At 65.6% G+C, this 114828-nt stretch carries 104 protein-coding genes and 3 pseudogenes (2 of these 107 only partly in view); 51 read left to right on the forward strand and 56 right to left on the reverse strand.

Annotated elements, in window-relative coordinates; all coding sequences use genetic code 11:
- The 7 genes and pseudogenes from kduD to uxaC all read right to left on the reverse strand — a co-directional run.
- Window positions 1-142 (reverse strand): annotated as a pseudogene (gene kduD / locus NTH_RS21295) (2-dehydro-3-deoxy-D-gluconate 5-dehydrogenase KduD) (it extends 601 nt beyond the left edge of the window).
- A complete protein-coding gene (gene kduI, locus NTH_RS21300; protein WP_338532218.1) occupies window positions 142-963 on the reverse strand; it encodes a 5-dehydro-4-deoxy-D-glucuronate isomerase in 822 nt (273 codons plus the stop codon). The pseudogene kduD and the gene kduI overlap by 1 nt, the downstream one beginning before the upstream one ends.
- A 20-nt stretch (window positions 964-983) precedes the next feature.
- Window positions 984-1307: a cupin domain-containing protein gene (locus NTH_RS21305; RefSeq protein ID WP_338531976.1), complete on the reverse strand. Its 324-nt coding sequence runs from the start codon at window positions 1305-1307 to the stop codon at window positions 984-986.
- A gap of 11 nt (window positions 1308-1318) precedes the next feature.
- Complete coding sequence (locus NTH_RS21310; protein WP_338531977.1) at window positions 1319-2599, reverse strand: TRAP transporter large permease; 1281 nt, start codon at window positions 2597-2599, stop codon at window positions 1319-1321.
- A 5-nt stretch (window positions 2600-2604) separates the two neighbouring features.
- Entirely contained in the window at window positions 2605-3129 is a 525-nt protein-coding gene (locus NTH_RS21315; protein ID WP_338531978.1) for a TRAP transporter small permease, read from the reverse strand.
- A gap of 80 nt (window positions 3130-3209) precedes the next feature.
- Complete coding sequence (locus NTH_RS21320) at window positions 3210-4199, reverse strand: TRAP transporter substrate-binding protein (protein WP_338531979.1); 990 nt, start codon at window positions 4197-4199, stop codon at window positions 3210-3212.
- Between the two features lie 22 nt (window positions 4200-4221).
- On the reverse strand, window positions 4222-5628 hold the full coding sequence (gene uxaC, locus NTH_RS21325; protein ID WP_338531980.1) for a glucuronate isomerase: 1407 nt from the start codon (window positions 5626-5628) through the stop codon (window positions 4222-4224).
- A 90-nt stretch (window positions 5629-5718) separates the two neighbouring features.
- Between uxaC and NTH_RS21330 the strand changes: the two genes are divergently transcribed.
- From NTH_RS21330 to NTH_RS21340, 3 genes are all read left to right on the forward strand, one after another.
- Complete coding sequence (locus NTH_RS21330) at window positions 5719-6417, forward strand: GntR family transcriptional regulator (protein ID WP_338531981.1); 699 nt, start codon at window positions 5719-5721, stop codon at window positions 6415-6417.
- A 431-nt stretch (window positions 6418-6848) separates the two neighbouring features.
- Window positions 6849-8009, forward strand: coding sequence for a CaiB/BaiF CoA transferase family protein (locus tag NTH_RS21335; protein ID WP_338531982.1), 1161 nt, complete (start codon window positions 6849-6851; stop codon window positions 8007-8009).
- A gap of 14 nt (window positions 8010-8023) precedes the next feature.
- Window positions 8024-9154, forward strand: a complete 1131-nt coding sequence (locus NTH_RS21340; protein WP_338532225.1) for an extracellular solute-binding protein — start codon at window positions 8024-8026, stop codon at window positions 9152-9154.
- A 115-nt stretch (window positions 9155-9269) separates the two neighbouring features.
- On the opposite strand, the gene NTH_RS21345 is transcribed toward NTH_RS21340, so the two are convergent.
- Together NTH_RS21345 and NTH_RS21350 are read right to left on the reverse strand one after the other, a co-directional pair.
- Window positions 9270-10109 carry an amidohydrolase family protein gene (locus tag NTH_RS21345; protein WP_338531983.1) on the reverse strand — a complete coding sequence of 280 codons (840 nt, stop codon included), beginning with the start codon at window positions 10107-10109 and terminating at the stop codon, window positions 9270-9272.
- 72 nt (window positions 10110-10181) lie between these two features.
- Window positions 10182-10964 (reverse strand): IclR family transcriptional regulator, encoded by a 783-nt coding sequence (locus NTH_RS21350; protein WP_338531984.1) that lies wholly within the window; start codon window positions 10962-10964, stop codon window positions 10182-10184.
- Window positions 10965-11146: 182 nt separating this feature from the next.
- On the opposite strand from NTH_RS21350, the gene NTH_RS21355 reads away from it, so the two are divergent.
- From NTH_RS21355 to NTH_RS21410, 12 genes are all read left to right on the forward strand, one after another.
- Window positions 11147-12466, forward strand: a complete 1320-nt coding sequence (locus tag NTH_RS21355; protein ID WP_422392452.1) for an ABC transporter substrate-binding protein — start codon at window positions 11147-11149, stop codon at window positions 12464-12466.
- Between the two features lie 186 nt (window positions 12467-12652).
- Window positions 12653-13549, forward strand: a complete 897-nt coding sequence (locus tag NTH_RS21360; RefSeq protein ID WP_338531985.1) for a carbohydrate ABC transporter permease — start codon at window positions 12653-12655, stop codon at window positions 13547-13549.
- A gap of 2 nt (window positions 13550-13551) precedes the next feature.
- Window positions 13552-14418, forward strand: coding sequence for a carbohydrate ABC transporter permease (locus tag NTH_RS21365; protein ID WP_338531986.1), 867 nt, complete (start codon window positions 13552-13554; stop codon window positions 14416-14418).
- A gap of 20 nt (window positions 14419-14438) precedes the next feature.
- Window positions 14439-14597, forward strand: coding sequence for a hypothetical protein (locus NTH_RS21370; RefSeq protein ID WP_338531987.1), 159 nt, complete (start codon window positions 14439-14441; stop codon window positions 14595-14597).
- A 1-nt stretch (window position 14598) separates the two neighbouring features.
- A complete protein-coding gene (locus tag NTH_RS21375; RefSeq protein ID WP_338531988.1) occupies window positions 14599-15696 on the forward strand; it encodes an ABC transporter ATP-binding protein in 1098 nt (365 codons plus the stop codon).
- 4 nt (window positions 15697-15700) lie between these two features.
- Window positions 15701-16822, forward strand: coding sequence for a mandelate racemase/muconate lactonizing enzyme family protein (locus NTH_RS21380; protein ID WP_338531989.1), 1122 nt, complete (start codon window positions 15701-15703; stop codon window positions 16820-16822).
- 1 nt (window position 16823) lies between these two features.
- Window positions 16824-17153 (forward strand): L-rhamnose mutarotase, encoded by a 330-nt coding sequence (locus tag NTH_RS21385; protein ID WP_338531990.1) that lies wholly within the window; start codon window positions 16824-16826, stop codon window positions 17151-17153.
- Entirely contained in the window at window positions 17146-18216 is a 1071-nt protein-coding gene (locus NTH_RS21390) for a Gfo/Idh/MocA family protein (RefSeq protein WP_422392453.1), read from the forward strand. Before NTH_RS21385 ends, NTH_RS21390 begins: the two co-directional genes overlap by 8 nt.
- The gene (locus tag NTH_RS21395) at window positions 18216-18668 is read left to right on the forward strand and encodes a MaoC family dehydratase (protein ID WP_338531991.1); all 453 of its coding nucleotides are present in this window, start codon (window positions 18216-18218) and stop codon (window positions 18666-18668) included. The genes NTH_RS21390 and NTH_RS21395 overlap by 1 nt, the downstream gene beginning before the upstream one ends.
- A gap of 14 nt (window positions 18669-18682) precedes the next feature.
- Complete coding sequence (locus NTH_RS21400) at window positions 18683-19411, forward strand: SDR family oxidoreductase (protein ID WP_338531992.1); 729 nt, start codon at window positions 18683-18685, stop codon at window positions 19409-19411.
- Between the two features lie 75 nt (window positions 19412-19486).
- Window positions 19487-20332, forward strand: coding sequence for a fumarylacetoacetate hydrolase family protein (locus NTH_RS21405; protein WP_338531993.1), 846 nt, complete (start codon window positions 19487-19489; stop codon window positions 20330-20332).
- Window positions 20333-20608: 276 nt separating this feature from the next.
- Window positions 20609-21886 (forward strand): L-fuconate dehydratase, encoded by a 1278-nt coding sequence (locus NTH_RS21410; RefSeq protein ID WP_338531994.1) that lies wholly within the window; start codon window positions 20609-20611, stop codon window positions 21884-21886.
- A 122-nt stretch (window positions 21887-22008) separates the two neighbouring features.
- Here NTH_RS21410 and NTH_RS21415 read toward each other — a convergent pair whose 3' ends face one another.
- From NTH_RS21415 to NTH_RS21425, 3 genes are all read right to left on the reverse strand, one after another.
- The gene (locus NTH_RS21415) at window positions 22009-23526 is read right to left on the reverse strand and encodes a tripartite tricarboxylate transporter permease (RefSeq protein ID WP_338531995.1); all 1518 of its coding nucleotides are present in this window, start codon (window positions 23524-23526) and stop codon (window positions 22009-22011) included.
- A gap of 116 nt (window positions 23527-23642) precedes the next feature.
- Window positions 23643-24074 carry a tripartite tricarboxylate transporter TctB family protein gene (locus tag NTH_RS21420; RefSeq protein WP_338531996.1) on the reverse strand — a complete coding sequence of 144 codons (432 nt, stop codon included), beginning with the start codon at window positions 24072-24074 and terminating at the stop codon, window positions 23643-23645.
- A 255-nt stretch (window positions 24075-24329) separates the two neighbouring features.
- Window positions 24330-25313, reverse strand: a complete 984-nt coding sequence (locus NTH_RS21425; RefSeq protein ID WP_338531997.1) for a Bug family tripartite tricarboxylate transporter substrate binding protein — start codon at window positions 25311-25313, stop codon at window positions 24330-24332.
- A 100-nt stretch (window positions 25314-25413) separates the two neighbouring features.
- Between NTH_RS21425 and NTH_RS21430 the strand changes: the two genes are divergently transcribed.
- From NTH_RS21430 to NTH_RS21440, 3 genes are read left to right on the forward strand one after another with little or no spacing between them, the layout of a single operon-like run.
- Window positions 25414-26085, forward strand: a complete 672-nt coding sequence (locus NTH_RS21430) for a response regulator transcription factor (protein WP_338531998.1) — start codon at window positions 25414-25416, stop codon at window positions 26083-26085.
- Window positions 26082-27506, forward strand: a complete 1425-nt coding sequence (locus NTH_RS21435) for a sensor histidine kinase (RefSeq protein ID WP_338531999.1) — start codon at window positions 26082-26084, stop codon at window positions 27504-27506. The genes NTH_RS21430 and NTH_RS21435 overlap by 4 nt, the downstream gene beginning before the upstream one ends.
- Window positions 27503-28588: an ABC transporter substrate-binding protein gene (locus tag NTH_RS21440; RefSeq protein WP_338532000.1), complete on the forward strand. Its 1086-nt coding sequence runs from the start codon at window positions 27503-27505 to the stop codon at window positions 28586-28588. Before NTH_RS21435 ends, NTH_RS21440 begins: the two co-directional genes overlap by 4 nt.
- Before the next feature lie 324 nt (window positions 28589-28912).
- Here the strand turns inward: NTH_RS21440 and NTH_RS21445 are convergent, their stop codons facing one another.
- The 5 genes from NTH_RS21445 to NTH_RS21465 form a co-directional block, all read right to left on the reverse strand.
- Window positions 28913-29644 carry an amino acid ABC transporter ATP-binding protein gene (locus tag NTH_RS21445; RefSeq protein ID WP_338532001.1) on the reverse strand — a complete coding sequence of 244 codons (732 nt, stop codon included), beginning with the start codon at window positions 29642-29644 and terminating at the stop codon, window positions 28913-28915.
- The gene (locus tag NTH_RS21450) at window positions 29641-30315 is read right to left on the reverse strand and encodes an amino acid ABC transporter permease (RefSeq protein ID WP_338532002.1); all 675 of its coding nucleotides are present in this window, start codon (window positions 30313-30315) and stop codon (window positions 29641-29643) included. Before NTH_RS21450 ends, NTH_RS21445 begins: the two co-directional genes overlap by 4 nt.
- A gap of 141 nt (window positions 30316-30456) precedes the next feature.
- A complete protein-coding gene (locus NTH_RS21455; RefSeq protein ID WP_338532003.1) occupies window positions 30457-31200 on the reverse strand; it encodes an amino acid ABC transporter substrate-binding protein in 744 nt (247 codons plus the stop codon).
- A gap of 230 nt (window positions 31201-31430) precedes the next feature.
- Window positions 31431-32063: a PQQ-binding-like beta-propeller repeat protein gene (locus NTH_RS21460; protein ID WP_338532004.1), complete on the reverse strand. Its 633-nt coding sequence runs from the start codon at window positions 32061-32063 to the stop codon at window positions 31431-31433.
- 38 nt (window positions 32064-32101) lie between these two features.
- Complete coding sequence (locus NTH_RS21465) at window positions 32102-33322, reverse strand: helix-turn-helix domain-containing protein (RefSeq protein ID WP_338532005.1); 1221 nt, start codon at window positions 33320-33322, stop codon at window positions 32102-32104.
- A 120-nt stretch (window positions 33323-33442) separates the two neighbouring features.
- Here NTH_RS21465 and NTH_RS21470 point away from each other — a divergent pair, with 120 nt between their 5' ends.
- Window positions 33443-33889 (forward strand): SRPBCC family protein, encoded by a 447-nt coding sequence (locus NTH_RS21470; RefSeq protein ID WP_338532006.1) that lies wholly within the window; start codon window positions 33443-33445, stop codon window positions 33887-33889.
- 36 nt (window positions 33890-33925) lie between these two features.
- Here the strand turns inward: NTH_RS21470 and NTH_RS21475 are convergent, their stop codons facing one another.
- The 3 genes from NTH_RS21475 to NTH_RS21485 form a co-directional block, all read right to left on the reverse strand.
- On the reverse strand, window positions 33926-37081 hold the full coding sequence (locus NTH_RS21475; RefSeq protein ID WP_338532007.1) for an efflux RND transporter permease subunit: 3156 nt from the start codon (window positions 37079-37081) through the stop codon (window positions 33926-33928).
- On the reverse strand, window positions 37078-38601 hold the full coding sequence (locus NTH_RS21480) for an efflux RND transporter periplasmic adaptor subunit (RefSeq protein WP_338532008.1): 1524 nt from the start codon (window positions 38599-38601) through the stop codon (window positions 37078-37080). Before NTH_RS21480 ends, NTH_RS21475 begins: the two co-directional genes overlap by 4 nt.
- Before the next feature lie 164 nt (window positions 38602-38765).
- Entirely contained in the window at window positions 38766-39791 is a 1026-nt protein-coding gene (locus NTH_RS21485) for a LacI family DNA-binding transcriptional regulator (protein WP_422392454.1), read from the reverse strand.
- On the opposite strand from NTH_RS21485, the gene NTH_RS21490 reads away from it, so the two are divergent.
- From NTH_RS21490 to NTH_RS21505, 4 genes are all read left to right on the forward strand, one after another.
- A complete protein-coding gene (locus NTH_RS21490) occupies window positions 39706-40485 on the forward strand; it encodes a gluconokinase, GntK/IdnK-type (protein WP_338532009.1) in 780 nt (259 codons plus the stop codon). The two genes, NTH_RS21485 and NTH_RS21490, sit on opposite strands and share 86 nt — an antisense overlap.
- Before the next feature lie 34 nt (window positions 40486-40519).
- Window positions 40520-41539: a TRAP transporter substrate-binding protein gene (locus NTH_RS21495; protein ID WP_338532010.1), complete on the forward strand. Its 1020-nt coding sequence runs from the start codon at window positions 40520-40522 to the stop codon at window positions 41537-41539.
- Window positions 41540-41615: 76 nt separating this feature from the next.
- Window positions 41616-42200: a TRAP transporter small permease gene (locus NTH_RS21500; protein ID WP_338532011.1), complete on the forward strand. Its 585-nt coding sequence runs from the start codon at window positions 41616-41618 to the stop codon at window positions 42198-42200.
- 16 nt (window positions 42201-42216) lie between these two features.
- The gene (locus NTH_RS21505; protein WP_338532012.1) at window positions 42217-43542 is read left to right on the forward strand and encodes a TRAP transporter large permease; all 1326 of its coding nucleotides are present in this window, start codon (window positions 42217-42219) and stop codon (window positions 43540-43542) included.
- A 3-nt stretch (window positions 43543-43545) separates the two neighbouring features.
- Here the strand turns inward: NTH_RS21505 and NTH_RS21510 are convergent, their stop codons facing one another.
- The 4 genes from NTH_RS21510 to NTH_RS21525 are packed head-to-tail and all read right to left on the reverse strand — an operon-like array spanning window position 43546 to window position 48707.
- The gene (locus tag NTH_RS21510) at window positions 43546-44097 is read right to left on the reverse strand and encodes a sarcosine oxidase subunit gamma (RefSeq protein ID WP_338532013.1); all 552 of its coding nucleotides are present in this window, start codon (window positions 44095-44097) and stop codon (window positions 43546-43548) included.
- Between the two features lie 16 nt (window positions 44098-44113).
- Window positions 44114-47107, reverse strand: a complete 2994-nt coding sequence (locus tag NTH_RS21515; RefSeq protein ID WP_338532014.1) for a sarcosine oxidase subunit alpha — start codon at window positions 47105-47107, stop codon at window positions 44114-44116.
- Complete coding sequence (locus NTH_RS21520; RefSeq protein ID WP_338532015.1) at window positions 47104-47442, reverse strand: sarcosine oxidase subunit delta; 339 nt, start codon at window positions 47440-47442, stop codon at window positions 47104-47106. The genes NTH_RS21515 and NTH_RS21520 overlap by 4 nt, the downstream gene beginning before the upstream one ends.
- 11 nt (window positions 47443-47453) lie before the next feature.
- Window positions 47454-48707 (reverse strand): sarcosine oxidase subunit beta family protein, encoded by a 1254-nt coding sequence (locus tag NTH_RS21525; RefSeq protein WP_338532016.1) that lies wholly within the window; start codon window positions 48705-48707, stop codon window positions 47454-47456.
- A 97-nt stretch (window positions 48708-48804) separates the two neighbouring features.
- Between NTH_RS21525 and NTH_RS21530 the strand changes: the two genes are divergently transcribed.
- Window positions 48805-49878: a GlxA family transcriptional regulator gene (locus NTH_RS21530; RefSeq protein WP_338532017.1), complete on the forward strand. Its 1074-nt coding sequence runs from the start codon at window positions 48805-48807 to the stop codon at window positions 49876-49878.
- A 57-nt stretch (window positions 49879-49935) separates the two neighbouring features.
- Here NTH_RS21530 and NTH_RS21535 read toward each other — a convergent pair whose 3' ends face one another.
- A complete protein-coding gene (locus NTH_RS21535; RefSeq protein ID WP_338532018.1) occupies window positions 49936-51414 on the reverse strand; it encodes an alanine/glycine:cation symporter family protein in 1479 nt (492 codons plus the stop codon).
- Between the two features lie 761 nt (window positions 51415-52175).
- Here NTH_RS21535 and NTH_RS21540 point away from each other — a divergent pair.
- Entirely contained in the window at window positions 52176-52646 is a 471-nt protein-coding gene (locus NTH_RS21540) for a hypothetical protein (protein WP_338532019.1), read from the forward strand.
- A 63-nt stretch (window positions 52647-52709) separates the two neighbouring features.
- Here NTH_RS21540 and NTH_RS21545 read toward each other — a convergent pair whose 3' ends face one another.
- The 3 genes from NTH_RS21545 to NTH_RS21555 all read right to left on the reverse strand — a co-directional run bounded on the left by NTH_RS21545 (window position 52710) and on the right by NTH_RS21555 (window position 55345).
- Window positions 52710-53357 (reverse strand): response regulator, encoded by a 648-nt coding sequence (locus tag NTH_RS21545; RefSeq protein ID WP_422392455.1) that lies wholly within the window; start codon window positions 53355-53357, stop codon window positions 52710-52712.
- A complete protein-coding gene (locus tag NTH_RS21550; protein WP_338532230.1) occupies window positions 53357-54754 on the reverse strand; it encodes a sensor histidine kinase in 1398 nt (465 codons plus the stop codon). The genes NTH_RS21545 and NTH_RS21550 overlap by 1 nt, the downstream gene beginning before the upstream one ends.
- Before the next feature lie 108 nt (window positions 54755-54862).
- Window positions 54863-55345, reverse strand: coding sequence for an Lrp/AsnC ligand binding domain-containing protein (locus NTH_RS21555; protein WP_338532231.1), 483 nt, complete (start codon window positions 55343-55345; stop codon window positions 54863-54865).
- 399 nt (window positions 55346-55744) lie between these two features.
- Here NTH_RS21555 and NTH_RS21560 point away from each other — a divergent pair, with 399 nt between their 5' ends.
- The 9 genes from NTH_RS21560 to NTH_RS21600 all read left to right on the forward strand — a co-directional run bounded on the left by NTH_RS21560 (window position 55745) and on the right by NTH_RS21600 (window position 64998).
- Window positions 55745-56749 (forward strand): Bug family tripartite tricarboxylate transporter substrate binding protein, encoded by a 1005-nt coding sequence (locus NTH_RS21560; RefSeq protein WP_338532020.1) that lies wholly within the window; start codon window positions 55745-55747, stop codon window positions 56747-56749.
- Between the two features lie 86 nt (window positions 56750-56835).
- On the forward strand, window positions 56836-57312 hold the full coding sequence (locus NTH_RS21565; protein WP_338532021.1) for a tripartite tricarboxylate transporter TctB family protein: 477 nt from the start codon (window positions 56836-56838) through the stop codon (window positions 57310-57312).
- 53 nt (window positions 57313-57365) lie between these two features.
- A complete protein-coding gene (locus NTH_RS21570; RefSeq protein WP_422392460.1) occupies window positions 57366-58838 on the forward strand; it encodes a tripartite tricarboxylate transporter permease in 1473 nt (490 codons plus the stop codon).
- Window positions 58835-59530, forward strand: a complete 696-nt coding sequence (locus tag NTH_RS21575) for a TetR family transcriptional regulator (RefSeq protein WP_338532023.1) — start codon at window positions 58835-58837, stop codon at window positions 59528-59530. The genes NTH_RS21570 and NTH_RS21575 overlap by 4 nt, the downstream gene beginning before the upstream one ends.
- Window positions 59527-60378 (forward strand): sugar phosphate isomerase/epimerase family protein, encoded by an 852-nt coding sequence (locus tag NTH_RS21580; RefSeq protein ID WP_338532024.1) that lies wholly within the window; start codon window positions 59527-59529, stop codon window positions 60376-60378. Before NTH_RS21575 ends, NTH_RS21580 begins: the two co-directional genes overlap by 4 nt.
- Window positions 60379-60427: 49 nt before the next feature.
- Window positions 60428-61861, forward strand: a complete 1434-nt coding sequence (locus NTH_RS21585; protein WP_338532025.1) for an enolase C-terminal domain-like protein — start codon at window positions 60428-60430, stop codon at window positions 61859-61861.
- Window positions 61858-63009 (forward strand): Gfo/Idh/MocA family protein, encoded by a 1152-nt coding sequence (locus NTH_RS21590; protein WP_338532026.1) that lies wholly within the window; start codon window positions 61858-61860, stop codon window positions 63007-63009. The genes NTH_RS21585 and NTH_RS21590 overlap by 4 nt, the downstream gene beginning before the upstream one ends.
- Before the next feature lie 2 nt (window positions 63010-63011).
- Window positions 63012-64178, forward strand: coding sequence for a dihydrodipicolinate synthase family protein (locus NTH_RS21595; RefSeq protein WP_338532027.1), 1167 nt, complete (start codon window positions 63012-63014; stop codon window positions 64176-64178).
- 1 nt (window position 64179) lies between these two features.
- The gene (locus NTH_RS21600; protein ID WP_338532028.1) at window positions 64180-64998 is read left to right on the forward strand and encodes a sugar phosphate isomerase/epimerase family protein; all 819 of its coding nucleotides are present in this window, start codon (window positions 64180-64182) and stop codon (window positions 64996-64998) included.
- Between the two features lie 260 nt (window positions 64999-65258).
- On the opposite strand, the gene NTH_RS21605 is transcribed toward NTH_RS21600, so the two are convergent.
- Window positions 65259-68111, reverse strand: coding sequence for a M16 family metallopeptidase (locus NTH_RS21605; protein ID WP_338532029.1), 2853 nt, complete (start codon window positions 68109-68111; stop codon window positions 65259-65261).
- Window positions 68112-68348: 237 nt separating this feature from the next.
- Between NTH_RS21605 and NTH_RS21610 the strand changes: the two genes are divergently transcribed.
- Together NTH_RS21610 and NTH_RS21615 are read left to right on the forward strand one after the other, a co-directional pair.
- Complete coding sequence (locus NTH_RS21610; RefSeq protein WP_338532030.1) at window positions 68349-69122, forward strand: maleate cis-trans isomerase family protein; 774 nt, start codon at window positions 68349-68351, stop codon at window positions 69120-69122.
- A 10-nt stretch (window positions 69123-69132) separates the two neighbouring features.
- The gene (locus NTH_RS21615) at window positions 69133-70227 is read left to right on the forward strand and encodes an alcohol dehydrogenase family protein (protein WP_338532031.1); all 1095 of its coding nucleotides are present in this window, start codon (window positions 69133-69135) and stop codon (window positions 70225-70227) included.
- A gap of 7 nt (window positions 70228-70234) precedes the next feature.
- Here the strand turns inward: NTH_RS21615 and NTH_RS21620 are convergent, their stop codons facing one another.
- The 8 genes from NTH_RS21620 to NTH_RS21655 all read right to left on the reverse strand — a co-directional run bounded on the left by NTH_RS21620 (window position 70235) and on the right by NTH_RS21655 (window position 80445).
- Window positions 70235-73324 (reverse strand): efflux RND transporter permease subunit, encoded by a 3090-nt coding sequence (locus NTH_RS21620; protein WP_338532032.1) that lies wholly within the window; start codon window positions 73322-73324, stop codon window positions 70235-70237.
- A 70-nt stretch (window positions 73325-73394) separates the two neighbouring features.
- Window positions 73395-74453: an efflux RND transporter periplasmic adaptor subunit gene (locus NTH_RS21625; protein WP_338532033.1), complete on the reverse strand. Its 1059-nt coding sequence runs from the start codon at window positions 74451-74453 to the stop codon at window positions 73395-73397.
- Window positions 74454-74464: 11 nt separating this feature from the next.
- Window positions 74465-75025 (reverse strand): TetR/AcrR family transcriptional regulator, encoded by a 561-nt coding sequence (locus NTH_RS21630; protein ID WP_338532034.1) that lies wholly within the window; start codon window positions 75023-75025, stop codon window positions 74465-74467.
- A gap of 313 nt (window positions 75026-75338) precedes the next feature.
- A complete protein-coding gene (locus tag NTH_RS21635) occupies window positions 75339-76487 on the reverse strand; it encodes a fumarylacetoacetate hydrolase family protein (protein WP_338532035.1) in 1149 nt (382 codons plus the stop codon).
- Window positions 76484-77518 (reverse strand): aldo/keto reductase, encoded by a 1035-nt coding sequence (locus tag NTH_RS21640; protein WP_338532036.1) that lies wholly within the window; start codon window positions 77516-77518, stop codon window positions 76484-76486. Before NTH_RS21640 ends, NTH_RS21635 begins: the two co-directional genes overlap by 4 nt.
- Window positions 77519-77548: 30 nt before the next feature.
- Window positions 77549-78217, reverse strand: a complete 669-nt coding sequence (locus NTH_RS21645; protein ID WP_338532037.1) for a GntR family transcriptional regulator — start codon at window positions 78215-78217, stop codon at window positions 77549-77551.
- Window positions 78218-78244: 27 nt separating this feature from the next.
- Window positions 78245-79147, reverse strand: coding sequence for a dihydrodipicolinate synthase family protein (locus NTH_RS21650; protein WP_338532038.1), 903 nt, complete (start codon window positions 79145-79147; stop codon window positions 78245-78247).
- An 89-nt stretch (window positions 79148-79236) separates the two neighbouring features.
- The gene (locus NTH_RS21655) at window positions 79237-80445 is read right to left on the reverse strand and encodes an MFS transporter (protein WP_338532039.1); all 1209 of its coding nucleotides are present in this window, start codon (window positions 80443-80445) and stop codon (window positions 79237-79239) included.
- Between the two features lie 110 nt (window positions 80446-80555).
- Here NTH_RS21655 and NTH_RS21660 point away from each other — a divergent pair, with 110 nt between their 5' ends.
- A complete protein-coding gene (locus tag NTH_RS21660) occupies window positions 80556-81371 on the forward strand; it encodes an AraC family transcriptional regulator (RefSeq protein ID WP_422392456.1) in 816 nt (271 codons plus the stop codon).
- Between the two features lie 289 nt (window positions 81372-81660).
- Here the strand turns inward: NTH_RS21660 and NTH_RS21665 are convergent, their stop codons facing one another.
- Complete coding sequence (locus NTH_RS21665; RefSeq protein WP_338532040.1) at window positions 81661-83391, reverse strand: sulfatase-like hydrolase/transferase; 1731 nt, start codon at window positions 83389-83391, stop codon at window positions 81661-81663.
- 262 nt (window positions 83392-83653) lie between these two features.
- Between NTH_RS21665 and NTH_RS21670 the strand changes: the two genes are divergently transcribed.
- Window positions 83654-83971, forward strand: coding sequence for a hypothetical protein (locus NTH_RS21670; RefSeq protein WP_338532041.1), 318 nt, complete (start codon window positions 83654-83656; stop codon window positions 83969-83971).
- A 235-nt stretch (window positions 83972-84206) separates the two neighbouring features.
- Here the strand turns inward: NTH_RS21670 and NTH_RS21675 are convergent, their stop codons facing one another.
- On the reverse strand, window positions 84207-85238 hold the full coding sequence (locus NTH_RS21675; protein WP_338532042.1) for a LacI family DNA-binding transcriptional regulator: 1032 nt from the start codon (window positions 85236-85238) through the stop codon (window positions 84207-84209).
- Between the two features lie 302 nt (window positions 85239-85540).
- On the opposite strand from NTH_RS21675, the gene NTH_RS21680 reads away from it, so the two are divergent.
- The 6 genes from NTH_RS21680 (at window position 85541) to NTH_RS21705 (ending at window position 91633) form a co-directional block, all read left to right on the forward strand.
- Window positions 85541-86575, forward strand: coding sequence for a Gfo/Idh/MocA family oxidoreductase (locus NTH_RS21680; RefSeq protein WP_338532043.1), 1035 nt, complete (start codon window positions 85541-85543; stop codon window positions 86573-86575).
- 11 nt (window positions 86576-86586) lie between these two features.
- A complete protein-coding gene (locus NTH_RS21685; protein ID WP_338532044.1) occupies window positions 86587-87486 on the forward strand; it encodes a sugar phosphate isomerase/epimerase family protein in 900 nt (299 codons plus the stop codon).
- 68 nt (window positions 87487-87554) lie between these two features.
- Window positions 87555-88763, forward strand: coding sequence for an ABC transporter substrate-binding protein (locus NTH_RS21690; RefSeq protein ID WP_338532045.1), 1209 nt, complete (start codon window positions 87555-87557; stop codon window positions 88761-88763).
- A 72-nt stretch (window positions 88764-88835) separates the two neighbouring features.
- Window positions 88836-89738 carry a carbohydrate ABC transporter permease gene (locus NTH_RS21695; RefSeq protein WP_338532046.1) on the forward strand — a complete coding sequence of 301 codons (903 nt, stop codon included), beginning with the start codon at window positions 88836-88838 and terminating at the stop codon, window positions 89736-89738.
- A gap of 9 nt (window positions 89739-89747) precedes the next feature.
- Window positions 89748-90560 carry a carbohydrate ABC transporter permease gene (locus NTH_RS21700; RefSeq protein WP_338532047.1) on the forward strand — a complete coding sequence of 271 codons (813 nt, stop codon included), beginning with the start codon at window positions 89748-89750 and terminating at the stop codon, window positions 90558-90560.
- The gene (locus NTH_RS21705) at window positions 90557-91633 is read left to right on the forward strand and encodes an ABC transporter ATP-binding protein (RefSeq protein ID WP_338532048.1); all 1077 of its coding nucleotides are present in this window, start codon (window positions 90557-90559) and stop codon (window positions 91631-91633) included. The genes NTH_RS21700 and NTH_RS21705 overlap by 4 nt, the downstream gene beginning before the upstream one ends.
- Window positions 91634-91662: 29 nt before the next feature.
- On the opposite strand, the gene NTH_RS21710 is transcribed toward NTH_RS21705, so the two are convergent.
- The 3 genes and pseudogenes from NTH_RS21710 to NTH_RS21720 form a co-directional block, all read right to left on the reverse strand.
- Entirely contained in the window at window positions 91663-91869 is a 207-nt protein-coding gene (locus tag NTH_RS21710; protein ID WP_338532049.1) for a hypothetical protein, read from the reverse strand.
- Window positions 91866-92099 carry a hypothetical protein gene (locus tag NTH_RS21715; protein ID WP_338532239.1) on the reverse strand — a complete coding sequence of 78 codons (234 nt, stop codon included), beginning with the start codon at window positions 92097-92099 and terminating at the stop codon, window positions 91866-91868. Before NTH_RS21715 ends, NTH_RS21710 begins: the two co-directional genes overlap by 4 nt.
- Before the next feature lie 12 nt (window positions 92100-92111).
- A pseudogene (locus tag NTH_RS21720) lies at window positions 92112-92348 on the reverse strand (hypothetical protein); the annotation flags it as partial.
- Window positions 92349-92377: 29 nt separating this feature from the next.
- Here NTH_RS21720 and NTH_RS21725 point away from each other — a divergent pair.
- A pseudogene (locus NTH_RS21725) lies at window positions 92378-92760 on the forward strand (RidA family protein).
- Window positions 92761-92901: 141 nt separating this feature from the next.
- On the opposite strand, the gene NTH_RS21730 reads toward NTH_RS21725, so the two are convergent.
- On the reverse strand, window positions 92902-94092 hold the full coding sequence (locus tag NTH_RS21730; protein ID WP_338532050.1) for an RHE_PE00001 family protein: 1191 nt from the start codon (window positions 94090-94092) through the stop codon (window positions 92902-92904).
- A gap of 159 nt (window positions 94093-94251) precedes the next feature.
- On the opposite strand from NTH_RS21730, the gene NTH_RS21735 reads away from it, so the two are divergent.
- Window positions 94252-94515: a WGR domain-containing protein gene (locus tag NTH_RS21735; RefSeq protein WP_338532051.1), complete on the forward strand. Its 264-nt coding sequence runs from the start codon at window positions 94252-94254 to the stop codon at window positions 94513-94515.
- Here NTH_RS21735 and repC read toward each other — a convergent pair.
- The 11 genes from repC to NTH_RS21790 form a co-directional block, all read right to left on the reverse strand.
- Window positions 94503-95867 carry a plasmid replication protein RepC gene (gene repC, locus NTH_RS21740; protein ID WP_338532052.1) on the reverse strand — a complete coding sequence of 455 codons (1365 nt, stop codon included), beginning with the start codon at window positions 95865-95867 and terminating at the stop codon, window positions 94503-94505. The genes NTH_RS21735 and repC overlap by 13 nt on opposite strands.
- A 277-nt stretch (window positions 95868-96144) precedes the next feature.
- Entirely contained in the window at window positions 96145-97230 is a 1086-nt protein-coding gene (gene repB, locus NTH_RS21745) for a plasmid partitioning protein RepB (RefSeq protein WP_338532053.1), read from the reverse strand.
- Window positions 97227-98507, reverse strand: coding sequence for a plasmid partitioning protein RepA (gene repA, locus NTH_RS21750; protein WP_338532054.1), 1281 nt, complete (start codon window positions 98505-98507; stop codon window positions 97227-97229). The genes repB and repA overlap by 4 nt, the downstream gene beginning before the upstream one ends.
- 613 nt (window positions 98508-99120) lie before the next feature.
- A complete protein-coding gene (locus NTH_RS21755) occupies window positions 99121-100014 on the reverse strand; it encodes a PfkB family carbohydrate kinase (protein ID WP_338532055.1) in 894 nt (297 codons plus the stop codon).
- 236 nt (window positions 100015-100250) lie between these two features.
- On the reverse strand, window positions 100251-101246 hold the full coding sequence (locus NTH_RS21760; RefSeq protein ID WP_338532056.1) for a Gfo/Idh/MocA family protein: 996 nt from the start codon (window positions 101244-101246) through the stop codon (window positions 100251-100253).
- Window positions 101243-102130 carry a sugar phosphate isomerase/epimerase family protein gene (locus NTH_RS21765; protein ID WP_338532057.1) on the reverse strand — a complete coding sequence of 296 codons (888 nt, stop codon included), beginning with the start codon at window positions 102128-102130 and terminating at the stop codon, window positions 101243-101245. Before NTH_RS21765 ends, NTH_RS21760 begins: the two co-directional genes overlap by 4 nt.
- Window positions 102131-102149: 19 nt before the next feature.
- Window positions 102150-102983 (reverse strand): carbohydrate ABC transporter permease, encoded by an 834-nt coding sequence (locus NTH_RS21770; RefSeq protein WP_338532233.1) that lies wholly within the window; start codon window positions 102981-102983, stop codon window positions 102150-102152.
- Complete coding sequence (locus NTH_RS21775) at window positions 102980-103912, reverse strand: carbohydrate ABC transporter permease (protein ID WP_338532058.1); 933 nt, start codon at window positions 103910-103912, stop codon at window positions 102980-102982. The genes NTH_RS21770 and NTH_RS21775 overlap by 4 nt, the downstream gene beginning before the upstream one ends.
- 194 nt (window positions 103913-104106) lie before the next feature.
- The gene (locus NTH_RS21780; RefSeq protein WP_338532059.1) at window positions 104107-105324 is read right to left on the reverse strand and encodes an ABC transporter substrate-binding protein; all 1218 of its coding nucleotides are present in this window, start codon (window positions 105322-105324) and stop codon (window positions 104107-104109) included.
- A 29-nt stretch (window positions 105325-105353) separates the two neighbouring features.
- The gene (locus tag NTH_RS21785; protein ID WP_338532060.1) at window positions 105354-106322 is read right to left on the reverse strand and encodes an alpha/beta hydrolase; all 969 of its coding nucleotides are present in this window, start codon (window positions 106320-106322) and stop codon (window positions 105354-105356) included.
- Window positions 106322-107047: a GntR family transcriptional regulator gene (locus NTH_RS21790; protein ID WP_338532061.1), complete on the reverse strand. Its 726-nt coding sequence runs from the start codon at window positions 107045-107047 to the stop codon at window positions 106322-106324. Before NTH_RS21790 ends, NTH_RS21785 begins: the two co-directional genes overlap by 1 nt.
- Window positions 107048-107215: 168 nt before the next feature.
- Here NTH_RS21790 and NTH_RS21795 point away from each other — a divergent pair, with 168 nt between their 5' ends.
- A complete protein-coding gene (locus tag NTH_RS21795; protein WP_338532062.1) occupies window positions 107216-108295 on the forward strand; it encodes an ABC transporter ATP-binding protein in 1080 nt (359 codons plus the stop codon).
- A 6-nt stretch (window positions 108296-108301) separates the two neighbouring features.
- Here the strand turns inward: NTH_RS21795 and NTH_RS21800 are convergent, their stop codons facing one another.
- The gene (locus NTH_RS21800; protein ID WP_338532063.1) at window positions 108302-109300 is read right to left on the reverse strand and encodes an LLM class flavin-dependent oxidoreductase; all 999 of its coding nucleotides are present in this window, start codon (window positions 109298-109300) and stop codon (window positions 108302-108304) included.
- 88 nt (window positions 109301-109388) lie between these two features.
- Window positions 109389-110141 (reverse strand): GntR family transcriptional regulator, encoded by a 753-nt coding sequence (locus NTH_RS21805; protein WP_338532064.1) that lies wholly within the window; start codon window positions 110139-110141, stop codon window positions 109389-109391.
- Window positions 110142-110393: 252 nt separating this feature from the next.
- On the opposite strand from NTH_RS21805, the gene NTH_RS21810 reads away from it, so the two are divergent.
- The 4 genes from NTH_RS21810 to NTH_RS21825 form a co-directional block, all read left to right on the forward strand.
- Window positions 110394-111191, forward strand: coding sequence for a class II aldolase/adducin family protein (locus tag NTH_RS21810; RefSeq protein WP_338532065.1), 798 nt, complete (start codon window positions 110394-110396; stop codon window positions 111189-111191).
- Between the two features lie 101 nt (window positions 111192-111292).
- A complete protein-coding gene (locus NTH_RS21815) occupies window positions 111293-112840 on the forward strand; it encodes an ABC transporter substrate-binding protein (RefSeq protein WP_338532066.1) in 1548 nt (515 codons plus the stop codon).
- A 244-nt stretch (window positions 112841-113084) separates the two neighbouring features.
- Window positions 113085-114053, forward strand: a complete 969-nt coding sequence (locus NTH_RS21820) for an ABC transporter permease (protein WP_338532067.1) — start codon at window positions 113085-113087, stop codon at window positions 114051-114053.
- A 1-nt stretch (window position 114054) separates the two neighbouring features.
- Window positions 114055-114828 carry the 5' portion of an ABC transporter permease gene (locus tag NTH_RS21825; protein WP_338532068.1) on the forward strand. The gene runs 66 nt beyond the window's last position, so 774 of the gene's 840 nt are visible here — the first part of the coding sequence; its start codon is at window positions 114055-114057; its stop codon lies off the right edge, out of view.

The raw sequence follows: 114828 nt of genomic DNA on the forward strand, positions 1-114828 counted from the left end.
CCACCGTGCCCTCGCACGAAGAACGCCCGGCGCAGATCACCTCGGCGCCGGCCTCGGCCATACAGCGCGCAATCGAGCGGCCGATGCCCGTATTGGCTCCGGTCACCAGCGCCGTCCTGCCGTCGAGCGAGAAAATCCGCATCAGCGCATGTCTCCCATGCCCACCATCTCGACGTCCTTGTAGTTCACATTGTCGCCGGCCATCGCCCAGATAAAGGCGTAGGAAGCCGTTCCGGCACCGGAATGGATCGACCAGGGCGGCGAGATCGCGCCCTCCTCGTTGCGCACGATCATATGCCGCGTCTCGGTCGGCTCGCCCATCAGATGAACGGCCATCTGGTCCTCCGGCAGGTCGACATAGAGATAGGCTTCCATGCGCCTGTCATGCACATGGGCCGGCATCGTGTTCCAGACGGAGCCGTTGTGGAGCTTCGTCATGCCGACCACGAGCTGGCAGGATTCCATCACTTCGGGATGCACGAACTGGTGGATCGTGCGCTCGTTGGAGGTGGCCTGCGAGCCGAGGTCGATGCGCGCCGCCTCGTCGATCCTGATGAGGCGCGAGGGAAGGGTCTTGTGAGCCGGCGCCGACAGGATGTAGAAGCGCCCGCCGCCCGAGAAGGTGACGGGTCCCGACCCCATGCCCAGGTAAAGCATGTCGCCCTTGGCCATGGCGTAGTCCGAGCCCGCCCGCACGATGCCTTCGCCGCCGATATTGACCACGACCATCTCCCGCCGGGCCAGGATGGTGTCGGTGCCGCATTGCGGCACCTCGTCAAGCACGAGGTCCTTGCCGGCCGGCACCGCGCCGCCGACGATCATGCGGTCGTAATGGGTATAGATCAGCTTGATTTCGCCGTCGGCGAAGATGCCGCCCACATGGAAATTCCGGCGCAGCGCTTCGGTATCGAAGCCGCGCGCGGTCGCGGGGTCGATGGCATGACGGGTCTCGACGGAAAGCATGTTCTTCTCCTCGTGATTCATTACAGAAAGTCGTCGCGGCGGGGGGTGAAGCTGTCGACCAGCACGCCCGGCTCCAGCGCCCGGCAACCATGTTCGGCGCCGGAGGGAACGACGAAGGAATCGCCCGGTCCCACCTCGAAGGTCTCGCCGGCGATGGTGAACTCGAAACGGCCGGCCTGCACATAGGTCGCCTGCACATGCGGATGGCTGTGCAGCGCGCCGACGCCGCCCTCCGCGAACGCGAATTCCACCACCATCAGTTCCGGACTGTCGGACAGCACCCGGCGCGTGACGTTGCCGCCGGCGTCGGTGGCGGGAAACGCCCGCAAATATGCATTCGTCATTTTCGTCTCCGTTAGCGGAAAAGCTGCGGCAGCCACAACGACAGCGCCGGCACATAGGTGACCAGCAGCAAGGTCGCGATCGCGGCCAGGTAGAATGGCCAGATCGTGCGCACCACCTGCCAGACCGGGATCTGGCCGACCGCACACCCTACGAACAGCACCGCGCCGACCGGCGGCGTGCACAGGCCGATGCCCAGATTGAGGATCATGATGATGCCGAAATGGACCGGATCGACGCCGAACGCCATGGCCACGGGCAGGAAGATCGGCGTGGTGATGACGATCAGCGGCGACATGTCCATGAACGTGCCCAGTATCAGCAGCACGATATTGATCATCAGGAGGATGATCAGCGGATTTTCCGACACGCCCTGCAGGAATGCCACCAGCGAGGCAGGCACGCGCAGGAAGGCGAGCAGCCAGCCGAACGCCGCCGCGCAGCCGATGACCAGCAGCACCATCGCGGTGGTGCGCACGGCGGCGAACGTCGCCTCGACGAAAGCCGCCCAGGAGAGCGAGCGGTAGGCGAGCACCGTCACCAGCAGCGCATAGACGACCGCGACGCAGGAGCTTTCCGAAGCGGTGAAGACGCCCGAGCGCACGCCGCCGAAAATGATGGCGATGAGGATGAGCCCCGGCACCGCCGAAACGAACAGCGAGCCCATGATGCGGAAGCCGGGGAACGGGTCGGTGGGATAGTCCCGGCGCTTGGCGACGAACCAGGCCGCGATCATCAGCGACAGCGCCAGGATCAGCCCCGGTATGATGCCCGCGGTGAAGAGATCGGCGATCGAGATGCGCCCGCCGCCGGAAATCGAGTAGATGATCAGATTGTGCGAAGGCGGCAGCATCAGCGCAATGATCGACGAGACGACGGTGACGTTGACCGCATAGTCGACGTCGTAGCCCTTGTCCTTCATCTGCGGGATCATCAGGCCGCCGATGGCCGAGGCATCCGCCGCGGCGGAGCCGGAAACGCCGCCGAACAGCACGGAAGCGACGATGTTGACCTGGCCGAGGCCGCCTCGGAAGCTGCCGACCCAGGAGCCGGCCAGCGCCACCAGCCGGCGGGCGATGTCGCCGCGCACCATCAGCACGCCGGCATAGATGAAGAAGGGAATGGCCATCAGCGCGAAGACCGAGACGCCCGAATTCAGGCGCTGGAACACGATCAGCGGCGGCATGCCCATATAGAGCGCGGTCGCAAGGGAGGAGACGCCCAGGCAGAAGGCGACCGGCGTTCCGATAAGCAGCAGGAACACGAATGTCCCGAAGAGAATATAGATTTCCACGGGCCCTAATCCTTTGGCAGTTCGGTTTCGCCAAAATGCGCGGTGGGAAGACCGGCCATGCGCCGGGCAATGCGTTCAGTCGAGAAGACGACGATCAGAACGCCGCCGCACGACAGCGCGATCAGCGACACGCCGTCCGGCAGGCCGAGGGAGGGCATGGTGGAGTCCCATGTCTTCATCGCAAGGTCCGCCCCATACCAGGCCATGCCGAAGCCGAAGCCGGCGACCACGAGGTCCGAAACCGTCCGCAGCACCGACTTCGCCTTCAGGGGGATGACGTAGAGCAGAACGTCGAAGCTCAGATGATATCCCTCGCGGATGCCAACGGCGGCGCCGAGAAAGATGAACCAGCCCATCAGCAGCAGCGATGCCGGTTCGGTCCAGGTGGGGCTGTTGTTGAGCACGAAACGCCCGAATACCTGCCAGGCGATGAAGGCGGTCATCAGCACCAGGCCCGTCGCCGATATCCAAAGCGAGATTCGCGAGACGACGCCCAGCACGCGCGCCACTTTCAACATTCTTGCCTGCAAGATGCCGCTCCTGAGAAACCGGTCGGAAGACCGTGGCGCGAAGTCCGCGCCACGGTCCGGGTCAGATCACGATCTGAAGATTATTCGACGGCGCGGATGCGCTCGACGAGATCCTTCAGCTTTTCGCTGGTGACATGCTTTTCATAGACCGGTTCCATGGCTTCGATGAAGGGCGTCTTGTCGATGTCGGAGATGATCTCGACGCCCGCCTCGCGGACCTTGGCTTCCGATGCGGCCTCGCGCTCGGCCCAGAGCTTGCGCATGTAGGGCACCGATTCCTTCGCCGCCTGGCGCAGGATTTCCTGATCTTCCGGCGACAGCTTGTCCCAGCTCGTCTTCGAGATGACGAGCACCTCCGGCACGATCAGGTGCTCATCGAGCGTGTAGTAGCCGGCGACCTCGTAATGGCCCGAGGATTCGAAGGACGGCCAGTTGTTTTCCGCGCCGTCGATGACGCCGGTCTGGATCGAGGAATAGACCTCGCCATAGGGCATCGGCGTGGCGTTGGCCCCCAGCGCGTCGACCATGTCGACGAACAGATCCGACTGCATGACGCGGAACTTCATTCCGGCCAGGTCTTCCTTCGAGGTGATCGGCTTCTTGGAGTTGTAGAAGGAGCGTGCGCCGCCATCATAGAAGGCAAGGCCGATAAGGCCGTGCTCCTCGAAGGCGTCGAGGATGTCCTGGCCGATCTCGCCGTCCATCACCTTGTGCATGTGCTCCACCGAGCGGAAGATATAGGGCAGCGAGGGGACGCGGGTTTCCTCGATCAGATTGTTGAAGGGGCCCAAGCTTACGCGGTTCATGTCGATCACGCCGAAGCGCGTCTGCTCGATCGTGTCCTTTTCCTCGCCGAGCTGGGCCGAGTGGAACACCTCGATGCCGATGCGGCCATCGGTGCGTTCCTCGACGAGCTTGCCCATATATTTGACCGCCTCGACGGTCGGATAGCCATCCGGATGCGTGTCCGAGGACCGCAGCACGAGATCGGCGGCATGGGCCGAGATCGATAGAACGGCGAGTGCCGCGCCGGAGATCAGGGCTTTTTTAAGCGTTTTCAAACCAACCATTATTTCCTCCCTGGTTGTGGCTTCATAGCCGGTAAGCCTGCTTGGCAAGCCTGTAAGCGAGGTCGTGGGCGACCTCCCCTGCCTCTTCCAGGCCGAGCCGCCCTTCGGCGACCAGCGTGGCGAGGTAAGCACAGTCGACCCGCCGGGCCACGTCGTGGCGGGCGGGTATCGAACAAAAGGCGCGTGTGTCGTCGTTGAAACCGACAGTATTGTAGAAGCCCGCGGTTTCGGTGGTCATCTCGCGGTAGCGGCGCATGCCCTCCGGACTGTCGAAGAACCACCAGGCAGGGCCGAGCTTCAGGGCCGGATAGACGCCGGCCAGCGGCGCCAGCTCGCGCGCATAGGAAGTCTCGTCCAGCGTGAAGACGATGATCGTCAGACCCGGCTCCGTGCCCACCGCGTCCAGCAACGGCTTGAGCGCGCGCACGTAGTCCGTGCGGGTGGGAATGTCGAAGCCCTTGTCGCGGCCATGGCGCACCATCATGCCGGTCGAGTGGTTGCGGAAGGCGCCGGGATGTATCTGCATGACCAGCCCGTCCTCCAGGCTCATCCGCGCCATCTCCGTCAGCATATGCCCGCGAAAGGCATCCGCCTCCTCCGGGGTGCATTCGCCGACAAGCGCCTTGGCGAACAACCGCGCCGCCTCCTGCGCGGAAAGGTTTTCGGTGCGCGCCGTCGCATGGCCGTGATCGGTGCTGGTCGCGCCATACTCCTTGAAGAAGGCGCGGCGTCTGCGATGGGCTTCCAGATAGCCCTCCCAGCTTTCCGTGTCGCACCCGGTCAATTCGCCGAAACGGACGACATTGGCGGCAAATCCCTCGAATTCGGGATCGACGACGGCGTCCGGCCTGTAGGCCGTCACCACCTTCCCGCTCCAGCCGGACTGCCGGATCATGTGGTGCCAGCGCAGGTCGTCGAGCGGGCTTTCCGTGGTGGCGATCGCCTCGATATTGAAGCGCTCGAAAAGGGCGCGCGGGCGGAACTCCGGCTTCTTGAGGCAGGCATCGATATGCTCGTAATACTCATCGGCCGTCTTTGCCGAAAGGGGGACGTCCAGGCCGAAAACTTCCTGAAAGGAGTGGTCCAGCCACAGGCGGCTGGGCGTGCCGCGAAACAGATGATAGTTCTGCGCGAAAAGCCGCCAGATCTCGCGCCCGTCGGTCTCGCCGACGCTGCCGTCGGCCCTCGGCACGCCGAGCGCGTCGAGGCTGATCCCTTGCGAGAACAGCATCCGAAAGACGTAGTGATCGGGCGTCACGAAAAGCCGGGCGGGATCGGGAAAGGCTTCGTCCTCGGCATACCAGCGGGGATCGGTATGGCCGTGCGGGCTGACGATGGGAAGCGCCTTGACCTCCTCGTACAGGCCCCGCGCCAGGCTGCGTGTGCGCGCCTCCGCCGGAAACAGCCTGTCTTCGTCCAAAAGCGCCAAAGCCTTGCTCCTCCCCAGGATTTCCGTGCGGCTTGCGTTAATCTGGTAATCTAATATGTTAGTATGCATTACGAGTCAACGGAGGCTGATGTGCTCGAACAACTTCCACGCCGCCAGATCGAGGAGTTGCGTGCCCCGTCGGTGACGGATCTCGTTTTCGACACGCTGTACCGGCAGGTGGTGGAGTTGAAGATCGAGCCAGGCACCAAGCTCTCGGAAGCGGAAGTCTCCAAGCTCATGGGCGTCTCGCGCCAGCCCGTGCGCGATGCCTTCTACCGCCTGTCGCAGCTCGGCTTCCTGCTGGTGCGCCCGCAGCGGGCGACGACGGTGACGCAGATCTCGGTGCGCGCGGTGCACGAGGCGCGGTTCGTGCGCACGGCGCTGGAGCTGGAAACGGTGCGGGCCGCCGCCGCCCGCCTGGAAAAGCCGCAGATTCAGGAGCTCGACGCCCTCATCGACGAGCAGCGCAAGGCGGTGAAGGCCGGCGACAAGGTCCTGTTTCACGAGTTGGACGACGATTTCCACAGGCGGATCTGCCATATGTCCGGCCATGGCTACACCTGGAAGCTCATCCGCGACTACAAGGCGCATATGGATCGGGTGCGCTATCTCAGCCTTTCCTTCGGGGCGGAGCTGGCGCTCAACGACCACATTGCGCTGATGGACGCGTTGCGTGTGCATGATGTCGAGGGTGCTGCCACGGTCATCCGTGAGCACCTGTCGCGCATCTCCGGCATCATCGGCCGCATCCGGGAAAGCCACGGGCAGTATTTCCTCGACGAGGAATAGGTCCCCCGCCTCACCCACCCTATCTCGTCACCGCAAACGGGCCGAAGGGCGCCGGTGTTCGCCCTTATCCTCCTTCTCCCCGTTCACGGGGTCTGAAGGACGGGCCGAGACCCGTGGCTCGATCCCGCCGGTACCTGCAGGCGGATAAGGGCGGCACCGACCTCCGCGGTGTACGCCGGCAAGACGGCAAAAGCATCGCTCTGCGCCAAATTTCATATATGAACTTGCAAGTCACAGATGAATGTCTCATGCTTGGACGGTCGGGAGGAGCATCGACCGGCGGCTGTCGTCTCGAACGACGCGCCCCCAGCTGCCTCCGAAGCCCGACGTAAGGGAGGTATGACCAATGAACGATCCTGGGAAGACGGCAAGCGCCGCTTCGCCGGCAGCGCTGTCCGAAGCCTCGCCGGCTGCCACCGAGAAATAATCCCATGCAAGAACCCTATACCCTGCCCCTCGACGGGCTGGTCGTGATCGACATGAGCCAGTTCCTGTCCGGCCCCTATTGTTCGCTGCGGCTCATGGATCTGGGCGCGCGCGTTATCAAGATCGAGCGGCCGGACCAGGGCGACCTGTCGCGCCGTCTCTATCTGAGCGATACGGAGATCGGCGGCGATTCGACCATTTTCCACGCCATCAACCGGGGCAAGGAAAGCCTCGCCATCGACCTGAAGAACGAGGCCGATCTGGCGGCGCTGAAGAAGCTGATCGCCGGCGCCGACGTGCTGATCCAGAACTTCCGGCCGGGCGTCATAGAGCGCCTGGGGCTTGGGTACGAGACCGTCATGGCGCTCAATCCTGGCCTCGTCTATGCCTCGATCAGCGGCTATGGCGAGGACGGCCCATGGGTCATGCGGCCGGGGCAGGATCTGCTCGCGCAGGCGCGCTCCGGGCTGATGTGGTTGAATGGCGACGAGGGCCAGGGGCCGGTGCCCTTCGGCCTTGCGGTGGCCGACATGCTGGCCGGCGCGGCCGCGGCGCAGGGCATTCTGGCGGCGCTCGTCAGGCGCGGCATCAAGGGCCGCGGCGCCCATGTGCAGACGAGCCTGCTGGAAGCGCTAACCGACCTCCAGTTCGAGGTGCTGACCACCTTTCTCAATGACGGCAAGCGCATGCCCCGGCGGGCGGCCACCCGCAGCGCACACGCCTATCTGGCCGCGCCCTATGGCGTTTACCCCACCAGCGACGGGTTTCTGGCCATCGCCATGACGCCCATTCCGAAGCTGGCGGATCTGATGGAGATCGAGGCGCTGGAGCCCTACCGCGACAACCCGGCGAGCTGGTTTACCGAGCGCGACGCGATCAAGGCCGCCATCGCCGAGAAGGCCGCCACGCGCACGACCGACGAATGGCTCGCCATATTGGAGCCGGCCGATATCTGGTGCTCGCGGGTCTTCGACTGGAACGACCTGCTCGCCCATGACGGCTTCCGCATGCTCGACATGCTGCAGACCGTCACGCGCGAGGACGGCGTTTCCGTTGAGACCACCACTTCGCCGATCCGCATCGACGGCGTGCGCGCCAGGATCGACCGCGCCGCGCCGCGCATCGGCGAGCAATCGGACAGGATACGCGAGGAGTTCGGCCTGTGATCAAGCTGAAGGGCATGACCTGGAGCCACCCTCGCGGCTATGACCCAATGGTCGCCTGCTCGGCGATCTGGAAGCGGACCAAAGGCGTCGAGATAGTCTGGGACAAGCGCTCGCTGCAGGATTTCGAATCCTTTCCCGTCGAAGAGCTTGCCCGGCAATACGACCTGATCGTCATCGACCATCCCCATGTCGGCCAGATCACCGAGGAAGGATGTCTTGCCCCGCTTGACGTGGCGGGCCGCGAGGCCGAACGGGCGGCGCTGGCCTCAGGCAGCGTCGGCCGATCCTATGCCAGCTATCAATGGCCCGGCGATCGGCGGCAGGCCCGGCAATGGGCCTTCCCCATCGACGCCGCGGCTCAGGTGCAGGCCTATCGGCCCGACCTCATCGATGCGGCGCCAAAGCGGTGGGAAGATGTGGTGCAGCTGGCGCACGAGGGCCGCGTCTTGCTGCCGCTGAGGCCTCCGCATTCGCTCATGAGCTTTTATACGCTCGCGGCCAATCTGGGCCGTGCCTGCGCCAATGAAGGCCCGGGCGCGCTCATCGAGGAAGCGGCAGGACGGAAGGTCTACGACCTGTTGGCCGAACTCGCCGGCCTCGTGGGCCCTGCCTGCTTCGAGATGGACCCCATCGCCGTATCGGAGGCGATGGCCGCACCGGATTCAGCGATCGCGTCGGCGCCGCTGATCTACGGCTACGTCAACTACGCCATGTCCGGCTTCCGGCCCCGCCGCCTTGCCTTCGCCGACATCCCGGCGGCCGGTCCCGACGGCCCGAAAGGGTCGGCCATCGGCGGCACCGGGATCGCGGTTTCGGCGTTCGGCGCGAATGTGGAAGCGGCCATCGACTTCGCCTATTGGATTGCCGGCGCCGAGGTCCAGCGCGGGCCGTTCCCGGCGGCCGGAGGCCAGCCCGGTCACGCCGCCGGCTGGGAGGACGACGCGGTGAACGCGGCCACCAGCGATTTCTACCGCAACACCAGGCAAACGCTGGAGCACGGCTGGCTGCGCCCGCGCCATAACGGCTACATGGCCTTCCAGCAAGAAGCCTCGGACCGGCTGAACGAAGGATTGCGAGACGGCGAGGAAGCGGCGGGTGTCATCGGTGATCTGAACGCAATGTTCGCCGCGAGTTTTGGCCGGTAAAAAACGGGCCAGGACCGCTTTTTTCAGCTGAAACCGCCCGATCCGCCGCGATTTTCAGCCGGAAACCGGCCGAAATCCCCTGAAAATTGCCCCTTTTCGGGCCGTTTCTCCGCCCTCAGTCCAGACCCCAGATCCGCCTGGCGTTTTCGCGATAGACCTTGGCGCGCTCGCGGGCGGTGCAGCCGCCGAACAGCGCCTGGGTGGCCGCCGCCCAGGGCGACAGGCCGCCGCCGAGCGTGCAGACCGGCCAGTCGCTACCCCAGACGAGGCGGTCGAAGCCGAAGCATTCGGCGGTGTGTTCGACATAGGGCCGCAGCGTGTCGAGCGTCCAGGTCTGCGCATCCGCATAGGCGATTACGCCGGAAATCTTGCCAACCACATTGGGACGCTTTGCGATCTCGCGCATATGGGTGCGCCACGGCTCCACCGCCTCGCCCTTTATGTCGGGCACGCCGCAATGATCGAGGATGAACCGCACGTCAGGCGCGAGGTCCGCAAGCTCGATGGCGCGGGGGATCTGGTGCGGCAGCACGCAGAGGTCGAAGGTGAAGCGGGTGCCGGAAAGGCGCTTGATGTTCTCGCGGAACATGGGGGCTTCGGAGAGCTCGTCCGGCATCACATGCAGCACGCGCCGGAATCCCTTCACCAGCGGGTTCTCCTGCTGACGCTCGACAAGCGCGGCAAAGCCTTCTTCCTCCGGCCGGGCGGACGAGATGGCGCCGACGATGAGGCTGCCTTCGCGGGCGGCAAGGCCCGCGACATAGTCGGTCTCGCGCTCGATCAGGGCGGGGGCGACATCCACCTCCATATGCAGGGCGGCCTCGATGCCGACGCGCCGGGCCTCGCGCTCATAGCTCTCATAGAGGAAGTCGCGGTTCAGCGCCGCCGCGCCGCCGAGCCAGGGATAGTCCAGCGCGGTTTTGTCGATGACATGCAGATGCGTGTCGATGAACATCGTCTATTCTCCCCTCCCCGGGGATTTCTCGGATGGGGGCGACCGGCTCAAGACGACCGCCTCGGACAGAAATCATATGTGGCGCATCCCCGCGCCGGCCAGCTCCGAAAGTTTCCCGGCGGTCTTCAGCACCAGCTGCATGGTGCCGGAGATGTCGGGGCCGGCCTGCGGCCCCACCAGTGCGATGTAGGGCACGGTCAGCGCCGCGATGGACTTGCCATCGGGACCGAGCACCGGGGCCGACAGGTTGAACACCCCCGCGGTCTGGGCACTCGGCATCAATTCATAGCCGCGATCGCGTATCTGATCCAGCCGGTCGAAGAACTCCGGCGAAAGTTCCGGCTTCTCGTTGCTGCGCGCGTTCTCGGCAATCATCATCTCGCGCTCTTCCGGCGAGCGGAACGCCAGCAGAATATGGCCCGATCCGGTGTCGAACAGGCCGATGTGCGAGCCGACGCGGATCGATATGCCCCAATAGCCCGGCGCCTCCTGCTGGGCGATGACGACGGCGAAGCCCCGGTCGAAGACGGCGAGCTGATTCGCCTGGCGCGTCATCTCCGCAAGCTCGCGCATCAGCGGCGTGGCGTAGGAGACGAGGCGGCGCACGGGAGCGTGAAGCTGGGCGAGACCGAACAGTTTCAATGTCAGCGCATAGCGGTCGCCGTCGATGCGGGTCACGTATCCGCGCCGCACCAGCCGGTCCAGCATGCGGTAGAACTCGTTGGGGCTGCGCTCGAGCTTCTTGGCGATCTCGGCCTGGGTCAGCCCGCCGTCGACGCCGGCCAGCAATTCGAGAATGTCGAGACCCTTGTCCAGGGCGGGCGCGCGGTAGCGTTCGCTATCTTCACCGGTCACGGCTTTCTCCAGTAAATTTTCGGCTTCATATACGGAAACGGCGGCGCAAAGCAACGACATTGCGCTTGACGGTTCATGAATGGAATGTTTGTATATGAATTAAGCTCTCGTCTTTGCAGAGCGACGCCAGTGGCGCTTCACCGGAAAACCGGCGGGAGCGTTTGTTGTTTGGGAGGAAATCCATGAAACATTTCGTCACCGGCGCGTCCGCCGGCGTAATCGCGCTGGCAATCGGCGCGGGCTCGGCAATGGCGCAGGAACTGCCCGGTAAATTCGACGGCGTCACGATCGACGCCAAGCTCATCGGCGGCCAGCAGTACGAGGCGCTCTACGCGCGCATCGCCGAATGGGAACAGGCGACCGGGGCCAAGGTCAATGTCGTCTCCAAGAAAAACCATTTCGAGCTCGACAAGGAGATCAAGTCCGACATCGCAACCGGCACGATAAGCTGGTGCGTGGGCTCCAACCACTCCTCCTTCGCGCCGCAATATCCGGGCATCTATGCCGATCTTTCCGCGCTGCTTCCCAGCGAGGAGATCGAGGCCTTCGTTCCGGCCAATATCGCCGCCTCCACGCTCGGCGGTAAGCTGGTGATGCTGCCGCGCGCGCAGTTCGACGTTTCGGCGCTCTATTATCAAAAGAGCCTTTACGAGGACGAGGCCAAGGCGGCCGAGTTCAAGGAGCAGTACGGCTACGACCTGGCGCCGCCCGAGACATGGGAACAGGTCGCCGACCAGGCCAAGTTCTTCGCCAACCCGCCGGATTTCTACGGCACGCAATATGCCGGCAAGGAAGAGGCCATCAATGGCCGCTTCTACGAGATGCTCGTCGCCGAGGGCGGCGAATATCTCAATGCCGACGGCGAGCCCGCCTTCAACTCGGAAGCCGGCGTGCGCGCGCTCGACTGGTTCGTCGACCTCTACAAGGCCAAAGCCGTTCCGGCCGGCACCACCAACTATCTGTGGGACGATCTGGGCCAGGGCTTTGCCTCCGGCACCGTCGCGCTCAATCTCGACTGGCCGGGCTGGGCCGCGTTCTTCAACGATCCGGCTTCCTCCAAGGTCGCCGGCAATGTCGGCGTGAAGGTGCAGCCGAAGGGCTCTTCGGGCAAGCGCACCGGCTGGTCCGGCCATCACGGCTTCTCGGTCACCGAAAGCTGCGGCGACAAGGAAGCCGCCGCGTCGCTGGTCTGGTGGCTGACCAACGAGGACAGCCAGAAGCTCGAAGCCTCCGCCGGCCCGCTGCCCACCCGCACCGCGGTCTGGGAATGGGTGGTTGCCGAGGCCGAGGGCGATGCCTACCGCCAGGAAGTGCTCTCCGCGTTCCAGCAGGCAGCCGAGCATGCCTTCCCTGTGCCGCAGACGGCCTCCTGGATCGAAATCTCGAATGCCGTCTATCCCGAGCTGCAAGCCGCCATTCTCGGCGACAAGACATCTCAGCAAGCGCTCGACGACGCCGCCCAGAAGGCGACGGAAATCCTCGAGGATGCGGGCGAACTATGAGCTCCCAACGGGAAGGGCGTAAGATCCTTCCCCTGCATGACGGCCAACTCCGGCGCGCCGAAAGGCGCGCCGGCTTTTCTGAAACCGTGAGTGTCGACGGACCCGATTTTACAGATGCGTTTGACGCAGTGCCCTGCAGCACCCCGTGAAACGCAATAGTAGAATGAACTTGAGGCGAAGCACCCCATGAAAAGCTGGCGATTACCGGCGCCCTTCCTGCTCCTCTTGCCGACCTTCATCGTACTGGCCGCCGTCGTCGTCGTGCCGCTGCTGCTTTCGGTCTATTCCAGCTTCACGCCCTTCAGGCTGACACGGCCCGATTCCATCTGGATCTTCATCGGGTTCCGCAATTACGAGCGGCTTCTGGCCGACTGGGACTTCTGGGTGGCTTTCGGCCGCACGGTCCTGTTGCTGACCGTCGCTCTCAACCTGGAAATGATCCTCGGGCTGGGGCTCGCCATGCTGGTCGAGAAGGCCACGCGCGGCCAGCGCGCCTTACGCACGGTCATGATGTTTCCGATGATGTTCTCGCCCATCCTCGTGGGCTTCCAGTTCAAATTCATGTTCAACGACAATATCGGTCTCATCAACAACGCCCTGCAGTCGCTGGGGCTGACCGACCGGGCGATCCCCTGGCTGATCGACGGCACACTCGCCTTCATCGCGATCCTGACGGCCGAAGTCTGGTCCTCCACCTCCGTCTTCGCCATCTTCATCCTGTCCGGGCTGATGGCCATGCCGAAGGAGCCGATGGAGGCCGCCCGCGTCGACGGCTGCACGCCGTGGCAGACCTTCCGCTACGTCACCTGGCCCTTCATCATGCCCTTCGCCTTCATCGCCATGACCATCCGCTCTCTAGACATCGCGCGCGCCTACGACATCGTGAAGATCATGACCGATGGCGGACCGGCCAAGCGCACCGAGATCCTGTGGACGCTGATCGCCCGCACCGGCTACTCCGACGCACGCATGGGGCTGGCCAACGCGATGGCCTATTTCGCCATCTTCCTGTCGATCGTGTTCACGGTCATCTTCTTCCGCAAGCTGGCGCAGGCGCGCAGCCAGATCGGGGCGGAGTGGTAGAGATGGACAAGAACGCCACACATCGCGTCAAGCGCGGCTTCCTGAAAGCGGCCCATCTTTTCGGCCTGTTCATCGCCATGGCGATCATCTGCCTGCCGGGCCTCTGGATCGTATTGTCCTCGCTGCGTCCGACGGTCGAGATCATGGCCAAGCCGCCGGTCTGGATCCCGAGGGACCTTTCCTTCGACGCCTATGTCGCCATGTTCTCGGGCGTCGGCCAGGGCGGCATTCCGGTGATCGAGTATTTCCGCAACTCGCTGGTCATCTCCGTCACCTCCACGGTGATCGCGCTGGCCATCGGCATGGCCGGCGGCTACGCCTTCGCACGCTACCGCTTCGCCTTCAAATCCTCGATCTTCCTGGGCTTCATGCTGACGCGTACCGTGCCCGGCATCGCCCTGTCGCTTCCGCTCTTCTACGTCTATGCGAAGCTCGGCATCATCGACACGCATTTCGGGCTGATCATGGCCTATGTCGCGCTCAACGTGCCCTTTACCGTATGGCTGATCGACGGCTTCTTCCGCCAGGTGCCGAAGGATCTGGCGGAGGCAGCGCAGATCGACGGCTGCACGCGCTGGCAGGCCTTCTGGCAGGTCGAGTTTCCGCTGGCCCGCCCCGGCATCGCCTCGGCCGGCATCTTCGCCTTCCTGATCTCGTGGAACGAATTCGCGCTCGCCTCGCAGCTCACCCGCTCGGTGAACTCGAAGACCCTGCCGGTCGGCCTCCTCGATTACACGGCCGAGTTCACCATCGACTGGCGCGGCATGTGCGCGCTGGCCGTGGTGATGATCATCCCGGCGCTGACCCTCACCTTTATCGTCCAGAAGCACCTCGTATCGGGCCTCACCTCCGGCGCGGTGAAAGGATGATATACCAAGGAGTACTGATAATGACCGATCTGATGAGACAGGACGATCCGCTGGCTAGGCGCGCCGTGGCGGCGTTGCGCCACGCTTACGATGCAAAGGCATCGCGGCGCGCGGCGCGCCTTGCCACGACACGCGATACCTCCGGTCAGACCGGTCATTATCAGTACTCCTTGGTATAACATGGCACCCGTTTCCTTGAACAAGCTCGTCAAGCGCTACGGAGCGACCCAGGTGGTGCACGGCATCGACCTCGATGTCGCCGACCGCGAGTTCATCGCCCTTGTCGGCCCGTCGGGCTGCGGCAAGTCCACCACGCTGCGCATGATCGCGGGGCTGGAGGACATTTCGGGCGGCGACATCCGCATCGGCGGCCACATCGTCAACGACCTGCCGCCGCGCGCCCGCAACATCTCCATGGTGTTCCAGTCCTATGCGCTCTACCCGCACATGACGGTGGCGGAGAATATGGGCTTCTCGCTGAAGATCGCCGGCAAGGACAAGGCCGAGATCGAAAAGCGCGTGGCCGAGGCGGCAAAGACGCTCAGCCTGGAAGCCCTCCTGGAGCGGCGGCCCTCGCAACTTTCGGGCGGACAGCGCCAGCGGGTGGCGATGGGCCGCGCCATCGTGCGCAACCCGGAGGTCTTCCTGTTCGACGAGCCGTTGTCGAACCTCGACGCCAAGCTGCGCACGCAGATGCGCACCGAGATCAAGAAGCTGCACGCCAAGGTGCAGTCGACGGTCATCTACGTGACCCACGACCAGGTGGAGGCGATGACGCTGGCCGACCGCATCGTCATCATGCGCGACGGCCATATCGAGCAGGTGGGAACGCCCGAGGACGTGTTTCACCGCCCGGCCACGCTGTTCGTCGCCGGCTTCATCGGCTCCCCGCCCATGAATCTGCGCGAGGCCGTCGTCAGCGACGGCAAGCTGATGTTCAGGGGCGGCGACAGCCTGCCCATCCCCGCCCGGTTCCGCGAGAAGGTGTCGGTCGGGCAGGAAGTGGTCTTCGGCTTGCGCCCCGACGACCTTTATCCCACCGGGCATGGCATCCATTCGGGCGAGGCCCACGAGGTGCACGAGATGGAGCGCACCGTCTCCATCACCGAACCGCTGGGCAACGAGACGCTGGTCTTCGTCAATTTCGACGGGATGGAATGGGTTTCGCGCATGCTCAACCCCCGCCAGATGAAGCGCGGCGATACCGTCAATCTCTCCTTCGACCTGTCGCAGGCCCATCTGTTCGAGGCCGGAACGGGCAAGAGCCTCAGGAGCTAGAACCATGGCACGCATCGAGAAGATCGAGCTGCGGATGGTCGACCTGGTGCCGAAGGTCAAGCGCACCGACGCCATCCAGAGCTTTATCAGCCAGGAAACGCCCATCGTCGTCGTCACCGATGCGGACGGGGCGACCGGCCTTGGATATTCCTACACGATAGGCACGGGCGGCTCCTCCGTGATGCGGCTTCTGGCCGATCATCTGGCGCCCCGCCTGATCGGCCGCGATGCCGACCGCATCGAGGCGATCTGGCACGAGCTGGAATTCGCCACCCATGCCACGACCATCGGCGCCATCACGGCCATCGCGCTTGCCGCCGTGGACACGGCGCTTTGGGACCTGCGGGCAAAGAAGCAGGGCCTGCCGCTGTGGAAGCTGGCCGGCGGCGCCAGGGACCGGGCGCCGCTCTACACCACCGAGGGCGGCTGGCTGCATATCGAGGCAGAGGCGCTGGTCGAGGATGCGCTGGACGCCAGGGCGCAGGGCTTCGCCGGCTCCAAGGTGAAGATCGGCAAGCCGTCCGGCGCCGAGGATTTCCGCCGGCTGGAAGCGGTGCGCAAGGCGGTCGGCGACGACTACGAGATCATGACCGACTGCAATCAGGGTTTCACTGTGGACGAGGCGATCCGCCGCGCGGCGCGCCTGCGCCCGCTCGATCTCGCCTGGATCGAGGAGCCGCTGCCGGCCGACGACATGGACGGGCATGTGCGCCTCAGCCGCTCGACATCCACGCCGATCGCCATCGGCGAATCGCTCTATTCGATCCGCCATTTCCGCGAATACATGCAGAAGGGCGCGTGCTCCATCGTGCAGGTGGATGTGGGGCGCATCGGCGGCATCACGCCGTGGCTGAAGGTGGCGCACATGGCCGAAGCCTTCGACATCCCCGTCTGCCCGCATTTCCTGATGGAGCTTCACGTCAGCCTCGTCTGCGCAGTGCCGAACGGGAAGTATGTGGAGTATATTCCGCAGCTCGACGACATCACCGGCAGCCGCATGAAGGTCGAGGACGGCCACGCGGTCGCGCCGTCCGAGCCGGGGCTGGGAATCGACTGGGACTGCGACGCGCTGAAGGCGCGCAGCATCGCCGACTTCACGACCGAGATAACCGCCAGGGGAGGATGACATGCAGCGCATGGGAATGGTCATCGGCCTGAAGCCCGAAAAGGTCGAGGAATACAAACGCCTGCACGCCGAGGTGTGGCCGGACGTCCTTGCCATGATCTCGGCCTGCAACATCCGCAACTATTCGATCTTCCTGAAGGAGCCGGAGAACCTCTTGTTCGGCTACTGGGAGTATCACGGCACCGATTTCGCCGCCGACGCGGCGAAGATGGCGGCCGATCCGACCACGCAGAAATGGTGGGATGTGTGCATGCCCTGCCAGGAGCCGCTCGGAACACGGGGCGAAGGCGAGTGGTGGGCGATGATGGAGGAGGTTTTCCATCATGATTGAGTTCGACCCTTCAAGCCTCACCCAATCCTGGCCCCTGCCTTCCAGGCCGCGCCCGATCGTCACCTTCGGTGCCGGCTCCATCGTCGGCGACGCGCATTTTCCGGCCTATCGCAAGGCCGGATTTCCCATTGCCGGACTCTACGACCCGGACCGGGAAAAGGCGGAGAAACTGGCCGCCGAATGGGGCGTGAGGGCGTTCGGCAGTATCGAGGAGGCGGCGGCGGTCGAAGGCGCCATGTTCGACCTTGCCACGCCGCCCTCGCGCCATGCCGAAGTTCTGTCCGCGCTGCCCGACGGCGCGGCGGCGCTGATCCAGAAACCGATGGGCAGCGACCTCAACGAGGCGACGCATATCCTCGCCCTTTGCCGCCAGAAGAAGCTGGTGGCGGCGGTCAACTTCCAGCTCCGCTTCGCGCCCATGATGCTGGCCCTGAAGGACGCCATCGCGAAGGGCCATCTGGGCGAGGTCGTCGACTTCGACGCGTGGCTGGCGCTCGCAACGCCCTGGCAGCTCTGGCCTTTCCTCAAGGGCCTGCCGCGCATCGAGATCGCCATGCATTCGATCCATTATCTTGACCTGATCCGCCAGATCCTGGGCGATCCGCAGGGCGTTCACGCAAAGACGCTCGGCCATCCGAACCACGATGTGGCGCAGACCCGCACCAGCGCGATCCTCGACTATGGCGACAAGGTACGCTGCGCGCTGTCGGTCAATCACGACCACGACTTCGGACGCAAATACCAGGCCTGCGAGTTTCGCATCTGCGGCACGAAGGGGGCGGCCTATCTCAAGCTCGGCGTCAATCTCGACTATCCGCGCGGCGAGCCCGATATTCTGGAGATCCGTCCCGCCGGCGGCGCGGACTGGGTGAACGTGCCGCTGGAAGGCACCTGGTTTCCCGATGCCTTTGCCGGCCGCATGGCCAATCTCCAGCGCTTTGCCGGCGGCGAGGACGATGCCCTGGTCAGCTCCGTCGAGGATGCCTGGAACACGATGGCGCTGGTCGAGGCCGCCTATCGCTCCAGCGCCGCGCCGGCCACACCCCTGCCACGGAGGCCCTGATGGAAATCACCACCTATTTCGAAGACTACGAGATCGGCTCCGGGCGCACGAGCTTCGGCCGCACGATCACCGAGACCGACTTCGTGGTGCATGCCGGCCATACGGGCGACTTCTTCCCGCATCACATGGATGCGGAGTTCATGAAGAAGTCCGAGTTCGGCGGGCGCATCGCCCACGGCACGATGGTCTTCGCCATCGGCATCGGGCTGACCGCGAACGTCATCAACCCAGTCTCGTTCTCCTACGGCTATGACCGGCTGCGCTTCGTCAAGCCGGTCTTTATCGGCGATACGATCCGCACCCGCACCACGATCGTGGAAAAGCGCGACGACCCCAAGCGCCCCGACATGGGCCGTGTCGTGGAGCGCTGCGAGGTGCTGAACCAGAAGGACGAAGTGGTGCTGGCCGCCGATCACCTTTACATCGTCGAACGCCGCAAAACCAAGTCATGAGATAGGGGCCTTCCATGTACCTTGAGAACAAGACCGTACTGATCACCGCCGCCGCGCAAGGCATCGGCCGGGCGAGCGCGCTCGCCTTCGCGCGCGCCGGGGCCAAGGTGATCGCCACCGACGTGAACGAGAAGGTGCTGGCCGAGCTGGACGGCGAGAAGAACATCACGACGGCCAGGCTGGACGTGCTCGACAATGATGCGGTGAGGAAGCTGGTCGCCGAGATCGGCGCGGTCGACGTGCTGTTCAACTGCGCCGGTGTGGTGCATGGCGGCTCGATCCTCGAAATGAAGGACAGCGATCTGGAATTCGCCTTCGACCTCAACGTGAAGGCGATGATACGCACCATCCGCGCCGTGCTCCCCGGCATGCTCGATCGCGGCGACGGGGCGATCATCAACATGTCCTCCGTCGCCTCCAGCATGAAGGGCGTGCCAAACCGTTTCGCCTACGGAACGACCAAGGCGGCGGTGCTGGGCCTGACCAAGGCGGTCGCCGCCGACTATGTCGCCAAGGGCATCCGCTGCAACGCCATCTGCCCCGGCACGGTGGACAGCCCCTCCCTGCAGGACCGCCTCAGGGAGACCGGCGACTATGACGCCGCGCGCAAGGCCTTCATCGCCCGCCAGCCCATCGGCCGCCTCGGCACGGCGGAGGAGATCGCCGACCTTGCGGTCTATCTCGCCGGCGCCACCTACACGACCGGCCAAGCCTACGCCATCGACGGCGGCTGGACCATCTGACATCTCGATTTTACGCAATTCCGGACGGAAAACCGGTTTCCACTTTTCCTGCAATTGCTCCAGAGGACACAAATCATGAAGCTAGTACGTTACGGCGCGCCGGGCGCGGAAAAGCCCGGCCTGATCGACGCAGACGGTAATGTCCGCGATCTCTCAGGCAAGATCGACGACGTGGCGGGTGCCGCCATCGCTCCCGAAAGCCTTATAGCTCTTTCGTCGCTGGACGCGGCAGCGCTGCCGCTGGTGGAAGGCAACCCGCGCCTTGGCCCCTGCGTCGCCGGCACCGGCAAGTTCATCTGCATCGGCCTCAACTATGCCGACCACGCCGAGGAATCCGGCCTGGCCGTGCCGCCGGAGCCGGTCATTTTCATGAAGGCCACCTCCGCCATCTGCGGGCCGAACGACAACCTCGTCATCCCGCGCGGCTCGGAAAAGACGGACTGGGAAGTGGAGCTCGGCGTCGTCATCGGCAAGACAGCCAAATATGTGAGCGAGGAAGAGGCGCTGGACTACGTAGCCGGCTATTGCACGGTGCACGACGTTTCCGAGCGCGCCTTCCAGATCGAGCATCAGGGCCAGTGGACCAAGGGCAAGTCGGCCGACACGTTCGGCCCGACCGGCCCCTGGCTGGTGACGAAGGACGAGGTGGCCGACCCGCAGAACCTGCCCATGTGGCTGAAGGTCAATGGCCAGACCATGCAGGACGGCACCACCGGCACCATGGTCTACGGCGTGGCGCATCTGGTCTCCTACCTTTCGCGCTTCATGTCGCTGCAGCCGGGCGACATCATCTCCACCGGCACGCCGCCCGGCGTCGGCATGGGTCAAAAGCCGCCGCGCTATCTGAAGCCCGGCGACGTGGTCGAACTCGGCATCGAGGGGCTCGGCGTGCAGAAGCAGACCTGCGTCGCGGATAGGTAGCTCTACAGTTGCGATTGACCGCTTCGGCCTTCACACCCCCCTCTGCCCTGCCGGGCATCTCCCCCTCAAGGGGGGAGATTGGCTGTCATTGTCGATTTCGCCAATCTCGAAGAAGAAGAGAAACATTGATGAAGAGATGATCTCCCCCCTTGAGGGGGAGATGTCCGGCAGGACAGAGGGGGGCGCAGAGCGCGGCGGTAAATCGCCACTGCGAACTGCGCATTGAACCAACGCATCGCGCTTTGCGAAAGCCGATGTCATAAACAGAGACAGCCCGTGACCCGCATTACAGACCTGAAAACCCACGATCTGCGGTTTCCCACGTCCCAATCGCTCGACGGCTCGGACGCGATGAACCCGGATCCCGATTACTCGGCCGCCTATGTCGTCCTGGAAACGGACAGGAAGGGGCTGGAAGGGCACGGCCTCACCTTCACCATCGGGCGCGGCAACGACATCTGCTGCGCGGCGATCGAGGCCATGCGCCATCTGGTCGTGGGTCTCGATCTCGACTGGGTGAAGGAGGATCCCGGCCGCTTCTGGCGGCATGTGACGAGCGACAGCCAGCTGCGCTGGATCGGCCCGGACAAGGGCGCGATGCACCTGGCCACCGGCGCGGTCGTCAATGCCGTCTGGGACCTGTGGGGCAAGGAAGCGGCCAAGCCAGTCTGGCAGCTCGTCGCGGAAATGACGCCCGAGGAGATCGTCGCCATCGTCGATTTCCGCTATCTCACCGACGCCATCACCCGCGAGGAGGCGCTTGAAATCCTCAGGCGCGCGGAGCCCGGCAAGGCCGAGCGCATGGCCATCCTCAAGCGCGAGGGCTATGCCTGCTACACCACGTCCGCCGGCTGGCTGGGCTATGCCGACGACAAGCTGCGCCGGCTCTGCCAGGAAGCCGTCGATGCGGGTTTCAACCATGTGAAGCTGAAGGTCGGGCGCGATCTGGAAGACGACAAGCGCCGGCTGGCGATCGCCCGCGAGGTGCTCGGCCCCGACCGCCATCTGATGATCGACGCCAATCAGGTGTGGGAGGTCGACCAGGCGGTTTCATGGCTGAAGGAACTGGCCTTCGCCGAGCCCTTCTTCATCGAGGAGCCGACCAGCCCGGACGACGTGGCCGGCCATCGGAAAATCCGCCAGGCGGTCGCGCCGATGAAGGTGGCGACCGGCGAGATGTGCCAGAACCGCATCATGTTCAAGCAGTTCATCGCCGAGGGCGCCATCGACGTGGTGCAGATCGATTCCTGCCGCATGGGCGGCTTGAACGAGGTGCTGGCGGTGCTGCTGATGGCGGCGAAATACGACCTGCCGGTCTGGCCGCATGCCGGCGGCGTCGGCCTGTGCGAATATGTGCAGCACCTGTCGATGATCGATTACCTGGCTGTCTCGGGCACGAAGGAAGGCCGGGTCATCGAGTATGTCGACCATCTGCACGAGCACTTCATCGGCCCCTGCCTCATCGAGAACGCGGCCTATATGCCGCCGCGGCTGCCGGGCTTTTCCATCGAGATGAATCCGGCTTCGATAAAGGCGTATCGGGTGGGCGGGTAGGTTTATCGGGTTTCGGTGTTGGCACTGAGTTGTGATTTACCGCCGCCGCCTGCGTTACCCCCCTCTGCCCTGCCGGGCAGAGGGGGGTGCGAAGGGGCGCGGCGGCAAACGCGATTATCGCATCAAGGCGAAACCGTCGCATCCTTCCTCGGCCGCAGGAAACGGCCGACGATGATCGGTGCCAGGAAGCCGGCGATGGCGAGCGCCCAGATGGTGATGGCGATCGGCGAGCCCCAGAGGACCGAGTAATCGCCGTCCGAGATGGTCAGCGCGCGGCGCATGCTCTTCTCCATGATGTTGCCGAGCAGGATGCCGAGAATGACCGGCACCAGCGGCACGTCGAGCTTGCGCAGGAGATAGCCGCCCACGCCGAAGCCGATCATCAGCAGGAGATCGAAGGTCGAGCCCGTCAGGCCGTATATGCCGACGAAGGCGATCATCGCCACGGCGGGCATGAGATATTTCGTCGGCACCTGCAGCACCCGCACGAACAGGCCGACCATCGGGACGTTGAGCAGGAGCAGCATGATGTTGCCGATGAACAGCGCGGCGATGAGGCCCCACACCACATCCGGCTGCTGCGTGAAGAGCAGCGGCCCCGGCGTGATGTTGAGCGCCATCAGCATGGCCAGCAGCACGGCGGTGGTGCCCGAGCCGGGCACGCCCAGCGCCAGCATGGGCACGAGCGCGCCGCCGGCTGCCGCGTTGTTGCCGGCCTCCGGTGCCGCGACGCCGCGCGGGTCCCCCTTGCCGAAAGTGCCTTCCTTGTCGCTCAGGCGCTTCTCGATCGTGTAGGACACGAAGGAGCCCAGCGAGGCGCCCGCTCCCGGCAGGACGCCGGAAACGAAGCCGATCACCGTGCTGCGCGCCATCGTGCCGGTGGTCTTTTTCAGCATCGAGAGCGGTGCCGTGATGCGGCTGAGCTTGGTCGTCGAGGCCTCCGGCGCTTCCCCCTTGGCATGTTCGAGGAACAGCAGCACCTCGGAGATGGCGAACAGGCCGACGATGGCGATCAGGAAGTCTATGCCTTCGTAGAGATGAATCTCGCCGAAGGTCAGCCGCGGCACCCCGGTCTGGTGATCGACGCCGACCATGGCAATGCCGAGGCCGAGGGCCGCGGCGATCACCGCCTTTGCCTGGTTGCGCGCGGCAATGCCGCCGAGCGTCGCGAAGGCCAGGGTGAAGAGCGCGAAATATTCGGCCGGACCGAACAGGAGCGCGACCTTGACCAGTTGCGGTGCCAGGAAGACGAGGCCCCATGTGGCGAAGAAGGCGCCGACGAAGGAAGCGATGCCCGACAGCGCCAGCGCCTCGCCGGCCTGCCCCTTCTTGGTCATCGGATAGCCGTCGAGCGTGGTCATCAGCGCCGGCTCGTCGCCCGGGATATTGAGCAGGATGGAGGAGATGCGCCCGCCATACATCGCGCCGTAATAGACCGAGGTCAGAAGGATCAGCGCCGGCGTGGCCGGCAGCCCGAGCGTGAAGGCGAGCGGAATGAGGATGGCCACGCCGTTGGAGGGGCCGAGCCCCGGCAGCGCGCCGATGATGGTGCCCAGAAAGCAGCCGAGGAGCGCCAGCCCGAGATTCTGCCAGGTCAGCGCGACGGCGAAACCGTCTGCAAGGCTTGCGAGAACGTCCATGTCCAATCTCCTGCTTAGATCGGTTCACCGTTTCACGGAACCGGTGAACCGATCTAACTATTTGATTTTACGCAATTCCGGGTGGAAAACCGGTTTCCACTTTTCCTGGAATTGCTCTAGAAGCCCCAGGGGCCGATGGCCAGCGACAGTTTCAGGATGAGGCGGAAGACCACGAAGATGCCGAGCGATATGCCGACGCCGGCGATGGCGGCGGCAAGCGGCCTGGCGCCGAGGCGCCAGCTCAGGAAGCCGGCGGCGAAGGTGGTCGAGATGATGAAGCCGAGCTCCGGCAGGGCGTAGGTGTAGGCGATCATGACGACGACCGCGAAGACGATCTCGCCGAACCGTCCGAGCTTCGGCCAGACCGGCTCGGGATCGGGGCGCAGGAGCGTGTAGATCGAACCCAGCGCCAGCACCACGCCGATGAAGATGGGGAAGGCCTTCGGTCCCATCGGATCGGATATGAAGCCGACCCTGACCTGGGTCGCGAAATAGATGTAGAGCAGCGCCAGCACCAGGCATGTGCCGCCAAGAATACGGTCGCTCATCGCTTCCTCTCCCGTTTTTCTGGTTTGTACGGCCGATTGCAAGTCGCGCGCGGTGTTGCCCCCCTCTGTCCTGCCGGACATCTCCCCCTCAAGGGGGGAGATTGGCTATTCGTGACCGGTTTCACCAATCTTTTGAAGAACAAGCGAAACACCGGTGACGGGATAATCTCCCCCCTTGAGGGGGAGATGCCCGGCAGGGCAGAGGGGGGTGCAGGGCTCGGCGGGTCTCGCCTAGCCCCTTCGCACCGCCAGAGGCTACTGCAGGATGCCGATCTCGCGGCTGAGCGCTTCGGTGTCGGCGACCTCCTTGGCGATGAAGGCATCGAAGTCTTCGCCGAACCTGGCGAGCGGCATCAGGCCGTTATTGGCCATGACCTGTTTCCACTCGTCGCTTTCATAGGTCGTCTTGATGGCGTTGACCCAGAAGTCATAGGCCTCGTCGCTCATGCCGCCGGGGGCGTAGAAGCCGCGCCAGTTGGCGCCGACCGCCTCAATGCCCTGCTCCCTGGCCGTCGGGAACTCGGCGAACTCGCCCGGCAGACGCTCTTCGGAAAGCACGGCGAGCACCTTCAGGTCGCCTGAATCGACGAAGCCCTTGGTTTCCGAAATATCGCCGGAAAAGGCCTGCACATGGCCGCCCAGAAGCTGGGTCACGGCCTCGCCGCCGCCTTCGAAGGCCACGTATTTGATGGTGCGCGCATCGTCGATGCCCGCTGCCTTGGCGGCGATCAGCACCTTGAGGTGATCCCAGCCGCCGAGCGCCGAACCGCCGGCAAAGGAAACGGACGTTGGATCGGCCTTCACCTTTTCGAACAGTTCCGGCAGCGTGTTTATCGGCGAATCCTTGGACACGGCGATCACGCCGTAATCGGCGCCTATGGTGCCGACCCAGCGCACCTGATCCTGGTTGGCGCCGGGGAACGCGCCCTGGGCAAGCCTGGTGGTGGTGGCGGAGGAGGCGGCGACGATGAGGTCGTTGTTGGTGTTGCGCTTGGCCACCACGTCGGCGAAGGCGACGCCGCCGCCGCCGCCGGCCAGGTTGGTCACCTGCACGGGGCCGGGCACGATCTTCAGATCGTAAAGCGCCTTGCCCACCTGACGGCAGGTGAAGTCCCAGCCGCCGCCGGCATTGGCCGGCGCGATGCATTCGGTCTGCTTGGGCTCGAACGAAAGGGCCTGGCCCGCAAAGGCGATGGCGGCGAAAAGGGTTGCAGCGCCCGCTGCAGCGAGTTTTCTCATTGGATATCCTCCCATGTTCCTGCCGCACGCGTTTCGTGCGAAGGTTCGCCGAAGATAAGACGGCTAGCTGTCATTAAGCTGTCAGATCGGGAGTCGGTTAGTGCGCATCTTGGTGGTCGAGGATACGGAGGACGTTGCGGAAGCCATCCTCGCCCATTTCCAGAAACAGGGCCATGTGTGCGAGCATGCGGCAACGCGCGAGGATGCGGCGCATTTCGCCGGGCTCGACCCGTTCGACCTGATCATTCTCGACCTCAACCTGCCCGACGGCTCGGGGCTGGATTTCCTCAAGCATCTGCGGGCGGAAAAGAACATGGTGCCGGTGCTGGTGCTGACGGCGCGCATGCATGTGGACGACAAGATCGACGCGCTCGACTTCGGCGCCGACGATTATCTGGTCAAGCCTTTCGACCTGCGCGAGCTCGAAGCGCGCGCCCGCGCGGTCAGCCGAAGGCAGTACGGGGCGGCGGACGCCCTCGTCGAGATCGGCAATCTGGAATGCAATTTCGCCGCCCGCACGGTGCGGATCGGCGGCCGCAACGTCGAACTGACGCGGCGCGAGTTCATCCTGCTCGAAGCCTTCGCCAGCGGCCTGAACCGGGTGCTCGACAAGGACGACCTTTATTCGCGGCTCTACGGCTTCACCGGTGAAGCCGGCCTCAATGCGGTCGAGGTCTATGTGGCGCGGCTGCGCCGCAAGCTGGAAGGCGCGGACCTGGAGATCAGGACGCTCCGCGGCCTCGGCTATCAGGCCGTCAAGAGGGCGCGATGACCGGGCTTGATAGGATCAGGCCTGGGATCGCTCCCGGCCACGCGAGGCCGATCTCCTCGGCCAAGAGCCAGTCCATCGCCTTTCGGCTCGGCCTTGCGATGGTGCTGATCCTGATTGCTGTGGTCACGGCGACGATCCTTGCGGCCAACCAGTTCGGCCAGGCGGCGAGCGACGAGACCTTCGACAGGCTGCTGCGCGGGGCGGCCCTGCAGATCGCCGAGCGCATATCGGTGGCGGACGGGCAGACCCAGGTGGACCTGCCGGTTTCCGCCTTCGAGCTGTTGTCGCTGGCGCGGAACGACCGGGTCTTCTACCGGGTCATCGGCCCCGACGGGCGCACACTGACGGGCTATGACGACCTGCCCCGGCCCGCCCGGCAAAGCCGCGGCGCCGGCGCGGTCATCTATGACGCGCGCTACAAGGGCACGCCGGTGCGCGCGGTCATGCTCACCCGCCAGCTCGCCGAGCGCTCGATCAGCGGCCCGGTGATGATCCTGGTCGCGCAGACGACCGGCGAGCGCGGCGCGCTGGCAACGAGCATCGCCACCCGCGCCGTCCTCATCATCGCCGCCGCCGGCGTGCTGCTGCTGTTCCTGGCGCTCGTCGCGCTGCGGATCGCGCTGCGGCCGCTGGCCCGCGTCGAGCGGGCGATGCTGATGCGCGAGGCGAACGACCTGTCGCCCATAAACGTGCCGGCGCCGCAGGAGATCGCCATCCTGCTCCAGGCGATCAATCGCTTCATGGGCCGTCTCGACAAGCGCATCGAGGCCATGCAGAATTTCGTCGCCGATGCGGCCCACCAGATACGCACGCCGATCACCGCGCTGCGCGCCCAGGCGCAACTGGCGCTGGAGGAAAAGGACCCGGCCCGGCTGGCGCGCCTGCACAAAAGGCTCTATGCGCGCAGCGTCGGCCTCGGCCGTCTCGCCGACCAGCTTCTCAGCCATGCGCTGATCGCCCACCGCGCCGACACCGCCGCGATGGAGAAAATCGACCTGCGGCGGGTGGCCTTGGAAGCCGAGCGCGAAACGCGCGCCGTGGCGGACGAGGCGGTCTCGGTCGAGCTGCCGGACGAGGAGGTGTGGGTAGAAGGCGATCCCGTCAGCCTGCGCGAGGCGGTCAAGAACCTCGTCAACAACGCCATAAGGCACGGCCGCCCGCCGGTGACGCTACGCGTCGCCCGGCAGGGCGATGATCAAGCGCAGATCCTCGTCATCGACAAGGGCGACGGCATGCCGGCGGAGGCCGCCGCCCGCATCGGCGAACGCTTTACCTCCGACGGCATCAGCCCGGAAAGCGCCGGCCTCGGGCTTTCCATCGTCGCCTCGGTCGCCGCCATGCACGGCGCCAGCATCGTTCGCCACGAGGCGGAAGGCGGCGGCTTCGCCATCGGCTTGCAATTTCCCATGGGCCCTTCATGAAACTGCTTCTCGCCCTTTCCCTTTTCCTGACAGCGCTGTCGGCAGCGAACGCCACCATGTCCCGGCTGCCGCCGCAGGGCGGCACGGCGTCGGCCACGCTGGTGATCGAGAGCACCACGGACCTTGCCGTGTTCGAGCCCATGCTGCTGGCGTTCCAGGAGCGCAATCCCGGCGTCGCCATAGCCTATCGCGAGCTGACCACGAACGAGCTCGACGCCGATATCGGAGGGGCCTGCGCGGAACGCCGCTTCGCCGCCGATCTTGTCATCTCATCCTCGATCGACCAGCAGCTGAAGCTCGTCAATGACGGCTGCGCCCTGCCCCTGAACCTGCCGGCGGCCGAAGCCCTGCCCGACTGGGCGCGCTGGCGCAACGAGCTGTTCGGCCTCACCTTCGAGCCGGCGGTGACCGTCTATAACCGCGAGTGGTTCGGGGACCGGCCGGTGCCGCAAAGCCGGTTCGAGCTCATCGATCTTCTGCGCGACAGCGAGGATTTCGTCGGCCGGATCGGCACCTACGACATCGAAAGCTCGGGCGTCGGCTATCTGTTCGCCTTCCAGGACGCCTTGCAGGCGAGCACCTGGGGCCGCCTGGTGGAGAGCCTGGGGCGCAACGAGGCGCGATTGTTCTGCTGCACGGCGGAGATCCTGGAGCGGGTCGCCGACGGCCGCCTGCTGGTCGGCTACAATGTGCTGGGCTCCTACGCGCTGGAACGCATCGAGCGCGACGACCGGTTCGGCGTCATCCTGCCGTCGGACTATACGCTGGTCATGGCGCGGGCCGCCTTCGTGTCGCGGGATGCGCGGCAGCCGGAAACCGCCGCGCGCTTCATATCCTTCATGCTGTCGCCAGCCGGGCGCGACATCCTCTCCCGCAAGATGCGGCTCCTCTCGCCGGTGGATGGCGCCGACCGGCTGGCGCGCCTGACGGGGCAGGAGGATGCCAATCCCCGAGCCGATCCCCAGACCCTGCGGCCCATCGCCATGTCGCCGGCCCTGCTGGTGGGGCTCGACCGCGCCAAGCGCGAAATCTTCCTCAGGCAATGGCGCGCCGCCCTGCCGGCATCGCCGGTGGATGAATAGCAGCGCGTTGGCTCTACAGTTGCCATTTCACCGCCGCGCCCGCCCCCTCTGCCCTGAGCTTGCCGATGGGCCGGGCATCTCCCCCTCAAGGGGCAGGGCAATCGCATATGGCGCAATTCCCCCTCATCGACCCGCTTCGCGGCCCACTTCTCCCCCGCAAGCAGGGGAGAAGAAGCGCCGGCACCGATGCAGGGCTCCCTTCCTCTCCCCCATGAGCCATGGGGGAGAGGTGGCCCGCGAAGCGGGTCGGTGAGGGGGAAACGGCGCCAACGCCGTTCGCCGCTCCCACCTTTGTTCGGAAGGATGAGCAATGAAACCGTAGAACTAAAGCACCTTGCGCAGGAAGGCTCTCGTGCGCGGGTCGGCGGGGTCCTTGAACATGCGCGCGGGCGGGCCCTGCTCGACGATCCTGCCGCCGTCCATGAAGATCACGCGGTCGGCGATGTCGCGGGCGAACTGCATCTCGTGGGTGACGATCAGCATGGTCTGGCGCGCATCGGCGATCTTCTTGAGAAGTTGCAGAACCTCGTCGATCCATTCGGGATCGAGCGCCGAGGTCGGCTCGTCGATCAGCATCAGCTCGGCGTCCGCCGCCATGGCGCGGCCGATGCCCACGCGCTGCTGCTGGCCGCCGGAAAGGGCGGCGGGATAGCTGTCTCCCCTGTCGGCCAGGCCGATGGTGGAAAGGATCTGGCGGGCGCGCGCATGCGCCTTCTCCCTCGGCCAGCCGCGCACCGTGATCAGCCCTTCGGCAATGTTTTCGAGCGCCGTCTTGTTGGCGAAGAGCGCGTAGTTCTGAAAGACGAAGGAGGTGTGCCGGCGCAGGCGGCGCTGGTCCGCCGCCGAGGCAGTCCGGGCATCGACCGTTATGTCGCCGATGCGGATGACGCCCTCGTCCGGCTTCTCCAGGAAATTCAGGCAGCGCAGGAGGGTCGACTTGCCGGTGCCAGAGGAACCGATGACGGCGACGCGCTCGCCCTCTTCTATGTCGAGGTCGATGCCGTCCAGCACGGTGTTGGCGCCGTAGCGCTTTGTCAGCCCGCGAACCGAAATCATCGCGCATGCGCCTTTCCGAGATGGAGTTCCAGCCGGCGTTGAAGGACGGTCAGCGTCTCCACGATGGCCCAGTAGATGAGGGCGACCAGGATGAAGGCCTCGAAATAGAGAAAGCTTCCTGCCGCTTCCTTCTGGGTCGCGCCCATGAGCTCGGTGACGCCGAGCGTGAAGGCGAGCGAGGTGCTCTTGATCATGTCGACGAAGTAATTGACCAGCGTGGGCGCGGCCACGCGCGCGGCCTGCGGCAGGATGATGCGGCGCATCATCTGCGCCGTCGTCATGCCGACCGACAGGGAAGCCTCCCACTGGGAGCGGTCGACGCCGACGATGGCGGCGCGGATGCTCTCGGCCATATAGGCGGCGAAATGCAGCGTCAGCCCCATCACCGCCGCCGTCACGCCGTCGATGGCAGTCAGGAAGGAGAACACCTGCGGCAGGCCGTAATAGAAGAGAAAGAGCTGCACCAGGAGCGGCGTGCCGCGAAAGAAGCTGATGAAGAAGCGGGTGAAGCCGTCGAGCACCGGCACCTTCATGACCCGGACGATGGCCATCAGCGAGGCCAGAATCAGGGCCAGCACCATGGCGACCGACGCCATGGCCAGGGTCAGCGGCACATATTTTAAGAGAACGGGGACGAGCCCCAGCATGTAGTCGAGATCGAGTGGTCGCACGGGCCTGGGCTCTTTCCTGGCGGTCTGGTTGCGCGATCCGACATCCCGTTCGAACGCCGGCGCCGCCCCTCACCCTCTACCCGCAACCGGTGCGAGGCGGATGGGGGGCGGCGCCGGCCTCGGTGACCGGAATCGGCTCTGCTACTCCGTAATATCCGCCCCGAACCACTTTTGCGAGATTTCAGACAGCGTGCCGTTTTCCTTCAGCGTGGTGATGCCCGCATCGAGCCGGTCGCGCAGCGCCCGGCCTTCCTCGTCGTCGCGGAAAGGCAGCGCGTTGCGGATTTCGGAGAAGCGCTCTCCGGCGAGCGCCAGCGGCAGCGGCGTTTCCTTGATCACCTGCGTCGCGCTCACGCGGTCCATGACGAAAGCGTCCACCCGCCCGAGCGCCGTTTCCTGCTCGAGATTGCTCTCATAGGTCTTGATGTCGATCTCGTCCGCATAGGGAAGCTCGCGCAGGAGCTGCTCGAAATTCGAGCCGAGATTGACGGCAACGGTGCGGCCTTTCAGGTCTTCCGGGCCCTGGATCTCGTCCTCATTGCCCTTCCTGACCACGACCTGGGCGCCGTCGATCACATAGGGCTGGGTGAAGACGAATTTCTGCTCGCGCTCCGGCGTGATGGTGATCTGGTTGGCGATGGTGTCGATGCGGCCGGACTCCAGCGCGCCGATGAGGCCGGAAAAGCTCATCGTGACGAACTCCGCCTCGTCGCCGGTCACGTCGACCAGTGCGTTGATGAAATCCACCTCGAAGCCCTGCAGCTTGTCCTGCTTGACGAAAGTGAACGGAAAATAGCCGCCCGACATGCCGACCCTGATGGTATCGGCCAGGGAAACGGAAGTGGATGCCGCCAGCAGGGCGGCGGCAAGAAACAGTCTGCGCATATCAATCTCCGTGTGGCGAAACGATTTCGCTAGGAGCGCGGAAAATAGGGTATTCGGAACGATTTTCTATGGGTAGCGCAGCGCTGCCCCATAAAAAGCAATAGCATTCCGTCCTATACCGAATGCGTAGACTTTATATCCCGTCCCCCCGGCTGATCAGGTGGAGCCGTTCCACCTGGAAGAAGCGCTGAACGCGCCGCCGGAACCTCAAAATGCCGGCAGCGGCGGGCTCATCTCGGCCGACGGACGGCTCTCACTTTCCCGCTGCCTCCGCCGCCGCAGAAGAACAGGTCGCCGCCGCCGAACTCGAGCCCCGACACGCTCGTTCCAGCCGGCATCTCCAGCCTTTCCAGAACCTCGCCCGTTTCGGGATCTATCCGCCTCAAATCGCTCTCGTCACCCTCCCAGGTGCCGTGCCAGAGCTCATCGTCGATCCAGGTGACCCCGGTGACGACACGGTTGGTCTCGATGGTGCGCAGGACCGCCCCTGTCTCGGGATCGACCTGATGGATCTTCCGGCCCCGGTACTCCCCCACCCACAGCGCCCCTTCGGCCCAGGCGAGGCCTGAATCGCCACCGCCGCCGGGCGCCGGGATGGTGGCGAGCACACGGCCGGTCTCGGGGTCGATCTTCTGGATGCGATCCTCGGCGACCTGAAACAGGTGCTCGCCGTCGAAGGCCGTTCCGGCATGCGCGGCGACATCTATGGATCGCAGCACTTTTCCGCTCGCCGGGTCCAAAGCGTTCAGCTTGTCTCCTGACGCAAACCAGATGTGCTGACCGTCGAAGGTGACGCCATGCACCTGGTCGGCATTCGGAAAAGGTCCGTATTCCCGAAGAATTTCGGCTTGACCCTGTTTCATGATTCCGCCCTTTCCTCTGTCGGTTTCGTAGAGGACCTTTAGTCGCTCGGCAGCGGGCCCGGGAGTAACAATGTCGTCGGGAATCCCGGCACGGGCGGCGTGGTCCAGCGACGGGCCGGACCGCGGCCGAATGCGTGCACCTTGCCGGCCGCGGCAAGCTGCTCGAGCGCCCGCTGCACGGTGCGCGGACTCGATCCGAGCGCAATCGCCAGGGCCGAGCTCGACCATGATTCGCCGTCGGCCAGGAAGGCGAGCACCGCCGCATGCCGCTCTTCCACGCGCGGCGCCAGCACGACGATTTCGCGCGCGCTGCGCGGCACCAGCTTGAAGCCCCGGCTGGTCGCGGTTACGTCCGCCAGCGTCCCGAGCTCGGCGCGAAGCCGCCCGATCTCGACGCGCAACCGGGCGCGATGCGATTCGTCGGCATGCTTGCCCCGGAAGGCGCGCGCGACGAGCGTGCTCCGGGGCACGTCCTGCGGCCAGGCTTCGCCCAGCGCACGGGCAAGCGCGAACAATACCGGGCGCGTGGCAAGCGAGATCACCCGGCCTTCGTCCCGCACGACGTTGCGGCACGCGTCCACGACGACGACGCCCGAGGCGAGCAGCGCCTCGACGTCCTCAAGCAGGAGGGGGCGTTCCCCGCCGCACGCTATCAGGCGCGCGGCGGGCGCATCCATGACGAGGGCGGTGCTCTCGACCTCCGCCATCAGCGCCGGGATGTTCGCCTCCCGCGCGGCCTGTCCGGCCCGGTCAAGCGCTGCGCGCGCCGCTTTCGTCCTGAGGCGCCGGATCGCGATTCCCGCGACCGTCAGCTCGTGGGCCACCCTCGAGGCGGGCGGGAGCGGCACGAGGCCGGGATCGGCGAGCATGCGCTCGGCCTCGCCGAGGCGGCCGATCAGGAGCAGGCGGCGGGCTTCCAGATTGCGCGCATGCGCGGCGTTGACGCGGTCCCCATGCGCTTCGAGCGTCGCCCGCGCTGCGTCGAGCGCCTTTGCGGGCCAGGTGAGTTCGCGCGAGACGAGGGCGATTTCGGCCTCGGCGACGACGCAGCGGGCGCGGGCCACCGCCTCCTTCGGCCCGAAGGCGCGCGCTGCGCTCTTCAGGAGGGACTTGGCCCGGGCGAGATCGCCGAGCTGCGCCATAGCGATGCCGCGCAGCGCGAGCGCCGGCGCATCGTCGCGCAGGGCGACCCGGTTCAGCGCGCCCAGCGGATCGCCCGTCGCAAGCGCCCGCGCCGCGGCGGTGATCAGCGAGTCCATTGAAATCCCGTCACACTTGTCACTCCCACCGTCCGATATGCGGCCCCTAACCTATCTCACGTCACCAACCGGCGGCGTATCGAGAAACGACGGCGCCAAACACGAGAAGGAGAATCACAAATGCCGGACATTCTACACAAGGTCGGGATCAAGTCGGCCTCGCCGAACGATGCCTACAAGGCCCTCACCACGATCGAAGGACTTTCCGACTGGTGGACCAGGGATACGCAGGGCCAGAACAAGGTCGGCGAAGTGATCAGTTTCCGCTTCGGGTCCAATGGCGGTTTCGACATGAAGGTGCTTGAGCTCGATCCGGGCCGGCGCGTGCTGTGGCAGGTGACCGACGGACCGGCGGAATGGATCGGCACGAAGGTAAGCTTCGACATCAAACAGGATGGCGACTACACCATCGTCCTTTTCAAGCACCAGGGCTGGAAGGAGCCGGTGGAATTCATGCACCACTGCAGCACCAAGTGGGGCACCTTCCTGATGAGCCTGAAATCGCTCCTCGAAACCGGAAAGGGCGCTGCCTATCCCGACGACGTCCTGATCGACAACTGGCGCTGAATCATGAACCGGACCGGGATGGCGCTTCAGCGGACGTCATCCCGATCCGGGCAGGATCTTGCCGCGCCATCTGCCGTAGAGGCCGGCAGCCCGCTCGTGGGCGCGGTGGCCGAGGAGCAGCATGCACGGGCTGAGCATCAGCGTCAGGAACGTGGCGAAGGCGAGCCCGCCGGCCACCGTGGTCGCAAACTCGATCCAGTATTGCGTCGACGGCGCGCCGTACTGGATCTGCCGCTCGATGAGATTGATGTTGAGGCCCAGCACCAGCGGCATCAGGCCCAGTATGTCGTTGATGGAGGTGAGGAAGACCGGCCTGAGGCGCTGGGCGCCGGTGCGGATGGCGGCGTCGGCCGGCTCATGGCCCTTGCCGCGCATCTCGTTGTAGGTGTCGATCAGCACGATGTTGTTGTTCACGACGATGCCGCCGAGAGAGATGATGCCGAGCCCGCCCATGACGATGCCGAAGGGTCTTCCGGTGATCAGCAGCCCGATCAGCACGCCGGCTATGGAGAAGACGATGGCGCTCATCACCACGAGGGTCTGGTAGACGCTGTTGAGCTGGGCGACGAGAACCAGGAACATCAGCGCGACCGCCGCGAAAAAGGCGCCGAGCAGGAAGTTCTGCGCCTCGGCAATGTCCTCCTGCTCGCCGACGAACTCGGCCTCCACGCCCGCCGGAAGCCCGGCCTCCCGGATCGCCTGGCGCAGCGCGTCGCTCTTTTCCGCCGGCAGCGCGCCTTCCGCCACATCGGCCTTCACGGTCACCACGCGCCTGGAATCGATCCGGTTGATGATGCCGGTCTTCTCGGCGGGTTCGATGGTCACGAAATTGGTGATCGGCGTCTGGCCGCGCTCGGTGGGGATGGTGAGCCGGGAGAGGCCGTCCAGCGTGCGTTCGGGCGCGGGAAAGCGCACGCGGATGTCGACCGCGTCCTCCACGTCGGGAGGCCGGTACTCGGCCAATTTCAGGCCCTGCGTGAGAAGCTGCACCCCCTGGCCGAGCGTGTTGACGTCGGCGCCGAAGCGGGCGGCGCTCTCGCGGTCCACATTGATCCGCCATTCCACGCCGGGCACCTGCGTATCGTCCTCCACGTCGATGAAGCCGCCCACGTCCCGCATGAGGCCACGGACCTCATCCGCCGCCGCCTCCAGGGTCCGCAGATCGCCGCCGAAGAGCCGCAGCTGCACGGGCTTGCCCTGCCCCGGTCCCATCTGCTGCTCGTTGACGACGATGACCACGCCGGGAATATCGGCGGTCCGGCGTCTCGCCTCCTCGATGATCTCGTCGGCGCGCCGGCGCTGGTCCCATTCCGCCAGGTCGAGCTGGAGGACGCCGATCGTGTCGGCCGAAAGATTTTGCTCCTGCACCTGTTCGCCGATGGTTCGGGCATAGATGTGCTCGATGCCCTCGGTGCCCAGAATCGCATTCTCCACCTCGCGCACCAGGTCGTCCCTCTCGTATATCGAGAGATTGTCCCGCGCCTTGACGGTGGCCTGGATGAAGCGCGGCTCGATCTGCGGGAAGAACTCCACGCCGCGGCCGAAGAACACATAGGCCACCACCGCCAGGACGAGGAGGAAAAAGGTGCCGAGCAGGGTCAGCGCGGGGCGGCGCAGCAATCGGCGCAGGACGGCGACATAGATCCGCGTGACGCGGTCGAGATCCTCCAGATCGCCGCTCTCCGCCGCCACGAGCGCCTTTTCCTCCTCCTCGGCGCGCGGATTGCGCCGGCCGATCAGGCCGCCGAGCACGGGAATGAAGACCAGGCCCATGGCGAGCGATGCGGTGAGGATGGCGATGACGGTGATCGGCAGGAACTTCATGAACTCGCCCACCACACCGGTCCAGAAGAGCAGCGGGAAGAACACGCACAGCGTCGTCAGCGTCGAGGCGAAGATGGGCCACGCCATGCGCTTGGCGGCCGCGCGGTAGGCCTCCCACGGGCGCTTGCCCCCGGCCATCCAGCGGTCGGCCAGTTCCGTCGAAACCACCGCCGCATCCACCAGCATGCCGAGCACCAGAATGAGGCTGAACAGCACGATGATGTTGAGCGTGTAGCCCATCCACCAGAGGAAGATGATGCCGGCAAGGAAGGAGCCCGGAATCGACAGCCCGACCAGCAGCGCGTTGCGCCAGCCGAGCGTGGCGACCGTGACGATCATCACGAGGAGCACCGCCGCCACGACGTTGTTCTGCAGGTCGGTGAGGGTCTCGCGCACCTCGGTGGACTGGTCCTGCAGGTAGGTCACCGACACGCTTGCGGGGATCAGCTCCCGCCCCTCCTCGATGACGTCCTTCACCGCCTCGACGGTCTCGATGATGTTGGCGCCGATCCGCTTCTTCACCTCCAGCGCCACCGCCGGCTGGCCGTCGAGACGGGCAAAGCCCGTCGGGTCCTCGAAGCCGCGGCGGACCACGGCGACGTCTCCAACGGTCACCACCGCGTTTCCGGACACCTTGATCGGGATGTCGCGCACGTCGGAAATGTCCTCGATGACGCCGGGCACCTTGAGCGTCAGCCGGCCCGCCCCCGTGTCGATGGATCCTGCCGTGACGAGCCGGTTGTTGCTCTGGATGGTTGCCAGGAGCTGGTCAAAGGAGATGCCGTAGGTCTCCAGCGCGGTCGGGTCGATCAGCACCTCGAGCACTTCTTCCCGCGCCCCGCCTATATCCACTTCGAGAACCCTCGGCAGCGCTTCGAGCCGATCCTGGAACCGCTCCGCCAGATCGATCAGCGCACGCTCCGAAATGGGGCCGGACAGCATGACGGTGAGCACCGGGAAGAGCGCGACATTGACCTCCTGCACCACCGGTTCCTCCGCCGTCAGCGGCAGTTCGGCGGTCGCGCGGTCCACGGCCTGGCGAACGTCCTGCTCGGCCTCGTCGGCATCGAAGCCGGCGGTGAATTCCAGCGTCACGGCGGCATAACCCTGGGCGGCGACGGCGCTCATCTCGTCGAGCCCTTCGATCGACTGCAGCTCCGTCTCCAGCGGGCGCAGGAGAAGGCGCTCGGCATCCTCCGGCGAGATGCCCTCATGCGGCACGGACACGTGGATGATGGGGATAGGCACGTCGGGCGCCGATTCCCTCGGGATCACCCGGTAGGCATACAGGCCGACGGCCAGGATCAGCACCAGCAGGATGATGACGACCCTGTTCCGGCTGAATGCGGCGTCGATGACGGCTCTCATGGAGCACCACCCGCGCCGCCGGCCGAGCCTGCGGGAGGCGCTGCCATACGGCCCTGCCCCTGCGGCTGAACCGTCGCGCCCTGCCCTTGCGGCTGCACCGGCTCGATCCGCGGGGTCGGGATGCCCGGCGAGACCGGGCGCGCGGATGGCGCCGACGAGGCGGCCCCGCCCGTCGCGGCGCCGGTTCCCCCGCGGGTGCGAGCGGAGCCGGGGGACGCCTGCGGCTCGGCCGCCTGGCCCGAGATTCCCGCGGGCGCTCCGGCAGCATCCGGAGCAGGGCCGAAATTACCGGTAGCGGCGGACGCGGCCGGCGGCGAAGCGGGCAACGCATTGGCGGCCGAACCCTCGCACAGCTCCTCCGCCGGCGGCGGCTCCGGCAGATCTTCGGCGCCGTCGAATTGCCTTGCTTCGACGGTGGCGGTGGGCAGCCGCGCCACGCCGTCACCTTGTTCTTCCTCCGCGCGCGCCTGGCTCACCCGCACGCGCTCGCCTTCGCGCACGAAGCCCTGACCGGTGGTGATCAGCCGCAGTTCGTCCGGCAGGCCGCTGACCCAGGCGCCCTCCATCCCCGTCCGCGCAATCTCGACGGGATGAAAGCGAACCGTATTGTCCTCGTCCACGGACTTGACCCCCAGCGCGCCCTCCTCGCTCAGCGAGAGGATCGCCGGCGAGATGAAATGCGCCTTTACCTCGCCGCTCTGGAAACGGACTTCGGCGCTTACCACCGAAGGAATCTTCCGCTCCTCATTGGGCACGCGGGTTTCGACGCGGAAAGTCCGTGTCTGCGGATCGGCCGTGGGCGCGACGAAGCATACGCGCCCCTTTGCCAGGCCGCCGGTGGCGAAGCTGACCACCGCCACGCGCCCCACATCGACGCTTCCGACATCGCGCTGCGAGATATCGAGGGTGACGCGCAAGGGCGTGTTGTCGACGAGGCGTGCTATGGCCGTTCCGGCCGCCACAGTCTCGCCGCTGTTGACGAAGACGTCGCTGACGATGCCGGAAATGGGCGCCTCGATGGTGGTGTCGCGGATTTCCGCACGCACGCTCTGAAGCGCCGAGCGGGCTTCCTTGAGCTGCGATTCCAGCTCGCGCACCCTTGTTTCGGCGGCGAAACCCTCGCGCTCCAGCCGGCGCATGCCTTCAAGGTCCGCCTCGAGGCTTTCGACGCGCGCCTCGGCGCTGGCGAGCTGGCTTTGCCGTTCTTCCAGGCGCAGCTGCGCAAGAACCGTTCCCGCCTCAACGTGATCGCCCTGCTGAACCGGCACCTCGGCCAGCGTGCCGCCGGTGGCCGAAACGACGTCGGCGGTCCGGAACGGCTGGGCCACGCCCTGCGCGTAGATATATTGCGGTACCGTCCGGGCGGCGGAGGATTCCACTTCCACCAGCGTCGGTTGCGGCTGTGCGGATGCGGCCGCGTCCTCCTCTTCGCCCTCGCCGGTGCCTATGAAGAGACCGCTCGCGAGCCACGCCGCAGTCGCCGCCAGCAGGCCGATCGCGATCCATGTCGAGGTTCTCAAAGGAAAGCCTTCCGCTCGGTGAATCCTCCGAGGCCTAACGGAAAGCCTTGCCCACTGTTCCCGCGCGGATGGGGATCGGGCCCGCCTTACGGGTGTCGCGCCAGCATTGCAGGTGTGATTTGCCGCAGGGGGGGCCAACACAACCCTGGAGCCAGCATCAGGGCCTAAAGCCCCGGGCTCCCCAGGCTGGTGCTTCGGCGCTTGCGGATTTCGAAGCCGATGTCGACGACGGCGCCGTCGCCGCCGGTGCCCTCGATCGCCTCAACGAGCATGTTCACCGCGTGCCGGCCCATCTCGTAGCGGTAGGTGCGCACGCTGGTGATGGGCGGCTCGGCCGTCGCCATCATCTCCAGATCGTTGAAGCCGCAGATGCCCAGCCGGCCGGGCACGGGAATCCGGCGGCGCTGCGCCTCGAACATGACACCGAGCGCCAGATCGTCATTGTTGCAGAACACCGCGTCGAGATCCGGCGCGCGGTCCATCAGCTCCGCGAAGAGCTGGGCGCCCAGCGTCACCGAGGAGGCCGCCGTCGTGGTGATGACCCTGTTTTCAGAAAAAAGACCCGCCCCGGAAGCCGTGTCATGAAAGCCGCGCAGGCGGCGCTGCGAACGGGGATCCATGCGGGCGCCGATGAAGCCGAGCCCCCGGTAGCCCTGCTCGATGAGATGCCGTGTGGCCACGCATGCCGCCTCGTAATGGGAAAAACCGACCATCAGATCCACGGGATTGTCGTCGATCTCCATGATCTGCACGATGGGACAGGCGGCTTTCTCCAGCAGCTCGCGGGATTTTTCCGACTGGTCGATGCCGGTGACGATCAGCCCGGCCGGCTTCTGGCCCAGGAACACCTTCAAGAGGCTTTCCTCCCTCAGCGCGGAATAGCGCGAATTTGCCAGCTGGATGTCGTAATCCGTGCTCTCCAGCGCGGTGTAGATGCCGAGCAGCACCGCCGCAAAGACGTTGTTGGTGACCGAGGGAATGATCACGCCGATGACGTTCGTCCGGCTCGAGGCAAGGGTGCGCGCCGCCGGATTGGGCACATAGCCGAGATCGTCTATCGCCCGCGCGATCTCCTCGCGCAGCCGCGGCGAGACCTTGTCCGGCATGCGCAGGGCCCGCGAAACGGTGATAGCGCTGACACCGACCCGGGCCGCGACATCCGCAAGTGTTGCTTTCCTGAAGTTTCGCACGATATCGGATTTCCAGCCGCATCTTGATGACGAATCCTACCTCACCCCATTGACATATGCCAGCGCCACCCCCTATGACAGCGCTAACATCGAGAACCATGCCGGGGAGGAGCGTATGGTCGGCCTTTGCAGAAACGTGGTGGTGATGGGCGTTTGCGGCGTGGGCAAATCCACGGTCGCCAGCCGTCTGGCCGCCCGCTGCGAGGGTCATTTCCTGGAAGGCGACCAGTTTCATCCTCCCGAGAATGTCGGGGCGATGGCGGGTGGCATTCCGCTGACGGACAAGGAGCGCTGGGCCTGGCTCGGGGCAATCTGCCACGGGATCGCAGCGCTCAATGCCCGCGACGCCGCGCCCGTCTTCCTCGCATGCTCGGCGCTCAAGCGCAGCTATCGCACACTGCTGCGGGACCGCACGGGACCCCTCGCGATCATCCATCTCGACGGCGACAGCGCTATTATCCGCCAGCGCCTGCATGCGCGCCCGAACCATTTCATGCCGCCGTCCCTGCTGGACAGCCAGTTGCGGGACCTCGAGCCGCCCGACACCCATGCGGAGGCGCCCGCCTGCCGGCTCGATGTCGCGCGCAGCCTGGACGAGATCATAGACGAAGCGGAGCGTTTTTGCCGGCGTCACGTTGCCAGCGCCGGTCGATCCCCAAGCGGGGAAAAACCCAGCAGGCAACAAATTCCATGATGGCCGCTGGCCATAAAACAGGAGGAGAAACACCATGAAATTCATCCCGAAACTTGCGCTGGCCGCCGTGGCGGCGATTGCGCTGACGAGCGCGGCCCCGGCTCAGGAGTTCACGTTCAAATTCCAGTCGAGCGACCCCTCCGGCAACCCGAACTTCGAACTGCAGAAGGGCTGGACGGAGGCACTGGAGGAGCGCACGGACGGCAAGGTCAAGGTCGAGCTGCTGCCGGTCGGCTCGGTGGTCGAGTATAACGAGACCCAGGACGCGATCGCGGCCGGCATTCTCGACGGCCATATCACCGACACCTCCTATTTCGCCGGCAAGGATCCCGCCTTCGGGCTGATCGCCAATCCGGTCGGCGCCTGGTCGGATCCTCAGCAGATGTTCGATTTCATGTCCGAGGGCGGCGGCAAGGAGCTGATGAACGAACTGCTCGAGCCTTACGGCCTGCATTTCATCGGCGCCACGACGCCCGGCCTCGAGGCCTTCGTGTCCAAGGTGCCGCTTGACGGCGTCGACGATCTCAAAGGTCTGAAGGTGCGCGCGCCCGAGGGGCTGGTGCAGCAGGTATTCGCCGCGGCGGGCGCTTCTCCGGTCAACCTGCCGGGCTCGGAAGTGTTCACCTCGCTCGACAAGGGCGTCATCGACGCCGCCGACTACACCGTCTTCTCGACCAACCAGGCGCAGGGGTTGAACGACATCGCGCCGCACCCGGTCTATCCCGGCTTCCATTCGATGCCTCTCGTCGAGGTGTCGATGAACAAGGAGAAGTGGGACGCGCTGCCGGACGACATCAAGACGGCCTTCGAGGAGACCGTTGCGGAGTTTGCCCAGCACCAGGTGGCCACGCTCGCCGAGAACGACCAGAAGGCGGTCGAGGAAGCCAAGGCCAGCGGCGAGATCACCGTCCATGACTGGTCGGCCGAGGAGCGCGCCAAATTCCGCAAGATCGCCGTCGGCGAGTGGGAAAAGGTTGCCGCGAAGTCGGAGAACGCGCAGCGGGTCTACGAGAAGCTGACGTCGTATCTGACCAGCAAGGGCCTGGTCCAGTAAGCAAAGGTCTGGTCAAGTAACGATCGGCCACACCGGCGGCGGCAGTGCCGCCGCCGGCTCATCGAGGGAGGGTCTTATGCGTGACGACGATCTGCCGGATGTCGAAGCGGTGCTCGAACAGGAAGTCGCCGCTCCGTTGCCGGAAGCCGGCAGGCTGGGCAGGCTGATCGATCGCGGCGGGATCGTCTTCGCGATCGGCATCGTCCTGGCGATGCTCATCCTCATCCAGGAGGTGATCCTGCGCTACTTCTTCAATGCGCCGACCATCTGGGCGCATGAGACGACGGTTTTCCTGGCCGCCATCGCCTTCCTTTACGGCGGCCTCTACTGCACCGTGCGCAACTCCCATATCCGCGTGGTGCTTCTTTACGATCTGGTGCAGGGCCGCGCGCGGCGCGTGCTCGACGCGGCGATCTCCCTCGTCTGCATGATCGCCACCGGCTTTTTTGCCTGGGCGGCCTGGCTGATGGTGCAGCGGGCCATCTTCAGGCCCGACGGCAGCGTCAGGTTCGAAACCTCCGGCAGCGCCTGGGACCCGGCCTACCCCGCCTATCTGAAGCTGTTCCTGCTCGCGGTGCTGGCGCTGATGGCCTTGCAGTTCATGATCCTTGCCTTCAATTTCGCCCGCGCGGCCCTGGCGCGCCATCCGGAGACCACCTGATGCCGGAGACAACCTGATGGAGGGGCTAGGGTTTCTCTTCGACCTCAAATCGCTCGGCATCGAATATGGCACGCTCGTCATGTTCGGCATGCTGTTCGGCCTGCTGCTCCTCGGCATTCCGCTTGCCTATGTGACGCTGCTGGTCGCGCTCATCTTCGCGCTCGGCTGGTTCGGCCCGGCCTCGGTGCCGCTGATCACCAGCCGCGTCTATTCCTTCGTCTCGTCCTTCGTCTTCGTTTCGGTGCCGATGTTCGTGCTGATGGCGGCGCTGCTCGACCGCTCGGGCATCGCCCGCGACCTGTTCGACGCGATGAAGCTGATCGGCGGCCGGCTGCGCGGCGCCGTCGCCGTGCAGACCATCTTCCTCGCCGTGGTGCTGGCGGCCATGAGCGGCATCATCGGCGGCGAGATCGTGCTGCTCGGGCTTTTGGCGCTGCCCCAGATGCTGCGCCTCGGCTACGACCGCAACCTGGCCATCGGCGTCATCTGCGCGGGCGGCTCGCTCGGCACGATGATTCCGCCCTCCATCGTTCTCATCATCTACGGCCTGACCGCCAACGTCTCCATCGGCGACCTTTTCACCGCCGCGTTCATGCCCGGCTTCATGCTGGCCGGCTTCTACGTCATCTACGTGCTGGTGCGCTGCTGGCTCAACCCTGCCCTTGCCCCGCTGCCCGAGCCCGATCCGCGGCCGCTGGCCGAGCGGCTGAAACTCCTGAAGGGCATCGTGCTGCCGATCGGCGTCGTCATCTTCGTGCTCGGCTCGATCTATGGCGGCATCGCGTCGGTCACCGAGGCTTCGGCGGTCGGCGTCGCCGGCGTCCTTTTGTCCACCATCCTGCGCCGGGAGTTCTCGCTGCACATGCTCAAGGCGGCGGCGCTGCAGACGCTGGCGACCTGCGGCATGATCGTGTGGATCGGCATCGGCGCCAGCGCCCTGGTCGGCGTCTTCAACCTGATGGGGGGCATCGACTTCGTCGCCAGCCTGCTCACGGGGGTATCGGAGAACCCGACGATCATCATCCTCGTGATGATGGCGATCCTCTTCGTCCTCGGCATGTTCCTCGACTGGGTGGGCATCGCCCTTCTGACCATGCCGATATTCGTGCCGGTGGTCGTGAACCTAGGCTACGATCCGGTATGGTTCGGCGTGCTGTTCGCCATGAACATGCAGATATCCTTCCTGACGCCGCCCTTCGGCCCGGCCGCCTTCTATCTCAAGAGCGTGGCGCCCAAGGAAATCTCGCTGGGCATGATCTTCCGCGCGCTGCTGCCGTTCATCTGCCTGCAGGCCCTGGCCGTCGCCCTGCTGATCGCCTTTCCGGGCATCACCGGGCGGTAGGCGTCACTCGGCGGCCAGTTCCGCGCAGCCCGTCCTGAGCAGCGAGACCAAATGGGGCGCGAAGGACCGCCAGACGTCCATGCGGAATTCCTGGTCGCCGTCGCGCCAGAGAATGACGGAGGCGCCGTCGAAGACGGTGCGCCGTCCTTCGCCGGTGGCGATGCTGCCGATATCGCGCGGGCAGCCAAGGGTGAGCAGCGCTGCCGCCCCGGGTCCTTCGATCCGAACGGACAGTTCCCGGTCGGAAATCTCGGTCATGCTGTGGCGCGCTTCGGGATAGATGGCGGCGCAGGCCTGCGCGATCCCGGCGGCGCTGGCCTTGGGCGCAAGGATCAGCCATTCGTCGGGGCCAAGACACAGCGCCTCGGTCCCGCCCGCGGCGGCACGGCGGCCGACCCTTGCGGGCAGCTCCACCCCCAGTGCGGCCGAGAGCCCGGCCTGTTCGGCCTCCCCCGCGCGCAGCGAAAAACGGGCCGCCGGCGCCAGCAGCGTCACCGTCGCCGCGGCGCATTCGGCCAGGGTGCCTGGTTGGAGGACGTCGGAAAGCAGGGCCATCACGGTGTCTCCAGTCTCACAGTTTCAGGCGGGCGCCATCGGGATCGTAGAAGACCGTGCCGGTCACGGTCGCCTCGATCACCCGGTCGGACATCGGGACGTAGACGGTCTGTCCCATCCGCTCATGCCCGCCTTCGACCAGCGCCAGGGCGATCGGTCGCCCGGCGGCTTCGCTGCGATAGGACGAGGTCACGTGCCCCACCATCTTCATCGGCTTGGGCTGCGTAGGATCGAGGACGATCTGCGCCCCTTCTTCCAGCTTCGTCGTGCCGTCATCGGTGACGAGGCCGACGAGCTGCTTGCGGCCGGAGGCGACGAGGTCGGGCCGCCGCAATCCGCGCATTCCCACGAAATCATGCTTGTTCTTGCCGACCGCCCAGCCGATCCCCGCATCGTAGGGGGTTACGGTGCCATCGGTATCCTGGCCGACGATGATATAGCCCTTCTCGGCCCGCAAGACGTGCATCGTTTCGGTTCCGTAAGGGCAGATGTCGTATTTGCGGCCTGCTTCCCAAAGCGTTTCCCACAGCGCCCGGCCGTGACGGGAAGGCACGTTCACCTCGAAGCCCAGTTCGCCTGTGAAGCTGACCCGGAAAAGCCGTGCGTTGAAGCCGGCGACCTGGCATTCGGCGACCGCCATGTGCGGGAAAGCCGCGTCCGAAAGATCCTGCCCCTCGACGAACGGCTCCAGCAGCCGGCGCGCATTGGGGCCGTTGAGGGCGATGGTCGCCCACTGCTCGGTGGTCGAGGTGAGCCAGACCTTGAGGTGGGGCCATTCGGTCTGGCGGAAGTCCTCCATCATGTTGAGCACCCGCGCCGCGCCGCCGGTGGTGGTGGTGACGTGGAACCGGTCCTCCGACAGGCGGCCGATCACGCCGTCGTCGCGGATATAGCCGTCGTCGCCCAGCAGCAGCCCATAGCGGGCGCGGCCGGGGGCAAGCCGGCTCCAGGGATTGGTGTACATGCGGTTCATGAACTCCACCGCATCGGGCCCCACGACCTCGATCTTGCCGAGCGTGGAGGCGTCGAACATGCCGAGGCTCGCGCGGGTGGCGCGGCATTCGCGGGCCACGGCCTCGTCCATGGTCTCGCCCGGCTTCGGGAAATACCAGGCCCGGCGCCACTGGCTCACCGGCTCGAAGACAGCGCCGTTCTCCGCGGCCCAGCCATCGATCGGCGTCTTGCGCGTCGCCTCGAAATGGTCGCCGCGATGGTATCCGGCGAAGGCGCCGAAGGTGGTGGGCGTATAGGGCGGCCGGAAGGTCGTGAGACCGACCTGCGGCTGGGGCTTGCCGAGCGCGTCGGCGGCGATGTTCAGGCCGTTGATGTTCGACATCTTGCCCTGGTCGGTGGCCATGCCGGTGGTGGTGTAGCGCTTGATATGCTCGATCGAGCGCATGCCCTCGCGCACCGCCAGCCGCAGATCCTTTGCGGTCACGTCGTTCTGGTAGTCGACGAAGGCGCGGGCCCTGCCCGGGCTGCGATCGGTCGGCAGCTCCTTATGGGTGATGCCCGTCCCTGGACGGTCGCCGGCAATGCCGTATGTCGCCGGCTCTGCCGCCATGCCGAGCGCATGGGCGGCGGCGGCCCCCATGGCGGAACCGTCGTTCAGCGCGGCACCGATCCCCCACAGGCCGCGCCCGGCGCCGGCGATGCGGCAGGCTTCCGTGGCACGATCGGGCAGGAAGGTCTGCGCCTCCTCATCCCATTTCAGCGTGCCCTTCGTGTGCGAGAAAAGATGCAGCGAGGGCGTCCAGCCCCCCGAGATCAACAGGCAATCGCACGACAGGCGCCGGCCGGAACCTGCCTTGCCGCCCTCCATCCGGTTCACCCGGACCGACTTCACCCGAAGCCGGCCTTCCGTGCCGGTGACCGTGTGACCGGCAAGAACGGCGATCTCGCGCTTTGCCGCCTCGGCGATCAGATCGGCACGCGGTTCCGCACGCGTGTCCACGATCGCCTCGATCTTCGTGCCGGCCGCGGCCAGGTCGAAGGCGGCGTAATATGCGCTGTCATGGCTGGTGGCCACGACCGCGCGATCGCCGACGCGCACCCCGTAGCGGTTGAGATAGGTCTGTGCGGCGCCGGCCAGCATTACGCCCGGACGGTCGTTGCCGTCGAAGACCAGCGGCTTTTCCAGCGCCCCCTGGGCCAGGATCACCTGCCCGGCGCGCACCCGCCAGAGGCGCTCGCGCGGGACGGCGCTGCCGGGCTTTTCCAGATGGTCCGTCAGTTTCTGGCAGAGGCCGACCATGTTCTGGTGGTAATAGCCGATAGCCGTCGTCCGGGTCATGATGTCGACGCCGAGGCCCTTGAGCGCCTCGATCTCGGCCGCGAGCCAGTCCCAGGCGGACAGGCCCTCGATGCTTGCCTGCGGCTCCGACAGAAGCGTGCCGCCCGGCTCGCAATTCTCGTCGACGAGGGTGACCCGCAGGCCCGCGCCAGCCGCCGAACGCGCTGCCGCCAGGCCGGCCGGACCGGCGCCGACGACCAGGACGTCGGTGTGAAGATAACGCGAGGCGTAATGGTCGGGATCTGCTTCGGTCGGTGAAACGCCGAGCCCCGCCGCGGCCCGGATGAAGGGCTCGTAGACCTTGTCCCAGAAGCTCTTCGGCCACATGAAGGTCTTGTAGTAGAACCCGGTGGACAGGAGCATGTAGGCGCGGTCGTTCACGGCGCCGATGTCGAATTTGAGGCTCGGATACCTGTTCTGGCTGGTGGCCTTGAGCCCGGGCCAGATCTCCTGCACCGTCGCGCGCGTATTGGGCTCGAAGCGGCCCTTGCCCCGGCTGGTTCCGATCAGCGCGTTGGGCTCCTCCGAGCCGGCCGCCACGGGACCGCGCGGGCGGTGATACTTGAAGGAGCGCCCCATCAGGTGCACGCCGTTGGCCAGAAGCGCCGATGCGACCGTGTCGCCGGCGAGGCCTTCGAAGGTTTTGCCGTCGAACGAGAATCTGACCGGCTTGTCGTGGCGGACGCGGCCGCGCCCGGAAACGCGGAAGCCGGTCATTGCGAGCCCTCCTTCGCATCCGGCAGATCCTGCGAAGGCGTCGAGCCGGACAGGGACGACAGGTCGGGACGAGGCGCCCCGGCCTTGTAGGTCGTCAGAAAACGGTCGCTCACGGTGTCGCGGACGGCGTTGAAGAAGCGCGCGCAGCCATGGACATGGCGCCAGCGTTCGAAATGCGGCCCTTTGACGTTGGAGCGGATGAAGAGATAGTCGCGCCATTCCTCATCGGTCATTTCAGAGGGGTTTTCGGGCCGGACGATATGGGCCTCGCCGGCATAGGCGAACTCCAGCTCCGGCAGCGTTTCATCGCAATAGGGACAGTGGATGAGAAGCATGTCCGCCTTCCTCAGTGTGCGACAGCGGCGGCGGCCGCCTCGTCGATCAGACGGCCGGTGCGGAACCGGTCGAGCGTGAAAGGAGCGTTGATGGGATGCGGCTCGTCCTTGGCAACCGTCCAGGCCAGCGTGTGGGCGGCGCCGGGCGTGGCCTTGAAGCCGCCCGTGCCCCAGCCGCAATTGACGTAGAGCCCCTGAACCGGCGTCTTGCCGAGGATGCAGGAGCGGTCCGGCGTCACGTCGACGATGCCGCCCCATTTGCGCAGCATCCGCATCCGGGTGAAGATCGGGAATATCTCGCAGATCGCCGCGACCGCGTGCTCGATCAGCGGCAGTCCGCCGCGCTGCGAATAGCTGGTGTACTGGTCGGTGCCCGATCCGATGACCAGCTCGCCCTTGTCGGACTGGCTGATATAGGCGTGAACCGTGTTCGACATGACCACGCAGGGAAAGACAGGTTTCACCGGCTCGGAGACCAGCGCCTGCAGTGGGTAGCTTTCCAGCGGCATGCGGATGCCCGCGCTTTCCATCACCACGCTGGTATGCCCTGCGGCGGAAACGGCAACCTTCCTGGCCCTTATGAAGCCCTTCGCCGTCTCGACCCCTTCGACGGCCCCGTCGGGACCGCGGCGGATCGCCGTCACGGGGCAGTTCTGGATGATGTCGACGCCGCGCGCCGCCGCCGCCCGCGCATAGCCCCAAGCCACCGCATCGTGCCGCGCCGTGCCCGCGCGCATCTGCAGCGCGGCCCCCATGACCGGGTAGCGTGCACCGGGCGAGATGTTGAGCGGCGGGCAGAACTCCTTGGCTTCCTGCGGGGTCAGCCATCTGTTGTCCACGCCGTTCAGCCGGTTGGCGTGAATGTGGCGCTGGAAGCTTTGGACGTCGTGCACATTGTGCGCCAGCATCATCACGCCGCGGCGCGAGAACATGACATTGTAGTTCAGCTCCTGGCTCAGATCCTCCCACAGATCGAGCGCGTGGTCGTAAAGACCGGCGCTCTCGTCGTACAGGTAGTTGGAGCGGATGATCGTCGTGTTCCGCCCCGTGTTCCCGCCGCCGAGCCAGCCCTTGTCGATCACCGCCACGTTTGTGATGCCGTGCTCCTTGGCAAGATAATAGGCAGCGCCCAGCCCATGCCCGCCGGCCCCTACGATGACGACGTCATATTCGGCCTTCGGCTGGCTGTCGGGCCATTGTTCGGTCCATCCCGTATTCCCGGTCAGGGCGTTGCGCAGGAGCGAGAAGGCGGAGAATCTGGTCATAGGGTGCACGCCAGGCAGATTAGCATTGTCCCGACCCTAACGTCCTCCTCAACGGGAGGACTGGATTATTGCGACAGTTCGGCTGTATGATTGCGCCATGAACAAGGCGCTGCCCCGATCCCCCCATCCGCGCAAGCGATTGAACGTCGCTTTCCTGCTTGCCGACCGTTTCACGCTGTCGGCTTTTGCCAATTTCGTCGATGTGCTCCGTCTGGCGGCCGACGAAGCGGACCACTCCCGTCCGATCCACTGCGACTGGACGGTGCTCTCGGCAGACATGAACCCGGTCCGGTCGAGCTGCGGCGTGACGATCCAGCCCGACACGCGGCTGCAGCGGGCCGGAAGCTACGACTATATCGTCGTGGTCGGCGGACTGCTTGGCGAGGCCAGCGCCCTGGCCCCCGAAGCGGTGCGGTTCCTGCAGGCAAGGGCGGAGGAAGGCGTGCCGCTCGCGGGACTGTGCACGGGCGTGTTTCTGCTGCACGAAGCGGGTCTTTTGAGCGGCTACCGCTGCTGCGTGAGCTGGTTCCACCATCAGGATTTCCTGGAGCGCTTCGACGGAGCCGAGCTTGTCTCCGACCAGATCTTCGTCGTCGACCGCGATCGCCTTACCTGCTCGGGCGGGCACAGCGCGGCGCATCTGGCGGCTTTCCTGGTCGAGCGTCATGTCGGCCATTCCGCGGCAACCAAGAGCCTGAGCATCATGATCATCGACGGCGCCATGAGCGCCGACAAGCCGCAGCCCGGCTTCCCGATCAGGCTCGCCGCCAAGGACCCGCTGGTCCGCAAGGCGCTGATCCGGATGCAGCAGAAAATCGACGGCCCCGAAACGGTTCTGGAGCTGGCGGACGGACTCGGCGTGAGCCGCCGCCGCCTGGAGCGGAAATTCCTCGCCGATCTCGGCACCACCCCTTCCCGGGCCGGCCTCCAGCTCCGGCTCGACCACGCCTGCGCGCTTCTCAACAGAACCGAAAAGACGGTGACGCAAATCGCCTTTGCGACGGGATTCTGCGACACCTCCCACTTCATCCGGGCGTTCAAGTCCGGGCTGGGCCTGACGCCGGCCGAATTTCGCCGGACCGAATTTCGCCGGACCAAGGGCCGTTCCACGGACGGCCCGCAGCGGGCGGTGGGCGTCCTGCTTCCGCAGGCGCAGCCACCGGCGGACTGATCGACCTCGCCCGATCCCGGCATGCGGCGGCCGGCGCAAATATGCGCCGGAACCGCATCAGGCGCGCGGCGGGACCGGCACGGCGGCCTCCTCCCCAGCCGGAGCGCCACTGCGCGCCGCGTAGGACCATGCGCTGTGGTCGAGATCGAGGTCGGAGAACTGCCGCGGGTCAAGAACCGGACGCGCGACGCCCGCCTTCAGCTGCGCGCGGAAGTCGCCGAGAATGCGCAGAAGCACCGGAAAAAGCATCACGATCGCCATGAGGTTGACGAGCGCCAGAACGCCCATCAGCGGGTCGGAGAAGAAGAACACTGCCGTCGCGCCCGGCGCGGTGGCGCCGAGAAAAACGACGGCGATGATGGCGAGCCGCAACACGTGCAGCGCCGGTGCGCTCCTGGTCATGACGCTGAGCGCCGTCTCGCCCAGATAGTAGTTGTAGATGATCGAGCTGAACGCAAAGAGCAGGATCGCGAATGTCAGGAAGTATTGCGACCAGACTCCGAGCTGGCTGACCAGCGATTGCTGCGTGAGCGCCACGCCGTCCATGCCCTCGGCGCCGGGCACGTAGACAGGGCTGAGAAGGATCATGAAGGCGGTGCAGGAACAGATGATGATCGTATCGATGAAGACCGAGAACGACTGGGTGATGCCCTGGCTGATCGGATGCCGCACATCGGCGGTCGCCGCCACATTGGGTGCTGAGCCAAGGCCCGCCTCGTTCGAGAACAGGCCACGCCGCAGGCCCTGTGCCAGCGCCGCGCCCACGCCGCCGCTGACGGCTTCCTCCAGTCCGAACGCATTGGCGATGATGGTCCACAGAACGCCCGGCAGGTCGGAAATGTTGAGGACGATGATCAGAAGCGCCATCGCGATATAGCCGAGGGCCATGATCGGGATAATGACGTCCGCGACCTTTGCGATGCGCCGGATGCCGCCATAGACGATCAGGCCGGTGATCACCGCCAGCAGCAGTCCGCTCCAGACACGGTCGACCCCGAGGCTGTCGTTGGCGGCGCCGGCGAAGGTGTTGCCCTGGAAGGCGTTGAAGCCGAAGGCGAAGGCCGCCATCAGGCAGATCGCATAGACGACGGCCAGCCAGCGATACTGGGCTCCAAGACCGTAAATGATGTAGCTGGCGGGACCGCCCCTGTAGGTTCCGTCGCCGTTGGAGCGCTTGTAGAGCTGGGCGAGAGAGGATTCGACCAGGCTCGTTGCCATGCCTATCAGGGCGATCACCCACATCCAGAAGACCGCACCCGGCCCGCCGAGCGTGATCGCCACGGCAACGCCGGCGATGTTGCCGCCGCCGACACGGCCGCCGACGGAAACGAGGAGCGCCTGGCGCGCGCTGATCGCGTTCGGATCGCCGCTCTGGTTCTTGGAGGAAAGGACCCTGAACATCCTGCCGAAAAACTCGAACTGGACGAACCCGCTCATGAGGGTCATGAAGACGCCGAAGATGACCAGGATGGGGATCAGCGACCACCCCCAGGTCAAATCTTCGACCAGGCCGAAAAGCCCTCTGATCACATCCATCAGCTTCTCCTTTTCCGGCGTGCTGCAACCCAGGCGACCCGGCGCCCGCTCCAGGCTCAACTATCGGCCGAAGGCAGCGGCAATGACAAGCGGCAAAGACCTTCTATGCCCAACTTCCGGCGCGGCGCGGAACTTGCCCTCGACCGCCTCATGCGGTTGCGCAGGACGACAGACGCCGATGGGAACGGGGCGGCCGGAAGGCCATCCCCACGGGCTTCGGTCCGGCGCGACGACGGACCTTGGTCCGTCGGCCGTTTCGCCACTCGTCCCATAATTGCCCGGCAATGGTCGGACGGCGGCATATCCCGGGAACTCAGCCGTCACGATCCGGTTGGCCTCGTCACACGTCTAAGGAGGTTCCGATGGACAAGAGCATATACCAGGCCAGATGGCTGCTTGCGCCGCTCCTTGGGCTCGGCGTCGGGTTTTTTGTCCTTGGCGTGGTTGCCAGCTAGGCGGCAACCGCAAACGACACCTGCCGCGAAACAAGCGCGGCACGCCGGGGCCAGTGGCGCCCCAGAGTCAAAGTCACGCGCGCAGCTGTCTGTCCCTTCCTGCGCCGTGAGCCCGTCGACGGTCTGAATACCGTCGACGGGCCTTCCTTCCGGCCAGCCTGGGTTGCAGACCACACGGGCGACACAAATATGATGTGGTCTGATGCCTGGTTATCGTCGGCGCCGCATGCGCAGATCACCCGCCGGACGCTGCCGTCGATGACGATCGGCCGATGATGGTCGTTTGCTACACTGGTGGAGATGCGAATGCCGTGCCGCCGCAAATTCCTCTTGGCAGCCATAGGTGCGCCCGTGGCGGCAATGTCTGCCGCTACGCCTTTCCAGATCGCCTATCGCGGGCCGGTTCCCTCACTGGTCGCCGGAGCCGCTCGGGCGCAGGGCAACAGCGGCGGGCAGGGCGGCGGCAACAGCGGCGGCAACGGTGGCGGCGGCGGCAGAAGCGGGTCCGGGAGCAGCGGGGCTGGCAACAATGGCAGGGGCGGCAACGGCAATGCGGGGGCAGCCGGGGGCGGAAGCGGCGGCCGGTCCGTCGGCCGGTCGCGCAATGGCGCGTCGGCCCGGACCGATGGCACGTCCATTGAAGTGCGCCATCACAACGGCATGAGGGAAGTTCTCACGAACGGCCACTACATCATGACCGATGCGCAAGGCCGAACGATCATCAACAGAGCCGCCACGCCATCGGACCGCGCGCGGCTGCAAGGCATGGCCAGATAGCGGTTCGGCGAAGGCCGCGTGTGCGGGCACGGTCCGGGCGGTTCCCGGCGGAAAGTCCGTCCTTCACCGGTGTTCGACCGCGTCGCGGAACGCCATGGCGGCTTCGGTGCGGTTGCTGACGCGCAGCTTTGCCAGGATATGCGTCATGTGATGCTTGATGGTCTTTTCCTGGAGACCGAGTTGCAGGGCCACGCGCTTGTTGCTCAATCCCGCCGCGACCAGCTTCAGTATCTCCCGCTCCCGATCGGTGAGATCAGAGACCAGATCGGATTTGGATGAAAGATCGGTGCGTGCCGGACGATCGGAAAGCAGCCGGGCGGACAAAGTCGGCGTGACATAGCTTTCACCCGAAGCGACGGTTCGAATGGCCTCGGCGAGCGCCCGCGATCCCACGCCCTTGAGCACATAGCCTTTCGCTCCGCTGCTCAACGCCCGGGTCACGTCGTCGCTGGCCTCCGACACGGTCAGCATGATGATCTTCTGGTCGGGAACCATCTCGAGGATCGGCCGGATCGCGCTGGTCCCGCCGCACGGCATCGAGATGTCCATCAACAGGATGTCGGGGCGCTTCTGCTGAACGATCCGGAGCGCGTCTTCGCCCGTTCCACCTTCTCCAACGATCTGAAAGCCGCCGATCTCCAGGAGGCTGCGTGTGACACCCTCCCTGAACAGCGGATGATCGTCGATCACCGCGATCGTTATGGGCTCCATCAGGCCTGCTCCGCTTCTTCCATGGCCAGCGACATTCTCACCCTCGTTCCTTTTCCGGGCGACGATTTTACGGAGAACCGGCCGCCGAGGCTTTCCACGCGCTCGCGCAGGCCTGCAAGGCCGAGGCTTTCGGGGCGGACGAAGTTGGCGTCGAAGCCGGGCCCGTCGTCGGAAACCTCGATCACCACGTTTCCGTTCTCATGGGTGTGCCTCACGCATTGGCGCACGCCCCCGCCATGCCGGTATCCATTGTTCAGCGCCTCCTGCACGAAGCGAAAGACGCAGATCTTGGCAGACGACGACATCGGCAGGGGCGCGGGAGATGATATCAGGCGGACCTTGCTGCCCGTCCGCTGCTCGTGCGCCCGCACCGCCCTTGCCAGAACCTCCGGCAGCTCGGCGCTCTCGATATCGGGAAGCACGAGGCCGCTGGATATGCTTCGGATCTCGCTCATCGCCTCGTCGAGACATGATTTTATCGCAGATACGTCTCGCGCGTGGTTGTCGTCCGAGCGCGCCGCATCGGTCAGCGCCGTGCTTTCCAGGCGCAGGGACGCAAGGGCGATCAGCTGCGCTGGCCCATCATGCAGGTCCGCGCCGATGCGCCGGAGATAGCTTTCATTGAGCGCGGCGGCGCGCCGGGACGCGCGCTGCACGCGCTCATGCAGCGCCTTGTTCTGCGCCAGCAGGTCGGTGAGTTCGCTCACGCGCGCCTTGAGCGCCTCGCGCTGCCGGTCGATCGTGCGGCTGCCGCGGACGACGATCACCGACAGCAGCATGAAGAAGCCCAGCGTGGCAAGCGCCACGGACAGCCAGCTGAGGATGCGCGCCCGGTTCAGGCTGTGCTGGAAATCCGTGGCGATCTCGTCGAATTCGGACACGGCGACGACCTCGCCCGACCAGGGCTGGAGGATGGGATTGTAGATCTCCAGGAGAGGCTCGCCCGATCTGCGTTCCGCTCCGCTCTCGACGTCGTCCAGCCGGTCAAGCTCAGAAATGATCTCGCCCGAGAAGGCGGCCCTCAGATTCTCGCTGGGCTCGAAGCGCTTGCCGATGAGGCTCTCGTCGTTGGCGTAAAGAATGGTGCCGTCGCGACGCCACAGCCTGAAGGACTTCAGGCGGTCGGCCAGCGCGCCCTGCCCCAGGGTCTCGTCCAGGGCCCGCGTGACCGTCTCATCGAGCACCTCGTTCCGTCTCATGTCGGGAAGGAGCGGCGCGATCACGCTATCGACGTAGAGAGCCGTGCTCGCGGCCGAATTACGCGTGACCGCCTCTTCGATCAGACGGGTGACGAGGCCGCCCACCAGCAGCATCGCGATGAGCGTCACGATACCGCCCGCCAGCAGGAATTGCTTGGCCAGGGACTGAGAGACCCAGCGATCTACAAGGCCATCCATACGCTGCACGGCACTTCCAGCTTTGCGCCCCCAGAACTCTCTGCGAACTCTCTGCGGGCTGTCGTTGCCCTTCCTAGCTATGGCGGGAACGCGATGCGGCAAGGTTGCCTAGGCTTTCGGGACGGGGACGGGGAGGGTGACGTCGTCCTTGACCGTCTCCATGACGACATAGGTATGGGTCTGGAGCACGCCGGGCAGTTTCGATATGACCTCGCCCAATGTCTTCCTGTAGGCGTTGATGTCCTTGCTCCTGACCTTCAGCAGATAGTCATAGCCGCCCGCGACCATGTGGCACGACTGGATCTCGGGAACGCGGCGGACTGCCGCGTTGAAGGCTTCGAGATCATCGGCCGTCGTTCCCTTCAGCTGGACCTGCACCATCACGATATGTCCGGCATTCATGACCACCGGGTCGAGCTTTGCGAAATAGCCGCAGATGACGCCGGCTTTCTCCAGCCGCCTCAGCCGTTCCGCGCACGGCGTCTTGGTCAGGTGCACCCGCCGGGACAGTTCCACCACCGATATCCTGCCGTCCTTCTGGATCTCGTCCAGAATTCGCAGATCCGTCGGGTCGAGGCCGCCTACCGCCATCCCGCTGACGATCGGGCTGGCGATCGCCGGTCTGGTGGGGCTGAAGTTCCGCTCCAACTGAAGACGCCGAGACCGCCCGCCCGGTCGCCCCCGCCTGACCCGGCTTCTCTACCCGACGAAGTGTCCTCGCCGCCCGGCGGGGGCATATTCGTTCCGGCTTTCATGCGCCACCCACTGCGGCCAATGGCGCAAGCGCCGCCTCTCGGCCCGTTTCGCCGCATGGGCGGTAACGCATCGCACGGCGCAAAGCCCGCACCCGGCCCGGCCCTCTCGCAGACCTCACCAGCCGCCCCGGCATCCAGCGAGCGAACTCGCGCCGCCCACCCCCATTGACTCCTCCGCCGCGCCGCTCTTATAACTAACCAGTCAGTTACATCTCAATCCTGACGGGAGGAACCTATGAAACGTTTCGCGCTTGCCGCATTGGCAGCCACATTTCTCACTCTGCCGGCGCACGCCCAGTGGAAACCCGACAAGCCCATCAACATCATCGTGCCGTGGGCGGCCGGCGGCTCCACCGATCAGGTGACGCGCGTGGTCGCGCCTATCCTGGAAGAGGCGCTCGACGCGCAGATCGTCGTTGTCAACCAGCCGGGTGCTTCGGGCTCGATCGGAACCAAGGCGGCGCTCGATGCGCCGCGCGACGGCTATACCTGGACCGCCAACGCGATCGCCAACAACGCCACCTACGCCGTGACCGGACTGATCGAGGACACCAGCATCGAGGACTACAGGATCTACCTGCATGTCGCGAATGTGCCGGTGGTCTCGGTCCACGCCGATTCCGAATACCAGGATTTCGGCGAGCTGCTCGAAGCGATGCGCACGGGCGACGCGGTCACCGTCGGCACGGCGGGCGTGAACTCCTCCGGCGGCATGGCTCTGGCGGCCATCAAGGAAGCGGCGGGCGATATCAATGCCCGCATGGTCTCCTATGATGGCGGCAACCCGGCGGCCATCGCCGCCGCCAGCGGCGAAGTCGTCGCCACCACCCAGCTTGCGGTCGAGCAGACCGAGATGATCCGCGGCGGCAGGCTGCGGCCGCTGGCCGTGCTTTCCGACGAGCCGCTGACCGTGGAAGGGCTCGACCCCATTCCGCCGATCACCGAATGGCTGCCGGACATGCACATCGCCGCCGACTATTTCGGCATCCTGATCCCGACCGGGGCACCCCAGGAAGTCTATGACGCGGTCGACAAGGCATGGGCCGAGCACGTCGCCAATTCCGAGGAACTGCAGACCTACGCCAGGGAGCGTGGAGCGGTGTTCGACCCGGCCTATGGCGAAGAGGCCCTGGCAAAGGCGATGCCCGTGATCCGCGCGGAAGCCTGCGCCCGCGTGGAACGCGGCGAGGCCGTCGTCGACCCGTCCGAGATCGGCATCGACTGCAAAGCCGCCGAATAGGCCCGCATCGAACGACGCAGCAGCCGCGCCGGGCTGACCCCGGCGCGGCCAGACCGAGAACCCTAAAAAACCGGCAGACCGCAACCATGCGCGCTGATCTCTACACCGCACCGGCCCTGTTCATTCTGGGCGCCGCGATGAGCTATGGCGGCTATGTGATGGACCGGCTGGAAATCCGCCAGATCCATCCGGCCTCGATTCCCGGCCTCGTACCGATGCTGCTGGGCGCCGCCCTGATGCTTGCCGCCATCGTGCTCTTTCTGCAGGCGCGCAACGCCTTGGCGAGCGGACCGCAGCCCGAAGCCGACACCGGCTCGACACGGGATCTGGTGCTGACGGCGCTTTCCTGCGGGGTCTATGCGCTGCTGCTTGTCGGCAACATGCCCTTTCCGGCCGCCACCGCGATTTTCGTGGCGAGCTTCATCCTCATTTTCGAGGCCGACCCGTCCAAGGGCAAGGCCCATCTGGCGCGGATCGCCGCAATCGCAATCGTGCTGGGCGTGGCCGTCGCCGCCGCCACCAGCATCCTGTTCCGCTACGCATTCCTGGTGAGGCTGCCGTGATCGAAGCCTTCACCCGCCTTTTCGACGCGTTCGCGACGCTCTCGACCTTCGAGATGGTGTTCCATGCCGCCTGGGCGACGCTGCTCGGCATCGCGGTCGGCAGCCTGCCGGGCCTGACGGCCACCATGGGAGTGGCGCTCCTGACGACGCTCACTTATTCGCTGCCGCGCGAGGCGGCGATCCTGGTGCTGATCTGCATGTATGTAGGCGCGATCTATGGCGGCTCGCGCAGCGCCATCCTGCTCAATATTCCAGGCACGCCGGCAAGCGCGGCGACCACGCTGGACGGCTTCCCGCTGGCCAAGCAGGGCCGCGCCGCCTATGCCATGAGCGTGGCCACCACCGGCTCGACGCTGGGCACGCTGGTGGGCATCGTGATGCTGGTGGCGCTGGCGCCGGCGCTTTCAGAACTGGCGCTGAAATTCGGCTCCTTCGAATATTTCTGGCTGGCCGTTTTCGGCGTGCTCATCTCCGGCCAGCTCACCTCCGGCACGACCCCAGTCAAGGGATATATCGCCGGCATTCTGGGGCTCATGGTGGCGATGATCGGCTCCGAAGGCATCCACGCCCATGTGCGCTTCTCCTTCGGCTTCGACCAGTTGAACGGCGGCATCGGCCTGATCCCGGCGATGGTCGGCGCATTCGGCTTTGCCGAGGTGCTGATGGTGATGTGGCAGCCCAAGGCGCAGGTCGTGCGCTCCGAGGGCGAGAAAGGCGCCGGCCTCCCCCGCTTCATGGAGGCCTGGAAATATCGCGTGACCGTGCTGCGATCCGGCATCATCGGCACGCTCGTGGGCCTCATACCGGGCGTCGGCGAAGATATCGGGGCATGGGCCTCCTATGCCGCCGCCAGGCGCAAGAGCAAGGAAAGGGACCAGTTCGGCAAGGGCTCCATCGAAGGTCTGACGGCCGCCGAAACCGGCAACAGCGCCGTCGTGCCGGGCGCCCTCATTCCCGCGCTCACGCTTGCCGTGCCCGGCTCCGCGCCGGCGGCGGTGCTGATCGCCGCGCTCTTCATCCACGGCATCCGCCCCGGCCCGATGATCATGATCGAGCAGCCGGACTTCATCTATCTCGTCGCCGTCATGCTGTTCTTCGCGACGGTGGCGATCTTCATCTTCGGCATATCGCTCGCGCCGGTGTTCGAATTCGTGCTGCGGGTCCCGCGCGAGCGGCTGATGCCGGTGGTCTTCACGCTTTGCGTCATCGGCCCCTACGCGCTCACCCAGCGCATCTTCGACATCTGGGTCATGGTGTTCTTCGGCTTTCTCGGCTTCGCCTTGCGACGACTGGGCTATCCCATGCCGCCGCTGGTGCTGGGCATCATCCTGGGCGATCTTCTCGACAAGAACCTGCGCCGCGGCCTGACGCTCAGCGACGGCGATCTGTCGCCCTTCTTCACGCGGCCTTTCTCGATGGTCTTCGTGGCGCTGATCGTCATCACCATCATGGCCGGCATTCCGGTTGTCAGGCGGCAGGTCGGCCGGCTATCGGGGGCGCTGGCCAATAGGGGGAGGGGAACATGAGCGACGCCCGCATCGTCGACGAGCGCCATATGCCGAGGACGCTGAAACCGCGCCCCGACGACGCGCCCAAGCGGGACGCCGAGCGGACCCGGCAGGACATCCTCGCCGCCGCCATGAACGAGTTCGCCGAATATGGCGACACGGGCGCCCGCATCGACCGCATCGCCGAACGGGCCGGCTGCAACAAGGCGCTGATCTATTCCTATTTCGGCAACAAGGAAGAGCTCTACGCCGTGGTGCTGCGCGAGGCCTATATCCAGATCCGCAAAGGCGAGCGCGAGCTGGATCTCAGCGCCCTCGGGCCGAAGGAGGCGATCGTCAAGCTGCTGCGCTTCACCGCTCAGCACTTCCACGACAATCCCTGGTTCATGCGCCTGCTGAACACCGAGAACCAGCGCCGCGGCCAGACCATCCGCGCTCTTGAAGGCGTCGCGGAAATCAACTCGCACCTGGTCGAAATGCTGCGCGAGATCATCAAGCGCGGCCAGGCCGAGAACCTGTTCCGCCCGGATGTCGATCCGGTCGAGCTCTATCTTTCCATCGCCGGCTTCTTCTATTTCCCGCTGTCCAACAGCTACACGCTCTCGATCGTCTTCAAACCCGGCATCGACACCGACCGGTGGCTCGAGGAACGCAAGAAGCACGCGGAGGAAATGGTGCTGGCCTATCTGCTGACGGACAGGGCCGCGTGACCGGCCGCGCCCCGTTCCTCTCCTTCTGCAACGAGCTGCTGGCCGAAGAGGGCCTCGGCCTTGCCGAGCAGGCGCGATTCTGCGCCGCGGTCGGCTATCAGGGCCTGGAGCTAGCGCCGGCGACGCTGGCCGGGACGCCGCACCTCGTTTCGTCCGCGCAGGCGGCCGAGATGCGAAAGCTCGTCGAGGGCGAAGGCCTGGTGGTCACCGGCCTGCACTGGCTTCTCACCGCCTATCCGCACCTTTCGCTCACCAGCCGCGACCCCCGCCAGCTTGCCGAGTTGAAGGACGTCATGCTCGGCCTGCTCGACCTGTGCGCCGCGCTGGGCGGCAAGATCATGGTGCACGGATCGCCGGGCCAGCGCCAGATCGACGCGCAGGAGGCGCTGGACGATGCCATCGCCCGCGTCGCCGATTTCTTCGGCCCGATAGCGGAAGCGGCGGCGGCCCGCGGCCTGACCTATTGCTTCGAACCGCTTTCTGCCCGGGAAACACGCTTCATCAATACCGTTTCGCAGGCGGAACGGCTCGTGGAGAAGGTCGGACACGAGGCCTTCCGCACCATGATCGACACGAGCGCGGCGGGCCAGAGCGAGGATATGCCGGTGGCCGATCTCATCCGCCGGAAGCTGCCCGGCGGCAGCATCGCCCATATCCAGCTCAACGACACCGACCGCGGCGCGCCGGGCACGGGCGGGGATCCCTTCGCCGACATCATCGCCGCCATCCGGCAGGCCGGCTGGGACAGGCCGCTGGCGCTCGAACCCTTCAAGACCATCGGCGACGCGCGCGCGACGGCCGCCTATGGCGCGGCCACGGTACGCGCCTATTGGGAGGCGGCGGCATGATTGGGCTTTCGTTCCGGGATGATCGTAGCATGCGGATGGGAGGCACGGCATGAGCTCTGCGCAACTCGCCTTCGCCATCAAGTCGGTGCGCATCCATGAGCGCCCGGTCGAACTGCGGCTGCCCTTCAAGTTCGGCAGCGCCGCGGTGCGGCGCACGGCACAGGCCTTCGCAGCGATCATCGTCGAGACCGCGGACGGCCGCCGGGCGACGGGGCACTCGGCGCAGCTCATGGTGCCGCGCTGGTTCAACAAGGCGCCGGGGCTGACCAACGAGGACACGGTCGAGGAGCTGCGCGAAAGCGTGGCGCAGGCGCGGCAGGCTGTGCGCGGCGCCTCGAACACCGCCAGCGCCGCCGCCCATGCCGCCGACTGCCGCGCCGGCGTCGAGGCGGCCATGACCGGCGGAGGAACGCCCCGCCTTGCCGCCGGCTTCGGCCCGGCGCTGCTGGAGATGGCGCTGATCGACGCTGCCTGCCGCCTCGCCGGCCTTCCCTTCGACACGGCGCTCAACGCCGATATTTTCGGCCTGACGGACCATTGCCCGGACGACCTGTCGCAGGACGCCCTCCTGCACCGGCTGCGCAAGGCGCGCCTGCCGCGCTCCATCTTCCTGCGCCACACGGTGGGCCAGGATGCGCCGCTTTACGAGCGCGAGCTGGGCCCCGGCGCCCCCGAGGACGGCCTGCCCGTCGCGCTGGAAACGGTGATCGCAAGCCAGGGCGTGCGCTACTTCAAGATCAAGCTGAACGGCGACCTGGACGAGGATGTCGGGCGGCTGGAGCGCCTTTCCGCCTTCCTCGGCGAACGCTGCCCGGACTACCGGGCCACGCTCGACGCCAATGAGCAATACGATCTCGACGCATTTGCCGGGCTGGCGGCGCGCTTGGCCGGCGATGCGGCGCTCAAGCTCTTCGCCGAGCGCATGCTGTTCGTCGAGCAGCCCTTCGCGCGCGATGTGGCGCTCGGGCATGACGGCATCGCCGATCTGCTTCGCCGGACCGGCCTGCCCGTCATCATCGACGAGAGCGACGAGAGCCTCGACAGTTTCCCCCGGGCGCTCGAGCTCGGCTATGCGGGAACGTCGGTCAAATCCTGCAAGGGCGTCTTCCGCGCCCTCATTAACGCGGCCCGCGCCGACCAGCATCGAGCCGCCGGACGCACGGCGCAGCTTTCGGCCGAGGACCTGACCTGCCAGCCGGGCCTGTGCATCCAGCAGGATTTGGCCATGGCCGGGGTCTGCGGCGCCACCCATATCGAGCGCAACGGCCATCATTTCGTAGCCGGAATGGCCGGTGCTCCCGAGGAGGAAGTCGCCGCCTATCTCGACCGGCACGGCGATCTCTACCGCCCCTTCGGCGACGGCGACGCGACGCTCGACATCATCGACGGAACCTTGTCGCTCGGCTCGCTGGCAACCCCCGGCTTCGGCTCGGCCGTCACACCTCAGTTCGACCCATACGCATCTCAGGAGACCTCGGAATGAAGAAACAGCGCATCGGCATCATCATGCACGGCGTCACCGGACGCATGGGCATGAACCAGCACCTCATCCGCTCGGTGCTGGCGATCCGCGACCAGGGCGGCATCGCGCTTTCGGACGGCACGATGCTGGTGCCCGACCCGATCCTCGTCGGCCGCAACCCGGACAAGATCGAGGCGCTGGCGACCCGGCTCGGCGTCGCCCGCTTCACCGCCGATCTCGACGCCGCGCTCGCCAATCCGGACGACACCATTTTCTTCGACGCGGCCTCCACCAAGCTTCGCCCTGAACTGCTGAAGAAGGCGATCGACGCCGGCAAGCATGTCTATTGCGAAAAGCCCATCGCCGAAAAGCTGGACATCGCCGTCGACATCGCCCGCTATGCCAAGGAAAAGGGCGTCAAGAACGGCGTGGTCCACGACAAGCTCGACCTGCCCGGCCTGCTCAAGCTCAAGCGGCTGCGCGATGCCGGCTTCTTCGGTAAGATCCTGTCGGTGCGCGGCGAGTTCGGCTATTGGGTGTTCGAGGGCGACTTCCTGCCCGCCCAGCGGCCAAGCTGGAACTACCGCGCCGAGGATGGCGGCGGCATCATCTCCGACATGATCTGCCATTGGCGCTACGTGCTCGACAATGTGTTCGCGCCGGTCAAGTCCATCTCGTGCCTGGGCGCGACCCATATCCCCGAGCGCTGGGACGAGAACGGCAGGCCCTACAAGGCCACCGCCGACGATGCGGCCTATGCGACCTTCGAGCTCGAAGGCGGCATCATTGCGCAGATCAATTCGTCCTGGGCGGTGCGCGTGCGGCGCGACGATCTCGTCACCTTCCAGGTCGACGGCACCCATGGCTCGGCCGTGGCCGGGCTTCATTCCTGCCTCACCCAGCACCGCGCCAACACGCCCAAGCCCGTGTGGAACCCGGACCAGAAGCAGACCATGAACTTCTTCGACGATTGGGAGGAAGTGCCGGACAACATGGTCTTCGACAACGGCTTCAAGGTGCAGTGGGAAGAGTTCCTGCGCCATGTGGCCGAGGACGGCCCGTGGAAATACACGCTGGTCGAGGGCGCCAAGGGCGTGCAGCTCGTCGATTGCGCGCTGGAAAGCTGGCGCAAGCGCTGCTGGGTCGACGTTCCGGCGCTGGAGATCTGACCATGGCCATGCTGAAACTGCCGGACGCACAAGGCGGGCTCGTCCCGCTCACGCTTTCCACGCCGAAAAGCCACCCGGTCGAGCCCGCTGCCTATAACCGCAAGGTGCTGGCCGCCGCCCATGTGGTGGCCGATCCGCTGGCCGATGTCGACCCATGGCTGGAGCCGGCCATCGACTGGGACCGCACCATCGCCTTCCGCGAGCATCTGTGGGACCTCGGGCTGGGCGTCGCCGAAGCCATGGACACCGCCCAGCGCGGCATGGGGCTCACCTGGGAGCACTCGCTGGAGCTTATCCAGCGCTCCGTCGCGGCGCAGAAGGCAAGGGGCGGCGGTGCCGTGATGGCCTGCGGCGCGGGCACCGATCACCTGCCCCCCTCCCCCGATCTCTCGCTCGACGACGTGATCGCGGCTTACGAGGAGCAGTGTGAGGCCGTCGAGAAAGCCGGAGGGCGCATCATCCTGATGGCCAGCCGGGCGCTCGCCGCCTGCGCCAGATCGCCCGACGATTACGGCATGGTCTACGACCGCATTCTCTCAAAGGTGGCCGAGCCGGTCATCATCCATTGGCTGGGCGAAATGTTCGATCCGGCGCTGGAAGGCTATTGGGGCTCGTCCGACCATATGAGGGCAATGGACACCTGCCTCGACATTCTCGCCCGCAACGCGGCCAAGATCGACGGCATCAAGATCTCGCTGCTTTCGGCGGAAAAGGAAATCGCCATGCGCGAGCGCCTGCCGGAAGGCGTGATCATGTATACGGGAGACGATTTCAACTATCCCGACCTGATCGAGGGCGACGAGCGGGGCTACTCGCACGCGCTGCTCGGCATCTTCGACGCCATCGCCCCGCAGGCGGCCAGCGCGCTGACGGCGCTCGGCAAGGGCGAGCGGGCGCGCTATCGCGAAATCCTCGACCCGACGGTTCCCCTGTCGCGGCACATCTTCAAGGCGCCGACGCGCTTCTACAAGACCGGCGTCGTGTTCCTCGCCTATCTCAACGGCTTCCAGGACCATTTCACCATGATCGGCGGCCAGGAGAGCACGCGCTCGACGCTGCACCTTGCAGAACTGATCCGGCTTGCCGATGCAGCCGGCGCGCTGAGCGATCCCGAACGGGCCGCGGCGCGGGCGCGGCCCGTCTTCGCGGCGCGTGGGCTGGAGGTCTGAGATGCCTTCCGCAAAGGACATGTCGCTCAACACGGCGACGGTGCGCGAACAGTGGAATCTGCGCCAATGCATCGAGGGCGCCGCGCGCCATGGGCTGGGCGGCATCGCGCCGTGGCGCGACAAGCTCGCCGAGCTCGGCGCGAAGGAAGCGGCCCGCATGATCGCCGATAACGGCCTTGTCGTCACCGGCCTTTGCCGGGGCGGCATGTTCACCCGCGACGGCAAGGTGAGCCAGGCAGCGCTCGACGACAACAAATCCGCCGTGGACGAGGCCGTGACGATCGGGGCGGCCTGCCTCGTCATGGTGGTCGGGGGGCTGGAGCCGGGGTCGAAAGATCTCGGCTCCGCCCACCGCTTCGTCGAGGAAGGCCTTGCCAAGACGCTCGACTATGCGCGCGCTGCCGGCATGCCCGTTGCCATCGAGCCGCTGCATCCCATGTACGCCGCCGACCGCGCCTGCGTGTCGACCATGCGCCAGGCGCTCGACATCTGCGACCGCCTCGGCCCCGGCATCGGCGTCGCCTGCGACGTCTACCATACCTGGTGGGACTTCGAGCTGGAGGCGCAGATCGCCCGCGCCGGCAAGGACCGCCTCATGGCCTACCATGTGTGCGACTGGCTGGTGCCGACGACCGATCTCCTGCTCGACCGCGGCATGATGGGCGACGGCGTCATAGACCTGCCGCGCATCCGCTCTTGGGTCGAGAAGGCCGGCTTCACCGGCCTGCAGGAAGTGGAGATCTTCTCCGCCCAGAACTGGTGGAAACGCGATCCCGACGAGGTGCTCGCCACAATCGTCGAACGCGCGGCGATCTGCTGACATAGCAGAGCGTGAGGAATTCCAGGCGGAGCCAGGCACCCCACCGTCGTCATCCCGGAAGCCCGAAGCGCTATCCGCGACTCATTGGAAGGTCATCGTAGAACGCGACCCCTCTGAGCTTGTCGAAGGGCTCGCCCCGGCGCATGTCAGCGTCAGCGGTCCCTTCTGCAGAACTCGGCCGCGCCAACCCAATAGGCCCCGGCTCTCCCTGCGGACAGGATGTGGCCGAAGCCAAACCGATCTGAACTCTCCCCGCCCCGTCAGAGCTGCGGCGCCGACGGCACGATTTCCAGGGGCAGGTCGAGCGATTCGAGCTGGTCCTTCACCTTGTCCGCGTCGCCGACGACGACCCAGATCATCTGATCGTCGTTGATCGCCTCGCGCGCGGCAGAATCGAGCTGCGCGGCCGTCATGTCGCGGTAATCCGCAGCGAGCGTGTCGTAATAATCGTCCGGACGCCCGTAGAGATCGTTGCGCTGCATCCCGTCAAGCACGGCATAGGAGGTCTCGAACCTGCCGGGAATTTCCCGGATGCGGCCGTTCTTGGTGCGCTCGAGCTCGGCAGCGGTCACGCCCTTGTCGGTCAGGAACGCCCTGATCCCGGTCCGCAGCGCGATGAGCGCCGGTCCGGTCTTGTCCGCCTGCACGGGTGCGGTGACGACAAAGGGAACGCGCCCCGCGACGCGGTCGATCTGCGCCGACACGCCATAGGACCAGCCCTTGGTTTCCCGCAGGTCCATATTCAGACGCGACAGGAAACCGCCGCCCAGAACCTCGTTGGCCGCGAGAAGATCGGTCATCTCCTCCGCCCCCTCGATCGCCAGGACCATCCCGCCGACGATGAGCGACTGCGGCGAATCCTTGCGGTCGACCAACACGATGCGCGGCCTGGGCGCGGGAAGCGGGGCATCGAAATTCTTCGTGCCGGCAGGCCCCTGCCCCTGCCAGTCACCGAAGCGCGCTTCCAGCAGCGGCTCGATATCGGCAAGCGGCCGGTCGCTGACCACGAAGAAGCGCGCTTTCTCGGGGCGGAACCAGGCGCGATGAAACGCAATGAGGTCGTCGCGGCCGGTCCCGGCAACCGCGGCGGGATCGCCCGTGCCCGTGCCCGGCGCCCCATAGGGGTGGGAGGTGCCGTAGAGCAGCGGGGGCAACGTGCGGAACGCAAGGCCGAAAGGCTCCGTCATCTCGTTCGCGATGCCCGCAAGCTGCCGCTCGCGCTGTTGCTCGACCTTGTCGGGCGCGAAGGCCGGATTGCGCACGATATCCGCGAACAGATCGAGCGAGGGCGCCAGATTGCCGGACAGCGCGGAGAGATTGACGTCGGTGCGGTCCATCGTTGCGCCGCCATAGATCGTAGCGCCGAGGCGTTCCTGGCGCTCGGCGATCTCAACCGAATCGAGGCTGGTTGTGCCTTCCTCGAGAAGCGCCGACATGAGGGCTTGCGTACCAAGCTTGGCCTGGGGATCGGCGGCGAGCCCTGCATCGAAGCTCAGCGCGATCCGCGTCAGCGGAACCGCATTGCGATTGGCATAGACGACTTCGACGCCGTTGGAGAGCTTGGTGCGCGTGACTGCAGGGAAATCGAGTTCCTCGACCCTGCCCAGTTCCGGCAGCTTCGAGCGATCGAGCGCAGCCTTCGCACCTGCGCTTGCCTCACTGGCAGGTGCGGGTTTCGGCTTTTCGTCCTCTTGAGGCGCGCTGGAATTGGCTTGCGACGCGACCGCTTCCTCGTAAGGTTCCCGGTCGCCGGGAACGACGCGCAGCGCATAGGCAGGGCGCTTCAGCCATTTCTGCATCGCCGCCGTGACCTGCGCCGGCGTGGTCGCGGCGAGGGCGGCGAGCTGCTTCTTGTAGAAATCGGGATCGCCGGAATAAAGCAGGCCTTCTGCAAGCGCGACGGCCTTGCCGCCAAAACCGCCCACCGATTCAAGCCCGGCAATATCGCCGGCGACCTTCCGCATGACGACGCGCTTCACTTCATCGACGGTTGGCCCTTTTTCGATATAGTCGGCCAAGATCGCATCGAGGCGTTGCGAAACCATGTCGGTATCGGCGCCCGGCGCTACCTCGACGCGCACCTCGAAAAAGCCGATCTGCGCGAGCATTTGCACGTTGGCTGAAACGCTCAGCGCAACCTTTTCCTCGCGCACCAGGATGTTTTCGAGCCGGGAGGTGGCGAGGCCGCCGAGCATGTAAGCACCCACGGAAAGCGGTATCGTGTCGGGATCGTTGAGACCGGGTACGATCCAGTTGCGATAGAGCTGCGTGGTGGCCACGCGATCCTTCATCACCTCATCCTTGCGGGCGACGAGCGTGGGGATCGGTGCGACGACGGGCTCCTTCTCCGGGCCTCGCGCGATGTCGCCGAAATATCTTTCGACCAGCGGCTTCGCGGTCTCCACATCGACGTCGCCGGCCAGCACGAGGACCGCATTGTTGGGCCCGTAATACTGGCGGAACCAATCGCGGACGTCCTCAAGGCTCGCCGCGTCGAGGTCGGCCATCGAGCCGATCGGCGAATGTCCATAGGGATGGCCTTCCGGCAGCAACGCCGCGAGCCGCGCGTATTCGACGAGGCCATAGGGCCGGTTGTCGCCCTGCCGCTTCTCATTCTGAACGACGCCGCGCTGGTTATCGAGCGTTTTCTGGGTTACCGCACCGAGCAGGTGGCCCATGCGCTCCGATTCCAGGAACAATGTCCGCTCCAGCGCGCCCGTTGGCACGGTTTCGAAATAGTTGGTGCGGTCGAACGAAGTCGTTCCATTGACATCGGTCGCGCCCATCTGCTGCAGCGGTTCGAAGAAATCGCCGGGCACGTTTTCCGTTCCGTTGAACATCAGATGCTCGAAAAGATGCGCGAAACCCGTCTTGCCCTTCGGTTCGTCCTTGGACCCCACATCGTACCAGACGGAGACGGCAACGATCGGCGCCTTCCGGTCGGTGTGCACCAGAACGCGCAGGCCGTTGTCGAGCGTGAAGCGCTCATACGGGATATCGACCTTTTCGATCAGCTCGCCGGTCGGAACAGGCTGCGACGGTTGGGCCAAGGCTGATAGCGAGACAAGGGCGATTATGGGCGCGGCAAGCACCCCGACTATAAAGCGATACATAAAATCCTTCCTCTTAATAGCAAATAACTCGAAACAAGATCCAATAATGACGGAATTTTGTTTTCGTTGCTTATAAAGATTAATTCCTAAATAGTTATTTACTATACATATTCAATACGGTTTGTACATCCACCATATACTGATCCGGATCATGGTCGCAATACCTCATGTACATCAATCGGAGACGACGCCGGCGCGCCCTTCTCACATTCTGCCCTGGGCGTTAAATGTGGCTTCATGAGTACCGAACGGAACGCACGGCCGAAACTCGGGATCATCCTGCCGGACGATCCCATCGCATCCGAGATGCATCGTCTCGATTCCTGGCTCGCCGCGAGAGGGCGCGACGACGTCACGGCGCTCACGCTTCTGTCCAGGATCGAGGGCGGGCATCTCGAGGACATCCTCTTCAAGGCCGGCGATGCGGAGGTCATAGGGCCTGTCGCGGGCGAGCTCGCGGCACTGGGCTGCGACGCCATCGTCTGGGCCTGCACCAGCGGCAGCTTCATCGGCGGGCTTTCCTGGGCGCAGGCGCAGGCGTCTGCCCTGGCCGTGATCGCGGCGCGCCCGGTCACCAGCACGAGCCTTGCCTTCATCGCCGCGCTGAACGCCCTTCAATTGGACAGGGTGCACCTGCTGGGGGCCTATCCCGAACCGGTAACGCAGGCGTTCAAAGCCTGCCTCGCCTCGGCCGGGATCTCGGTGGAACGATGGCAGGCCCTGGATTCGCCCGACGGCCCAAGCTCGTTCCGCCTCTCCCTCGTCGATGAGGTCGACCGTTTCGCCGGATCACTGCCGGCTCGTGGAGATGAACCCATCCTGATCCCGGACACGGCGATCAACAGCCTCGACCTCGTCGAAGATCTGGAAAGGCGAACCGGGCGCACGGTTCTGACAGCCAACCAGGTCTCGCTTTGGCATGGGCTTTCCCTGCTGGGAGTCGGAACAGCCATCTCCGGGGCGGGCCGGCTTCTGGCCGGCGAAACCCGTAACACAGTATCCTCGACATAAAGGAGCCCCCATGATCCCTGACACCATGAAGGCGGTGCTGCTCACCCGGCATGGCGACCTCGACGCCCTCGTCTACCGCCAGGACGTTCCCGTGCCCCGCCCCGCCGCCGGCGAGGTGCTGATCGAGGTGACGGCTTGCGGCATGAACAATACGGATGTGTGGGTGCGCCAGGGCGCCTATGGCAGCGAGACGGACCCTCAGGCGGTTTCCTCATGGCGGCGCGGCCGGCCGACGCTGACCTTTCCCCGCATCCAGGGGGCCGACATCGTAGGGCGCATCGCCGCCGTGGGCGAAGGCGTTGCGCAGGAGCGCGTCGGCGAACGGGTGATGGTCGATTTCAGCCTCTACAACCGCGACGACGACAGCCTCGCCGATATCGACTATATCGGCCACGGCCGCGACGGCGGCTACGCGGAGTATACGACGGTGCCGGCGGAGAATGCCCATGTCGTCGACACCGGCATGAGCGATGCGGAGCTGGCGACCTTCTGCTGCGCCTACCTGACCGGCGAGCACATGCTGGAGCGAGCGGGCGTGAGCGCCGGCGAGCGCGTGCTGGTGACGGGCGCCTCGGGCGGCGTCGGTTCGGCCATCGTGCAGCTTTGCCGGGCGCGGGACGCCATCCCCTATGCCGTCACCGGACAAGGCAAGGAGGCGGCGCTGCGCAGGGTCGGCGCGGAAGCCGTGATCACCCGCGAACAGGGCGACCTTGTGGAAGCAGTCGCGACGGCAACGGGCGGGGAACCTATCGATGTCGTCGCCGATCTCGTTGCCGGGCCGCTGTTCAACCCCTTGCTGCGCATCCTGCGTCCGGAAGGCCGCTACACCACCGCCGGCGCCATTGCCGGTCCGGTAGTTCAGCTCGACCTGCGCACCCTGTATCTGAAGCACCTGCAGTTGCACGGCTCCTCGCAAGGCACGCGAAAGGACTTCCGGCGCCTGGTCGGATATATCGAGACCGGCAAGGTCAAGCCGCTGCTAGCGCAAACCTACAGGCTGTCCGATTTCCACAACGCCCAAAGAGCCTTCATGGAAAAGCGCTTCGTCGGCAAGCTCGTCGTGGTGCCCGACGCCAAATGGCGGGAGGCGGGAAGCCCAGGTTAGGCGCCCTCTAGGCGCCCTCCGGCACCGCCGCGTCCGGCATCTCATCGCCCGCCGTCTTTCGCGCCAGCCTGATGCGGAAGAAGGAAGCGTAGAGCACCGGCACGGCGATCATCGTCAGCACGGTGGCGAAGGCGAGGCCGCCCATGATCGTGACGGCCATCGAGGCGAAGAAGGCGTCGCTGAGAAGCGGCAGCATGCCGAGCACGGTGGTGACGGCGGCCAGGAACACCGGGCGCAGACGGCTGACGCTGGCGTCGACCAGCGCCTTGTCGCGCGGCATCCCGGTGGCGATCTGCGCGTCGATCTCCTCGACCAGCACGATGCCGTTCTTCATCAGCATGCCGGAAAGGCTGAGCAGGCCTAAAAGCGCCGTGAAGGTGAAGGGCAGGCCGGTGAAGAGCAGCCCCGCCACCACGCCGCACACCGCCATCGGCACGACCAGCCAGATGATCAGCGGCTGGCGCAACCGGCCGAACAGCAGAACCGAGATCACCAGCATGACCAGGAAGGACAGCGGAAGCTGGCGGCCCAGCGATTCCTGCGCCTCGCCGGAATTCTCGTACTCGCCGCCCCACTCCAGATGATATCCGGTCTGCAGCGGGATCGCCTCGATCCGCGCGCGCACCGCATTATGCGCGTCGACGGCGGTCAGGTCGCCGGCCGGGTCGGCCTGAACGGTCAAGGTGCGCACCCGGTCGCGGCGGCGGATCAGGACTTCCTGCGGCTCGGTGTCGAAGCTCTCGACGATCTGGGTGATCGGCACGAAGGCCATCTGCCCGGAGCTCCAGATGAGGCGGTCTTCGAGCCGCGTCACGTCGAGGCGCTCGTCGGCCGGCGGGCGGGCGACGATGGGGATCACCTCGTCGCCCTCGCGATAGGTGCCGGAGCGAATGCCGGTCGTAGCGAAAGCCAGCGTCTGGGCGACATCGCCACGGCCGACACCGGAGATGCGCGCGCGCTCCTCGTTGAGGCGCGGCGCCAGCACCAGCTCGCGCTGGCGCCAGTTCTGGCGGATGTCGATCAGCGCGCCGCTCTCCTTCATGATCGTTATGGCCTCGTCGGCCAGCCGCCTCAGCTCGGCCGGGTCGCTGCCGGAAAAGCGCGCCTCGATCTTGGCGCCGCCGCCGGGCCCGAAAACCAGGCGCTCGGTGCGGATCTCGGCCTGCGGAAAGGCCACGCCGAGCTCGTCGCGCAGGTCCGCCGCCAGCGCGTCGATCTGGTCGCGCTCCTCCATCTCCACGATGAACTGGCCATAGGCCGGGTTCGGCTGTTCCGGCGCATAGGTCAGCATGAACCGGCTGGCGCCCCTGCCGACGAAGGTGGAGACGGCCTTCACGCCCGGCTTTTCCAGGATGATCTTCTCGATCTCACCCATGTCGCGCTCGGTGGCGCGTATGTCGGCCCCCTGCGGCAGCGTGTAGTTGACATAGAAGATCGGCGTGTTGGAATCGGGGAAGAACTGCTGGCGCACCATGCCGAAGCCGTAGAAGGAGGCTCCGGTGAGCGCGATCAGCGCGACGATCGTCACCGCCTTCGCCCGCAGCGCGCCGCGAAGCAGGCCGCGATAGCCGCCATAGATGGCGCCCTTATAGGGATCCGCATCGGCATCGCCGGAGCCCGGTTTCAGGAGATAGTGCCCGAACAGCGGCGTGACGGTGATCGCCAGCACCCAGCTCAATAGCAGCGATATGCCGATGACGGCGAACAGCGAGAACAGGAACTCGCCCGTCGCGTCCGGCGAAAGACCGATGCCGGCAAAGGCCATGATGCCGATCACCGTCGCGCCCAGAAGCGGTATCTGGGTGCGGGAGGCCGCGTCGCCGGCCCCTTCGCGCGCGCTCATGCCGCGCTGCATGTTGATGAGCATGCCCTCGGCGATGACGATGGCATTGTCCACCAGCATGCCCATGGCGATGATAAGCGCGCCGAGCGAGATGCGCTCCATCTCGATGCTGAAGATGGCCATGAACATGACAGTGCCCAGCACCGTGAGCAGAAGGGTGACGCCGACCACGATGCCCATGCGCCAGCCCATGAACAGGCACAGCACGCCGATCACGATGGCCACCGACATGACGAGGTTGACCATGAAATCGCTGATTGCCTTCTCGACCACCTCGTGCTGCTGGTAGATCGGGCTGATCTCCACCCCCAGCGGAATGCGCGGCGAAAGCTCGGCGAGCTTCGCGTCCACGGCCTTGCCGACCTCCACGATGTTGGTGTCGGCGACGCCGGCGACCGCCAGCGTGAAGGCATCCTCGCCGTTGAAGTGGATGATGTGGTCGGGCACTTCGGTCGGCGCGCGCACGATCGTCGCAATGTCGAGCAGGCTGATCTGTTCGGTCGTGCCGGGCTGGCCGACCCGCAGCGCCTCGATGGCGGCCACCGAATCGAAGGAAGGCTGCAAGGAAATCCGCACGCGCTTGTCGCCGATGCGCACCGCGCCGGCCTGCTCCACCGCATTCTCTGACTGGATGGTGTTCACCACCTGCTCGATGGGAATGCCGAAGCGGGTCAGCTTCTCGTTGGAGATTTCCAGATAGATCGTCTCGGTCGGCTCGCCCGCCGTGGTCACCTTCGCGACGCCCGGAACCGTCAAGAGCTCGCGGCGCAGGAAGCTGGAAATGGAGCGCTTGTCCGCGTCGGAGAAGCCGGGAGCGGTGATGGCGTAGAAAAGCCCGAACACGTCGCCGAAATCGTCGTTGACCATGGACGGGCCGGCGCCCTGCGGCAGGTTCGACTGCGCATCGCCGACCTTGCGGCGCAGCTCGTCCCAGATCTGCGGTATCTCCTCGCCGTCATAGGTCGACTTGATCTCGACCTGAAGCTCGGATACGCCGGGCATGGATTTGGAGGTGACGAAATCGAGCTGGGACATCTGCTGCACCGCCGATTCCAGGACCTCCGTCACCTCCTGCTCCACTTCCTCGGCGGTGGCACCGGGATACTGGGTGACGACGATGGCCGATTTCAGCGTGAAGGCGGGGTCCTCCAGCCGGCCGACGCTCGACAGGCCCCAGATGCCGCCGAACAGGCAGAACAGGATGACGATCCAGGTATAGATCGGGCGGTCGATGGCCGTGCGGGCGATCTGCATCAGTCTATCGCTTTCAAAAATTGATGACGTCGTGAAACGGGAAGAAGGCGGGCGCCGGGGCGCCCGCCGGTCAGAATGCGTTCATGGAGCGGACGGTCATGCCGTCCTGGAGCTTCGGCCCGCCGGCGGCGACGACCATCTCGTCTCCGTCCAGACCCGACAGCACCGGCACGCGCTCGCCCTCGAGGCTGCCGAGCGTGACCTTGCGCGGCGAAACCTGCTTGGTCGATGCGTCGAACACCCACACCTGGAAGGAGCCGTCGGCGCTGGTGTCGACCGCCGAAAGCGGCACGGAAAGCGGCTTGTCGTCCGCCGCGGCGGCATAGTGTATGGCGACGGAAGCGGTCATCCCCGGCAAGAGGTTCAGGTTCGCCGGCGGCTTCATGCCGAAGGTCACCTCATAGGTCTGGGCGACGTCGTTGGCCTCGGTATTGTGCTCGCGATATTCCAGCGGAAAGCGCCGGTCGATGCCCGGAATGGACGCTTCGACCTGCATGGCGCCCGGCTGTCCGACGAGGCGGACGAGATCTTCGGGCACCGAGATCTCGACGCGGAACTCGCTGATGTCCTGGATGCGCAGCACCGGCGCGCCGGCGGCGACATTGGTGTAGGTGTCGGTCAGGCGCCGGGTGATGAGCGCGTCGAAGGGCGTTTCGAGGCGCGTGTGCAGGAGATTGCGCTCGGCATTCTCGGCCGCCACCTTGCGCAGCTCGTATTCCGTCTTCGACTGGTCGAACACCGCATTGGACACGGAACGGCTGGCCAGCAGCTTTTCCTTGCGCTCGAAATCGGCGCGGGCAAGCTCCTCGGAAAGCTTGGCCTGGCGGTAGGCGAGTTCGTAGTCGACCGGATCGAGCGCCGCCAGAAGCGCCCCTTTTTCCACCTTCGTCCCTTCCTTCACCGGCATCTCGATCAGTTCGCCGCCGACCCGGAAGGACATTTCGACGGTGCTGACGGGCGCCAGGCGTCCGACGAAATTGCGCGTGTCGAGCGGCGGCGTGTCGGAGACCGGCTTGATCGAAACGGTCGGCACGGGTGCCGGCTCTTCATTGTTGGCCTCGCTCTTGGAGCAGGCGGCAAGGGCCAGGGCAGCCAGTGCGAGTGCGCCGAAACGGATGAATTTTGACATCGTGGGTGCCTTTATTTGCAGATTTGCGTCGCAAGCTCGTCCAGGCGTTCCAGAAGGTGGGCGCGCTGTTCGTCGGGGATGACTCCGGTCCCCAGCATGCAGTGAAACATCAGCCCGTCGGCCGCCGCCCAAAGCAGCGCGGCCAGCTCCGGGTCGGTCCCGTCCTCCAGCACCTGCTGCCAGCGCGCCTGCATCTGAGCGCGCATGGGCGCCAGAAGCTCCGGATCTTCCGCGGCGACGGCCAGCACGGCCATGGGAACGGAGGGATCGATGGTGGCCTTGAAGGCCGAAGCCTTGATCAGCGCGCGCAGCGTGCGGTTGGGCTGGCCCTCGAGCGCATCGCGATGCTCGTCGATCAAGGGCGAGATCGCCTCGATCATCCAGTCGAGCATGCCCTTGAGAAGCAGGTCCTTGGAGGGAAAATTGTAAAGCACCCCGCCCTTCGACAGGCCGGCCTCTCTGGCAACGGCCTCGATGGTGATCTTGCCCGCGCCCTCGCGGCTGGCCAGCCGCTGGGCCGCCTCGAGAATCTCCTGCCGGGAGTTGGATGTGCGTCTGTCTGGTCTTGTCATTTTCGGTCCCGATGCGCGGATCGCCGCGCTGGTTTGTGTGGTTTGTGCGCCGGTGCGCGCCCACAAAGAAGGCGCTCCACAGCTAAACCGTCCGGATGGTACATATACCGTCCGCACGGTACAGTAAAGGTGGCGCGTCAGATTTTTTTGCGGTGCAGCATCGATTGGCCGCGAAGCCCCGGCGGGCAGCGCCGGCCGAGGCGGGCTCGCTATCGCGGCCCTTGTTGCGCTTTCAGATCATTATGGGCGAGGTTTCGCCTGCCGCCGTCGCGGGCGGCTCCAGGAAAAATGGAAGCCGGTTTTCCTGGAGTTGTTAAAGCAGTCCCCGCATGGCGAGGTTGCGCATCAGCGCCGCCGCCCCAAAGGTCCAGGGCGGGCATTCGGTGCTGAGGCGCACGGTGTTCGAGAGCGCGCCGAGGTCGGGCGCGGAGATGACGACCCGGTCGCCCAGCTTGTGGGTGAAGCCCTCGCCCTCGTGGTCGCGGTCCTTGGTCGGCGCGAACAGCGTTCCCAGGAACAGCATGAAGCCGTCGGGATACTGATGGTGCCGGCCGATCGTCTGGGCGACGAGTTCTTCCGGATCGCGGCTGATCTCCGACATGGAGGAATGGCCGTCCAGCGTGAAGCCGTCCTCGCCCTCGACCCGCAGGTCGAGCTCGGCCCTGCGCACGTCGTCCAGCATGTAGCGCCCGTCGAAAAGCCGGATCATCGGCCCGATCGCGCAGGAGGCGTTGTTGTCCTTGGCCTTCGACAGGAGCAGCGCGGAGCGGCCTTCGACGTCGCGCAGATTGACGTCGTTGCCGAGCGTCGCACCCAGGATGGCGCCGCGCGAATTGACCGCCAGCACCACTTCCGGCTCGGGATTGTTCCATTTGGAGACCGGATGCAGGCCGATATCGGCGCCCCAGCCGACGGAGGAAAGGACCTGCGCCTTTGAGAAGACTTCCGCGTCGGGGCCGATGCCGACCTCCAGATACTGGCTCCACAGGCCCTCGGCGATCAGCGCCTTCTTGGCCGCAGCCGCCTCGGGCGAGCCGGCCTTCAGGTCGCGCAGGGATTTGCCGATGGCGCCGCCGATGCGCTCGCGGATGCTCTGCGCCAACGCCGGGTCGCCCGCCGCCCGCTCCTCGATCACCCGCTCCACCATCGAGCCGGCGAAGGTGACACCGCAGGCCTTGACCGCCTGCAGGTCGCAGGGCGCCAGCCAGCGCACGCCCTGGCCCGACAGCGTGGAAGCGCAGACTTCCTCGACCGTTCCCAGCGCCTCGCCGTCGGCCTGCCGCACGAAGCCCGCCGGGTCGTCCATCTCCATCGCGTCGCGCACGGTCGGCGCCGCCTTCGAGGTGATGTCCACGAGATGCCCGTCGCGCAGCGTGACCACCGCCGGGCCGATGCCCGGCCTCTCCACCCGGCCGAGATAGACGCCGGAGGCGTCGAGCGCGGGGACCGTGAGTTCGTTCATGGCTGATGCTCCGAAATGGGCGCGTCGGCGCGCAGCAGGCCGGCGCTCTTGAGGTCGGCCCACAGGCCCGTGGGAATTTCCCGCGCCAGCAGCGCGATATTGGCGTTGACTTCCTCGGCCGAGACCGCGCCGGGGATGACGGTGCGCACCGCGGGGTGGTGCAGCACGAATTGAAGGGCGGCCTCGATCAGCCGCACACCATGGGCGGTGCATATCTCCTCGATCCGCCGCACCCGCTCCAGGATGTCGGGCGGCGCGGCGTTGTAATTATATTTGGCGCCCTCGACCGCGCCCGTCGCCAGTATGCCGGAATTATAGGGACCGCCGAGAATGATGCCGATGTCGTCCCGCTCGCAGCGCGGCAGGAAGCTGTCCAGCGCCTCCTGCTCCAGAAGCGTGTAGCGCCCGGCCAGCAGGAAGCAGTCGAACGCGCCCTCGTCGAGCAGCCTTTCGCAGACCTGCCACTCGTTCACGCCCGCGCCGATGGCCTTGATGCGGCCCGCATCCTTCAGTTCGGTGAGCGCCCGGTAGCCGCCGCCGTCGAACAGCTCGCGTATCTTCTCCTCGCTCGCTTCCCGGCTGCCATGGGTGAAGACGTCGACGTCGTGGACCAGCAATATGTCGACCGCCTCCACCCCCAGCCGTTTCAGGCTGTCCTCATGGCTCCTCATCACGCCGTCATAGGTGTAGTCGAACACATAGCGCCTTTGCGGCACGTCGACGAAGGAAGCCGGCGTCACCTCGCCCGGCGCGCAATCCTCGAGCCAGCGGCCGATCTTGGTGGAAAGGGCTACATCCTCCCCGAAGCCGGCAAAAGCCCGCCCGAAACGCTCCTCCGAAAGGCCGAGACCGTAGAGCGGGGCGGTGTCGAAATAGCGCACGCCGCCATCATGGGCCGCGCGCAGCGCCGCCTGCGCGTTCTCCTCGCTGACGGCACGGTAGAGATTGCCGAGCGGCGCGCCGCCGAAGCCCATCCGGGTCAGCATCACGGGCGCCTGCGCGCGCAACGGAACCTTGTCGCCGGCCTTCATGCCGATCCTCCCACCAAACTACGGTCTCCCTCACCCCACCCCGAGCGCGCGCCGCCTGGCGCTGTCGATATGGGCCTCCAGCGCTTCGAGCGCGGCTTCCTCGTCGCGCGCGGCAAGCGCCTCGACGATGCGCATGTGCTCGCTCATCACCGAGGTCACGAGCTCCGGCAGCATGCGGGTGTCCTCCTGGCGGATGACGCGGATCTTGACCGAGTTGACGCGGTAGATGCTGGAGATCAGCTCGTTGCCGATGGAATCGATCATCCGGTCGTGGAAGGCCCAGTCCATGAGCTGGGCATTCTTGAGCAGCTCCGGCGTCACGCCGTCTTCCACGGCCGCCCGCTGCACCGCCAGATGGTCCTCCCGGAGCCTGGCGATCTCCGCCTGGCTCGCCGCCCTGCAGAAGCTGACCACCGCTTCCCGCTCCAGGATCAGGCGTAGCTGGAAGGCGTTGCGGATGAGATCTATGTCGACATGGGCGATCTGCATGCCGCGCTGGGGAACGGTCTTGATCAGGCCGTCGGCCTCCAGCCGCGGGATCAGCTCGCGGATGGCGCCCAGCGGCATGCCGGTGATGGCGACGAGCTCGCGCTGGGACAGGAACTGCCCCGGCCTGATCTCCCGGGAGAACAGACGCTCCTTGAAGGTCTCGTAGGCCTTCTCGCGCAGCGTCGTCGGCTCGCCCGCCTTCTGGTTCATCCTGTGCCGCCCTCATGCCGCCGCCAATTACGCGGCCTTGTCCCGCCCCATCGCCTGCCAGACGTCCCTGAGCCTATCAATGTCGGCGGCGGGGGTGGAATCAAGGGGCGCGCGCACCCTGTCCCAGCCTTTTTCATTCCGCATCACCCCCACCAGCGCCTTCACCGCCGGGGTGACCGGCAGCTTCACCACCGCGTCAACCAGCCCGCTCAGGTCGGGATCGTCCTTGCCGGTCGCCACGAGCTCGGCAAGCCGGGCGGGAAAGAGATTGGCCATGCCGCTGATGGCGCCCGCCGCGCCCAGCCGCACGGCGTGGGCCAGCTGGCGCTCGTCGCCGACGAGCACCTGCAGGTCGCGCTCGCCGAGGAAAGCCTCGGTGGTCGGCCAGTCGCCCGCCGAATCCTTGACGCCCACGATCAGCTCGCCGAACCGGTCCTTCAGCCGGCGCACCAGCTCCAGCGAAAGCGGGGCGGCGGTGACCTGCGGGATATGGTAGAGGATGATGCGCGGCGACTGGCCGGCGATCTCCCCGATCAGCGCCGAATACCAGCCGAAAAGCCCTTTCTGGCTGACACCCTTGAAGTAGTAGGGCGGCGGAACGAGGATGGTGCGAATGCCCGTATCGAGCGCCGCCAGCGCCTGCTCGGCGACGCTGCCGACCGCCGCCCCGCCGACGCCGGCCACCATCCTGTCCGGTGCGATGCCGGCGCTGGTCAAGGCATATTGCACCTTCAGCCGCTCCGTCATCGACAGCGAGGCCCCCTCGCCTGTGGTGCCGAACAGGGTGATGCTGGCGCAGCCATCGGCAAGAAGGCCCCTGGCATGGGCCGCCATGCGCTCCAGATCGACGGAGAAATCGTCCCGGAACGGCGTGACGAGGGCGGCGGAAATGCCGAAGGTTCCGTTCTTCGGATGGTTGGAAGCGGTCATTGAAAACCCCTGAAGGATATGTTCGATGACTAACATGTTAGTGCGTTGTCGTCAGTGGCGCAAGCCCGCCAGTGATTGCTCGCGAGCTGCTACCCTGCCGTCGCCCGCGCCCGCGTGTCGGGCAGCAATATGGTCAAGAGCCCCAGCAGCGGCAGGAACGAGCAGGCTACAAAGACGAACCCGATGCCCTTCCAGTCGGCGATCACGCCCAGCACCGCCGCGGCGATGCCGGCCATCCCGAAGGCCAGGCCGAAGAAGATGCCGGCGACCATGCCGACCCGGCCGGGCACCAGCTCCTGCGCGAAGACGACGATGGCCGGAAACGCCGATGCCATGACGACGCCGATCACGCCGGTCAGCACGACCGTCCAGGTCAGATCGGCATAGGGCAGCGCCAGCGTGAAGGGCAGGACGCCGAGGATGGAGAACCAGATCACCGTCTTGGCCCCGACCCGGTCGCCTATCGGCCCGCCGAGGATGGTGCCCAGCGCCGCGCCGCCGAGGAACACGAAAAGCAATATCTGCGAGGCCTGCACCGACACACCGAATTTGTGGATCACATAGAAGGTGTAGTAGCTCGTCAGGCTGGCCAGATAGATGTGCTTGGAAAAGGTCAGGATGGTGAGCACCGCGAGCGCGACGACCACTGTCCGCCGCGGCAGCATGGGGACCGCCGTGCCGGGCCGGCTGCCGTTGGCCGCGCAGTAGCGGCTGTACCAGTTGCCGACCCGCCAGAGCACCATCATGCCCACCAGCGCCGCCAGCGAGAACCAGGCAACGCTGTCCTGCCCCCGGGGAACCACGATGAAGGCGGCCAATAGCGGGCCGATGGCGGAACCGGCATTGCCGCCCACCTGGAAAAGCGATTGCGCCAGGCCATAGCGCCCGCCGGAGGCCAGCCGCGCCACCCGCGAAGACTCCGGATGGAACACGGCCGAGCCGAAGCCGATGAGCATGGCGCCCAGAAGAAGGAACGAATAGTCCCACGCATAGGCCAGGAACAGCAGGCCGGCCAGCGTCGAGCCCATGCCGACCGGCAGCGAATAGGGCATCGGCCGCTTATCCGTATACATGCCGATCAGCGGCTGCAGCAGCGACGCCGTCACCTGGAAGGCCATGGTCAGAAGGCCGATCTGCCAGAAATCGAGCCCGTAGCTGTCCTTCAGCATCGGATAGAGCGCCGACAGCAGCGACTGCATCACATCGTTGAGCAGATGGCAGAAGCTCACGGCGAGGATGATGCCGTAGGCCGTGGTCTCCCCGGAAGACCGGGCGCGGATGGCTGCCGTGTCGGCCAAGATCGTGCTCCTGATAGTGATCCGATGCGGATCTGCGCCTGATCCTTACGCCCGTTGCGCGCGATCTTCTTTCGTGGTTTGGTCGAAAACTTTCGCAACTGGGCCATCCCGTGAACGACACATCCGCCATCCGCAGCCCGTCGACCGCCTCCCTTGAGGAGCACCACAAGCGGATTCTGGCCCGGCTGGAGGAGGTGGAAGGCGCGGTGCTGGCCGTCTCCACCGACTATCCGGACGGTCACCGAATACCGGTCCACCGGCACAGCCGCTCGCAATTGCTCTACGCCCTGTCGGGCGTCGTCATGGTGAGCACCGGCAAGGGGCGCTGGATGGTGCCGCCCGAACATGCGATCTGGCTGCCGGCCGGCACCGACCATGCCGTCGAGATGCTGGGCGAGGTCGAGATGCGGTCGATCTATGTGCTGCCCGATGCGCTGCAGGGCCTGCCGGCGGATCTGCGGGTGGTGGCTATGACGGATCTGGTGCGCAGCCTGATCGTGGAGGCGGTGGCGCTGCCCCTGCCGCCGCGGCGCACGGCCAGGGCGGGGCTGATTCTGGACCTGCTCCTGCACGAGGTCACCGGCCTGCCGGAACGGCCGCTGGCGCTTCCCTTCCCGTCCGACCGCAGGCTTGCAGCGCTCTGCCGGCAGTTCCTCGCCGCGCCCTCGGCGCGGGCCACCATCGACGGCTGGGCCAGGGCCGCCGGCATGAGCCGCCGCAGCTTCACCCGCGCCTTCCGGCGGCAGACCGGGCTCGGCCTGTCCACCTGGCGCCAGCAGGCCTGCTTGTTCGCAGCCCTGCCCCGATTGGCCGACGGGGAAGCCGTCACCACCGTTGCCCTCGAGCTCGGCTATGAAAGCGTCGCCGCCTTCACCACCATGTTCAAGCGCATGCTGGGCAAGCCGCCGCGCGCCTGGCTGCGCTAGGGTCAGGACCTATTAATATGACCACAATGGTCGGCCTGATTAATAGGTCCTGACCCTGGAGCGCCGTGCGTCTTCCAAGACGCGCAAAGGACGCTCTAAACCATTGAATCTAGGCATCGAGCTTCCCGAAAATCGATCCCGATTTTCGGGCCGATGCTGTAGCAATTCCAGGAAAAGGGAAGCCGGTTTTCCCTCCGCAATTGCGTGGAATCAAATAGCTGATCAGTCCGGCGTTTCTGCGACACGGTGAACTGATCTAAACGCCGGCCGCCCGCGCCGCCTTGCACCATCAGCTTTCCGGGGCCGTCGTTTCAAGCCTGAGCAGCCCGCCTTCCACGCGCCGCCTGAGATGCGTGTCGATCTCGCCGCGATGCGGGCAGGCGTGGAACGAGCCGCCGCAAAGGCGATTGAGCCGGTCGAGATCGGCGAAGGCGGGGGAGCCCGTCAGGCCGGCCGCGCGCAAAAGGTGGGTGCCGAGAAAGGCAATGTCGACGGTCGCCTGCGGCGACGGCGGCCGCGCGACGGTGCCGCCCAGCGTATAGAAGGTGCGGTAGGCGAGCGAGCGCGGACGGCCGAGCGCGCCATCGCCCTCCAACTCGTCGACGAACGGCTTGGTGGCGAAAACCTGGTGATCGCCGAACGCCATGAGCACGGAAGGCCTTTCCGACTGCTCGGCCAGCCGCCTTTCCGCGAACTCGGCATAATCGCGGTTCGCCACGAGCATACGTCGCAGATATTCGGCGATCTGCGGATCGTCGTGAAGCGGCTCGCCAGGCCCGTCCGGCCCCGGTTCGAGCGGCGCGTCATAGGGCGAATGGGCGAACATCGTCTGCACCAGCAGGAACAGCGGCCGCCCGTCCGCTTCCCGGTGTTCGGCAATGAAGCGCTCGGCCGCGTCGAAATAGAACCGGTCGCGCATATGGAAGCTCGGCGCTTCGATCGCGTCCATGTCCATCACGGTTTCAAAGCCGATCGACGAGAGGAAAGGCCCTTCATTGACGAAGGTGTAGTTCAGCGGAAGGATGGCGGCGGTGCGATAGCCGCAGCGGGCGAAGATTTCCGGCAGCGCACCGGAGACGCGGTTCTCCAGCGAAATGGTCAGGTAAGGGCTGCGCCAGCCGAAATCCGTGGCCGAAAGCCCGGTCATCAGCGAGAGATTGGTGATCCAGGTGCCGCCGCCGAAGGATTCGACCTGCAGCGGACGCAGTTCGCCGGCGTTCTCGGCCATCTCCCCGGCCAGGGCCTTTCCGCCTTCGATCTGCGGAAAATAGGCCGGGCTGGTGTGGCTTTCCTCCAGCACGACATAGACATCCGGCTGCTTCCCGCCGCCGCATTCCACCGTGTCGTCGAAGGGCTCGGCAGGCGCGGCGCCGGCCAGCCGGCTTTCCAGCGCGCCGTCTCCGGCAAGATTGGCCAGATCGAGCAGCGAAACGAAGAAGGCCGTCGAATGGCGGCCCTGCAGGTAATAGAAATAGCGCTGCTCGGCATAGGCCTCCGCCGGATAGGTCAGCGGAAGGCCCGCCGCCGCCACGACGAGCGGCGCAAGCCGCGCCGTCGCGGACACCGCCGCCGCCCGCTCCAACCTGAAAAGCAAGGCCAGCACCGCCAGCGCGACGCCGGCCAGGACAAGAACGGGTGCCACCAGACCGAGATAGGAGGAGAAGATGAAACGGTAGATATCCGGGTCGCCGGCGACCACCACCGCGTCGTAGAAATGAACCGAGAATCCCTTCATCTTGAACTTTATCGCCGAAGCCACCGATATCGTGCCGACGAGCGCCCAGGCGCAATAGACGGAAAAGGCAGGCCGCCGGGTCGCGGCGAAGAGGCAGGCCGCCGAGAACGCGACGATGAACACGGCAAAAGGAACGGTCTTTGCGTTGTTCTCCGCATTCCAGATAAAGGCCACGCCGAGGACGCTGAAGAGCGAGATGGCAAGCGGATGGACCGCCGCCCGCATGCAGATGGCGGCCGCCCGCGCGAACAGGGCCAGGCTGCGGATTGTGAGCGGCTTTGACATTAGCCAGCTATTGGATATCGGGGCGGTTCCCGCAATCGGATAATCCAAAATGGGTTAACCGCCGGGCCGGCGGAAGGCGCTCGCGGGCATCATGCACGCGGCAGCGCCGCGGATGCACAGAACCATTTGGGCCACTGCGCGTTGTGTCAGGTTGGAGCGCCCGTTCGGACGCCACACAAGGACGCTCTGAAACTTTGAACCTGCGCATCGTTTCCCGATTGTCGGAAAGCACGATGCCGTGGGCAGAAGGAGGAATAGCATCATGCGCACGATCTTGGGGCGAACGATCCTGCTGGCCGTCGTGGGTTTCGTTGCAGTGCCCGCTGCTGCAACGGCCCAGGAGGGCATCCCGGCGTGTCAGGATCAGCAGAATCTCGAGCAAGTTCTGGGCAGCAACGGAGAAATCATGCCCGAAGACTGCCGGGAAGCGACCATCAGCGTCCTGGAAACCGACGGCGACCGGCTTTGCCTCGTCGATCTGTCGGGTGAGAGCGAAGGCATTGTCGGAGAGATACGCGACGTCGCCGTTGAACAGCGCTGGTGGATGAGCTGCCAGGATATCGAGGAGGCCGTGCGCTAAAGCGCCGAGCGACCGAACGGCCGCATGATGGACGCTCCGACACTTTGATACTGCGCATCGCGCTTTCCGAGATCGGTTCCGATTCTCGGGCCCGAGCGAGCGACCGGTCCGTTCTGTCTCGACTGGGTGAGGGTGCGGCAAGGCATCGAGGTGGGCTTTCCTGGGGCCATGCCGCATTTGACGTCCTCCGCCCTATCCCGGAAATGCAGGTGGCGTTCGAGCAGAGCAGAAGGAGCTATCGGGGAATACCGTCGCTCTCTCCCGTTATGAGGCTCATCGGCCAGATCCTGCGCACCGTGCCCAAGGGATATCGTTCTTGGAAACCAGGCATGGTGGCCAGCAATGCTTCTGCAAGGCCCTCGCCCAATGCGTGAAGATCGATGCGGAAGCATGTAAGCGGGGGCGAGAGGAACTTCGCCTGCGGGCTCTCGCGAAAGCCGATCACCGCTATGTCCCGGCCGGGCTCCAGCCCCGCATCCCGCAGGCCGCGGTAGAAGCCGATCGCCGTCGTCTCATTGACGAGCACGATCGCCGTTGGGCGCTCCTCCATCGCGACCACCTGCCTTGCCATCTGGTAGCCCCCTATCTCGTTGGGCGGCGAACGCAGAACCAGTTCCGGCGGCAGGACCAGCCCGTGGCCCTCAAGCGCCGTTCTCGCGCTGTCGAGGAAAACAAAGCCGAGATTGGCATCGTCCGCTGGTGCGGAGACGGCGATCCGGCGATGTCCCTTGGCCACGAGCCGGTCGATGCCGGTGCGGGCGAGACCTTCGAAATCGAGATCGATCCAGGGATGGCCGGCATCGGTTTCGCTGCGTCCCAGTGCGATGAAGGGTATGCCGCGCTCCGCAAGGTAGGCGATACGCGAATCCTCGCGCCGCGTAGCTGAAATGATGAGTGCATCCGCAAAGCCGCGCGCAACCGTCCGGCGGAGATAGTCGTCCGGGTCCTCACGCGAAGAGCAGAGCAGCACGACGAGATCGAGGTTGTGGCGTGAGAACACGGCCTGCACGCCATCGAACACGCTCATGAAGAATGTGTCCCCGTCGCCGGTGATTTCAGAGCCCGTCTGCATCATGAAGCCGACGACGCCGGTCGAGCCCCTGCGCAACGCGCGGCCTGCCTGATTGGGCGCATAGCCGAGCGCGCCCGCCGCCTCTAGCACGCGCCGGCGCGTCTCCTCGTTCACGTCCGGACGCCCGTTGAGCGCACGCGAAACCGTGCCGATGGAGAGGTTGAGATGCTGGGCAACGCGCCTTATGCCGACCATGTCTTTCCCTGTTGATCTTCGTTTCGCATGCGAAACTGCAAGCTTTCGCCCAAGCGTCGCTGCCGACGCAGAGATGAAGCACCTCCCCCTCGCCCTTCGAGACCCGGTGCTCGGCGGCACCGCATCGCGCCGGCTTAAGGCAGCAGTTGAGCGCTTGCATCAGCCTTCTTCGTAAACGTTTTCGATTCTCTCTTGACATGAATGAAGCGCCGATTCTAGTGTCGTAAACGTTTACGGAACGCGTTCCGGCCGGATTGGGAGAGAGCAGGCCAGGCCGCAGTTTATCTCCGGGAGGAGCTTCCTTGACGAAGTCGAAAGCCGTTCTTGCGGGATGCGGAGCAATGGCCAAGGGCTGGTTGCGCGCCCTGCGACAGACGTCCGCACTGGCCGACCGCATCGAGGTCGTCGGACTGGTTGACATCGATGAGAACGTCGCCCGCGAGCGAGCCCGCGAGTTCGAGATTGCGCCGCTGATCGGCACCGACCTTGCGACTGTGCTGAAGGCCACAAAGGCCGATTTTCTGTTCGACGTGGTGCCGCCGTCAGCCCGCAAGGCGACCGTTCTGACAGGCCTTTCCCTCGGCTGCCACGTGCTGAGCGAAAAACCCATGGCGACCTCCATCGAGGATGCGCGCGAGCTGATCGCGGCGGCTGAAAGGGCGGCGCGTATACACGCCATCGTCCAGAACCGCCGCTTCATCTCGGGGGTGCGGCGCATCCGCGCCTTTCTTGAGAGCGGCGTGCTGGGCGAACTCACCGGCTTCCACTGCGACTTCTTCCTCGCGCCGCATTTCGGCGGCTTCCGGGAGCAGATGGAGCATCCGCTGCTTCTGGACATGGCGATACACACCTTCGATGCGGCCCGCTTCATGGCGGACAAGGTGCCGCTCGCCGTCTATGCGCAGGAAGCCAATCCGAAGGGCTCCTGGTACGCCCACGGGGCGGCAGCCAACGCCATCTTCGAGTTCTCCGACGGCGTGATCTTCACCTATCGAGGCTCGTGGTGTGCCGAAGGCGCGCCGACCAGCTGGGAAGCGGCGTGGCGCTTCATCGGCACCCGCGGCTCGCTTCTCTGGGACGGTGCGGAGCGCTTCGAAGCGCGGGTCGTGGCGAGCGAGGGCAAGTTCCTCAACGACCTCAAGATCGTTTCGGTACCGGAAGAACCGGCAGCGGAGCTGACTCATGGCCACGCGAGCGTCATTGCCGAATTCCTCGCGGCGGTCAATGAAGGCCGCCGGCCCGAGACCGACGGCACGGACAACGTCAGGAGCCTCGCCATGGTGTTCGCAGCAATCGAGAGCGCTGCCGCACGCGCGCGGGTCGAAATCAGCCAATAGGAAGGAAGAACGTGAGCGATCCAGCCAAGGCCATCCGCATAGGCACCATGATCAAGGCTACCGACGGCAAGGCGGCCGAGAATATCGCGGCCATCGCCGATCTCGGCTTCGAGAGCTTGGAGCCCTTCTTCTGGCAGACCACTGGGGACCAGAACCTGGCGGAGCTTGGCAAGCGCTGCCGCGAGGCCATCGGCGATCGCGACATCACCATTTCCACCCTCGGCATGTTCGGCAATCCGCTGGAGGACCGGCCGCTCGACCGGGACACCCTCGAAGGCTGGAAGAAGTGCATCGACAACGCCCACCACTTCGGCGCCACCTGCGTGGCGGGCTTCACCGGCCGCGTCCGTGGCAAGCCGATCGAGGAAAGCCTGCCGCGCTATCGCGAGATCTGGTCCGAGCTTGCCAGGCGCGCGGCCGACCGGGGCGTGAAGATCGCCTTCGAGAACTGCGCCATGGACGGCAACTGGCAGACGGGCGACTGGAACATCGCCCACAATCCGGACGCCTGGGAACTGATCTTCAACGAGACGCCGGACGACAATATCGGGCTCGAATGGGAGCCCTGCCACCAGATGGTCTATCTGATCGACCCGCTGCCGCAGATCCGCAAATGGGCAAGCAAGATCTTCCACGTGCACGGCAAGGACGCGACGATCCGATGGGACGTGATCCGCGAGCACGGCATCTTCGGCAAGCACGCTCATGTCTTCATGCGCACGCCGGGCTTCGGCGACAGCAACTGGACCGACATCATCTCCGAACTCCGGCTCGCCGGCTGGAGCGGCTCCATCGACATCGAGGGCTGGCACGACCCGGTCTACCGCGATGCGCTGGAGATGACGGGGCAGGTGCGCGCACTCGAATATCTCAAGCAATGCCGCGGGGGCGAGTTCGTCGCCGCCGCATGAGGACGGGCTGGGAGGAACGCCCGTCCGTTCGCAACGCAGGCTCAAGGCCTGCAAGAGGAGGAGAGAAGATGAGACTGACGATTGCGCTGACGGCCGTCGGGCTTCTGGCCACGACGGTTATTGCTTCCGCCCAGGAGGTGGAGCTCGATCTTTGGACGATCGACGATCCGGGCGAGTACCACTACGTGCTGGCCGAGGAGTTCATGAAGGAGCACCCGAACATCAAGATCAATGTTCGCACGGTGCAGTTCCGCGACATGGTGAACGACCTCGCCCGGGCGGTCGCGACCGGCTCCGGGCCCGACATCACCTATATCGACAATCCGGAAGTCGCGCTCTTCGCCTCCCGCGGACTGCTTCTCGACCTCAAGCCCCATATCGAGAAATCGGAGATCGTGAAGGAGGAGGATATCTATCCCGGGCCCCTCGCCTCGGTCACCTGGGAAGGCGGCATCTACGGCCTGCCGCGCGGCGCCAACACGATTGCGCTCTACTACAACGCGGACAAGTTCCGCGAGGCGGGGCTCGACCCTGACAACCCGCCCGGTACCTGGGATCAGCTCTACGAGGCGGCCAAGGCGCTGACCAAGCCCGACCAGAATGTCTACGGCCTCGCCTTTTCGGCCGTGGCGAGCGAGGAAGGCACTTTCCAGTTCCTGCCGTGGCTGCAGATGACGGGCGGCAACTACGACAATGTGGCCACCGAAGGCGGGGCCAAGGCGCTGAATTTCTGGAAGCGCCTGATCGACGAGCGGCTCGCCTCCCCCGACACGCTGATCCGCAGCCAGTGGGATTCCACCGGCACTTTCAACACCGGCAGCGCCGCCATGGCGATCTCCGGCCCGTGGGAGCTGCCGCGCATGAGCCAGGAGGCGAAGTTCGAGTACCGCGCCGCCCTCCTGCCCGTGCCGGAGGAAGGGGCCGAGCGTGCTTCGGCGCTCGGCGAAGGCGACAATGTGATCCTCGCCAACACGGACAATCCGGATGAAGCGTTCCAATTCGTCGAGTTTCTCTATGCGCAGATGCCGCGCGTGTGGAACGAGTTCGGCTATCTCCCCGCTTCGCAAGTCGAGGTGAAGGATCCGAAGAACCCGGAGATCTACGCCGTGTTCGAGGAGAGCATGAAGTATGCCCGCAACCGCGGTCCCCATCCCGAATGGCCGCGCATTTCCAAGGCGATCCAGCAGGCGATCCAGTCGACGCTCACCGGTCAGGCGGAGGCTGGCGCCGCGCTGGAAGCGGCTCAGCAGCAGATAGACCAGGTTCTGGGAAAATAGTCTCCTCCCGAGACCGGCTGCGGATGGCCTTCGTGCCGTCCGCAGCCGACCGCCGATAAAGGATATCTGCTGATGGTGCGTTTCTGGCGTTCCCTGCGCGATGGAAGCAGCTTCGATGCCGTCCTGGTCTGGCTGGCGCTCGGCTATCTCATCGTCTTTTCCGCCTTTCCGCTGATCTACAACATCGTCATTTCGCTCCAGACGGTGGACCTCTTCTCGATTGCCTCCTTGAACCGGCCCTTTGTCGGCCTGCAGAACTACCGGGAGGTGCTCTCCCAGCCGATCGCGGGACTGGTCTTCTGGAACACGCTGCAGTTCGTCGTGCTGTCGATCGTCTTTCAGCTTTGCATCGGCTTCGGCCTTGCACTCTTCTTCCAGCAGGATTTTCCAGGCGCCTCCTATCTGCGCGGCCTGTTCCTGGCGGGCTGGATCATGCCGGCGCTGGTGATTGGCGCAGTGTGGAGCTGGATTCTCGCCGGCGATTTCGGCGTGCTGAATTACTGGCTGCGATCATTGGGCCTCATCGACCAGAACATCTTCTGGCTCTCGGACCCGAGCGTCTCGCTCTATTCCGTGATCATTGCCAATATCTGGCTCGGCGTTCCCTTCAACATGATCCTGCTTTCCGTCGGCCTTGCCGCCATCCCCCACGATGTCTATGAGGCGGCGGAGCTCGACGGCGCCACCGCCTGGCAGCGCTTCCGCACCATCACGCTTCCGCTCATGCGGGCGCCGCTGGGCGCCGTCATCTCGCTCGGCGTCATCTTCACGTTGCAGCAGTTCGATCTGTTCGCGGCACTCACCCAGGGCGGACCTTCCAACGCCTCCAACGTGGCACAGTACTGGTCCTGGCAGCTTTCCTTCCAGACCTACCAGATCTCCTATGGCAGCGTGGTCTCGGTGCTGATGATCGTCTTCGTCATAGGCGTGGCGGCGATTTATACCCGCTCCACCCGGCATGAGCAGGCGGCCTGAGGGGATCTCATGAAAAAATACATTCTCCTCGCCCTGGCCATCCTTTTCGTCGCGGTCTACCTGTTCCCGCTCTACTGGATGTATGTCACGGCCCTGAAGCCCAGCTCGGAGATATTCCAGTTTCCGCCGACCTTCTGGCCGCAAGACCCGCAGTTCGACGTCGCCGATGTCTGGACCCGGCTGCAGATGGACCGGTTCCTCACCAATTCGCTCATCATCGCAGTGGGCACCTCGGCCATTATCGTGGCGGTCGGCACGGGCTGCGCCTATGCGCTCGCCCGGGTGCGCTCGGTCTGGATGGACATCGCCCTCTTCGCCATCCTCATGATGCAGGTCCTGCCTTCCTCGCTGATGATCACGCCGATCTTCGTGGCCTTCAGCCAGGTGGGGCTTCTCGAATACCCCCGGCTTGCAGTCATCCTGGCGCAAGCCGCCAAATCGCTGCCGCTCTACATCGTGCTCTGCCGCACGGCCTTCATGCAGGTGCCCAGGGAGCTCGAGGAGGCGGCCCTCGTCGACGGCAATTCGCGCATCGGTGCCTTCTTCGGCGTCGCCATACCGCTGGCGCGCAACGGCATCCTGGTCACCAGCGTGCTCATCTTCCTTCATGCCTTCGGCGAGTATGTCTATTCGCGCTCGCTGATCGGCGAGCGGGCGCTGCAGCCGGCCACCGTCGGCTTGCAGTCCTTCATGGGGCCGAACACCAGCGACTGGTCCGGCGTGATGACCTATTCGGCGATCTACGTGACCCCCATCCTCATCATCTTCGTGCTGCTGCAGCGGCGCATCGTCAGCGGCCTCACCGCGGGAGCCTTGAAATGACTTCGACGGCGCAGATCGAGTTCGAGAACGTGCAGAAGCACTATGGGCAGTTCCACGCGCTCAAGGACATCAACCTCAGGATCGACAAGGGGAAGTTCGTGGCCCTTGTCGGCCCTTCCGGATGCGGGAAGTCCACGCTTCTGCGCTCGCTGGCGGGGCTCGAATCCATCTCCAGCGGCACGCTGAGAATTGCCGGCGAAAAGATGAACGATGTGCCGCCGCGCCGCCGCGACATCGCGATGGTGTTCCAGTCCTACGCGCTCTATCCGCATATGACGGTTCGCGACAACCTCACCTATTCCATGCGGCTGAAGGGCGTGCCGAAGAACGGCCGCGAAAAGGCCGCGCGCGAAGTGGCGGCGATCACCGGACTGGGCGATCTGCTGGACCGTTACCCGCGCCAGCTTTCCGGCGGGCAGCGCCAGCGCGTCGCGATGGGCCGGGCGATCATCCGCCACCCCAAGGCGTTCCTCTTCGACGAGCCCTTGTCGAATCTCGACGCGGCCTTGCGCGTGCAGATGCGGAAGGAAATCCGCGCGCTGCACGACCGGCTGGGCGCCACCTCGGTCTATGTCACCCACGACCAGGTGGAGGCGATGACGATGGCCGATCATGTGGTGGTGATGCGCAACGGCGTGATCGAGCAGCAGGGCGCACCGCTCCAGCTCTACGACCGCCCCGCCAACCGCTTCGTGGCCGGCTTCATCGGCTCACCAGCCATGAATTTTGTGGAGGCGGCGGTCACGGCCTCTGGCGATGCGCTGGCGCTGGACGGATTTGACGGCGCCCTCGTGCCGGTGGCCCGCAGACTGGAACCAGGCCGGAAAGTTCTGGCCGGCCTGCGCCCGGAACATCTTGCTCTCGGCGATCCTGACAAGAGCCCGATCCGGGTGCCTGTCTCGACCGTCGAGTTCACGGGAGCCGCAAGCTATCTTTCCTCCTCCACGGAACCGGAGCTGACGATCTTCCATGCAGGCCGCACCGAGGTGCGACCGGGCGACAGCGTGGGCTTGAGCATTGCGCCGGATTTCGTCCATCTCTTCGACCCCGGCACCGGACAAGGCGTGGACTGAAGACCGGCCCCGGCCGGCGTCTCGGCCAGTTACGCCGGTTGAAGGAGCGTCTTGGCCTCGAGGAACTCCCGGCACTTTGCCAACCCCGGCCAGACCACCAGCGACGCCCGAGCATGGGGCAGGAATGCCGGGTTCAGATCCAGTATCTCCGAACGCACCCCCGGATATGGACCCGGGCCGGGGCGCAGGAGGGCGTCAACGGCGCCGCTGACGAGATCCGCCATGTCATCGGTCAAGGTCGCCCGCAAATAGGCGGGGGCTCTCCCGTCCCTGCCAAGCCAGCCAGCAGACGGTCAGGCTCGCCGGCCCGAAAGGGCGAGATTCCGAAGCGCAGAACCCTCTGCGGCAGGTCGGTCGTGATGGCGTCGGCAGCCGCCGAGAGCCTTTCCAGGCCGTCGCTGACGCCAGCCAGCAGCGCCTCGCCGTGGCTCGTCAGAACGAGGCTGCGATGCAGACGCTGGAACAAGGGCAGGCCCAGCACCTCCTTAAGGTGCTTGACCTGCTGGCCGACCGCCCCCGGCGTAACCGAGAGTTCCTGCGCGCCAGCTTCAAGCTGAGGTGGCGGCCGGCAGCCTCCAAGGCACGCAAGCCGTTGAGCGGGGGCAGTCGGTAACTCACGGGAGACCTCGGGACGGTTGATCGAGGGTTCAGGATAGAAAATCTGGGCCAGGTGTCGGGAAACAAGCGTTTGAGCACGGGAGGCGCATCGCTGCACAATGGGGCACTCGAACAAAGGAGAGGTCGATGCAGGTCCGCCTGATCAACGCCGACACCGTGCCGGTTCCGACGACGGGATACGTGCAGGCTCTTGAGATTGCCCGCCACGAGCGCATGCTCTTTGTCAGTGGCCAGACGCCGGTCAATGCGAACGGCACCGTGCCCGAGGGCTTCGAGGCGCGATGCAGGCTGGCCTGGCGCAACATCGAGGCGCGCTTTCGGCAGCCGGCATGACGCTCGACAATCCGGTCATGCACCGGACCTATTTGGCGGATCGCAGCTACACCTTGGTGAACCGGTCGGTGCGCAACGAGATCCTGAACGGTCGAAAGACGGCGTTGACGGTCGTGGTCGCCGGAATCTTCGACGAGGCGTGGCTGGTGGAGATCGAGGCGGTTGCAGCCGCCTGACCAGGACAGTTCTTGCCGGCGGCCGTGACATAGGCCTTTGCAGACAGGCCCTCGATCGGTTCACCGTTTCCCAGAAGCGTGAACTAATCTAACCGTTTGATTTCACGCAGTTCCGGGCGGCAAACCGGGTTTGGAACTGCGCTAAAGCACGGCCCAGGCGCGGTAGCGGCCGCGGCCGGTGATTTCGCGGGGGCCGAGCTCGCCGATCAGGTTGAGCGCCGCTCTCTGGGTGATCTTCAGCTCGTCGGCGATCATGCCGGCCGAAACGATCGGCCGCGACAGGATGAGCTCGACGAGCCGCGGAAGGCGGGAGCTTTTGCGCCGGCCCCTTAGCCGGCGTTCGAATTGGGCGGCGGCGAGTTCCAACCGGTCGATCTCCCTCAGGCCGGCCAGCGCGCCGGCCGATAGCGCATCGAAGAAGGCATGGCAGCGGGCCGGCGCCTTGCGCGACATGCGTTGCTCGCGGGGGATCTCGCGCAAGGCCGCGGCGAGGCTGAACAGATGCCGGGTCTTGCCGCTCTTGCGCAGGAAGGCGGCGACCAGGAGGTTTCCAAGCCAGGACTGCCGCTCCAGCGGCTGCAGCGCCTGCCACGCCTCCCATGCGTGAAAAGCCATCAGCACCGGCGGCAGCCTGGAGCCCTCGATGGCCGAAAGCCGGGCATGCCAGTCGGCCAGAAGGCCGCGCTCGTCCCTGTCCCCGTCGCGGATGAGCGCGTCGATGGAGGCCGCCCCCGGCCCCGAGAAATCGCCTGCGAAATCGGCCGCCTCCCCCGCCCCGGACCGGGCTTGGCCGGGTGTCAGCGGCCACCGGGCGGCTTGCATGGCAGGGTCCCCTTCCCCGTCCCTGGCCGCCAGGAGCCGGTTGGTGCGCGCCAGCACCGCATCGATCTCGGCCAGTTCCTCGGCCAGGGCGTCGTCGCGGTCTGCGGGCATGGCGGCGGGATCGGGCGGGGCCGTCCGTTCCGGCAGGGGCGGGGCCGTGCCCTCCTCCCGCGCCTGCAGCAGGGCGAGGCCGGCCGGTGCGGTTGCCCAGTCCGGCGGTTCGGCTGCGATCCGGCGGCGCTTGCGCAGTATCGCGTGGGCCCGGGTCAATTCGTGCGAGGGGCTGCGCACATCGAGCCGCCCGTCATGCAGGACCAGATCCTCCATGTGGACGAGCTCGCCTTCCAGCCAGCACGCGGCGACGGCATCGGCGAAGTCGCGGCGCAGCAGGAAGCCCTCGCCCCGGCTGCTGCGGTCTATCCGTTCGTCGAGCCGGGCAAGCCCGTCCTCGGCCCGCGCAAGGGGGGAAAGGAGGTCCGGATGGTCGAGAACGAGAGATTCGTAAGCCATTGGTTTATGGTTATCATTTCCTTAACACGGAAGCTATCTCGACATTAGCTTCCGCTGGTCGGGAAATGCGGTGTTCCATCAATCTCGTGAATCGGTGGCGCTGGATCGATTCACCGAATGCGTTGGACGCCGAAAGCGCCGCCGGGCGAGACTCGGGCCATGCAGAAAACGCTGTCCGAGCATCTTCTTTTTCGAATCGATACCACCTGCAATATGGCACGCTTTTATTGCCTGTCCATAGAACCAAGCCTGTTCGGCGATGCCGCTCTGGTGCGCCAATGGGGGCGGATCGGCACGCGCGGCAGGGCGATGGTCGATCTTTATCGCAGCGAGGCCGAAGCCCGCCAGGCTTTCGAGCGGCTGCTCGCGGCCAAGCAGAAGCGCGGATACCGGCTGGATGCCGGAAGGCATCACGCCGCCTGACCCGGGCACAGCCGTTCCCGCAGGCCGCGCACGGCCAGGGCCGAAAGCATCGGCTTCAGCGAGAAATCGCCGATCTCCGCCCGCGCCGTCAGCCCGCGCAGATATCCGCCGGGCGATTGGATCTGGTCGATGCGTTCGAGGATCGCCGCGACCGCCGCCGCCGCGCCGGCCTGCCCCAGCACGCGCCGTGCTCTTTCCCAGGCGCTGCCCGATATGCCCAGCATCGATCGGACAAGATCGGCCGCCGCCGCCAGATCCCGCCAGCCGGCAATGCCGTTGGGCGCATAATCCCTGATTTGGGGGCAGGCCGACAGGACGAGCGTCAGGTCGACCGGCTCGACTGATGGGTTCGGCCTTGCCGGTTGACAGCTGTCAACTTCCGGGGAGGAGGCGCTGTCGCTGCGGTCGCGCATTTCAAAATCAACTGGCTTATTTGTTAAAGGATATTCTGACTCTGAACCCTCTATATGGCGCTCATTTTGCGCGTCATTGGCGCTCATTTTCGGTGATTTTCGGCTGATCTCCGGGGCGTTTGAGCTCGTTTCGGGGGTGTTTAAGTTCGTTTCCACGGCCTGACCCGGGCTTTCAGCCAGGAATTCAGCCTCCAAACGGGCCCGCAGCGAGAGGAGCGCGTCCCTGCGGCGCGATAGTTCGGCCCGCGGCGTGTTGCGGCCGAGCCGGCCCGAAAGGGCCTCGAATTCGGCGGCAAGGCCGCCAGCTTCGGCCCTGCCCTCCTCCTGCGCCGCCTTCAGGATCGCCGACATGTCCCGCAGATGGATGGTGATCTCGGCGCGCAGCATGCGGATCGCCGCCGCCTCCTGCCGCGCCTCCTCGGCCAACCGCAGGATCTCGCCGGCCCGCATGACCAGCGGCGCCAGGTCGAAGCCGAAGGCCGCCTCCACCTCGCCCTTGTCGTTGCGGCAGGCAAAGCGCTTGCCGTTGGCGCTGTCGCGGCGCAGCACCATGCGCGTTTCCACCAGGCAGGCCAGATGACGGCGCAGCGTGGCCGGCGCCATGCCCCTGCTCCGGAGCGACAATTCGGCGTTGGAGGGAAAGACGATCAGCGGCCGGGCGAGGTCAAGCCGCCGCTCGGGATAAAAGCTCATAAGCGCTTCCAGAACGGCGACGGTGCGATCGGAAAGGCCGAGCGCCGCCTTGGCCTCGGTCACCGCCCGGATCAGCTTCCACTTGTCCTCGACGACCTTGCTCCGGCGCGAATCGCCCTGCCCTGCCACGCCGCCGCCAGGTCCCCCGGCAGCCTTCCTGGCATTGAGTATCTGCTCGTTCAGTGCAAATTGCGCACGCGCCAACCCTCGCCCGCCGAATGGCGAGACGGCAAAACTGTCCGTCATGGCTCTTACCTTTCATCAGGCAAGAAAAAGACGGCCACCGGAACGGTCCGATGCTTGACATTGTCGGTCGGAAGTGATTCTTTCAGATTGCTACATCGAAAAGGGGCTTCCGGAATGGCAACGTTCTGGGGGCCTTTTTTCTTGCGGTCTCTACCTCGTTTTCAGTTCATTTCGTTACGCTGTGGAACACTCTACGCGCGCCGGTCAAACCCTGGATAGATCGGCCGTGGATAGATCGGCCGTGGACAAATTGACCATGGTCTGCCGACGCCAACTATCATTCGCCCGCGCCCTCCTCGGCGAGGCGCCGGGCAAGCTCGGGCAGGTGCCGCGCCACATAGTCGGCGAGCCCCGGATGGTTCTTCTCGTCGAATTCAAGCTGCGGCTTTTCGCCGGGCGTAAGGCGCGCCACGACACGGCCATTGCCGTCCTCGATGGCGCGCGGCTGCGACTTCGGCGGCTTGCGGCCGGGCGCGCGCCTGGCCAGCCGGTCGAAAAGCAGGCGGAAGCGCTCGTCCGAACCCGCATCGGCAAAGCGGCCGGAGCGGATTTCTTCCTGCGCCATCACCACGGCGGCCTCGCGCTTGAGAAACTCCGCCAGTGCCAGCCAGCGCGGCCGTCCGGCCTTGGGCGCAGGGCCGATGGCGCGGGCGATGTCGGCGGGCACGGCGCCGGCCACGGCCAGAAGCCGCGTCATCTCGGCCTTGTGGATCGACAGTGCCCGCTGGACGATGCCGCGCTCGAAGCCGTGGGCGATCAGCGCATGGGCGAAAAAGGCGCGCTCGATGAAGGAGAGATTGCGCCGCTCGGTATTTTCCTTGCCCTGGGCGAGCACCAGCTCGTCATCGGTGAGCGTGCGGACGATGGCCTTGACCGGCTGGCCCAGGCGTGCGGCAGCGCGCACGCGGCGATGGCCGTAGGCGACCTGGTAGCGGCCGTCGGCCTTCGGGTGAGGGCGCAGGAGGACGGGAACCTGCTGGCCGTTCTCACGCATGCTGTCGACCAGCCCCTGAAAGGCTTCGTCCCCCTTGTCCTCGTGGCTCAGCCGGTCGCGCACGAGAGAGGGATCGATCAGTTCCGGGTCGATCTCGACCACGCGCTCGCCCCTGGTCAGGCTCTCCTTGATGGCGCGCGCCTCATCGAGCTCGCGCGTCATGGAATTGAGCGTAAGCCCCATGGCCTTGACCGCGCCCGAGGCGCTGCGCCCGCTTTGCCGGGCCGGCTGGCTCCTGGTTTCGGGTGCGGGTGGCGAGGGGGCCGGCGGTGTCGATGGAGCTCTGCCGGACGGGGCCGGGGAGGGCGCTTCGCCGGGAAGCGGGCCGCCGCCGAACAGGGCTTTGAGATGGTCCTTGCGTTTGCTCATGCAGCGCTCCCCTCGCGGCCCCCGTCACGACCCCAGGCCGTGCGCAGCAGCGCCTCCACCTCGACGTTGACAGCTGTCAACGCCTCCATGGCGCGGTCATAGGTCGTGCGGGTGAAATTGTCCCGGCCCACCTCGTAGAGCGTCTGCTTGGTCAGGCCGGCATCGGAGATGGCGGTGGATTTCACCATCGGCGCCGTCAGCACGCGCTCGCCGAACTGGGAGCGCAGAAAGCCGACGATCTGCGTCTGCGGCCCGTCATTGGGCTCGTATCGGGTGATGAGGTAGCGCAGGAAATCGAAATTGAGCGTGCCGCCGGCCGAGCGCACCACCGATAGAAGATCGGCGGTCATGTAGAGGAATTGGCTCATGGAGGCCACGTCCAGCATCTGCGGATGCACCGTCACGATGACCGAGGTGGCCGCGCACAGGGCCGACAGGGTGAGGAAGCCGAGCTGCGGCGGGCAATCGATGACGACGATGTCGTAATCGTCGGCCACCGAGGCGAGGGCTGTCTGGATGCGGGCGAAGAAGAAATCGTCGGCCCCCGATCCGGCCCCCGACCCTGATTGCCGGTCGGCCAGCATGCGCGGCGTCGTGTGCTCGAACTCGTGCAGTTCGAGATTGCCGGGCACGATGTCGAGCCCGTCGAAATAGGTCCTGCGAATGATCTGCGAAAGCGGCCGGCGCTCCTCGTCATAGCGGATCGCGCCGTAGAGCGTGTCGTTGCCGGTAAGGTCGATCTCCGGCTGATAGCCGAAGAGCGCCGACATGGAGGCCTGCGGGTCGAGATCGACGGCCAGCACGCGATAACCCTCCAGCGCCAGATGCTGCGCCAGATGGGCGCTTGTCGTGGTCTTGCCGGAGCCGCCCTTGAAATTGGTCACCGCGATCACCTGCAGATGCTCGCTCCGCGGGTCGCGCCACTTCACATAGGAGCGGGCCTTGGCGTGGTTACCCTTGAGGCGGGCCTGCGCCGCCAGATGCTGGCGCAGCGCGTTGATGTCGGCCAGCGAATAAAAGCGCCGCCCGCCGGGTCCGGTGTCGGGCTGCGGACCCTCGCCGGCAATCGACAACTGGCGCAGATAGCCGTCGGAGACGCCGATCAGCCTTGCCGCCTCGCCGCTCGTGAAGGTGCGCAGCACCTTGTTCGACGTCGGCGCGAAAAGCCGGTCGCGCAGCGCGCGCAACTGTTCGGACAGCAAGGCCGCGTCGGCCGCGATCGTCTCGTCCGCCGCCGGACTTCCGGCCACCGGGTTCGCGGTGTCTTCCAATGCCATTTTCCCTCCGGGAGGCCCACGCCTCCGTCTGCAATGGCTTTGCGCTGCGCCAAACATCCCATTGACAACGGTCAACGGGACGCGCCCAATCTCCGGCAGGGCTCCCGGCGCGGCCAATGATTAGCCGGCTCTTCCACCCTGCAGCACGCAGCTTATGCCGATTCGCCCCGTTCAGGCGACCCCGGTTACACTTTGCGCCGCAAATGCGGCCAGGGGGCCCGTATCGTCCGTTCGCACAAGCTACGCCCGGCTGCCCGGATTGATGCTGCCGGACCTTAGTTACGCCAAAACCATCTATCCACGATAAAACCCGTATCTATTGGTATCGGCACATCGCCCATCGTCAAGAAGTTTTTGGTTAACAAACGGTTAACGGGAATGGCCGCGGCCGGCCGGGCAGCGCCCAAGCCCATGATTTCGCGGCGTTTCAGGCGGTTGCACGGGATCGCCGCCGCCTTGCGCATGATGGGAGACGATGGCCCGGAAGGCCGACCTCCGCCCTGTGCTGGAAGCGACGGACTGTGAAGGACGGGGAGGGAAGAGCGGTGATTCTGCCGCCGCGGCTTTTCCCGTGCCGGGCGGCAACGCTCCACGCGGCTTACCCGCGCGGGTTCTACGTGCCCGCCATCAACCGCTCCACCGCCGCGCGGTCGGGGGCGCCCTCGCGGCCGCCGAAGCGGGTGCATTTCAGGGAGGCTGCGGCGTTGGCGAAGCGGATGGCGGTGCGGGTGTCCTTGCCTTCGCCAAGCATCAGGGCGAAGGCGCCGTGCCAGACGTCGCCGGCGCCCAGCGTGTCGACCACGGTCACCTTCGGCGCGGGTTCATGGGCGATGCCGCCCTTCTCGAGCCAGAACGTTCCGCGCCCGCCATCAGTGACGCAGACGAAGGCGTCGAGCCTGGCCGCAGCCTTGCCAAGGGCCTCGTCCAGCGCCTTCTTGCCGGTGAAGTCGCGCAGTCCCTGGGCGGAGAAGGCCGCGTGGGAGCACAGGCCGAGCGCGTCGGCGGCCTCCATCACCGGGGCTTCGGCGTCGATGACGCCCGGCTTGCCGCGCACCCGGGCGAGCCGCATCAGCGCTGCCGCGCCCTGCGGCCAGCGCGTGTCGGCAAGCGCGGCGTCGAAGGCGGGGACGGCGGCTTCCTCCAGCCAGTCCGCCCCGAAATCCATGTCGAGATCGCGGTAGTTGACGATCTGCCGCTCGCCGGCCGCATCGATGAAGATCGAGGAAAAGGACGAGCGCCGGCCGGCAAAGCGCTTGACCAGCCGGCAGTCGACGCCCTCGGTCGCCAGCCCGTCGAGGATCATCGTGCCGATGGCGTCATCGCCCAGCCGCGTGGCGAGCATCGCCTCGCCGCCCAGCCGGGCAATGGCCACGGCCGAATTGGCCCCGCCGCCGCCACCCACGATCGCCGCGTCCCTAGCCCGGTACTTCTCCGGCCGGGAGGGCATTTCGTCGAGATGCATGAGGAAATCGATGACGGCCACACCCGCCGTGACAATGCGCGCCAATGGTTCCTCCCTCGGACGTTTGGGGGCTTATAGCCGGGGGAGAGGGGGTTGTCATGGTGGGGCGGGGGTTATGGCTATGATCGACCGCCGTGCCCTGCGCTACCCCCCTCTGCCCTGCCGGGCATCTCCCCCTCAAGGGGGGAGATCATCTCTTCATTGACCTCCCGCCTCTTAAAGATCTGGCTGTTATGGGAAGGAGGAGGTGAAGGGTCTCGGCGTGAAACGCAGTCGTTGAATCAATCGAGCAGCGCGATCATCGTTTCCAGATGGCCCATGGCGCGGACGCCGTCTTCTATGGTGGGGGCGGTGCTGGGTTCGCCCTTCAGCGCCGCCACGGCATCGGCGATCAGGGCGTTGTAGCCCTTGTGATCCTCATTGGCGGCGGCGGTGAAATTGGGCGTCCATGACAGCGTGTCGACCTCGTTGGAAAGGCTCGCCGCCCGGTCGTCGGCCTTGAAGGGCGGGTCGCGGTAATAGGCGACGTTGATGACGTTGTTCACCTCCACCCTTGCATGGTCGCCCATGATCTGGATGGTCTCCATGGGGGTGCCGCGCGATTGTACCGTGCCCATGACGATGGTGCCGATGGCCTCGTTCTCGCAGGAAAAATTGAGATGGAACAGAAGGTGCCCGGGCGCGGGCTCCACCTTGCGCAGGGCCATCTCGGCGAAATCGGCGCCGGCCAGCCACGGGATAAGGTCCATGTAATGCACGCAGTGATGCAGGAAGAACCCGGTATAGTCGACTTCGCCGGCGAAATAGGTGGGCGCGGTCATATAGGTGCCGGTGATGCCCAGCACCGGACCGAACTCGGGCTTCTGCAGGACATTCCTGGCGATGCGGTTGCCGGTGGAATAGCGCTTCATGAAGCCGACCGCCACCGCCTTGCCGGCGCGCCTGGAGGCCGCGCTGATCTCCTGCGCGCCCCTGCTGGTGGCCGCCGGCGGCTTTTCCAGAAAGACGGGGAGGCCGCGGCCAAGCGCCTCGATGGCGGCGGCGTGGTGGAGGTCGGGGCCGACCGCCATGCCGATGGCGTCGAGGCCCTTGTGGGCGATGAGCTCCCGGTAATCGGCATAAACGTCCTTCACACCATATTGCCGGGCGGCGCGGCCGGCGGCCTCGCCATCGAGGTCGCAGACGGCGGCGATCTCCACGTCGTTGCGGCCAAGCTGCGGCAGGAGCATCTGGGAGGCGTGCCGGCCGCAGCCGATCCAGCCGATCTTCAGGCTCATTGGTTCACCTCCGCCAGCGCAAGGCAGGAGCGCACGAAGGCGAGCCCGGCCTTGAGCTTTTCGGTCTCGTCCTCGTGCGGCGGGCGCCAATGGGCGATCGGCAGGCCCACCCGGTCGTCGTCGCGGCGGAAAGGTTCCAGCGAGACCGGGCCTTCATAGGAGATGTCGCCCAGCGCCCGCATGATCGGCGGCCAGTCGATATGGCCGGTGCCGGGAAAACCGCGGTGGTTCTCGTTGGCCTGGAAATGGACGAGGCGGTGGCCGGCAAGGCGGATCGCGTCGGGCATGGAACGCTCCTCCATGTTCATGTGGAAAGTGTCGAGCACGATGCCGAGCCCGGCATCGGCGACGGCGTCGACTACGTGGACGGCCTGCCGCGTGGTCGAGACGATGTCGGTCTCGAAACGGTTGAGCGGTTCCAGCGCCAGCACCTTGCCGGCATCGCGAGCACGGGGAGCGGCCTGCGACAGGCCTTCCACGGTGCGCTCCTCGCGCGCTTTGCGCTCATCCTCGCCGTGCGGGGACGGGGCGCGGCCGGCAAAGACGAGCGGTTCGCCGTAAAGGGGGCCGCCGATGATGCGCGCGCCGATCCTGTCGGCCACCTCCACGCAATAGGCAAGATAGTCGAGCCCGCCCTTGCGGGCCGAAGGGTCGGCGCTGGCGATGGAGCGCTGAAGGTTGACGCGGGCGGCCAGCACGACGTCGAGCCCGTTATCCGCGAGCGCGGCGCGGGCCTCGGCCGGGTCGAAATCGTCCTCCGGCTCGGGCACCAGCATCTCGACGAAGTCGAAGCCGAGCGACTTGATGCGGGCGAACAGCGCAAAGTGCTCGCGGGTGAAGGGGCGCACGAACTGCATGGAAATTATGCCGACGGGGTTCTGCAATATCAATTCCTCTGTTGGTTCAGCCCTTCACCGCGCCCTGGGTGAGGCCGCTGATGAGACGCCGCTGGACGATGAGAAACAGGATGGTGGCGGGCAGCGCGCCGACGATGCCGCCGGCCGTGAGCAGGCCCCATTCCACCTGGTATTCGCCGATCAGCGTCTGGATGGCGACGGTGATGGGCCGCACGTTTCGGCCGCCCAGCGTCAGCGCGTAGAGATATTCGTTCCAAGCGGTGATGAAGATGTAGATGCCGGTGGCCACGATGCCGGGGGTGCACAGCGGCAGGATCACCCGCCACAGCGCGCCTAGCCGCGAGCAGCCATCGGTCATGGCCGCCTCGTCGATCGATTTGGGAATACCGTTGATATAGCTCGTCATCATCCAGACCGAGAACGGGATGGCGATGGTCGAATTGGCGATGATCAGGCCGATATGGGTGTCGAGGATGCCGACTTTGCGCATCAGCACGAAGAGCGGCAGGATCAGGAGAACGATGGGGAACATGTTGATGACGAGGAACTGCAAAAGCAGCACCCGTTTGCCCCGGAAGGAAAAGCGCGAGAAGGAATAGGCCGCCGTCACGCTGAGCGTCAGCCCCACCACCACCGTGCCGCCGGCGATGATGAAGGAGTGCATCAGGTTCTCCAGGAAGCCGACGGTCCGGAACAGGCGGACATAGTTCTCCAGCGTCGCGCCGACCAGGGAGGGACCGTCGGTGAACAGCCGGCTTTCCTGCGTCAGCGAGGTGATGAGCATCCACAGATAGGGGCCGAGCGTGAAGGCTAAGATCGCCAGCATCGGCAGGTCGACGGTAAGGATGCGGCGCAGCTTCGACTTCCTGCCGACCATCAGTTCACCGCCTTTCCGGCGCGCTTGAGATAGAGGATCACGAAGCCGAGCAGCATGATCGTGAACATCACCGCCAGCGCCGAGCCGTAGCCGAAATCCAGGTTGGTGCGCGATTTGACGAAGGCGTAGAGCGGCAGCGTGTAGGTGGCGTAGCCGGGTCCGCCGCCGGTCATGACGAAGATGACATCGATGGAATTGGCGACCCATATGGTGCGCAGCAGAACCGCCGTCACCAGCACGCCGGAAATGCCCGGCAGCGTGATGTGCCAGAACTGCCGCCAGGCGCTCGCCCCGTCGATGGAGGCGGCTTCGTAATAGCTGCGGGGGATCGACTGCAGCCCGGCCAGGATCATCACCGCAAAGAAGGGGAAGCCCTGCCAGGTGAGGGTGAGGATGATCGCATAGAGTGCGGTATCGGGATCGGCAAGCCAGGGGATGGAGCTCTTGAGGATATCCATGCGCAGCAGGAATTCGTTGAGCACGCCGTAATTGGCGTCGTAGATCCACACCCACATCAGGGCGATGACCACGCTGGGCAAAGCCCATGGGATGATGATGAGGGCGCGGGCGACGGGCCGCCAAGGGAATTTCTGGTTGAGAAGCAGCGCCGTGACGAGGCCCAGAAGCATTTGGGCCGGCACGGTGAGGCCGATCCAGATGGCGGTGTTCTTCAGCGATATCCAGAACACCTCGTCGGAAAGCGCGGCGGCGAAATTCTTGAGCCCGACAAAGGCGAAGCCGCTCGGCTTCCACAGGAGATAATCGTGCAGGCTCATCCAGGCCGCCTGCGCCATCGGCAGGAAGACGATGGCGAGCGTAACCAGCACCGCAGGCGACAGCATCGCGTAGGGCAGCACGCGGCGGGCGAGCGAGGCCCGGCCGCCCTTGGGAGGAGCCCCGGCTGCTGTAACGGAAAACGGTGTGTCGGTCATGATCGCTGGATTTCCGCGGCTGGCATCAGATCGAACTCTTCGTCGTGTCCCCGCCCTGAGCGTGTCGGAGGCAGGGCCATCGCATTGGTTTTGTTGCGGGCTCCGCCGACGAGCCTCCATCCTCGATCCCTCCCCTCAAGGGGGAGGGAGGAAGGGCGCAGCGCTCCTTGTGCGGTAGCCCTGCCGGCCGCAGCCTACGGGTTGTAAAGCGCGTCGATCGCCTGGTTCATCTCCCGGGCTGTGATCTCGCCCGTGAGCGCGCGCTGCATGTTGACCGGCCAGACCGTGTTCACGAAGTCGGAGGTCTCCGGCACGTTCGGCAGCAGCTCGGCAAAGGGCAGGGAATTGACCGTCGCGTCGACGAAGCGCTTTTCATGCAGCGTCCAGGAGCCCGAATCGGTCCTGGTGACGGGAAGCTGGCCGGTGGCCTCGTTGAAGAGCGCGTTGTTGCCGGCGCTGGACAGGAACGAGATCCATTTCCAGGCCGCTTCCTTGTTCTGCGCCGAAGACAGGATCGCGGTGGATTCGTCGCCAAAGGCGGTCCAGCGCCCGCCGCCGCATTCCGGCACGGTGGTGGCCGAGACCTTGTCCCCCAGCGCCTCGACCATGTCGGCGGACGATCCGATATGGTGGATCGTCATGGCCGTCTTGCCGGCCTGGAACGCGCCGATCACCTCCTTGAAGCCGTCATTGGGGGCGGATGGCGGGAAAACCTTGTCCTCGCGGAAGAGGTCCACCACGAACTGGGTGCCGGCGATAGCCTCCTCGGTCAGCATGCCCCCCGGCTCGAAGCTCACGTCGCGCGATAACACGAAGCTGCCCCAATGGTCATGGCCGCCCTTGCCGCCGCGGAACCCGAAGCCGTAGACGTCCGGCTGGCCGTCGCCGTCGGTATCGCGGGTGAGTTTCATTGCGACATCGCGGAACTCATCGCAGGTTCCTGGCACGTCGAGGCCAAGCTCATCGAGCATGTCCTGGCGATAATAAAGATACAGAACGACATACTGGATCGGCAGGTAGTAGGTATTGCCGTCGGACGCCCTGGTCAGGTTGAGCAGGTTGTCGAGCAGGTCGTCCTTGCCCTCCCAAGCCTCGACCATCTCGCCGACGGGCTCCAGCGCGCCCATTTCGAGAAGACGCGGCTGGGCGAACATCTTGACCATCGCCGCGTCAGGCGCGTTGCCGGCGACGATCGAGGTGTAGAGATTGTCGTAATAGCTGTTCCAGGGGATGTTCTCGGCCTCGATCCTGATGCCGGGGTTCTCCTCCTCGAACTTTTCGACCAGCGCCGACATGGGATTGTCGGCATTGTCGAAATGGTACCAGAAGCGGACGGTTTCGTCGGCCAGGGCGCTGCCGGCGCCAAGTATGGTGCCTGCCGCCAGCGCGGCAGCAAGGATCGTTCGTTTCATGTTCTGTCTCCTCCAATCGAGTGTTTTTATCATTTGCTTGCGCCCGCCATTTCCCGGAAGGCCAACGCTGCCTCCCTTGTGGCCGTGCGGGCTTCGGCCAGATCCAGGCTCATCTGCATGAAGCCGTGAACGACGCCCCGGTGAATGCGCAGACGGTCGGCCCTGCCGAGGGCGGTCAGCCGCGCATGGAGGTTTTCGGTGTCGGATCGCAGAGGATCGATGCCGGCGGCGTTGAGATAAAGCGGCGGCAGCGCGGCCAGCGCCGCGTCGCCGGCACGCAGGGGCGCGATCAGCGGGTTGGCGCGGGCGGCGGGATCGGGAGCGTACCAGTTCCAGTAGCGCATCATCTTGCCGCGCGTCAGGCCCGGCCCGCAGGCGTGCTCCAGATGGGATTGCGAGCCGAAATCATCATCATAGACACCGTAGAACAAAAGACCCTGGTCCGGCGCGGGCCGGCTTTCCGACTGCTCGTGGAGCATCAGCGCCAGCGCCAGATTGGCGCCCGCGCTGTCGCCGGCGACGGCGATGGGGCCTTGCATCGGGCCGAGCGGCGACGTACCGGCCTTTACCCGCCGCCATACGGTCACGCAATCGGCAAGACCGGCGGGGAAAGGGTGCTCGGGCGCCAGGCGGTAGGAGATCGACAGGACCGGCACACCGGCTTCGACCGCCAGCAGCCGGGCGGCGCGCTCATGGGTGTCGATGCTGCAAAAGGCCCAGCCGCCGCCATGGATGAAGAAGATCAGCCCCGACGCGGAGCGTGCGGGCGTGTAGAGCCGGCAGTCGATGACGCGGCCGTCCTCGATCGGGATCTGCAGATCGACGCAACGCTCGAGCGCGGGCAGGTCGCGGTTCCACCGGACATTGGCGGCTGCTGCCATGGCCCGGCCCTCGGCGGCCGGCATCAGGGTGGGGTCGCCCAGCCCGCCATCCTCGCGCACCAGCCTTTCGATAATGGCCTGCATCTCGGGCGAGGGGACGTTCGCGGGAGCGTCCATCAGCCGGGCACTCCGGGCTTGGCCACGATATGCGGTCCAAGGTCGACGATGGTCGTGATGTGGTGGGACAGCGCCTCCACGGCCCTGGTCGTATCGCCGCTGTCGAGCGCCTCGATGATGGCGAGGTGCCGGTCGGCCGTCTCGCGCAAGGCGCGATTGGGCTCGGAATTGAGGATCTTGTAGCGGTGGTTGTGGATGAGGCAGCGCCGCAGGATGGGCCGGATCGAAGGCAGGTCCGCAGCTTCGTAAAGCTGGAGGTGGAAGCTGCGGTCGTGGAGCGACAGAAGATACTCGTCGCCGTCGCCGGCAGCCGCCTGCATCGCCTCGATCTCGGCCGTCAGCTTGCGCTTCAGGCGCAGGTCGTAGCGCTCCATCACACGGGTCACGCCCCGGCATTCGATGTCGTGGCGCACGAGGATCAGTTCGCGCGCGTCGTCGCCCCGGCAGTCGGCAACATGGGTACCGCGGTGGGGCATGCGGTGGACGAGACCCTCTTCCTGCAATTGCAGGAGCGCCTCGCGGATGGTGCTCTGGCTGCAGGCGAAGCGCTGGGCCAGCTCCAGCTCGAGGATGGTTTCGTTGGGGGCGAGGTCGCCCAGCATGATGTCGCGCTGCAACTGCTCGAAGATGATTGCGCTGCGCCGGTTGGAGCGGGCGCCCGGCTTCTCCGAAAGCCGCCTCGCGCCGTCACCGGCAGCGTCGGGATCGAAATTTTCGAGCGCCATGCGCTTCGCCCTTGCGTAACGTTATCGTTATCGATAATTAATCGATATTGCGGACGGGATGCAAGAGGTTTCCTGAAATTATCTGCCGCGAACGAAGAATGACCGGCTGCGGGGCAGCGATGGACCGAAGCGTGAGCCTTTGGCGAACGGACGGTCGGGAGGAGGCACATGGCGAGCGTCACGCTGGAAAAGATCGTCAAGGACTACGGCAAGTTTCGCGCCGTCCACGGGGTGGACCTTAATATCCGCGACGGCGAGTTCGTCGCCCTTGTCGGCCCGTCCGGCTGCGGCAAGAGCACGCTGTTACGCATGGTGGCGGGCTTGGAGGAGATCTCGGGCGGGCGCATGCTGATCGGCGACAGGCTGGTCAACGAGGTGGAGCCGCGCGGCCGCGACGTGGCCATGGTGTTTCAGGATTATGCGCTCTACCCGCATATGTCGATTGCCGAGAATATCGGCTTCGGCCTGAGGATGCGCGGCGTGGCGAAGGGCGAGATCGAGCGCCTGGTGGCCGAGGCGGCGTCGATCCTCCAGATCGAGGACCTTTTAAGCCGCAAGCCGGGACAGCTTTCGGGCGGCCAGCGCCAGCGGGTGGCGATGGGACGCGCCATCGTGCGCCGGCCCAAGGTTTTCCTGTTCGACGAACCGCTTTCCAACCTCGATGCCAAACTGCGCGTCGACATGCGCACCCAGATCAAGCGCCTGCACCAGATGCTGGCCACCACCACCATCTATGTGACCCACGACCAGGTGGAAGCGATGACGCTGGCCGACCGGGTCGTGATCCTGAAGGACGGCCGCATCATGCAGGCGGGCGCGCCGAACGAGGTCTATGCCAGGCCCAACAGCCGGTTCGTCGGCGAGTTCATCGGCTCGCCGCAGATGAACATGCTTGCCGCCCGCGTCGACCGCGCCGGACGGAGCCCCGCCATCCGCTACGGTGCGTTCAACGTGCCGCTCAGCGACGTCGAGGCCGCGGACGGAGCCGAGGTGGTGCTGGGTTTCAGGCCGGAGCATCTGCAGGTCTGCGCACCCGAACGGGCAAGCTTTGCCGCGGTGGTGGACGTGTTCGAGCCGCTCGGCTCCGATACGCTTGCCGTGTGCATGCTGGAGGGAGCCGAGATCACCGCGCGGCTGGATCCCGAGCTGCCGCTGGAAAAGGGCGGGACGCTGCATTTTTCCGTGGACCCGGCGCGGATACATCTTTTCGATGCGCAGAATGGTGCGAGGCTGGCTTTTCAGGCTTGAGCGCCGCTATGCGGCCAGGCGCAGATCCTGCATTATTTCGGCGGCAAGCGTGAAGGATTTCACCCGGGCCGCATGATCGTGGATCTGGCCGGTGAGGATCAGCTCGTCGGGCCGGTGGCGCTCGACGAAACCCTGCAGGGCCTTCCGCACCGTTTCCGGCGCGCCGGCGGCGGTGCAGGCGAGCGCCTGGTCGACCATGGCGCGGACCGCCGGGTCCAGATGGGCGTCAATGTCGTGCACCGGGCGGGGCAAGGGCCCCGGCTTGCCGGTGCGTAGATTGGCGAAGGCCTGCTGCATGGAGGTCTTCAGGAAAAGGCCTTCCTCGTCGGTGTCGGCGGCGAAGACGTTTAGCGCCATCATGAAATGGGGCTTGTCGAGCTGCGCCGAGGGCCGGAAGGTTTCGCGGTAGACGGCGACCGCCTGTTCGAGCGCGGCCGGCGCGAAATGCGAGGCGAAGGCGTAGGGCAGGCCCAGATGCGCGGCAAGCTGCGCGCCGTAGAGGCTGGACCCCAGAATCCATACCGGGACATAGGTGCCGATGCCGGGAATGGCGCGCACCTTCTGGCCGGGCTCGCCGTCGCCCAGATACGCCATCAGCTCCATCACGTCCTGCGGGAAGCCATCGCCATTTTCCAGGCTGCGCCGAAGCGCCCGCGTCGTCGGCATGTCCGTTCCCGGCGCGCGGCCAAGGCCGAGATCGATGCGCCCGGGATAGAGTGTGGCGAGCGTGCCGAACTGCTCGGCGATGACGAGCGGTGCGTGATTGGGCAGCATCACCCCGCCCGCGCCGACACGGATGCGCCTGGTCACGGCCGCCACCTGCCCGATCAGCACGGCGGTGGCCGCGCTGGCGATACCCGGCATGTTGTGATGCTCAGCCAGCCAGTAGCGCGTGTAGCCGGCAGCTTCCGCCTTGCCTGCTAGATCCAGCGTGTTGGCGAGCGCGTCGGCAACCGAAGCGCCTTCGGGAACGGGGGCAAGGTCGAGGACGGAGAACGGGATCATGGGTGGGCTCCCTGTTGCCTGATCGGCATATATGGACATTCGCGCCGCCAGGTGAAAGAGCTGCCGGCACGCCGGCCTCGACGATCCTTCACGAGCCGGAGCCGCGTTCCCCCGTACCGGTGAAAAGCTGGATCACCGCATCCTGCGCCACGGCGATGTGATATCTGAGCGCCGCCAGCAGCCGGTCGCGGCTGCCTTCCTTCAATGCTTCCACAATCGGCTCGTGGGTGGCGGCCAGGCGGTGGGGGTCGTCGTAGAGCTTGCCGATGAGCGTGATGCCGCAGCGCATTTCGGTGGCCAGCTCGTCATAGACCTTGAGCAGCCTTCTGTTGCCGCTCGCCTGGCAGAGCATGCGGTGGAAGGTGAAGTCCTCGAAGATCTGCTGCTCGAAGGAGCCCTGGTCGGCGAGCGTGTACATCTTCTCGATCTGGCGCTGCAGGCCGGCGATGTCGGCGGGGCCAATGCGGTCGATGGCGATGGAGGCGGCGTGGAGCTCCAGGCCGATCCGCAGCTCGTATATGTCGCGCAGATCCTCGGCCTTGAGCGTGCGCACGAAAAAGCCGCGGCGCGGGCTGGAGACGACGAGGCCCTGGCTTTCCAGAAGGCGGGCGGCCTCGCGGATCGGAGCGCGGCTGGTGCCGAACTCGCGGGACAGCTGCAGCTCCGTCAGGCGGGCGCCGGGCTTGAGCCGGCCGGTCACGATGGCTTCGGTTATCTGGCGCGCGATCTGGGTGACGAGATCGGTGGCCGTGACAGCGGAGAAAAGCCGCGCGTCGCCGGGGCCGCCGGTTCGGTCCGCACCTTGCCGGTCCCTGTCTTGATCGCCGGGTCTGTCGTCCATCGGCCTCGTTCCCGTTCATGCCCTCGGTCTGCTTTCGGCGGACCTTCCCAAATTGCAGGACTCCGCGCCGCTGGCGCGAGGACCTTGGCGAGTATTTCTGAATTTTTGCCGATTGTCGACAATTGACATGATGGAGCCGCTGTGGTTGCCTGACTGCTCTTGGCGGGTTCGCCGCGCCGGATGGCCTTGGTCCTGGCATCGAGGGCTCGGAAGCGCTTGCGCTTTCCGGCGTTCCACCAGAAGGGGGATTAGATGACCGCGCACAGCCGACTTGCGGATACGCAGAAGCGCTCCGGCAACGATAACGAGATCCAGCCGCGCGAGCGCATCGAGCTTACGGCCGCCTATAGGCTGATCGCGCATTATCACCTTGACGACAGCATATTCACCCACATCTCCAGCCGCGCGCCGCGCGAGGAAGGCGAGCATGCCTTCCTCATCAACCCGTTCGGCCTGCGCTTCGACGAGGTGACGGCATCGAGCCTGGTGACCGTCGACATCAACGGCGACATCCTGCGCGACGACCATGGCGCGGGCATCAACAAGGCCGGCTTCACCATTCACAGCGCCGTCCACGCCGCGCGGCCGGATGTGCACTGTGTGCTGCACACGCATACGGTGGCCGGCGTCGCCATCTCCTCGATGGAGGAAGGAATCTTGCCGCTGAATCAGTGGTCGCTGCAGTTCCACAAACGTGTCGCCTTCCACGACTATGAAGGCATCGCGCTGGACCTCGGCGAACGCGAGCGCCTGGTGGCCGATCTCGGCGACCGCAATGTGATGATCCTGCGCAATCACGGGCTGCTCACCTGCGGACGCACGGTGGGCGAGGCCTTCGCGCTGATGTTCAACATGGAGCGCGCCTGCCGGGCGCAGCTTGCCATCATGTCGTCCGGCGGCACGCCGCGACTGATCGACGAGGCCCTGGCGGAAAAGACCGCCCGCCAATACGAGGGCTGGGACAAGCACCAGACCGGCAACAAGCCGGACCCGCAGTGGGACGCTTTCCAGCGCCTCGCCATCAAGCACTATCCGGACCTCGTGGATTGATAAGGGTGATCTGACGGGGCAGACGGACAAGCAAAGCCAATCGGACCGGCGAAGAAGAGGCAATCAGCCCGCCACGCCGGCAAAAAAGGGGAACGACAGCCATGCTGAAAAGACTGACGACACTCGCGGCGGCCCTCCTGGTCTCCACCGCTCTTCACGCCGAGCCGGTTTCCGGCGGGCGCGCCAATGTGGTGATCCAGCCAGAACCGCCGAGCCTGATGGTCGGTCTGGTGCAGAACGGGCCGACCCAGATGGTGGCCGGCAACATCTATGAGGGCCTGCTGCGCTACGACACCGATCTGGAGCCGATGCCGCAGCTCGCAAAATCGTGGGAGGTCTCCGAGGACGGGCTGACCTACACGTTCAAGCTGCACGACAATGTGAAGTGGCACGACGGCGAGCCCTTCACGTCGGCCGATGTCGTCTTCTCCGCGGACAAGTTCCTGCGGGAGACCCATGCGCGCCTGCGCACCTCGCTCGAACATGTGGAATCGATCACCGCGCCGGACGAGGCGACCGTCGTCTTCAAGCTCAAGCAACCCTTCGGCCCCTTCATGGGCATCTTCGAGGTCGGCACCATGCCGATGATCCCGAAGCACATCTATGAAGGCACGGACTACGAGAACAACCCCGCCAACAACACGCCGATCGGCACCGGTCCGTTCAAGTTCGAGGAATGGGTAAAGGGCTCGCATATCCGTCTCGTCAGGAACGAGGACTATTATGAGAAGGGCCTGCCCTATCTCGACGAGATCTACTGGCATGTGATCCCGGATGCCGCCTCCCGCGCGGTGGCCTATGAGACGGGCGTGGTCGACATCCTGCCGGGCGGTTCGGTGGAGAATTTCGACGTCCAGCGCATCGCCGCGATGGACAATACCTGCATCACCGACAAGGGCTGGGAGTATTTCGGTCCCCATTCGTGGATGTGGCTGAACAACCGCGAAGGTCCGACCGCCGACAAGCGTTTCCGGCAGGCGGTGATGTATGCGATGGACCGCGAGTTCGCCAAAAGCGCCTTGTGGAACGATCTTGGCAAGATCGCCCACAGCCCGGTTTCGTCTTCCACGCGGTTCTTCACCGACGACGTGAACAAATACGATCACGACCCGGAAAAGGCGAAGGCGCTTCTGGACGAGATGGGCTATGACGGTGAAACCGTGCGCCTTCTGCCGTTGCCCTATGGCGAGACCTGGCAGCGCTGGGCCGAGGCGGTGAAGCAGAATCTCGGCGAGGTGGGCATCAATGTCGAGATCGTCGCCACGGATGTGGCCGGCTGGAACCAGAAGCTGGCCGAGTGGGACTACGACATGGCCTTCACCTATCTCTACCAGTATGGCGACCCGGCGTTGGGCGTGGCCCGCAACTACATCTCCAGCAACATCGCCAAGGGATCGCAGTGGAACAATGTCGAAGGCTATGAAAACCCGAAGGTCGACGAACTGTTCGCGCAGGCCGCGGTCGCCGTGACCAAGGAGGAGCGCCAGCAGCTCTATACGGAAGTCCAGCAGATACTGACGGAGGACGTTCCGGTCGCCTGGCTTCTGGAACTCGGCTTCCCGACCATCTACCGCTGCAACGTCAAGGATCTGGTGACCACGGCCATCGGCGTCAATGACGGGTTCAAGGACGCTTACATCGAAGAGTGAGATCGCGGATCTGTTTGCGTTTGCGCCCTTCGCGCCCCCCTCTGTCCTGCCGGACATCTCCCCCTCAAGGGGGGAGATCAGCCTTCATAGCTGTTGCGCTTTTCCTGCAGCGGTTGGAGAGCGGCGAAGCCAGTCGTGACAGCTAATCTCCCCCCTTGAGGGGGAGATGCCTGGCAAGGCAGAGGGGGGTGAACAGGCGCATACCGTCGACGTTAGCCACCAGTGAGGCTCGAGCCAGTAACCCATGCTACGCTTTATCCTGATGCGACTGGGCAAGGCGGCGATCATCCTGATCGCCATCCTGATCCTGAACTTCTTCCTCATCCACGCCGCGCCCGGCGACCCGGCCGCCGTGATGGCGGGGGAGGCGGGCGCGGCCGACGAGAAATTCATCGCCGATCTGCGCGCGCGGTTCGGCCTGGACAAGCCGCTCCTCACCCAGCTCGGCATCTATCTCGGCGGCGTGCTGCAGTTCGACCTCGGCTTTTCCTACCGGCAGCAGATGCCGGTGGCCGATCTCATCTTCTCGCGCCTGCCGGCCACGCTGCTTCTGACCATGACGGCGTTCGTCATTTCATTGCTGCTTGGGACATTGGCCGGCGTGCTGGCCTCGGCGCGGGTCGGCAAATGGTCCGACACGCTGATCTCCACCCTGGCGCTGCTGTTTTACGCCACGCCGCTGTTCTGGGCGGCATTGATGGCGGTTCTTCTGTTTTCCGTCACGCTCAACTGGCTGCCGGGCTTCGGCTATGAGACGGTGGGGGCAAATTATACCGGCTTCAGGCGCGTTCTCGACATCGGCCAGCATCTCATCCTGCCGGCGACCACGCTCGGCCTGTTCTTCATGGCCGTCTACATGCGCATGACGCGCGCCTCCATGCTGGAGGTGAGCCAGCTCGACTTCGTCAAGACGGCGCGCGCCAAGGGGCTGCGGTCAGGCATCATCCAGCGCCGCCACATTTTCCGCAACGCGATGCTGCCGGTCGTCACCCTGGCCGGCCTGCAGGCGGGGCAATTGGTGGGCGGGGCGGTGCTCACCGAAACGGTGTTCGCCTGGCCGGGCATCGGGCGGCTGATGTTCGAGGCGCTGGCGCAGCGCGATTACAACGTGCTGCTCGGCGTGTTTTTCGTCTCGTCGGCCATGGTGCTCCTCTTCAACCTCATCACGGACGTCCTGTACCGGTTCGTCGATCCCAGAATACGGGTGGGCTGACATGGCCGATTTCTGGAAACGCTTTTCCCGCAATCGCGGCGCCGTCATCGGGGTGGTGATCCTGGTCATCGTGCTTGTGGTGGCCATCCTGGCGCCGGTGCTCTTTCAGCAATCGCCCTGGCGCATGGTCCAGCGGCCGTTCCTGGCGCCCTTCGACATGCCATCCCATCCGCTCGGTACCGACGCGCTGGGCCGGGACGTTCTGACGGGGCTGGCCTATGGCGCCCAGGTTTCGCTGCTGGTGGGGCTGGTCTCGACCGGGGCAGCGCTGCTGATCGGCATCCCGGTCGGTGCGCTGGCCGGCTATTTCGGCGGCTGGGCGGACGATGCGCTGATGCGTTTCACCGAGTTCTTTCAGACGGTGCCGAGCTTCGCGCTGGCCATCGTGCTGGTGGCGATCTTCCAGCCCAGCATCTATTCCATCGTCGCGGCCATCGCCATCGTAAGCTGGCCGCCGGTGGCCCGTCTGGTGCGCGGCGAGGTGCTGTCGCTGCGCTCCCGCGAATATGTGGAGGCGGCGATCCTTTCGGGGCAGACCAGCGGCACGATCATCCTGCGGCAGGTGCTGCCCAACACGATCTCGCCGATCATCGTCCTGGCATCGCTGATGGTGGCGACGGCGATCCTGCTGGAATCCTCGCTTTCCTTTCTCGGGCTGGGCGACCCCAATCTGATGTCGTGGGGATACATGATCGGGGCGGCGCGCACCGTCATCAGGCAGGCCTGGTGGCTCTCCTTCTTTCCCGGCGTCGCCATCCTGCTCACCGTCCTGGCG

Origin of the sequence: Nitratireductor thuwali, assembly GCF_036621415.1 — a bacterium.
In the GTDB taxonomy this organism is placed as follows: Bacteria; Pseudomonadota; Alphaproteobacteria; order Rhizobiales; family Rhizobiaceae; genus Chelativorans; species Chelativorans thuwali.

Bases quoted from the DNA above. Each gene is read 5' to 3' on its own strand.
- NTH_RS21420 (WP_338531996.1), bottom strand. From the start codon at position 24,074: ATGAGCGACCGTATTCTTGGCGGCACATGCCTGGTGCTGGCGCTGCTC.
- NTH_RS21595 (WP_338532027.1), top strand. From the start codon at position 63,012: ATGGCCATGCTGAAACTGCCGGACGCACAAGGCGGGCTCGTCCCGCTC.
- NTH_RS21515 (WP_338532014.1), bottom strand. From the start codon at position 47,107: ATGACCGGCTTCCGCGTTTCCGGGCGCGGCCGCGTCCGCCACGACAAG.
- NTH_RS21645 (WP_338532037.1), bottom strand. From the start codon at position 78,217: ATGAACCAGAAGGCGGGCGAGCCGACGACGCTGCGCGAGAAGGCCTAC.
- NTH_RS21535 (WP_338532018.1), bottom strand. From the start codon at position 51,414: ATGGATGTGATCAGAGGGCTTTTCGGCCTGGTCGAAGATTTGACCTGG.
- NTH_RS21705 (WP_338532048.1), top strand. From the start codon at position 90,557: ATGACTTCGACGGCGCAGATCGAGTTCGAGAACGTGCAGAAGCACTAT.
- NTH_RS21460 (WP_338532004.1), bottom strand. From the start codon at position 32,063: ATGAAACAGGGTCAAGCCGAAATTCTTCGGGAATACGGACCTTTTCCG.
- NTH_RS21435 (WP_338531999.1), top strand. From the start codon at position 26,082: ATGACCGGGCTTGATAGGATCAGGCCTGGGATCGCTCCCGGCCACGCG.
- NTH_RS21800 (WP_338532063.1), bottom strand. From the start codon at position 109,300: ATGATCCCGTTCTCCGTCCTCGACCTTGCCCCCGTTCCCGAAGGCGCT.
- NTH_RS21650 (WP_338532038.1), bottom strand. From the start codon at position 79,147: ATGACCGCTTCCAACCATCCGAAGAACGGAACCTTCGGCATTTCCGCC.
- NTH_RS21380 (WP_338531989.1), top strand. From the start codon at position 15,701: ATGGCACGCATCGAGAAGATCGAGCTGCGGATGGTCGACCTGGTGCCG.
- NTH_RS21500 (WP_338532011.1), top strand. From the start codon at position 41,616: ATGCGTGACGACGATCTGCCGGATGTCGAAGCGGTGCTCGAACAGGAA.
- NTH_RS21570 (WP_422392460.1), top strand. From the start codon at position 57,366: ATGGTGTTCCATGCCGCCTGGGCGACGCTGCTCGGCATCGCGGTCGGC.
- NTH_RS21600 (WP_338532028.1), top strand. From the start codon at position 64,180: ATGCCTTCCGCAAAGGACATGTCGCTCAACACGGCGACGGTGCGCGAA.
- NTH_RS21695 (WP_338532046.1), top strand. From the start codon at position 88,836: ATGGTGCGTTTCTGGCGTTCCCTGCGCGATGGAAGCAGCTTCGATGCC.
- NTH_RS21440 (WP_338532000.1), top strand. From the start codon at position 27,503: ATGAAACTGCTTCTCGCCCTTTCCCTTTTCCTGACAGCGCTGTCGGCA.
- NTH_RS21620 (WP_338532032.1), bottom strand. From the start codon at position 73,324: ATGCAGATCGCCCGCACGGCCATCGACCGCCCGATCTATACCTGGATC.
- NTH_RS21775 (WP_338532058.1), bottom strand. From the start codon at position 103,912: ATGACCGACACACCGTTTTCCGTTACAGCAGCCGGGGCTCCTCCCAAG.
- NTH_RS21355 (WP_422392452.1), top strand. From the start codon at position 11,147: ATGAAACATTTCGTCACCGGCGCGTCCGCCGGCGTAATCGCGCTGGCA.
- NTH_RS21665 (WP_338532040.1), bottom strand. From the start codon at position 83,391: ATGTCAAAGCCGCTCACAATCCGCAGCCTGGCCCTGTTCGCGCGGGCG.
- NTH_RS21780 (WP_338532059.1), bottom strand. From the start codon at position 105,324: ATGAAACGAACGATCCTTGCTGCCGCGCTGGCGGCAGGCACCATACTT.
- NTH_RS21445 (WP_338532001.1), bottom strand. From the start codon at position 29,644: ATGATTTCGGTTCGCGGGCTGACAAAGCGCTACGGCGCCAACACCGTG.
- NTH_RS21785 (WP_338532060.1), bottom strand. From the start codon at position 106,322: ATGGACGCTCCCGCGAACGTCCCCTCGCCCGAGATGCAGGCCATTATC.
- NTH_RS21495 (WP_338532010.1), top strand. From the start codon at position 40,520: ATGAAATTCATCCCGAAACTTGCGCTGGCCGCCGTGGCGGCGATTGCG.
- NTH_RS21385 (WP_338531990.1), top strand. From the start codon at position 16,824: ATGCAGCGCATGGGAATGGTCATCGGCCTGAAGCCCGAAAAGGTCGAG.
- NTH_RS21590 (WP_338532026.1), top strand. From the start codon at position 61,858: ATGAAGAAACAGCGCATCGGCATCATCATGCACGGCGTCACCGGACGC.
- NTH_RS21530 (WP_338532017.1), top strand. From the start codon at position 48,805: ATGAACAAGGCGCTGCCCCGATCCCCCCATCCGCGCAAGCGATTGAAC.
- NTH_RS21625 (WP_338532033.1), bottom strand. From the start codon at position 74,453: ATGTCAAAATTCATCCGTTTCGGCGCACTCGCACTGGCTGCCCTGGCC.
- NTH_RS21510 (WP_338532013.1), bottom strand. From the start codon at position 44,097: ATGGCCCTGCTTTCCGACGTCCTCCAACCAGGCACCCTGGCCGAATGC.
- NTH_RS21640 (WP_338532036.1), bottom strand. From the start codon at position 77,518: ATGAAGGCCGGCGACAAGGTTCCGTTGCGCGCGCAGGCGCCCGTGATG.
- NTH_RS21425 (WP_338531997.1), bottom strand. From the start codon at position 25,313: ATGAGAAAACTCGCTGCAGCGGGCGCTGCAACCCTTTTCGCCGCCATC.
- NTH_RS21490 (WP_338532009.1), top strand. From the start codon at position 39,706: ATGCGCAGGGCCCGCGAAACGGTGATAGCGCTGACACCGACCCGGGCC.
- NTH_RS21540 (WP_338532019.1), top strand. From the start codon at position 52,176: ATGCCGTGCCGCCGCAAATTCCTCTTGGCAGCCATAGGTGCGCCCGTG.
- NTH_RS21670 (WP_338532041.1), top strand. From the start codon at position 83,654: ATGCGCACGATCTTGGGGCGAACGATCCTGCTGGCCGTCGTGGGTTTC.
- NTH_RS21630 (WP_338532034.1), bottom strand. From the start codon at position 75,025: ATGACAAGACCAGACAGACGCACATCCAACTCCCGGCAGGAGATTCTC.
- NTH_RS21365 (WP_338531986.1), top strand. From the start codon at position 13,552: ATGGACAAGAACGCCACACATCGCGTCAAGCGCGGCTTCCTGAAAGCG.
- NTH_RS21805 (WP_338532064.1), bottom strand. From the start codon at position 110,141: ATGGACGACAGACCCGGCGATCAAGACAGGGACCGGCAAGGTGCGGAC.
- NTH_RS21730 (WP_338532050.1), bottom strand. From the start codon at position 94,092: ATGGCTTACGAATCTCTCGTTCTCGACCATCCGGACCTCCTTTCCCCC.
- NTH_RS21475 (WP_338532007.1), bottom strand. From the start codon at position 37,081: ATGAGAGCCGTCATCGACGCCGCATTCAGCCGGAACAGGGTCGTCATC.
- NTH_RS21370 (WP_338531987.1), top strand. From the start codon at position 14,439: ATGACCGATCTGATGAGACAGGACGATCCGCTGGCTAGGCGCGCCGTG.
- NTH_RS21790 (WP_338532061.1), bottom strand. From the start codon at position 107,047: ATGGCGCTCGAAAATTTCGATCCCGACGCTGCCGGTGACGGCGCGAGG.
- NTH_RS21455 (WP_338532003.1), bottom strand. From the start codon at position 31,200: ATGCGCAGACTGTTTCTTGCCGCCGCCCTGCTGGCGGCATCCACTTCC.
- NTH_RS21690 (WP_338532045.1), top strand. From the start codon at position 87,555: ATGAGACTGACGATTGCGCTGACGGCCGTCGGGCTTCTGGCCACGACG.
- NTH_RS21320 (WP_338531979.1), bottom strand. From the start codon at position 4,199: ATGGTTGGTTTGAAAACGCTTAAAAAAGCCCTGATCTCCGGCGCGGCA.
- kduI (WP_338532218.1), bottom strand. From the start codon at position 963: ATGCTTTCCGTCGAGACCCGTCATGCCATCGACCCCGCGACCGCGCGC.
- NTH_RS21375 (WP_338531988.1), top strand. From the start codon at position 14,599: ATGGCACCCGTTTCCTTGAACAAGCTCGTCAAGCGCTACGGAGCGACC.
- NTH_RS21700 (WP_338532047.1), top strand. From the start codon at position 89,748: ATGAAAAAATACATTCTCCTCGCCCTGGCCATCCTTTTCGTCGCGGTC.
- NTH_RS21470 (WP_338532006.1), top strand. From the start codon at position 33,443: ATGCCGGACATTCTACACAAGGTCGGGATCAAGTCGGCCTCGCCGAAC.
- NTH_RS21585 (WP_338532025.1), top strand. From the start codon at position 60,428: ATGAGCTCTGCGCAACTCGCCTTCGCCATCAAGTCGGTGCGCATCCAT.
- NTH_RS21505 (WP_338532012.1), top strand. From the start codon at position 42,217: ATGGAGGGGCTAGGGTTTCTCTTCGACCTCAAATCGCTCGGCATCGAA.
- NTH_RS21815 (WP_338532066.1), top strand. From the start codon at position 111,293: ATGCTGAAAAGACTGACGACACTCGCGGCGGCCCTCCTGGTCTCCACC.
- NTH_RS21345 (WP_338531983.1), bottom strand. From the start codon at position 10,109: ATGTTCATCGACACGCATCTGCATGTCATCGACAAAACCGCGCTGGAC.
- repC (WP_338532052.1), bottom strand. From the start codon at position 95,867: ATGACGGACAGTTTTGCCGTCTCGCCATTCGGCGGGCGAGGGTTGGCG.
- NTH_RS21820 (WP_338532067.1), top strand. From the start codon at position 113,085: ATGCTACGCTTTATCCTGATGCGACTGGGCAAGGCGGCGATCATCCTG.
- NTH_RS21575 (WP_338532023.1), top strand. From the start codon at position 58,835: ATGAGCGACGCCCGCATCGTCGACGAGCGCCATATGCCGAGGACGCTG.
- NTH_RS21335 (WP_338531982.1), top strand. From the start codon at position 6,849: ATGCAAGAACCCTATACCCTGCCCCTCGACGGGCTGGTCGTGATCGAC.
- NTH_RS21565 (WP_338532021.1), top strand. From the start codon at position 56,836: ATGCGCGCTGATCTCTACACCGCACCGGCCCTGTTCATTCTGGGCGCC.
- NTH_RS21555 (WP_338532231.1), bottom strand. From the start codon at position 55,345: ATGGCGGTAGGCGGCCTCGACCCGACGGATCTGCGAATTCTGGACGAG.
- NTH_RS21415 (WP_338531995.1), bottom strand. From the start codon at position 23,526: ATGGACGTTCTCGCAAGCCTTGCAGACGGTTTCGCCGTCGCGCTGACC.
- NTH_RS21615 (WP_338532031.1), top strand. From the start codon at position 69,133: ATGATCCCTGACACCATGAAGGCGGTGCTGCTCACCCGGCATGGCGAC.
- NTH_RS21360 (WP_338531985.1), top strand. From the start codon at position 12,653: ATGAAAAGCTGGCGATTACCGGCGCCCTTCCTGCTCCTCTTGCCGACC.
- NTH_RS21520 (WP_338532015.1), bottom strand. From the start codon at position 47,442: ATGCTTCTCATCCACTGTCCCTATTGCGATGAAACGCTGCCGGAGCTG.
- NTH_RS21340 (WP_338532225.1), top strand. From the start codon at position 8,024: ATGACCTGGAGCCACCCTCGCGGCTATGACCCAATGGTCGCCTGCTCG.
- NTH_RS21675 (WP_338532042.1), bottom strand. From the start codon at position 85,238: ATGGTCGGCATAAGGCGCGTTGCCCAGCATCTCAACCTCTCCATCGGC.
- NTH_RS21550 (WP_338532230.1), bottom strand. From the start codon at position 54,754: ATGGATGGCCTTGTAGATCGCTGGGTCTCTCAGTCCCTGGCCAAGCAA.
- NTH_RS21605 (WP_338532029.1), bottom strand. From the start codon at position 68,111: ATGTATCGCTTTATAGTCGGGGTGCTTGCCGCGCCCATAATCGCCCTT.
- NTH_RS21305 (WP_338531976.1), bottom strand. From the start codon at position 1,307: ATGACGAATGCATATTTGCGGGCGTTTCCCGCCACCGACGCCGGCGGC.
- NTH_RS21735 (WP_338532051.1), top strand. From the start codon at position 94,252: ATGCAGAAAACGCTGTCCGAGCATCTTCTTTTTCGAATCGATACCACC.
- NTH_RS21405 (WP_338531993.1), top strand. From the start codon at position 19,487: ATGAAGCTAGTACGTTACGGCGCGCCGGGCGCGGAAAAGCCCGGCCTG.
- repA (WP_338532054.1), bottom strand. From the start codon at position 98,507: ATGGCATTGGAAGACACCGCGAACCCGGTGGCCGGAAGTCCGGCGGCG.
- NTH_RS21635 (WP_338532035.1), bottom strand. From the start codon at position 76,487: ATGAACGAACTCACGGTCCCCGCGCTCGACGCCTCCGGCGTCTATCTC.
- NTH_RS21395 (WP_338531991.1), top strand. From the start codon at position 18,216: ATGGAAATCACCACCTATTTCGAAGACTACGAGATCGGCTCCGGGCGC.
- NTH_RS21610 (WP_338532030.1), top strand. From the start codon at position 68,349: ATGAGTACCGAACGGAACGCACGGCCGAAACTCGGGATCATCCTGCCG.
- NTH_RS21400 (WP_338531992.1), top strand. From the start codon at position 18,683: ATGTACCTTGAGAACAAGACCGTACTGATCACCGCCGCCGCGCAAGGC.
- NTH_RS21810 (WP_338532065.1), top strand. From the start codon at position 110,394: ATGACCGCGCACAGCCGACTTGCGGATACGCAGAAGCGCTCCGGCAAC.
- NTH_RS21760 (WP_338532056.1), bottom strand. From the start codon at position 101,246: ATGAGCCTGAAGATCGGCTGGATCGGCTGCGGCCGGCACGCCTCCCAG.
- repB (WP_338532053.1), bottom strand. From the start codon at position 97,230: ATGAGCAAACGCAAGGACCATCTCAAAGCCCTGTTCGGCGGCGGCCCG.
- NTH_RS21525 (WP_338532016.1), bottom strand. From the start codon at position 48,707: ATGACCAGATTCTCCGCCTTCTCGCTCCTGCGCAACGCCCTGACCGGG.
- NTH_RS21545 (WP_422392455.1), bottom strand. From the start codon at position 53,357: ATGGAGCCCATAACGATCGCGGTGATCGACGATCATCCGCTGTTCAGG.
- NTH_RS21795 (WP_338532062.1), top strand. From the start codon at position 107,216: ATGGCGAGCGTCACGCTGGAAAAGATCGTCAAGGACTACGGCAAGTTT.
- NTH_RS21390 (WP_422392453.1), top strand. From the start codon at position 17,146: ATGATTGAGTTCGACCCTTCAAGCCTCACCCAATCCTGGCCCCTGCCT.
- NTH_RS21465 (WP_338532005.1), bottom strand. From the start codon at position 33,322: ATGGACTCGCTGATCACCGCCGCGGCGCGGGCGCTTGCGACGGGCGAT.
- NTH_RS21560 (WP_338532020.1), top strand. From the start codon at position 55,745: ATGAAACGTTTCGCGCTTGCCGCATTGGCAGCCACATTTCTCACTCTG.